Raw genomic sequence first — 111271 nt, 5'->3', positions numbered from 1 at the left:
TCGGCGACAACAAGTTACGCGCCAAGATCGCGACGGACTTCGGCAAACCGCAGGGCGTCTACCGGCTGACGGAGGAGAACTGGTTCGACGTCATGGGGGAGCGTCCCACCGACGCGCTGTGGGGGATCGGCAAGAAGACGGCGAAGAAGCTTGCCGCGCTGGGCATCAGCACCGTGCGGGAGTTGGCGGACGCGTCGGATCAGGAGTTGGCGGCGACCCTCGGTCCGACCATGGGTCCGTGGTACGCGAGGATCGGTCGGGGCATCGATCACTCCCCGGTGTCCGCCGAACCGTGGGTGGCGCGGTCGCACAGTCGTGAGACGACCTTCCAGCAGAACCTCGCCGGCCGGGAAGCCGTCACCGAGGAGATCCGACGCCTCGCCGCCCGGGTCAGGGAGGACATCCTCGCGGAGAACCGGATGGCCGTGCGGGTGGCATTGAAGGTGCGCTACGCCCCGTTCGACACCCACACGACGAGCAAGCCACTGCCCGAGCCGACCTTCGATCCGGACGTGATCGCCGATGCGGCAGCGGCATTGGTCGACCGGCTCGACCACGAGCGCGAGGTGCGACTCCTCGGCGTGCGGTTGGAGATGACCCCACCCACGTGAGCGGCAAAGCGTGCCCGAGGACGCTTTGCCGCTCACGTGTCAGCGGCGGGCGAAGACGGCGGGTTCGCTGTCGGGGACCTGGGCGACGAGGTCGCGGGCGACGAGGTGCCGAAGGTGGGCTGCCGCCTCGGACAGCGCCATGCCCTTGCCCATGGGGGAGATGTCGGCCCACGGCTTGTACCACTTCATGCGCTCGGCGACCTGCCACACGGTGATCTGGTCGTCGCCGAAAGCCTTGTACAGGTGGTCGAGTCGCTCTTCGTGGTGCTCGATCAGTTCGCCGGCGCGGCCCGCGACGTCGTCGATGGGGATGCCGTGGGCGCCGAGGCCGCGGGTGATGTTCATGGTCTGCACACGGCGCAGCGAGTCCATGAATTCGGCCAGGCCGTCGCGCTCCTCGAGCGGGTAGACGAAGTTGCCGACGTGAGGCGTCGTCTTCTGCAGGACGTGGTCGCCGGTGAACATCACGTCGGCGTCCTCGAGGTAGAAGCAGATGTGGCCGGGGGTGTGTCCCGGGGTGTAGACGGCGCGCAGGTTGCGGCCGGTGAGGGCGATGAGCTCGTCGTCGACGAGAACGCGGTCGGGTGCCGAATCGGGACCCGTGGGCGGTTTACCGCTCGCGGACTTCGCGAACGCCTCGAGGTCTGCCGGGCCGGCACCGGCGCGCGTCATGTTGGCCTTCTGGAACTCCAGCCACTCGGGGCCGTGACCGGTCGACATGTGCTGGAACATTTCGTGATCGGATTCGTGCATCGCGATCCACGCGCCGGATGCTTCTCGGACGCGCCCGCACAGGCCAGTGTGATCGGGGTGGAAGTGAGTGAGGACGACGCCCTCCACGTCCTTCACCGAATGCCCGATCGCCTCCAGTCCCGAGGTGAGGCCGTTCCACGCGTTGTCGTCGTCCCAGCCGGCGTCGACGAGAATCAGTCCGCCGGGGGATTCCATCGCGTACACGAGTGTGTGACCGAGGGGATTGTCCGTGATCGGGACCGGAATCTGGAAGATACCGTCGCCGATGGGCGCCGCGTCGTTCATATGCATACCTCGTTGCCTAGAGGAACAAATTAGTTCTACCTCTCTTCATACTGACCTCCTACTGTCGATTGCGATACCGCGGGTCCCGATTAGCGGTACGACACACGCTGTGACCAGGTGTTTCCTGAGGCATGGTCGCGCGGGAAATTGGAACACCGGGCTGGACGCCGGACGCTGTGGAATGCTCCCACTCGGACCAGCTTTCACAATGCTCGCGTTGCGACAGGAGACTGCTTTGACCACAAACCTCGATCGATCACGCCGCCGGTGGTACACGACCGGAATGTGCGGCCTCGCCGTCATCGGCGCCTCGGGCCTGCTCGCCCCCAGTGTCGCGGTTGCCGCGCCCGCGGCGTTGCCTGCGGGCTGCGTTCAGGGCGCGGGCACCCAGGTGACCTGCACGTTCACGTTCACCGGCAGTGCGCAGTCGTTCACGGTTCCCGACGGTATTACCAGTCTGGCGGTGACCGCGACGGGCGGACGTGGTGGCAACAGCTCCGGAACCAATGACGCGATCCTGGGCGGCCCCGCGGCCGTCGCGTCCGGACAGCTGACGGTCGCCGCCGGTGACGCGCTCTATATCCAGGTCGGCGGGAACGGCGGCGACGGAACGGGAGCGGCTGGGTACAACGGCGGCGGAGCGGGTGGCGAAGTGAGCGGCGGCGGAGGCGGCGCGTCCGACGTTCGCACCGGGTCGGGTGAGCTCGCGGATCGTCAGATCGTCGCCTCGGGCGGCGGCGGTGCGGGCGACACCTACATCGGTGGTGGAGGCAACCTGATGGGATCTGCCGGGCAGGCCGGCGGAGGGGGTGGAGGCGGCGGCGGCGCCACGGACACGGGCGGCGGCATCGGAGGCAACGGCGGCACCGATCCGCATGGTTCGCCCGGTGAGGCCGGCGTCGGTGGTGCGGCCGCTGGCGCCGGCGGCGGTGGCGGCGGCGGCTGGTTCGGTGGTGGCGGTGGCGCCGACAACTACGGCGGGGGCGGTGGCGGCGGCGGATCGTCGTACGCACCCGGCGGGACCTTCGCCGCCGCTGCGGCGGACGCGGCACCCACCGTGATCATCACCTACGGGCAGGGATCGGGAACGGGATCGCTCGGAAACCTGTTCGGCAGCAGCTGATCTCGCCTCCAGCGTCGGAATCCACTGGATAGCCGACGACAATCGGCAGCAGCCCGGACGAAAGTCCGGGCTGCTGCCGATTGTGTTGTCAGACGGCCGCTGCGGTCGTGCTGGATTCGTAGATCTCTTCGATGCGGCGTCGAGTCTCGTCCGGGTCGGACTTCATGGCGAGGACGAGTTCGGAGATGACGAGCTGCATCGCGTGCTCGAGCTGCCGCTTCTCGCCGGCCGACAGCGGCTTCTCCTGTGAACGCGTCATCAGATCGCGGATGACTTCACTGACCGTGAAGATTCCGCCCACGGTCAGCTTTTCCTGGTTGGCCTTGTAGCGCCTGGACCAGTTGGACGGATCGTCGACGGTCGGTCCGCTCAGGATGTCGAAGACGCGATCGACTTCGTCGTTGCTGATCGCGTTCCGTACGCCGAGCGCTTCGGCCTTCGCTACCGGGATCTCGATGGACAGCCCGGTCTGAGCGACTTCGAACTGTACGTATTCGGTGGGCAAATCTTTGAACATCCGGGTTGTGAGCTTTGTGACGGTCACCGACCCGTGGTGCGGGTACAGGAAGATGTCACCGATATTGAGATTCATTGATTACCTACCCTTCGCATCCATTATGGCACACGCTGCCATATTGACAACGGATGCCCGGATGTGAACGATCGTCGGGTGGGTGCTCACCTACCGATAACGAAGGCCGTTGATGACCAGACTCGAAGTGTTCCCCGTGCCGCCTGACCTGCCTGTTAGCCCTCCTGGGCTGCGGGAACGGCGACGCGAGCAGACGAACGTGGAGATCAGTGAGACTGCGCTCACACTGTTCGAACGCAACGGTGTCGAGGCCACCACGGTGGGGCAGATCGCGCAAACGGCGGGAGTGTCGCAGCGAACGTTCTTTCGATACTTCGCCACCAAGGAGGAGGCTGCGCTCCGGGATCACTGGGCGTTCGAAGCGGTCGTGGCATCGGGGCTCGATCAGCTCGACCCGGACATCTCTCCGAGGCTCGCGTTGGAAACCTCCTTCGCCGCCGCGCTGGTGACGTACTCGGAGAGCTCGTCGGTTCCCTGCCGGCGATTGTTGCGCGTGAACCGGCTCATCAAGCAGGAACCGGCGCTGCGTGCTGTGCTGGCGCGGGAGAGTGTGCGGCGGACGGTGGCACTCGTCGACGTGGTCTCGACGCGATTCGACTGCTCTGACTTGCAGATTCGACTGGCGGTCGACGTGTCGATCGCCGTGCTCCGGGCGGCGTTGGAGACGTGGGTGGATCGGTCCTCCTCCGATGAGTCGGCGAGCCTCCCCGAAATCTATTCCACGGCAAGGGGACTTGCGCGAGTGTGAATCGAAGACGGCCCCCGGTGGTTCAGCCGGCGAGGAAGCTGAACCGGACGTGCCGCACGGGGTTGTCGATGTTGGTGTCGACCAGGCACACGGACTGCCAGGTGCCCGTCGCGAGTGTTCCGTCCAAGACGGGCACAGACGCATAGGGCGGCAGGAACGCCGGCAGCACGTGGTCGCGGCCGTGCCCTTGGCTGCCGTGGCGGTGCGTCCACCGGTTGTCGCGGGGAAGCACGTCGTCGATCGCCCGCAGAAGGTCGTCGTCGCTACCCGCGCCGGTCTCGATGACGGCGATTCCCGCCGTGGCGTGCGGCACCCACACATGCAGCAGGCCGTCGCCGGCGCCGGCCGACGCGAGGAACTTCTCGATCTCACGGGTCAGGTCGTGCACCACCGGCTCGGCGCCGGTGCGCACCTCGATCTCGGTACTGAACATGGATCCGACGGTAGCGCGATTGCGGTGTGTCGGCAGTGTCGAGTTGTCCTGGAGTCGCGGTCGTCTCGTGTCGGTAGCCTGCTTTCATGTCTGAGCCGCCGCCCTTCAGTCCCACCGTCACGTTGCTCACGGTGGGCCGGGTGTGGGAGGCCGCGTTCGCCGAGGCGCTGAAGCCGTTGGGGTTGACCACGCGCAAGTACGGGTTGCTGGGGCATGTTCGCGGAACGCCGGGTATCTCGTTCAGTGAGCTCGCCCGGCGTTCGCGGATCACTGTGCAGAGCGCACACTCGGCAGTTGCGGCGTTTGTCGAGGCCGGGTTCGTCGACGACGCGACGGCGCACGCGGGGTCGGCCTCCACGCTGCGGATCACGGCGGAGGGCGAGTCGCTGCTGGCCCGGGCGGCTGAGGTGGTGGCTCGCCTCGACGCGGAGTTCGCCGTCCAGCACCCCGAGCTCACCGAGGCGTTGCGGGCGCACATGCTGCGGGTGATGTCGGCCACCGACTGACCTCCACCACCTACCTTCAGTTAGGCTGAAGGTTATGGAATCGCTGTTGCTCTCCGCCCACGTCGTGGCGGGCATTCTCTTCGTGGGTCCCGTCGCGGTGGCCACGAGCCTGTTTCCGCGGTACGCGCCGGTGACCGTCTCGCTGGGCGGTCCGCAACGGGACGAGCGGAGCCTCGACACCGCCCGCGTGCTGCATCGCATCACCCGCGTCTACGGACTGCTGGCGATCGCGGTCCCGGTCGTCGGCCTCGTCCTCGCCTCTCTCCAAGGCCGCACGAGCGAGGTCTGGGTCGTGGTCGCGATGGTGCTCACCGCCGTCGCCGGGGGACTGCTCGCCCTGCAGGTCGCCCCGCTGCAAGGGGAAGCGCTCACCGCACCCGACGACGGTGCCCGGCTGCGTCGCCTCGGCATGATGACCGGCCTGTTCAACGTGCTGTGGGTGGTCGTTGTCGTGTTGATGATCGTGCGGCCCGGATCGAGCTACGCATGACGGGGATGCTGCGCGCGCTGGCTGCGCTCTCGGTTGTCGAGACCGTCAGCGTGTTCGCGCTGTTGGTCAACCTCGTCACCGTCCACGACGGCGCCGTCGCCCGTGTCCTCGGTCCGATTCACGGTGCGCTCTACCTGGCTGTTGCCGTCACGGCGTTGCTCGGTCGCGGACTGACGACGCGGACCCGCGTCGGTGCCCTCGTGCCGGTGCTCAGCGGCCCCCTCACGATGGTCAACCTGCGACAGGTGGCACGCAGCGCATGAGTTTTCGACACTACCTACGCCGACCACCAGCCGTCACCGCCGCCGACGCAGTCCGCCTCGTCGAGGAGGGCGCGCTCGTCGTGGATGTCCGCCGCCAGTTCGAGTGGAACCGGGTACACATCCCGGGAGCCGTGCACGCGCCACTCGAAATATTGCTCGAACGCTGTCTCGCGTTCCCCGACGACCGCCTGCTCATCACCTTCTGCACTGGCGGCATCCGGTCGGCCGGTGCAGCGAACCTGTTGGTGGAGAACGGCTTCGACGCAGTCAATATGAGCGGCGGGCTCATCCACTGGCGCGCTGCCGGCGGGCCGGTCACCGACCGGTGAACAACCCTCGCCGTGCAGCGGCCGCCCGGTGTTTGCAGAGGGGACTACAGCTTGTGCGCGCGCAGGACCACGTCTTGGGTGTGGTGCGCACCCGCGCCGCCGCTGATCGAACGCTCCCGCACCTCGTTCACGTCGATGTGCCAGCTGTCGTCCAGGAGCGCTGCGACATCACCGGGTGCGACCCATTCATCGGGATCGAAGCCGTGTTCGCGCGCCACACTGCCATCGCTCATGTCGTGGTGCACAACCAGCAAGATGCCGCCTGGTGCGACCGCGGAGAGCAGCGCACGTTCGGCGACGCGGTCGGCGGTACTGCGCAGGGCGGGGTACTGAGCCGAGACCAGGTCGAAGCCGCCTGCGGGCAGGTCGGCATCGAGCAGTCCGCTCAACATCCAGGTGATGTCCGAGCCCTTCCCGTCGGCGTGGGCCGCGGCCCGGTCGAGGGCGACCCGAGAAACGTCCAGCGCGGTCACGGCCCATCCCCGGCCGGCGAGCCAGAGTGCGTCCGCGCCTTCACCGCAACCGACGTCGAGTGCCCGTCCCGGCCGTGCGCCCGTCATCTCGTCGACGAGTGCGCCGTTGGGTTCTCCGCTCCACACGCGATCCCGCTCGCTGTAGCGCGCATCCCACTCGTCCGCCTCGCTTGATTCTGCCGTGAACCCGGTGGCCTCGCTCGCATGTTCCATGCCGACACTGTGCACCAGCATCGCCGTTTTCGGCGAGAGTTCTTGCCGGATCGGCAACAGGGCCGGTACTCCCGGAGACCGCTACTTGCGGCCCGCCGCCCACTTCATGCCCCAGTTGTAGGACCTGTCGAGATCGGCCTGGCTGCCTTCGACGTACTTCACCTCGCGGGTGACGGTGATGCCCTGCCCGGTGTTCTGCAGCATCGCGATGGCGCAGATGCGAGCGGAGCTGTTCGCGGAGTCCAGTCGAACCTCCACCTCGGGACCGCTGGTGGGGTAGAGGGTGACGACCCCATCCACGGCTGCCCAGTTGGGTGCGCCATCGTAGATCATCGCGAAGATGAGGATCCGCTTGAACATCTCGGGTCGGTCGAGACCAATATGCATGTTCTCGCCGCCGGTCACGGTGCCGGTGCGGTCGTCGGCGTCGAGCTTGATGAACGGGGCGTTCTGCAGCGAGCCGAAGGTGTTGCCGAGTGCCTGGACGACGCCCTTCGACCCGTCGGCGAGTTCGTAGAGGCAGCCGAGGTCGAGATCGATGCCGTTGTTGCCGCCGGCGGCGGCTGCAAGCTTCGCGAAGAAACCGGACTTCTTCGGCTGCGGTGTCGCCCCCGTCGACCAGTTGAGATTGACGCGCATAGCGCCCTGCCGATCGCCCGACTTCGTGAGGCTGACCGACGGCGCGGCCTTCGATAAAGTGACCTTGCTCAGACTGACTCCGCCCTGCGGTGCGGCGGGGGTGGATGGGCGGCGGGTGTAGTCGATGGCCACAGGGGAGAACCTTCCGGTTGGCTGAGCGGCTCGTATCGGACCGGGTGTCCGATTTGCACGATTTCGGTCCAGGCTAGCCGTAGTCGCGAGCGGCGCAGGCCGGCCCGACTACGTCACGCCGATTCCCGTGCACTCCACTCGATCGCCGGGCAGGTGTCCATGACCATGGCGACGCCCTTCGCGATCGTTCGCTGGAAAGCGGCCTCGTCAATGACGCCCAGTTGGAACCAGACGCCTTTTGCTCCCACCTCGACGGCCTGGTCCGCGAACTCTCCGGCCGCCGCGCTCTGCCGGAAGACGTCGACGACGTCGATCGGAAACGGCACGTCCGCCAGAGTGGCGTACCCCTGCTCGCCGAGGACGGTCGGAGCGGTGGGATGGATGGGGACGATTCGTTTCCCCCGTCGCTGCAGCAACTCCGCAATGCGGAACGCAGTCCGGTCGGGGTTGCCGGAGAGTCCGACGATCGCCCACGTCTCCCAGTCGTCGAGCATCGACGAGACGGCGCTGGGGTCCTGCCACGAAGTGTCCACACCGCAAAACTACTACTCGCCGTGGATGTCGGCCGGGGATCTCCGCGCTCGAACGAAGCCGCCGTGCGACAGTAACCGCATGGTGATCCGAATTCCCGAGAATCCGCGTCTGGTCAATGGTTCCGAGGAATCGGTGTGGAATGCGCTGCTCGGTCAGCTCGGTGATGGTGACTTGGTGGTGGCAAATCAACGGGTCACCGATCGACTCAAGGATCACGAGATCGACTTCGTCGTGGCGCTCGAGGGATACGGAATCGTTTGCTTGGAGGTGAAGGGCGGGCAGATCTGGCACGACGGCACCGATTGGTACCAGAAGCAGCGAAGGGGGCCGACGGTCATCAACCCGGTCCGGCAAGCACGTGACGCGTCGTACGCCCTGCGGAGCTACCTGGAGGCCGACCCTCGGTGGAGTCACGGGCGGTTGCGATGGGACCACGTGGTGGTCTTCCCGAATACGGATATCGCCGACGACTTCGCCCTGCCGGAGTGCCCGCGCTGGAAGGTGATTGATCGCGGCGACCTCGACGACGTGGTGCCGCGGTTGCGGAAGGTGCTGTCCGGTCAACAGCTGGACCGCCCGGCGCTGCCCGCGGACGGGGTCGATCAGCTCACGACCGTCCTCTCCGGACGCGGACTGCCGCAACGCGATGTGGTTGCGAGGGCGATCGCGAATGAAGACGCGGCCGATGCACTGACCGCCCAGCAGTCCGTGATTCTCGACGCGATCCGGCTGTTGAACCGGGTCGAGGTGCGGGGCGGCGCAGGCAGTGGCAAGACATTCCTCGCCGTCGAGAAGGCGCGGCGGCTGGCGAAGCAGGGGGAGCGGGTGGCACTCATCTGCTATTCGCACGGGTTGGCGTCGTATCTCGAGCGATTGACCGCCACCTGGTCCTACAAGGAGCGTCCGGCGTATGTCGGCGAGTTCCACGCGCTGGGTCAGCGGTGGGGAGCGCCCGAGGGTCCGGACGAGAGCATCCGCAACACCGACACCGTGCAGTTCTGGGAACACGACCTTCCGCGGCACATGGCGGAGTTGGCGTCGGAACTACCGTTGCGGGAACGGTTCGATGCGGCGGTCGTGGACGAGGCGCAGGACTTCGCCGACGACTGGTGGGGTCCGCTGCTGGCGGCCCTGCGTGACAAGCGGGGGCACCCCCAGTCAAGATCCGCGAAGGTCAGGTCGCCAACCGACCCTGGGGGTACCTCCCGCTTGCGGGGGACTACGTCGCCATCGGTGTCACCACCGCCGGGGAACGCGAGATCCTCGGATCGTGGGCCGGCGACGGCGGCGAAGGCGCCAAATTCTGGCTCGCCGTGCTCACCGAGATCCTTGGGTCGCGGCGTCGCAGACGTCTGCATCGCCGTCTGCGATGGGCTCAAGGGGCTGCCGGAGGCGATCACCACGGTGTGGCCGCTCGCGGCGGCGCAGGCCTGCTTGATTCACCTGCTGCGCAACACATTCCGCTAAGCATCGCGACAGCATTGGGACGAGATGTCGCGGGAGCTGCGTCTGATCTATACCGCCGGCAACGAGTCCGCGGCCGGGGAGTGTTTCACCGAGTTCGCCGCCAGGTGGGGTCCGAGGTATCCGGCGATCGTCCGGTTGTGGGAGAACGCCTGGAGTGAGTTCGTGCCGTTCCTCGACTACGACGCCGAGATCCGACGGGTGATCTGTTCGACGAATGCGATCGAGTCCCTCAATGCTCGCCACCGGCGGGCAGTCCGGGCGCCTGGACGCTTCCCCAGCGACCAGGCCGCGCTCAAATGTCTCTACCTCGTCACCGTGTTCTGGACCCAACCGGCACGGGAAGAGCACGATGGGTGACGAGGTGGAAACCAGCCCTCAATGCGTTTGCTATCACATTCGAAGGCCGAATCACCCCAACTGGAAGTTAAATTCATATGCCAGAGCTAGTTCCACCGAAGTTCTGATAGTCCCAAGCGTTCGTGTCCTGTTCCACTTGGATGCGAGGTGGTAGGTGTTGTGGACGTTCGGTGCCACTTCGAGGGGGTGCCGGCGATGGTGATACCGCAGGCGGCTTTGGTGGGGTTGTTGCCGGGCAGGGTGATGCGGTCGGTGCCGAGGTCGCGGAGGATGGGTGCACAAAAGTCGCGGGCGTCGGCGGGTAGCCCGAGTTGCGGGGCGCCGCAGCCGGCGCGTCGGCGATCCTCTCCATCGCTCCGGACAGTTGCGCGCCGCAGTCGCTGCGCCGTGCCGCAGACGTCGCCGATGAGGCATTCGCTGTGGACGTGGGTGAGGGCGGTGGTTCCGGCCGAATTGCCGAAGACCATGGAAAGGTTCTAGGTTCCGGCGGTGATCAGTACGCGATGGCGGCGAAGCTGCCGTGGTGGGTGGGGATCTCGGCGTCGGCGCAGTGTTCGATGGTCGCGGTGTGGTGCCGGCAGTTCACCAGTTCTTCAATGGTGATGACGGGCAGCTTCTCGCGGACCGCGAAGGCGTGCAGGTCGTCGCCGCGCAGCATGTCGCGTTTGTCTGCGGTGGTGACTGCGCAGATCAGTCCGACGGGGGACAGACCGGCGAGGGTGCACAGGTCGACGGCTGCTTCGGTGTGGCCGGGACGAGTGAGGACTCCGCCGTCGCGGGCACGAAGCGGGAGGACGTGGCCGGGCCTGGTGAGGTCGGTGTCGACGGTCGCGCGGTCGGCGAGGAGGCGGATGGTGCGGGCGCGGTCGGCGGCACTGATGCCGGTGGTGGTGCCGGTGGCGGCGTCGACGCTGACGGTGAACGCGGTGCCCAGCGGGTTCGGGGGATCCCCGACCATCAAAGGGAGGCCGAGAGCGCGCGTTCGTTCGGCGGGCATCGCGACGCAGAAGAAGCCCGAGGTGTGCCGGAGGAAGTAGGCGGCGTCCTGCATGGTGACGAATTGTGCGGCCATCACGAGATCGGCTTCGTTCTGACGATTTTCGTCGTCGAGGACGAGGATCGGTTTCCCGGCGCGCAGCTGTTCGAGGCACTGTTCGACGGTGTTCATGCGGGGCTCGCGGGGGTGAGCTGGTGGAAGGTGGAGGTGTAGAAGAGCAGGGGGTCGGGGGTGTTGGTGGCGCCGAGTTCGACGATGCGGCCGACGACGAGGTGGTGATCGCCGACGGGTTGGACGAGGTGGATGTGGCAGTCGATCCAGGCGTGTGCGCCGGTGAGGCGGGGTGATCCGGTGGTGGCGGGGGTCCAGTCGATGCCGGTGAATTTGTCGGTGCCGCTGCGGGCGAAGGTGCGGCCGAGGTGGTGTTGGTCGGCGGCGAGGATGTTGGCGCAGAAGCGGCCGGAGGCGGCGATGGTGGGGAAGGTGGTGGAGGTGTGGGCGACGAAGAAGGCGACGAGGGCGGGGTCGAGGGAGACGGAGCTGAAGGAGCCGACGGTGAGTCCGACGGGGTTTCCGGTGGTGTCGAGTGCGGTGACGGCGACGACGCCGGTGCAGAATTTTCCGAGGACGGTGCGGTAGGCGTCGCGGATGTTTTCGGGGGTGGTGGCGGTGAGGTGCGGTTCGGTGGTGGTGCGCATCGGTACCTTCTTCAGGCTCAGGGTGGAGGGAGAGCTGCCGGCCGCCGCGCTGCCGCGGCGACCGGACAGCAGCTAGACCGACAGCCCGGTCTTGGCCCAGAACTCCTCGAACGTCGCCGAGCACATGTCGGTGCCGCGGGTGACCTGGCCGTCCTCGAAGCGGTGCGTCATCACGATCGTGGTGTCGAGTTCGAGTTCGCCGAGACGGCGGTAGGCCCGGACGTTGGCGGTCACCAGATCGTCACCGACCACGTCGACGGAGACCACCTCGTTGCGGGACTCGTCGAGCTTCGCGAGGACGCCGAACGCCTCGAGGAACTCGGCCTTGGTGTAGAGGCGCAGGGTTCCCTCGAGGGTGAAACCGGCCCACGTCATCTCGTCCGAGTACAGCTCCACGAGCGGAACCGGGTTCCCCTCGTCGGCGGCGGCGAAAGCTGCCTTCAGGGCGGCGGCATTGCTGTTGGTCATGCGGACTCCATCGTCGCTTCGGGTTAGTCGTCACCACGGGTCGTTCTGTGGTGTGTATCACCCTGCCCGGTGCGGGAGTGCGGCGGAACCGTCCAGTTACGTGGTTCGCTACGGTCACGCGCGAGCGGGCGCATCGGTCAGCATTCGTGCAGGTGAAGGGCCTCTTCCGGCGTGTGGGCAGCGCTCGGCCGCGTAGAACGCACGGTCGCGGTGACACATCTTGACCCCCGATAGTTGACAGGGGCACGGCCAGCGACCAAGGTGATCCAGATCTCAATTACCGGGAGGTTGGCCGACCGGTTTCGAGCCCAGAAGGGACCTTGTGAACGCTGACGAGTGGGACGAGATTCGCCGACTCCACCGGCAAGGATCTCCCATCAAGCACATCGCCGTGCAGCTCGGAATGTCGCGCAACACGGTGCGTCGCGCGCTGACTCTCGACGAGCCTCCCAGTGACCACCGCAGTCGACGCGGCTCCGTCGTGGATCCCGTTGATTCGGTCATCCGGGAGCTGATCGCCGACGACCCCGACATCGCGATCGCGGAGATCGCCCGACGGATCCAATGGGACAAGTCGCGGACCACCCTGGCCCGTCGGGTCACCAGCATCCGCGAGGAACTGTCGGCCGGCGAGTCCCACGACAGCCCCGTCGAGACGATGCCCGCGGTCCCGTCGGTGCCGGTCTACGGAACGAGCTTCGTGGGGCGACGAACCGAACTGCTCGAACTGCGGCGACTGCTCGGCGACCACCGCCTGGTGACGATCACCGGCCCGGGCGGAATGGGTAAGACCCGCCTGGCGATCCACGCCGCCGTCGAATACCGCCGCGCCTTCCCGGACGGGGTGCGCGTGATCGAATTCGCCGCGCTGCGAAGCCCCGACCTCCTAACCCAGACCGTCGTCGACGGGCTCGCCCTCGCCAACCGCGACATGCACGCCAGCCCCACCGAGAACACCATCATCGAGTATCTCCGGACGCGGCGGATGCTGCTGATCCTCGACAACTGCGAGCACCTCCTCGACGAATGCGCGCAACTGGTGTCGGTGCTGCTGCGGTCCACGACGGACCTGCGCATCGTCACCACCAGCCGCGAGATACTCTCGGTTCCAGACGAATTCGTCTTCCCGCTCTCCCCGTTGCCCACGGTCAACGGAACGGAGTCGACCACGCCGGCGCGCGGGACGGGCAGCGCCGTGGAACTGTTCGTGAACCGGGCCGCCTCCGTGCTCTCGAAGTTCGAGCTGACCGAGGAGAACCGCGACGCGGTGATGCGCGTCTGCGATCGTCTCGACGGCCTCCCTCTCGCCATCGAATTGGCCTGCGCGCGACTGCCCGTGCTGTCGGTGCACGAGCTGGCGGACCGGCTCGATCACCGACTCAATCTCCTCACCACCGGCAACCGCACCGGCCCGCAGCGCCATCGCAGCCTCCAGGCGACGATGGACTGGAGCTACGAACTCTGCACCCGCGAACAGCAACTCCTCTGGTCACGCGCCTCGGTGTTCGCCGGCGGATTCGACCTCGGCATGGCCGAAGAGGTCTGCAGCGACGACGACGTGCCAGCCGACACCGTGCTCGACGGCATCTCGGCACTCGTCGGCAAGTCGATCCTGCACCGCGAAGAGGGCGGCACGCACGTGCGGTTCCGGATGCTCGAGTCGATCCGCGAATACGGGAACAGCAAGCTGACCGCCTCCGAGATCGACACCCTGACGCTGCGGCACCTGCGCTGGTGTACGCGGCTGGTGACGACGACGGCGGACACCTGGTTCAGCGCCGATCAGCGCACCGGCAGCGAGAAGCTGCGTCGCAACCACGCCAACATCCGGTCGGCACTGCACGCGGCACTGCTGGATTCGTCCGGCGACGACGAAGTGCGGATGGCTGCAGACATGGTCTCGCGCGCCTGGTTTCTCTGGTCGTGCGGGTTCTCGGTGCGCGAGCATCGGATGTGGCTGAACCGCATCCTCGAACGCGAGACGGCGCCGACGGCCACCCGGGGTCGGATGCTCGTCAATCTGGGTCTCGTCCAGACCCTGCAGGGTGACCGCGAGTCCGCCGACAGGGCGCTGACCGAGGCCAGCGCCGTCAACCTGACCGCGGACGACGCGACCACCGGCGCGTTCACGGCGGACGTCATGGGGTTGAAGGCGTTCTTCGCCGGCGACTTCGAGGAGGCGGAGACCCGGCTGACCGCCTCGCTAAAGATGTATGAGGGCATCCCGGAACGCGAGGATCTCGCCCACACGCTCCGCGTCCACCTGGGGATGCTCTACTGCTTCACCGACGAGACGGCGCGGGCCGCGGAACTCTTCGAGACGGTGAACCAGCGTGCCATCGCGGTGGGGGAGTCGTGGCTGCGTTCCTACGCCGTCTACGGGCTCGGGCTGGTGGCGTTGATGAACGACGACTTCGAGGACGCCCTCCGGCGCGGCTCCGAAAGCCTGCGGCTGCGGCGTGACTTCGACGACGTCGTCGGAACCACCCTGGTCACCGACCTGCTGGGGTGGGCCGAAGCCGAGGCGGGTTCGGCGGAACGCTCGGCCGTGCTCCTCGGGGCCGCGTCGTCGATGTGGGAGTCGTTCGGCATGCAGCTGTACGGCTCGAGTCACTGGGTGGAGCAGCGCGCGCGATTCGAGAAACAGGCACGAAAGGCGCTGGGCGACGATCGGTTCGAGAAGTGCCACACCAGCGGTGCCGCGATGTCGGTCTCCGAGATCACCGGATTCGTGCTCGGGGAGTTGGTGCCGTCCGGTGATGAGGATCCGGCGGACCGCACACGCCCGGAAGACACACTTTCCCCGCGGGAGCAGGAGGTGGCGGCGCACGTGGCCGCCGGTATGACCAACAAGGAGATCGCCGCCAAGTTGGTGCTGTCGCCGCGCACGGTGGAAGGGCACGTCGAACACATTCTGGAGAAGCTGGGAATGAGCAGGCGTCACGAGATCGCCGCGGCGTTCGCGCACGCGGGGCGGGGCACGCCGGCCTAGTTGGGCGTGCCCCGCGCTCGCGTGACTGGGCGGGTCAGACCTTGTTGAGGGCTCCGGCGTCGACGGGCATCGCGATGCCGGTGACGTAGCGCGCCGCGTCCGACGCCAGCCAAACCACGGCGTTGCTGACGTCCACCGGCTCGATCCACGGCGTCGGCAGCACGTTCATCGCCGTCTCGCACGCCTCACGGAAGTCGTCGTGCGTGGGCGTCTCCAGGTCGGGACGGAACAGCCGGTACATGTCCTCGTTGTCGATCATGTCCGTCAGCACCGACGTGGGATGGATGGAGTTGCAGCGAATGCTGTGGGCGCCCAGCTCATTGGCGGCCGTTCGGGCGAGCCCGGTGACCCCGTGCTTCGCGGCGACGTAGTGAGCGAAATTGGGGAACCCCTGCAGACCGCCGGTGGAGCTGATCAGCACGATCGACCCACCCTCGCCCTGCTCGATCAGGACGGGGACCGTCGCGCGCATGGTCTTCCATACGCCCGACAGGTTGATGTCGACCATTTCGTCCCACTGCTCTTCGGTGAGCTCGTGCAGGGGAGCGGACGAGAAGATGCCGGCGTTCGCGACCACGGTGTCGAGGCGTCCGAGCTTCGCGACACCCTCGGCGACCACGTCCTGGAGCTGACTCAGCGACCGCACGTCGGCGACCGCGACATGGGCGCGCTGCCCGAACTTCTCGATGTGCCGGGCGGTTTCCTGGAGGTCGTCCTCCGTCGCTCCGTGGTACTTCGTCGTGGCCGGCTTCGCGCAGAGATCGACGATGATGACGTCGGCTCCCTCTTCCGCGAGCCGGATGGCATGCGAGCGTCCCTGCCCGCGTGCGGCTCCCGTAACCAGTGCGACCTTGCCTTCAAGCTGTCCCATCGGGGGTCCTTCCGTTGTGAATGAATGGGGGTGTTCAGACGGCGTACGCGCGCATGATCGGCGTGGCGGCGTCGACGAGGGTGATCTGATCGACCAGCATGTGCTGCGTCGCGACCGCAGCGTCACGCACGCACCGGCCGAGCGCGCTGGGGTTGCGGATCGACTGGCTGCCGGCCCAGCGGTGCGCGAAGCCGACGATCTCGCCGGCCACCTCCTGCGACCAGGTGATGACCTGACGCAACCGGGCGCGCTGCTCCTCGGTGATCTCCACTCCGGCGCGTGCGCTGGCCTCGGCGTCCTCGTGCGCGGCGTACACGTACAGGCGCGTTGCCTGGTATAGCGCTTCGTATTTGCTGAATTCGCGGCGGAACAGTTCCGACTCGCCGACGACGGTGGCGTAGCCGGGGCGCGCCTTGTTCGCGACGATCCGGACGATCTCCTCGAGTGCTCGCTTCGCCAACCCGAGTGCCACCGGGGCGTGCCCGCCGACGCCGATACCGAGCAGTCCCAGGCGGTACACGGCCTCCGGGCGGACGGGGGTGGTGGAGAACGTCTCCATCGTGAACTTGTCCGGGATGAAGCGGTCGTGGACGGCGTAGTCGTAGCTGCCCGTGCCGACCAGTCCCATCACGTTCCAGTTGCCGAGGAATTCGACGTCGGCCCGCGGCAGGAAGCCGACGCGGCAGTCGGGGGTACCGGCCTCGTCCACGATGGGGTTCCCGTTGTCGTCGTGGACGACGAATCCCGCGCCGATCCAGGTGGCGTGCGCGGATCCGCTCGCGAACTGGTAGCGGCCGGTGACGCGGTAGCCGCCCTCGACGCGGACGGCCTTGCCGGTGGGCATGATCATGCCGGCGGTGATTCCGCGGTCCGGGCCGCCGAACATCTCACGGGCGCCCTCGTCGTTCATGAACCCGGCGGCGATGCCGGTGCTGAAGGAGTTGGCCATCAGCGCCCACCCCGTCGACGCGTCGGCCCGGGAGATCTCCTCGATGACCTCGAGTGCCTGCACGATGCCCAAACCGCCGCCGCCGAATTCGGTCGGGACGAGGGTCCAGAACAACTCCGCCTCGGCGAGCGCCTCGTAGACGGGCCGGGTGATCGTCGCGTCACGCTCGATCGCATCCGCCTCCTGCTCGACGACGCGAGCGACCGCCTTCGCCCGGGCGAGATAGTCGACAGGCTCCGAATCGGCGAGAACGGACACGACTCGATCAACGGTTTGCGTCATGGAAATGACCTTCCTGGTATGCAACTCGGCTCTGCGTCACCACACCTTCCGGCGGGGACGAGATCGCGGTATGACCTGAATCACAATGGTCTGTTCGCGCGTTGCACACAGGCGGGTGACCACGTGGTCCATTACGTGGTCACCCAGTCGGGTAATGCGGCGAGCGTGACGCTCGCCTGTCAATCGTCGTTGGGCCAGGGTTGGCGTTGGGTCGATATGGACAGCGGCTATCAGCCGATCACGTGGCTACCGACTGTGGAAATGTGGACGGTTCCGTAGATGCTGTCGCCCCGCTATGACAACATCCTCGGCATGAGTCCGATTGTCGCCGCGCAGGATGAATCTGCGCTCTACCTCGCTGCGTCACCGCACACCCGTGAGCAGGTGCTCGCCAGGTCGTGCCCGGTCCCGGCTACCGCGGGTGTCTACGGCTGGTGGTTTCGGAAGTTGCCGGCCGCGATCGAAACCTCGGGGTGTGCGAAGCGGGACGGGCTCACGCTGCTCTACACGGGCATCAGTCCGAGCAAGCCGCCGACGAACGGCAAAGCCCCTAGTACGCAGAACATCCGGAAGCGGGTCAAGACCCACTACACCGGTAATGCTGCCGGGTCGACGCTCCGCCTTACGCTCGGTTGCCTGATCGCGGATGAGATCGGGATTGAGCTGCGTCGCGTCGGATCGGGCGAGCGGTGTACCTTCCACACGGGGGAGACTCTGCTGTCGAAGTGGATGGCCGAAAACGCCCTCGTTTCGTGGATCGCTCGTGAGGAGCCGTGGGAGCTCGAGGACCAGTTGATCGCGAGTCTTGACGTACCGCTCAACCTGGACGGCAACTCGCGCAATTCCTTCTATCTCCAGTTGAAGGCTGCACGTGCCGATGCGAAGCGCCGCGCGAAGGAACTGCCAGTTCTTCCCAATCCGGGCGTGGGCGGGCGGTAAACCGTGCGATTCAACTGATCTTGGTCGGTTCCCCGTGCGACTATCGCAGCCATGCAGCCGTTACCTCGTGAAGTCGAGCAGTTGGTCGACCACATCTCGGCGGTAGGGCTATCTCCGAAGGAAGACGAGCGTTCGTGGGATCACATGGGTGCGCTCATTACGGACGCGGCGCTCCAGCCGCGGACGAAGTACAGGACGATCGTGCACCCGCGCGCGACGAAGGTGCGGGATGAGTGGCCTGACGCCAAGGTGCTGCGCGGTTTCGTCGCACGACTCGATTCCGAGGACCTGGCGTCCTTTCTTAGTTGGCGAGCATCGTCGCCCAAGCTCACGAAGATTCGTGATCTAGCGACTGCGTTAGATCGGATCAGCGTCGAGACGGTACCTGAGTTGGCCGCGCGATTCCGAGATGCCCGACTCGAGTCGGAGACTCGCGCCGCATTGGGCCGGGTGAAGCACGTTGGACCCAAGACGCTCGACTACATCGCCATCCTCACTGGCTCGAACAATCATGTCGCAGTTGACCAGCACGTTGCCGGCTTTGTCCGCGAGGCTGGTGTCGGCAGCATGGACTACGCGGGTGTCGCAGGCCTCGTCACGTACACGGCTGGGTTCCTCAAATGCAGCCCGGGGGCGCTGGACGCGGCCATCTGGAACTACATGAGCGGTCGTGCGAAGGGGGAGTCATAAGCGAGAACGGTCAGAAGCCAATACCGATGCTCACGAAAGGGCAGCGGTTGGACGCCTGTAAAGGATCGCCATGGAATCATGCGGTGAAGACGCACTACGCCGTGCTGCGTCTAGGCAAGGTTTGGTACGTACCAAGGACCCATCGCGCGGGTGACCTGATGCTGACGATCCTCGAGACCGACCCGCCCGCTGCCTTCGGCTTGGACGTGGCGATTTTGGACGGTGGTCGTGGGAAAGATATTCGGGTAGACGAATGTAAGACCGTCTATTCGAACACGGGCTCTCGGTAGAACGGATTAAGAAGAAGCTGGGGTTCACTCCTCAGTTCGATCCGTGCCGAACAACAAGCCGTCCAGGTCTTCCGCGTCGAGTTCGGCGCGTTTGAAGGTGACGACGTCGCGGGTCCCTAGGGTCCGGATGAGGTGCGAAGAAGTGAGGATGTGCGACACAGGTCCTCTGCTATGCCGGGCCGCAGAGTGATCGTCCCGATGCGGTCGACCTCGTCCACCGTCATCTTCGTGTGGAAACGCGAAGCGTCCGCGAGACGGGTGGCCCTCGAGGGCGGCCACCGGACTCCGCCGTGACCGTCGCGGACTCGACGTTGCGGCTCAGGGTGTGGGCTGTCCCGGCAGGGCGTAGCCGAGTTTCAGCAGGGCTCTGCGGAATTTTGGTTCCCGGTCGAGGGGGACCGCGAGGTGACGGTCGCCGATCGGACGGCACAGACTTCGGAGTGTGCGGTCGCGAGTGATGAGCGCGGCGAGTGCGGGATCGGTGCATTCGATCACGAGGGCGTGGCCGTGGTCGGTCAGCTGGGTGGCTCGGCGGGTGACGTCGTCGATGACGGTCCTCAACGAGCCAGGCAGCTCATGTTTGGTCCGCTGGGCGAGGAAGGTGGTGAGGTCTTCGAGGGTGCGACCGGTATCGATCGCTGTCAACAGACTCGCAGCGGAGAGGGTCCAGACCCGGTCCGCGGTGTGCTCGGCGTAGGCGGACAGCAGCAGCTGATCACCGGGGAGCAGGGTTCCGGTGGCGACAACGTCGAGGTTGGGCAGCACCTTCAGCACCGGGGCCGTCCGGTCGTCGGTGGGCGGTTGGTAGGTGTCGGTCAGGCCCAGGGCGTAGCAGCCCAGGGCGGTGAGCCGGATCGCCTGCAGCCCGTCGTACCTGCTCAGCGCATCCAGATCGTCGCCGCCCCAGTTGTCGTGGAAGTCCGATCGGGTCCCGGTGGGGTGGATGTAGTCGACGTCGAGCAGTCCCAGCGTGCCGGCGTACTCGAACAGCACCGCAATCGTGTAGCGGCCCTCGAGGATCTCCCACCGGTGGTAGCCGTCGTAACCGAGACTGCCGTATTGCGGATCGACGAGATAGAGCTTCCACAGCGCCATCTCACTGCGGGAGACGTTGGGGTTTAGGCGTTTCCGTCGCATGGACACGAAGAGGGAATCCACCCCGACCCACTCCTCGGGCGGGCAGCTCGCCATTGCCTGCGCGACGGTCTGTCGACGATTCTTGGCCGAGGTGAGGACATTGCGTGCGCGTTGGCCTTTGATCTGCTCGATTCGGCTGAACTCGTCGATCACCGCGTGAGTGAGCCAACGCTGCCACAGTTGGGAGATGACCTCGGCCGGCTGCCTGCGCAGGGCAGTACGTCCCTTGGGGGTCAGCCGCAGGCGCCCGCCGTCGATCTTGGCGAGCCCACCGGCCTGGATGATCAGCGGCCACGCGAACGCCGAGATCGGGTCGTGCAGGTAGAAATCGCCGTGCGCGAGCTGCGAGCCCACGGCGCGGACCGTCGCAGCGGAGGGGCGGGCGGTTTTCTCGCTACACCGCAGTTCGCCGGCCGCGCACAGCTGTAGGACCGTGTGCAGATTCGACATGGCCTCCTGCTCGGTCAGTCGTATCCGGTGCTCCCCGATCGCGCCAAGGGCTCCGGTGTCGCCGGTGTTCACGCTCATTTCCTCACCTATCTCAGCCAGTGGCGGTATGCCTCGATCCACTGCGCACCGTCGGGTGGAGGTGTCGGCAACCGCAGGTCGAGGATTCGGATGCGCTGGCGCGACCGGCCACGGGTGCAGATCGCCACGATGGCGTCGTCGGTCAGGTCGATGCCGGCCACGGTGACCTGGGCGCCGAGCACTTGGGTCTGGAACGGCATATCGAGATGGTCGTCGAGGATGGTGTAGAAGCCGGTGACGCATTCGCTGTCGTTGTAGCAGTCGACCGTGGCCTCCGCGACCAGGGCCTCGAGCGCCGCACGATTCGGTGATCTCACGGCGCCGAGGATAGCCCGCGGCAACGTGCGCCTCCGGCGCCTGTGAGTACTTATTAACCTCCCGACGTTAATAAGTACTCACATGTGGCGGAATCGGCGCAGCCGCCCACCCTCCGTCGGTCGGCGTCAGCGGCCAGTGCGTCTGACATGGCGCAACAAAACCGACCGATCGGCATCTTTGGATGAATGCGTCTTTGAGGTGCAAACACCACGAGGCATTCGAAAGATTCGAAAGCAATTACGATGGTTTCGAATGGAAGGGGTGCGGCGATGGGTGCGCAGGCATTGGATCAGCACACGTATCTGCCGCAGGCGGCCGAGGCTGCGGGATTGGAGGCGGTGGTCAGTTTCCTCGATGCGCACGAACGGCACCGCGGCGACCGGGCAGAGCCGCGGTATTTGCTGGTCGGTGAGCACGAGCACGATCGGGTGGAGTTGCCGGCGGAGGTGCACGCGGCCCTCAAGCAAGTGGTTGCCGCGTTGCAGGCGGGTCGTGCGGTGACGGTGGCGCCGCGGGCGACCATGCTGACCACGCAGCAGGCCGCGGATCTGCTCGGGGTGAGCCGGCCAACGGTACGCCGATTGATCGATGTGGGGGAGTTGCCGGCGGGGAAGGTCGGCACCCGGCACCGGTTGTTGCTGCGTGACGTAATCGAGTACCAACAGCAGCGGCGGGCCCGCCAGTACGAGGCACTCGCGCAGACCGCAGTTCAGATCGATGACGAGGACGATCCGGCGGTGGTGGCGGAGCAACTGAAGGCGGCGCGGAAAGCGGTTGCGGAACGCCGCCGCGCCCGCGGCAAGGCCCGGTAGGGTCCGGCCGGCGTCGATGCGGGGGTGTTCTCGACAGGTCGAAATTCATCGCCCACCGACCCAGATGTCGGGCTACACGACCAAACTCGACTCGATGCTCATCGGCAAACGTACGGTGCTGGCAGAGCAGCGCGAAGGGAATGCCGGTGGACGCGGCTTCAAACGATGTGCGATTCGTAGTCCCGAATGCCGCGCCAGAGAAGTGATCCGGAGGGTAAGGGCCCGAACACGCCGGCTGCCGCGGACGACGTTCGACGCTGCAACAGCGGAACTCGTGTCGTGCGCGAGATCTCTGCGAGGTGTGATCGTTCGAGTGCGCGGTCGACGTGCGCGCGAACGGGGATGCTCGCCGACTTGTCGAGGTTGCAGCGGCTGTCGGCCGCGACCAGGTTGGCGACACCGTCGATCGGAATCACGGACCACGCCATGACGTGATCGATGTGGACGTCGGCCGCCATGCGCCTGCCGCAGTAGAAGCAGAGATCGTCCTGAAGGTCACGCAGCGGTTCCACCAAGGACCGTAAGGCGGTTCGATCCGTGCCAAACAAGAAGCCGTCCAGGTCTTCCGCGTCGAGTTCGGCGCGGTTGAAGGTGACGACGTCCCGGGTCCACGCGGTCCGGATGAAGGTGCGAAGAAGTGCGGATGTGCGACGCAGGCCCTCCGGTATGCCGGGCCGCAGAGTGATCGTGCCGATGCGGTCGACCTCGTCCACCGTCATCTTTTTGTGGAAACCCGATGCGTCGAAGAGGAAATCGTCCCGCGTGCCATCGGTGCGCACGTGCGGGACCGATTGCAGATGCGTGAGCGGTTGCTGCGCGACGGTGAGTCGTAAAGAGCGGATGAGTCGCACATAGGCCGGATGTTCGGCTTCCCGCGCGGTTTCAGCGGTCCGGACCCCTGCGGTGGCAAGTTGCGTGCGGACGTCGGCGATTCGGTCCGGTACGGATCTGCCGCTTTTGTTCTGGGACAGTCGGCCATGATCCTTGAAGACGCGAACCTGCGGCCAGTAGTAGGAGACGATCCGATGCGTGATCTCGTTGATCGGCACCATCAGGCTGCCGTCCGGTGCGGCCGTGTTCTCCACGCAAATGTCGACGAGCGCGAGCAATGTCGCTAGCTTGTATGTCGATTCACGACGACCGGAGTCGAGCAGATGCACCACGCGACCGGCCACGTCAACGGGGTCGAGTTGTCTCACTTGCCCCACGTTACGTCAGGGGTCGGTTTATGTGCGCGAGAGATACGGTCAGACAACCGATACCGCGATCGTGCGATCGTTGATACCAAGTGAGCGGTGAACGAACTGCGATGTGTTCAGTCGTGGGGGAGGGCGTCGATTCGGTCGACTCAGCCCGTTCGCCTGACCTGACATCCAGCTCCACTCCTACATCGTCGAAGGACGGCTATCCATGACTCAGCCTCAGCGCCCCTACGGCGACCAACCGCAGCAGCCGTACGGGCAGCAGCCCTTCGCGCATCCCGCCCAGAACTTGGGCCCGGGATCGGGACTGCAACAGCCCGCGGCGTACGGGTACCACCCGGTGACGGGATTGCCGTACTCGCACAAGACGAAGCTCGCCGCCGGCTTGCTGAGCATCTTCTTCGGTTACTTCGGCGCGGGTCGCTTCTACGCCGGCCACACCGGGCTGGGGTTCGCCATGCTGATCGTGAACATCGTGCTCACGGTGGTCAGCCTCGGCATGTGGCTCTTCGTCGCGTGGATCTGGCCCGTCATCGACGGCATCGTGCTCCTCGCGGGCGAACCGAAGGACAAGAACGGACTCCCGCTGAGGTAACCCGGCGATGCACGAGAGCGGCGAGCACGAGGCTCGCCGCTCTCATCGAGGCAACACGGCCGGGAGGGTTGCCCCATCAGCGACCGGTCAGTGCCCTGGCCTTCTCGGTCAAATCGACTGTCGCCGCGCGCAACTGGTCGGCGGAGTCGAGTGGCTCCGTGTACCCGACGCGGGTTACGGCCACGCCGCGCGGGGTGGTGACGCGCAGGTCCAGACCGTAGCGGTCGGCGCCTTCGCACACGGCGGTGGTTGCGTCCGGGAAGCCGCCGAGCGCCTGGGCCATCGCGCGGAGGGCATCGGCGTGGTCGGCGTTGAGGTGCTCGATGGCCCGTCCGGCATGCGGGGTGACGGGGTCCGCTGTGGCGGCGGCATAGGACTCTTCGGTCGCGGAGTCCATCCGCCCGTAGCCGCCGACCCACCGCACGCGCTGCACCCGCAGTACCCAGAGCGAGAAGTCGCTGAAGTCGATGTAGACGTGCGCCGCCGGGATAGCCGCCAGGTGCGCCTCGCGTGCGGCGGCGAGTTCGTCGCCTTCCGGGCGGTAGACGTACCCGGCGAGGGTGATGCGGGTGCTGGCCAGCGGATCGGACGGCGGGTTCGGAGCGACGATCGCGATGCTGGCGCGCGGGTCGTGCGCGAGGTTGCGGCCGTGCTCGGCCATCTGCGACACACACAGTACGGGGGAGCCGTCGAGCAGGCCGAAGGTGATGAACGACGCCCACGGGTCGCCCTCCCTGGTCAGGCTCGCGAGGGTGCCGACGTTCGTCGTGGCCGCGACCGTCCGGGCCTCCTCGGCAGCGGACGGGCGGGCCGGATTGGCGACCTCCTCCAACGGCGGCGGCACGGTCGGGGCGTCGCCGGGATCTCCGTGATCTAAGTTCGTCATTTGCTGAACGGTACCCGCCGGGAATTGCCGGTGGCATTGCCGCCCACCTGCGCTTACCGTTGAACTGAGGGCTCGATCGCCGAGTGGCTATGCGAGCGCGACCGGGTCCTCGCGAAGCGTGATCGTGGGTGATGCGAAGTGACCGCGTTGGGCGTGCTGGCGCTGGTGCTGGGTGTGTTGTTGATGGTCGTCGAGGCACACGCACCGACTGCGGGTGTGCTCGGCGGGCTCGGAGCACTGTTCGTCGGCGCCGGGGTGTGGCTGCTGTTCACGTCCAGCGACACCGCCCAGATGATCGCCATCCCGGCGGCCGCGGGAGTCGCGGTGGTCGGCGTGGGTCTCGCCGTGGTCGGCGGCCGGAAGGCACTCGCGGCCGGGCACGCGCCCGTGCGCACCGGAATGCAATCCCTCATCGGATCCGACGCCACCGTCCGCAACTGGAAGGGCCGGCAGGGTCAGGTCGAGGCCGCCGGAAGCCTGTGGAGGGCGCAAACCCTGTTCGGGGACGACGAGACACCGACCGCGGGCGATTCCGTCATCGTCGAGCAGATCCGCGGACTCACCCTCACCGTGCGCCGCCGTGAACCATGGGAGTTGGAGCTGTGACCACCATCATCGTCATCCTGTGCGTCGTCATCACTCTCCTCGCCGTCGTCGCGAGCAGCTCGATCCGGGTGCTCCGCGAGTACGAGCGGGCCGTGGTGTTCCGGCTCGGCCGGCTGGTCGACCTGAAGGGCCCGGGGCTCGTGCTGCTGATCCCGGCGATCGACCGGATGGAACGGGTCAGCCTGCGGACGGTGACCCTGAAGATCCCCGTCCAGGAAGTGATCACCCACGACAACGTGCCGGCCAAGGTCACCGCCGTCGCGTACTTCCGGGTGGTCGACGCCGACAGGGCGATCGTCGAGGTCGAGGACTTCCTCGCCGCGACCCTGCAGATCGCCCAGACGACGCTGCGCTCCATCCTCGGCAAGGCCGACCTCGACTCCCTCCTCGGCGAGCGGGAACGCCTCAACGAGGACCTGCAGAAGGTGATCGATCAGCAGACCGAACCGTGGGGTGTGAAGGTCACCACCGTCGAGATCAAGGACGTCGAGATCCCCGCCAACATGCAGCGGGCCATCGCCCGGCAGGCCGAGGCCGAACGCGAGCGCCGCGCCAAGATCATCAACGCAGAAGCCGAGTTCCAGGCCTCCGCGAAACTCGTCGAGGCCGCGGACGTCATCAGCCGCAACCCCACCACCCTGCAGCTGCGCTACCTGCAGACCCTCAGCGCGATGGGCGGCGAGAACAACTCGACCGTCGTCTTCCCGATGCCCCTCGACCTGGTCCGGCCGTTCCTCACCGCGGCGAAGGACGCGGCGGCGACGGACGACGGCGACGAGAAGGCACGTTTCGAGGCCCAGGCCAACCTCGCCGCGATGATCCCGCCTGCCGGCCCGGAGACGCGCACACAGCACCACGCCCGGAACTGACGTAGCCCACCGTTCACCGTCCGGCCACCGTACGTGCCCCGGCAGGTGACCGGAATGCGCTTGGCTAGGGTGGACGCACAGTGGCGTCCACCCGGGCACCTGCCCTGTCGGGGCGAGCGGAAGCGAGAGACCGATGAGCGGCACAGCGGCAGCCGACATACGGACGGCCGAGTATCCGCGACCGTCGCACGTCGTGCTCCACCTCAGCGACACCCATCTCGTCGACGACGACCTGCTGTACGGGGCCGTCGACAGCGAGGCCACCCTCCGGCAGATCGTCGCCGACATCGAGGCGTCGCACGCCCGCCCGGACGCGCTGGTGTTCACCGGCGACCTCACCGACCGCGGACAGCCGGGCGCCTACGAGAAACTGCGGGAGATCGTCGAACCGGTTGCCGCGACGCTCGGTGCGCAGGTGATCTGGGCGATGGGCAACCACGACGACCGCGGCCACTTCCGGGCCGAACTGCTCGGGCAGGAACCGACGTACGAGCCGATCGACCTCGTCCACGACGTCGACGGGCTGCGCATCATCACCCTCGACACGACCGTGCCCGGGCATCACCACGGCGAGATCTCCGAGAGCCAATTGATCTGGCTGGCACAGCAGCTCGCGATCCCGGCGCCGCACGGGTCCATCCTCGCGCTACACCACCCGCCGGTGCCGTGCGTCCTCGACCTGGCGGTGCTGGTGGAACTGCGCGACCAGCCGCGGCTCGCCGACGTCCTCCGCGGCAGCGACGTCCGGTCGATCCTCGCGGGCCACCTGCACTACTCGACGACGGCGACGTTCGCGGGCATCCCCGTCTCCGTCGCGTCGGCCACCTGCTACACCCAGGACCTCAACGTCCCGGCCGGGGCACTGCGCGGACGCGACGGCGCCCAGGGATACAACCTCGTGCACGTGTACCCGCAGACGGTCGTGCACTCGGTGGTCCCGATCGGCAGCTACGACACCGTCGGCGAATACGTCACCGCCGAGGAAACCGAGCGTCGGCTCGCGGTCGAGGGCGTGCGGATTCCGGACAACGTCGGGACTGCTGTCGCACCGGCCGACCGTGATCAGCTCGTGCGCGGAAACTTCTCCCGGTAGGCCATGACGTCGGAGAGCCGGAACCGGCGGTGGGTGCCGCGCATCTCGATCGGCAGCGCCCCGGAGTCGGCGAGCCGGCGCACATACGTGTCGGAGACGCCGAGGATCTCCGCGGCCTGCGACGTGGTGAGCAGGTCCGCGACCGCACCGAGCGCCACGCTCTGACCGTCGGCGAGGAGCGCGAGCAGTTCGAGAACCGCGTCCCGCGCGGGCCCGGCCAGCACGGTTCCGTCGAGGGTGACCAGCGGCGACCCGTCCAGGGCGGCCGCGAGTTCGGCGGCGGCCGTCGAGCCGAGCGCGGAAACGATGTGGTCGATGCTCATGCCGTTTACGATCTCATGGCCCTGCCGGGCGAGGGCGCTGAGCGGTAGCCTTTTCAGATGGACGAGTTGCGCGATCCCACAGCCTTCGAACTCGCACGCGCCGACCAGATCGACGTGACACCGGAGATCGACGAGATCGGGGAGCTGCTGCGCAAGTCCGGCCGCAAACACGCGGTGGACGACGAGGACGAGCCCTGGCGGCACGGATACCCGTACGACAAGAAGATGACCCGCAGGCAGTACGAGAACCGCAAGCGGAAACTGCAGATCGAACTCCTCAAATTCCAGGCCTGGGTGAAGGAGAACAGCGAGAAGGTGGTCATCATCTTCGAGGGCCGCGACGCCGCAGGCAAGGGTGGCGCGATCAAGCGGTTCACCGAACACCTCAACCCTCGTGGCGCGCGGGTGGTGGCACTCGAGAAGCCCACCGAACGCGAACGCACCCAGTGGTACTTCCAGCGGTACGTGCAGCACCTGCCCGCGGGCGGGGAGATCGTGATGATGGACCGCTCCTGGTACAACCGGGCCGGCGTCGAACGCGTCATGGGTTACTGCACCCCCAACGAGTACCTCGAGTTCACCCGGTCGGCGCCCGAGTTCGAGCGGATGCTCGTGCAGTCGGGCATCCACATCGTGAAGTTCTGGTTCTCGGTGGGCCGCGAGGAGCAGCATGCCCGGTTCGTCTCCCGCAGCACCGACCCCGTCAAGCAGTGGAAACTCTCACCCACCGACCTCGCGAGCCTCGACAAGTGGGACGCCTACACCGAGGCGAAAGAGGCCATGCTGTTTTACACCGACACCCCGCACGCACCGTGGACCGTCGTGAAATCGAACGACAAGAAGCGCGCCCGCCTCGAGGCGATCCGCTGGATCCTCGACCTGTTCGACTACGCCGGTAAGGACAAGCGTGTGGTCGGCAAACCCGATTCGCTCCTCATCGGTTCTCCCGCAACGGTCTACGACGAGGGCGAGCGCCCCGCGGATGCGTTTCCCGCCGTCTGATCCGTGAATCTTTCGGCGCAGACCCGGTCCTTCAGGTCCGGGATAGCCGATCTGGTTTTGTCGGACCGTGGGGCTAATGTCTGAGTCATGGCGGGGAGGGTGGTGAAGCGGGCGTTCAAGTACCGTTTCTATCCGACTGCGGTGCAGGCGGATCAGCTTGCTCGGACGTTCGGGTGCACCCGATATGTCTACAACCGGGCGTTGGCGGAACGCTCGCAGGCCTGGGCGCAGGAGCGGCGGCGGATCACCTACGCGGACACCTCGAAGATGCTCACCGGATGGAAACGGGACCCGGAGACCGCGTGGTTGTCGGAGCCGTCGAAGGGACCGTTGCAGGAGTCGCTGCGGCAATTGCAGGGTGCGTTCGACAGGTTCTGGCGCGGGCAGTCCCGCTATCCGCAATTCAAGAAGAAGGGGCAGTCGAAGGAGTCGGCGACCTACTTCTCGAACTGCTTCACGTACCGCGGCGGGCAGATTCGGTTGGCCAAGCAGTCCGAACCGCTGGACATTCGGTGGTCGAGGCCGCTACCGGAGGGGGCGACACCGTCGCAGGTGACGGTGTCGCGTAATGCTCGCGGGCAGTATCACATTTCGATTCTCGTCGAGGACACGATTCCCGAACTCGAGCCGGTTGATCGGGTGGTCGGGCTCGATGCCGGGATCGAGAGCTTGTACACCCTGTCGACGGGGGAGAAGATCACCAACCCGCGTCATGAAAGCAGGGATCGTGCGCGGTTGGCGAAGGCGCAGCGGGTGCTGGCCAAGAAGCAGAAAGGATCGCGTAATCGGGCCAAGGCTCGACTGACGGTCGCGAAGATTCACGGTCGGATCGCCGATCGGCGGCGCGATTGTCTGCACACACTCTCCACTCGACTGGTGCGCGAAAACCAAGTGATCGCCGTCGAGGATCTGAGTGTGCGGAACATGGTCAGGAATCGGTCGTTGTCGCGGGCGATCTCGGATGCGGGGTGGTCTGAGTTCCGGTCGATGCTCGAGTACAAGGCCGACTGGTATGGGCGTCGGGTGGTGGCGATCGACCGGTTTCATCCGTCGTCGAAGACCTGCTCGGTGTGCGGGGAGGTCGCGTCGGCGATGCCGCTGGAGGTGCGGGAGTGGACGTGCCGGTGCGGCGCCGTCCACGATCGGGATGTGAATGCGGCGAGGAATATTTTGGCCGTCGGACTGGCGGTGGCAGCCTGCGGAGATGGTGTGAGACCTCCCCGCACCTAAGGTGTGGGGAGGCAACTGTCGGTGAAACAGGAACCTTGGGACGTGAGTCTCGAGGGGACTCTCGGTCGTTCACGGCCGAGAGGACGTCAACAGACCCCGGTCTCCCACGGCGCCGGGATCGGGAAGTAGTTCTCCAGGAACTGCGTCACCTTCCGGGTCCGCAAGTCCAGGTCGATTTCGGGGGCGCTGCCGTCGTTGAGGCAGAAGAAGTCCATCGACCGCTTCGCGAGCAGCGAATCCATGTCGCGCAGCCCCGATTTCATCGTGGTGTCGACGTACTTCACCCGGGCCGCCGTCTGCACCACCGCGCGACCGCTCATCAGCGCGTAGTAGTGGTACAGCGAGTTGGTCACCGAAATGTTGGAGCTGGCGCGGAAAGTGCTTGCGGCCGTGGCGGCGAACTCGTCGGGGAACTCCTTCTCCATCTCCTCCATCACGCTCTTGCGGAGCGGGGTGGCGGCGTGCTCGAGGTGACGGGTGGTCATCAGACCGAAGCGGTCCTGCAGCAGCCGGCGGTTGACGCGGGCCGCGTTCTCGAAGCCGCTGCGCTCGTCGTCGTTGTGGCCCAATCCGATTCGGGTGGTCGCCTCGATGAACATGGTGATGCCGCCGGGGGAGAAGAACATCTGCGGGCCCACCGCGCGGCCGAAGAACATGTCGTCGTTGGAATACAGGAAATGCTCCGCCAAACCGGGGATGTGGTGCAGCTGGCACTCCACGGCCTGCGAGTTGTGGGTGGGCAGCACCGACGGGTCGGCGAAGAACTCCTCGCTGGGCACGAACGTGACGCGGGGGTCGTCGGCGAGCCACGCCGGACGGTCCGAGTCGGTGGCGACGAAGATGCGGCGGATCCACGGCGCATACATATGCACCGAGCGCAGCGCGTACTTCAGTTCGTCGATCTGCCGGTACCGGGCCGCGGAATCGTCGCCCTCGCCGACCACGTAGTTCTTCATTCGCTTCGCGCGCTGCGCCTGGAACTCCGCCGAAGACCCATCCACCCAGGAGAACACCAGGTCGACGTCGAAATTGATGTCCGACGCGTGGTCGGCGAACATGTTCTCGATGGTCGGCCACACCCGCCCGAATCGCTCGACGGTGCCGCGGATCGCCTCCTCCGGGCGCACCACCCGGCGGGTCAGCGAATTCTCGATCGGCAGCACGATCTCGTTGTCGCTGATCGACCACAGTTCGATCTGCACGCCCGTCGACGCCCCGTACGCCAGGCCGCTCGCCAGATGCACGCGCGGTCGGAACAACCGGAAGATGCGGGCCTTCGACGTCGCCGACAGGGTGCCGTCGGAAATCAGGACGGCGGGGCCCTTGGCGTCGACGGTCTTGGAGTAGAACGGGCGATCCTCACACGCTGCGACGAGCGCGGCGCGCAACGCCTTGCGCTGCGCCCAGTTGATCGCGATCACCGGACGTTCGTCGTTGCCCCGCACCAGCAGGTACTCGATGCCCGCACGGTCGAGGACGTCGCGGACGAACAACAGATCCTCGACCATCGCCTCGTGCGGCGTGGTGTGCGTGATGGAGAGGGCGAACCGGCCCTTGAACCGGACCACGTCGGGACGGTCCCGCAACCGCGACGACGCGGCGGCGGAGGCGTGCGCGACAGTGTCGGCGGTCTCCTGCTCGGGAGGAACCAGGTACACGTCGTGCGGAGCAGAAGAATGAGTAATGTCGGGCCTTTCCGGTGACTGTCGCGAGTGCGAACACTGCCAGTGTAAGCCCCGGTTCGGGGGCGACGGTCAGTCGAGGACTGTGAAGAACGAGTCGCCGTCCTCGGCAGCCCCGTCGATCTGACCGCGGTCGGTGCGCGAGTCCTCCACGATGACGCCCTCGACCACGTTCGCATGCTTGGTGCCGAACACCGGAATGTCGATGTCCTCGTCGTCGATGACCCGGTCCACGTCCTCGGTCAGCTCGTCGTCGGGCAGATCCGCCAACGACACCTCCGACTGCTCCTCCAGCGGGGTGTCGGGCTCCTCCTCGGCCAACTTCTCGTCGAGCGACTCACCCTCGCGCTCCTCGCGCGCCGTGGTACCGAATTTGTCGGCCTCACTCCAGCCGTCGGGCGGATCGACGACGTCATCGCCGTCGTTGTTCCGCACGTCGTCGGAGTCCAGGCTCTCACTGGGGCTCAGCGTGTCACCGGGCCCGTCTTCGATACTCATATTCATCAAATGCCCAGATCACGCGTGATTGAAACTTCGATCGATCGAGGTCAGGAGAGGTCTCTTGCGTCGGATTCCATTTCTGCGCGCGAATAGCCGTACCGCTCGATTGCCGCGTCCAGAGCCGTGCGCCCGCCGGTGTCTGTGGCTGCACGAGTGAGTACCAGTGCGAGGTCGCGCAGGTCTCGTTCCAGTTCCTGCAGTTCGCCCAGGCGCCTCATCCCGACGATGGCCGCAACGAGTGTTCCGCTGCGCGAGATGACAACGTTCTCGCCGTGCTCGGCGTCCTCGACCAGCCGGGCGATCCCGCGGCTGTACGCTTCGGTAACGGTGAGGGAATGGAGGTCGCTCGAGCTCCGCATGGACCAACGATACCGATTTCTGCGAGCTGCCGAATGACGTCGATCAGGGCTTCTGAATAGCCAATTCACTCCGCAACGACTCGAGCGCGGCGACCTGCGCCGGCGACCACGCCGCCGAGTTCACCCGGCTCGAATCGAGCTGGACGAGGGTGACGGTCAGCTCCGCTGCCTGCACGCCGTCCTGCTCGATGGTGATGAGCAGGGTCAGCGAGGTGCTGCCGATCCGATTCAGCGTGACGACGATGTCTGCGTCGCCGGTGAACAGTTCGCGGCCGAAGTTGCTGACGACGTTCACCACGGCGGTCTGCGTGACCGGGTCGAGCAGGTCGCCGCAGACCTCGACGAGGGCCCGGGTCCACGCCGCGGCCGCCGCCTCGTGCGCGCAGTAGAACGGCACGTGGCGGCTCACGGACGCCGGAGCGTCCGGGCGGGGATTGTTCCGCAGGGGGAGCGTGTAACGAGGCATGGATCGGACATTACTTGTCACCCGGACACGCGGCGCGGTCGGGCAGGAGTCGCTCCAGCACGTACGGCCAGGGGATACGCTCCTGCTCCAGGCGCAGATCGCCGTCGCGGAGCGACGCCAGCGTCGCGGTCTCGGAGTCGGTGAGGTGCGGCATGTCGTGGAGCGCCGGCGACTGCTCGCGGACCGCGAGATCCCGCCACCGACCCAGCGTCGCCTCGTCCATCAGCAGACTCCGCACGTGCGGAAGATGCCTGCGCAGACGGTCGAGGATGGCGAACCCGTGACTGTCGAGATCGCCCCAATACCAAACCTCCGAGTCGGCGACCCACGGGACACCGGCCAGTTCGGGGGCCGTGTAACCGCCGCCGTGCAGCGCCACGGTGCCGGCCAGTGGAGGCAACGCGTACAGCCCCTCCTTGTTCTCGAGAATCAGGGTGCGGGCCGGGGACAGGGGAAGCGCGGTCAGGTCCGCGAGCGAGGTGGCGAACCGTCGCGGCATGCCGGCCAGGAGAGCGGGATCGCACAGCGCGAGGTCGCGCAGGTGAGGCAGGCTCCGGATGCCGAGGTCCCGACTGCCGTGCACGCCCTCGACCAGCGTCTCCACCAGTCCGCGATGTCGGGCGAGCCATTTCGTGTCGACTCCCGGAACCGGAAGCTGACGAATGTAATAACCCGAGTTCCGGTGTTCGCTCAGCCACCGCGCGGTGGTCGTCAATCGGACGAAATCGTCGTCGTCCAGAACCAGCCATTTCCCGGCGGTCGCCGCCACCGCGGCCGACACCTGCGCGGATTCCGGGCCGAGGTGGTCGAGCAGGGCGTCACGTCGCATGCCGAGGAGGCACCATTCGGTGTGCCGGTCGCACGCCGACGCGATCTGATCCGGGCCCGCCAGAGTCAGCCGTACCGGCACCTCCTGGGAGCCGAAACTCGCCCACCTGCGCACGACCCACTCCACCCGTCCGGCTCCGTCGTAGGCCCGCCACGAGCGGGCCCAGGCGACCACCGTGTCGGGGTCCTCGGCGATCCGCTGCTCCGACGGCGGATGCAATGCGACCGTCAGCGAGTCCTCCTCGGCAACAGCGGGTTCGGCCAGCCAGCGACGACGGCGACTGTTGTAGGCGGTGAGTGCCTTCGCCGCGGCGGCGGCCGGGGACACGCAGTGTGCACTCATGTTCCGCTCATGTCGCTGAATTCGATGTGGCTGAGTTCGGTGTGCATCCGGTCGCGGATGCTCACGGTGACAGCGCCGCCGATGTAGTCCTCGAGGGTGCCCAGCAATTTCAGCGGTGTCGCCAGGACCATGTGAAAACCGAACTGCGCGAACACGTCCAACGCGCGGCGGGTGTACGCGGAGTCGGCGCGGTCGAAGGCCTCGTCCAGAATGACCGTGCCGTACCGGGGAATGTCTTCGCCGTCGGGTGCGAGCTGATACCGCAACGCCGCGGCGAGGCAGAAGAACACGAGTTTCTGGGCCTGACCGCCCGACAGTCCCGAACTCGAATCGTGATAGTTGCGCGCCTCACCGGAACCGTCGACCTCCACGCCGATGAACCCGACGTGCAGGCGAGTGTCCAGCACCTGGCGCTGCCAACGCTGATCCGCCGGCTCCTTCGATGACAGTCGCTCCAGCACCGCCGCCATCCGCTCGAACCGCTCCTCGGCCGCGGGCCGCTGTTCGATGTCCCAGCCACCGCTCGTGATCCGGGTCAGGTCGTCCAGAAGTTCGGCCGCTGCCGGCGATCGTCGTTCGCGGACGTCGATGCGCAACCAACGATCGGTGTCGAAGGCGGAGCGGTGCAGCGAATCGTTGACGGGGTCGATGCGCGACCGGATCTCGGCGGGCGCCTTACGGATCGTGCGGGCGAGTTCACCGATATTGCGGTGCGACTGATCGTGCAGCAATTGGAAGAAGCGATCCTCGTAGCGGGGGAGGCCGTCGGAGCGCAGGCGCTGGAGAATGGTCAAGGCATCGTCGACGTAGTCGGCGTCGACCCGTAGTTCGCCGCCACGGGACTCCCACTTCGCGAGATACTGCGACAAGATCCGGACGATCGACGCACCCGCCGACGACACCGCCGTTTGTGCCTCGCTCCGGTCCCTGCCGATGCCCTGGCCGACCTCGAACAGCGCCTTGTCGATGTTCTCCGACGTCACCCGGCGCGCGAACTTCTTGAATCGGGCCTCGATCCGCGCGGCGACCGCCTCGGGAGCCGATTCGTCGGCGTCGAGTTCGGCCTGCGCGATCCTCGTCTCGAGTTCCGCGACCGCCGTGCGGTGCACCGTCAACGCGGTGTCCGCCTGACGCCGGGCCGCATCGGCCTCGTTCTCCGCCTTCTCGGCCAGTTCGAGTGCCACCGACACCGCGGAATGCTCGGGGTTGTCCTGCTGCCACGACTGGAGCCGGCTGTCGACGGCGTCGACCGCTGCCTGCGACGCGCTGACGTCGATGTCCGGCCACTGCGCATCGAGGATCGTCTGCGCCGCCCGGTTCTGCAGGGCGATGTGCTGGTCCTGGCGGTCCAGCGCGTCGAGTTGGCTCGTGACACCGCGGATCGTCGCGTCGAGGTCCGCGACCCGCCGGCGGATGTCGTCGAGTTTGGTCTCGTTGTCGAATCCGAGAACCCATCGACGCCGGTCCTCGATGCGGCTGCGGTCGTCCTTCTCGTGCCGCTCGGCGGAGTGCTTGACCTGCCCGGCCCGTGTGACGGCGCGGGGGTGGTCGGCGAAGCCGGCCGACGTGTCGACGCAGGCATAGTCGTAGCGGTCGGCGAGATGGTGATGAATCCAGGTTGCGAGCGGGCCGTCGCTCACCTCCACCCGGCGCACCAGGGACAATGCCCCGGTTCTCGGCACGGTGGGCGATCCGGTGCCGAGCCTCACCCGCCGGTACACCAGGCGCGCGCCGAGATGGGTCGCATCGACGGCCGCCGCGACCGCCGGATAGATGTCGTCCGGCACGAGCAGGGTGCGGCCGAGGCCTCCCAGGACCCGCTCGATGGGCCCGGTCCACTCCGCGTGCTCGTCCCGGACAGCGATCAACTCGCCGGCGAAGGGGACGGCGTCGTCCGGCACACCTGCGGCCGCGCAGATCGCCTCCCGGGCGCGCAGCAGACTCGCGTCGATGTTGGAGTGTCGGCGGGCGACGATCTCGCGGTCGGCGATCAGGTCTGCGCGCTGCTTCTGCGCGGTGCCGCGCCGTTCGGCGAGCGTGTACCGGTCGCCGAGTCGCTCCTCGTGTCCGGTGGTGGCCTGCCGCAACTGGTCCTCGAGTTGCCCCCGCAGCCGCGCGAAGTCCTCGGCCGTCTCCGGAACCAGTCCCTCCCAGGCCGACACCGCCTCCGCGATCCGATCCCGCCGGGCGCGGACCCGGGCCAGCGTCGTCGTGGCGGCGGCGCGTTGCGCGTGCAAGGTGGCCAGCCGGCCACCCCCGATGCCCTCGAGCCGGATGGTCAGGTCGAGAGTGTCCTGGCGTGCGCGTTCCGCCGCGGCGGTGGCGTCGCTCGCGCCCGCCTCCAGCAGCGGCGTGAGGGCGGTGCGTTCGGTGCGTTCACTGCGCAGTAGCGACAGGGTCATCTCCGCGTGGACGGTGCCGAGATGGGCGTTCTCCTCGTCCGTGTCATGCAGGGACTGCAACCCGCGTCGCCGGGCGTCGGCAAGCTCGACGAGCGGAGCGAGCATCTCCACCTGACGCCGCGCGTCCACGACGACGCGGTGCGCCTCCTGCAGGTCGTGGAACTGGTTGACCGCGCGTTCGGCCATCGCGAACGTGCCAGGGGTGTCGAGCATGTAGTCGCGGAACAGCTGGTCGAGGCTGCCGAGACCCTTCGCCGACAGGGTGCGGTGGAGGAGACGCTGAGCGCCCTCGGTCGAGATGCCGAGGCGGGAGCGGAAGCTGCGGGCGAACGGCGCGTACGTCGGGTTGACCGTCGCCTCCGGCCACTGCCTGCGGATGCCCCTCGTGTCGATACCCCGGGCCATGAACGGGCCGAGGTCCGTCAGGTCGATCTCGCGTTCGACGATGAGGTGGAGATGGCTGACGTCCGCCGCGGCGTTCTGTCCCCGCCCCAGATGCATGAGCTTGAGAAGCGTGACCGGCGGATCGTCGGTGTCGGTGCGGTAGGTCAACGCGATGCCGCTCCACGTCGCTCCGGTGCGCAGGTACGACGCCACGAGACCGTCCGTGTCCGCGCCCGCCTCCCGCCGCCACGCGCCGCGAATGTACGTGACGAAATTGCGTCCCGAGTTCGTGGCGTCCTGCGCAGCCGCGTTGAACCGCAACTGATTCCCCGGGACCAGCACGGCCGAGATCGCGTCGATGAGCGTGGACTTGCCGGAGCCGGAATTGCCGGTGATCAGGAAACCCTTGCGGGCCACCGGCACGTCGTGGTGGCCGTGCAACGTGCCCCAGTTGACTACCTGAACGCGCGCGAGTCGGCGCTGACCGGGATGCATCACGGTGTCTCCTCCTCCGTGAGGATGCGCCGGAACTCCGCTTCGACGAGAGCGACCTGCTCGGCGTCGAACAGTTGCCGCAACACGGGGGAGACCTCCATGCGGTCGTCGGTCGAGGTCTTCGTGAGCAGCGAATACTTGTCGAGCTTCTTCCACGACGCGTTGACGCGTTTCGCGTAACCGGCCGGGTCGCTGTCGCCCGCCGCCCGATACATCTCGAGCTGTTCGCGCAGTTCGTCGAGGTCGACGATCACCCGTTCACCGGGTTGCGCACGCAGAAGTCGTTGACGCAACGCGAGCAGCATGACCGTGTCCATGAACGTCAGGCGTTCGGTCCGCAGCACGGTGGGTGTGCCGGCGTCGCCGGTGTCGGCGGGGCGGGTGAACGCCAACTCGTTCTCGTCGTCGACGACCAGATCGAGAAACACGTCGGCGAGCCGGGAGCGGAGCAGTCGCTCGTCCCGGATCACCGATCGCCACACCTCGGGATGCTTGGCCGCGGTGACGAGGGGCCCCTTGAGTAGCTGCACGAACGCACGCCGCGTCTCCAGATCCAATTCGCCTGTGTCCCCGGGGTAATGGCCGCGGGTGGTCGGCTCGTCGATCATCTCGGCACTCCCGTCTGCTCGGGCACCGCACGAGCGGTGAACTGGTCGGACATCGGATCGAACACGCGACGGCGAATCGTCGCCTGGCGCGCCGTCCCAGCTCCCGACACCCACGAAATGTCCTCGGTGCCGTCGATCGCGTGCCCGTGCTGGGTGGCCAGGATTATCAACCCCACCGCACTCGCGAGGCCCTGCGTCGCGGGGTGGTCGCGCAGGACGTCTCCGATGGTGGCGCGACCGTGCGCGCGCAGGGTCGCTGCCACGTTGTCGGTGAGCTCGTCCATGTCGATCTCCGATTCCCGGACCAGCCTGCGGAGCTCGTCGAGGTCGACGGCACCGGCCTCGTTGGTGACCACCGGGTCGGTGACCAGGTCGTCGGCGGGGTTGTGCAGGCGCAGAGCCGTGACCGATTCGATGCTCATCCCGACGCGCACGAGTTCGAGGTCGAGCAGGTCGAACGGTCTGCGCCGCTTCGCCACCGCGACAGCGCTCTGCTGCGCGCTCCGCAGCAGCCGCTGCAACCGGCGGTGCTCCTCGTAATGACGCGACTGAACGAAGTGACGCAACGACCGCGACAGCGACGTCATCGTCGAATGAACCTCGGAGCCGGCGGTTTCCATCTCGGTCAGCAACGCGCGGAACCGCTTCCGCTGATCCTGCGTCAGCTCGGCGGCGAACGGCCGTTGCAGCACCGCGTCGATCCACTCGTCGATCTGAGAGGACCGGGCCGGATCGAGGATCATGTCGTAGAACGCCGAAAAGCTGCGGCCGGCGTCGGAATCCCCGATCAGGTCGACCCCGCGGAACACATCGCCCAACGTGTCGCCGCGGTCACCGTCGTCGTCGAGGATGCGGGCGCGCAGATCGCGGTTGAGTTCCTCCAGCTCCGCGCGGACCCGAGCGAAGTCGGCCGGGACCTCCGAGGCCAACGCGAGAATCTCGGCGGAACGCTCGACGGCGCGGGCCCCGTCGAGGACGGGGAACACCCCCGACTCCACCGCCGCGATCTGCTGATCGAGCGCGGCCCGCTCCGCGAGGAGTGCGGTGAGGCGCGTCTCGGTGCGAGGGTCGGAATCACGTGCGAGTGCCTGCAACTGGGTCGACAGAGTGGTCAGCCGGGACTCGGTTGCCGAACTCGCCGAACTGGTGAAGTTCGCGACGAAGGCCATCGCGGCGAACGCGCCCTCCGTCGGCTCCAGTGTCTCTTCGCGGGTGCCGGCCGCCGCCCGGCGGAGCAGGTAGCCGGACCGCACCCACTCCGTGCAATACGCCTGACCGGTGCGCGGGAAGTCGAGGCCCTCGTCGCGCATGGCCTGAAGGTCGGAGTCCAAGCGGGCGAAGAGCTCCGGAGCCGGGAGACGACGGGTCCCGTGATCGAAGTGCCGGCCCAGCAGCGCCAGAATCGCCGGTGCGGTGTCGGCACGCAGCAACGTCCACGCCGCGTTGTCCTGGCGCAGGCGAAGAAGCCGATGGACGTCGGCGGTGATGGGCATCGGACTCCTCTCGTTCGGGTGCGGTTCACTTTCGGCGTGCGGTCGGCCGGCTCACTCGGTGAGGTGCCCGCGACCGCCGGTCAGATCTGCCAACTCGGCGCGGTTCTGTTGACTGTTGCGGCTCAACGGTTACTCCTCACTGCGATCATTGGAACAGGCTGCGGAGGTCGTCGGCGTCGAGCGTGGTGCTGAGCAGGGTGTCGGCGTCCATCACGCTCGCGAACAGTGCCGACTTCTTCGCCTTCAGCGCCATCACCTTGTCTTCGATCGTGTCCTTCGCGATCAGCCGGTACACCATCACGTTGCGGGTCTGCCCGATGCGATGCGCCCGGTCGACGGCCTGCGCCTCGGTGGCCGGGTTCCACCACGGGTCGAGGATGAAGCAGTAATCGGCCTCGGTGAGGTTCAGCCCGAAGCCGCCGGCCTTGAGGCTGATCAGAAAGACCGGGGCGTCGCCCTCCTTGAAATCGCGGAGCACGTCGCCGCGGCGCCGGGTGCCGCCGTCGAGGTACGCGTGCGCGATGCCCGCGTCGTCCAGACGGTCGCGGACCTTCCCGAGGAACCCGGTGAACTGGCTGAACACCAGCGCCCGGTGCCCACCGGCGACGACGTCGGCGAGCTGTTCGAGCAGGGCATCGACCTTCGCGGACGGGACGTCGTGGTACTCGTCGTCGACCAGCCCGGCGTCGAGGCTCAGCTGCCGCAACAGGGTCAGCGACTGGAGGATGGTGAAACGGTTCTTGTCGACGTCGGCGAGCAGGCCGAGGATCTTCTGCCGCTCACGCTGTAGGTGCGTGTCGTAGACCTTGCGATGCTTCGGGTGCAGTTCGACGTCGAGCACCTGCTCCTGCTTGGCCGGAAGATCCTTCACCACTTGTTCTTTGGTCCGCCGCAGCATCAGCGGTTTGACGCGGCGGCGCAGCTGCGCGAGCAGTTCGGCGTCGCCCTGCTGCTCGATCGGTTTGCGGTAGTAGTCGGTGAATCGGGCCGGATTCGGGAACAGTCCCGGGGCGGTGATCGACAGCAGCGACCACAGCTCCATCAGGTTGTTCTCCATGGGCGTGCCGGTGATCGCCAACGTGAACGGGGCCTCGAGCCGGCGGACGCACTGGTAGATCTTGGACTGATGGTTCTTGGTGAACTGTGCCTCGTCGAGGATCAGCCCCGACCACGTGCACGCCGCATACCCCTCGAACTCGAGGCGGAACAGGGTATACGACGTGACGACGATGTCGGCGCCCTGCACCAGTTCGCCGAGCGGAACTTTGCGGCGTTTGAGGGTGTCGGCGATGGCGACGACAGTCGCGCCCGGGGCGAAGCGGGCGGATTCGGATTCCCAGTTCGACACGACACTGGTGGGGGCGACGATGAGGAACGGCGGAGCGGCCGGATTCGATTGCCGCGCATGACAGATCAGCGCCAACGCCTGCAGTGTCTTGCCGAGCCCCATGTCGTCGGCGAGGATGCCGCCGAGCCCGTGTTCCCACAGGAAGGCGAGCCAGCGGAACCCCTCCAACTGGTACGGGCGCAGCTGGGCGTCGAGCGTGTCCGGGGCGTCGACGTGCCGGACGGTGCCCGGTGCCAGCAGGCCGTCCACCTGCTGCCGCCACGCCGTCGCCTGACGCTCGACGGTGCCGAGCGCCGCGAACTCGTCCCACAGGCTCGCCTGGAACCGGCTGAGCCGCAGCGTCCCGTCGGCGCGGTCGTGCAGTGCCCGCGCTTCGTCGATCAGTTTCCGCAGCGTGTGGAGTTCGGGTTTGTCGAGGGAGAAGTAGGCGCCGTCGGGCAGCAGCAGTTCGGTCTTCCCTGCGCTCAGTGCGGAGAAGACCTGGTCGAACGGGACGTCCCGGCCCTCCACGGTGAGCGTGACGCCGAGGTCGAACCAGTCGGTGCCGCCCTCGGACGCCGTGGTGGAGACGCCGATGGCCAGTGAATCGCCGGCCTCCCGGTAGTCGGCCGGCTCGCCCACGACGTCGACGGACACGTCGGACTTGCCGCCGAGCAGGGGGAGGACCTCGGTGGTGAACCGCATCGTGTCGAGTCCGCGCAACGCCGTCGATTCCGGGCCGTCCGAACCCAATCCGTACCTGTCCCAGACGATGTCGAGCTCGTCGAGCAGTGCGCGTTCCCGGGCGCCGTCCCGGTAGTCGTCGCCTTGTGTCCGGGCCGCGAGCGGCGCGCGATGCTCGTCGTCGCCGACGGTGTACAGCCATTCCCAGTCGACGGTGACCTCGTGGTCGGGCAGATACGACGCCCGCATCACGAGCGTCGGCTCGGAGATCGCGGGTGGGACGAACGAGCCGTCCGAGGAGATGATTGTGGCCAGGTTCCGCAGCTTCGGCAGGAAGTCCGCCAGGAACCGGGGCTCTTCCTCGGCCGGAACCTCGATGCGTGTGCCTCGGCGCACCAGGTCCTGCAACGGGGCGGGCACGGGGGCGCCGAGCCGCGCGAGGTGAATGCGCTCGTCGGCGTCGACGTAGAACAGGCCGTGAGCCCGAAGACCGATGAAGCCGACGGTCGCTGCGTGGACGGGTTCGCCGTCGACGCGGACCACCGGTCGCACGACCAGGGCGTCGAGGGTGTCGTCGTGGGTGGCGTCGAGGCAGATTTCGGCCGAGCCGGCCGGGGCGAGAGCGCCCAGTCGCTTGGACGTGTGGATGAGCTCGACACCCACCCGGGCCGCCTCGTCCAGGAGTGGCCACAGCTGGCGGCTGGGAAAGACGCCGAGGTCGAGATCGGTGTGGTTCTGGCGGCGATAGTTCAAACCCCCGCCGGCCAGCAGGTGGATCTCGTGCAGCACGCGGATCTGCTCGGCGGGATGCTGGAATTGGCTGCCCAGCTTGTTCCACGCCAGCCCACCGACGATCCAGCCCTTCGAACCCGGCTGGACGGGCCGGACCAGCAGTTGAGGTCCCGAGTCTCCGGCCGCCGCCGATACGCGGAACTGGATGGCGAGCGGCGAACGCCGTCCGGAATCGCCGAACGGATCGTCCGGGGCGAGCAGCGAGCCGAGCGAGCGTTCCCACGTGGGGGCGACCGCCGCCTCCGCCTCGGACCTCGCCTGCCGTATCGCCGTGATCAGCAGGGCGGCGACGTGCTTGCAGTTCATCGCGACCGGGCATGTGCAGATTCCGTACCGGTACACGGTGCGGCCGGAACCGGACGCGAGGAACGCCGAGGCGATGTATGGCTTCGGCGCGGTGCCCGCCACCTCGCCCCACAACTCCTTGGCGGACGGATCCCACGCCGTGTCCACGACCGCGTGCTCCCGGGCGTACTGCTCGCCGCGGGTGTAGGTGGTGGTGCCGAGGACCGACTTGATCGACGCCACGTCGATGTCGCGGAATTCCCCAGGCAGCATGGCCACAGGATAGTCAACCGATCCGACACGGTTCGCCGCCCGATCGGGGTGCCGCGAACCCCACCCCAGGGTTCCTTGTTCCGCACCGCGCCCGATCGGAGACTTCGGTGGGTCGGGGGAAAGCCCAGAGATCGGAGAGAACACCATGGCCGAGATGGTCGAAACACGGCGGGCACACCGCCCGCACGCGGTCGCCCGCAGCCTGATGACGGCGTACGGAACGGTCGTGTACGCCACGTTCCTCGTCGTGTTCGTGTACGCGATCGGATGGGTCGAAGGTCTCGTCGTGCCTCACACGATCAACGACGGACCCGACGCCCCCGTCGCCGTTGCCGTGGTCGTCGACATGGTGCTGCTGACGATCTTCGCCATGCAGCATTCCGTGATGGCCCGGCCCTGGTTCAAGAAACGCTGGACCAGGGTCGTCCCGGAGCCGATGGAGCGGTCCACCTACGTCCTGTTCGCGACGGCCGCACTGGCGCTGCTGATGTGGCAATGGCGTCCGCTGCCCGACCAGATCTGGGACGTGGAGACGAACTGGGTCCGCGTCGCCCTGTATGCGGTCTCGCTCGGCGGATATGCCCTCGTGCTGGCCGCGACGTTCGCCATCGACCACTTCGATCTGTTCGGGCTCCGCCAGGTGCTGCGCAACCAGAGTGGAAAGTCGGCTCTGCCCAGCCACTTTCGGACACCGCTGCTGTACCGGGTGATCCGGCACCCGCTGTACGCCGGTTTCATCATCGCGTTCTGGGTGGCGCCGACGATGACGTGGGGTCGGCTGCTGTTCGCAGTCGGGACCACCGGCTTCATCCTCGTCGCGGTGCGCTTCGAGGAGCACGACCTGGTCGACACGTTCGGCGACGACTACCGCACCTACCGCAAGCGGGTGCCGATGCTCGTCCCGAGGGTCGGCTCGCGGGCGCGGTAGCTCACAGACCGCCGGCGACGGCGATGGTGGTGGCGGTGACGTAGGACGCCTGGTGGGACAGGGCCCACAGCACCGCCTCGGCGATCTCCTCCGGTTGCGCGACCCGGCCGAGTGGCACCCTACCTGCCACTCGGCCGGGCCGTCCCGGGTCGCCGGCCGCGGCGTGGATGTCGGTGTCCGTCGTGCCGGGCGCGATGCCGACGACGCGGATGTTCGCGCTCGCCCACTCCCGCCCGAGTCCCGTCGTCACACTGTCGACGGCGGCCTTCGACGCGGCGTACCCGACGTATTCGTCCGGTGCCCCGGTGCTGGCGGCCACCGAGCTGAGGTTGACGACGACACCGGGCCGGCCCTCCCGGATCCAGTGCTCGGCGGCCGCGCGGGCGTAGTTCAGGATGCCGAACACGTTGATGTCGAACACCTCCCGCAGCGCCGCGTCCGGGGTGGCGAGGAACGTGCCGAGCGGCCCGGTGGTCCCCGCGTTGTTGACCACCGCGGTCAGCTGCCCGCGCTCGTCGGCCGCGCCCACCACCGCGGCAGCCAGCGCGGCATCGCGCACGTCGGCCCGCACCGCGGTGGCGCGGATGCCGCACTGGTGCACCAGGTGCTCCGCGGCCTCCTCGTCGTGCAGGAACGTGAACGTCACCTGATACCCGCGATGAACGGCGAGACGCACCACGGCGGCGCCGATGCCGCGCGATCCACCGGTGACGAGGATGTGTTCGGACACCATACGAGCGTAGCCCGGGTCAGCGGTTCGGCCGCCCGAATGTGATGCTCGGTGCCGTCACGGTGATCGACGCGATCCGGACTGCCAGACCGGGAGGCGTCGGCGGCTCGGCGTCGATGATCGTGGGGTGATGGTCGACCTCGTCGGGCGACGGCCGGGCCGGCGCGAACACGCTGCGGACCACCCCGATCGGCGTGCGGGCGATCGCGTCGGCCGACTGCTGGATCTGTTCCAGCGTCCGGACCATCGTGTCGACATTCTCCGACTGCCGGGTGGTGCTCACCGCCTCGACCACCGGCCGCATCGTCCGCAGCAGGAACACGACCTCCTCCATCAGTTCCTCGGTGAGCCGGAGGATGTGAAACGACGTCTTCGCCACCTCGATCGGCACGGTGACGGTGCACACGGCGATGCGGACGGGTCGCTCGGCGGCGGCGGTTGCTCGATCGAAGGTGCGTGCGACTGGGGACGGAATGAAGCGGGAAACGAATGTCACTGGTCGACCCCCTCGCGGCACGACGACTTGTTTGCCGGGGAGGCTACCGCCCCGGCGCGCGCCACGCACGACGAGCACTCACCCCGGCAGCAGGGCCCGGACGGCGTCGATGGTGTCGGCGTCGGCGGCCGTCTTGTCGGGGCGGTAACGCAGGACCCGCGCGAATCGCAGTGCGAGCCCGCCGGGGTAACGCGAGCTCACCTGGACGCCGTCGAGTTCGATCTCCACGACCAGGTCGGGGTGCAGGTACACGGTGTGGTCGTCGCGGCTGCGTTCGTGGCGCGGGAATTCGTCCGTCTGCCACTGCAGCAAGGCGTCGGTGAGGCCCTTGAACGTCTTGCCCACCATGATCGGTGCGCCGCCGTCGGGGTCGCGCGCGCCGAGGTGCAGGTTGGATAAGAAGCCGGTGCGCCGCCCGTACCCCCACTCGGCGCCGAGCACCACCAGGTCGAGGGTGTGCTCCGGTTTCACCTTCTGCCAGGCGCGGCCGCGTCGTCCCGCCGCGTACGGCGCGGTCAGCGACTTGACCATCACCCCCTCGTGCCCGGCGGCGAGGGCGTCGTCGAAATGGGTTGCGGCGCCTTCGCTGTCGGGGCGGATCAGTCCGGGGATGCGGTGTTGCGGGGCGACGCGTTCGAGAGCATCCAGCCGCTCCTCCAGTGGTGCGTCGAGGAGGTCGATGCCGTCGAGGTGCAGGCAGTCGAAGAAGTAGGGATGCAGCAGCAGGTCGCGGGCGGACTCGGCGCCGAAGCGGCTCATCGTCTCCTGGAACGGCCGGGGGCGGCCACTGTCGGTGAGCGCCAGCGTCTCTCCGTCGAACACCGCCGACGTGCACGGCAGGCCGGTGACGAGTGCGACGAGTTCCGGCACGCTGCCGGTGATCTCACGCAACGTGCGGGTGAAGATGCGCACCTCGTCGCCGTTGCGGTGCACCTGGATCCGCGCCCCGTCGAGTTTGTATTCGACGCTGACGTCGCCGCCGAGTTCGGACCACGCGTCGGCGAGGGATTCGGCGGGGGAGGCGAGCATGGGCCGGACCGGACGGCCCACCTCCAGCCGGAACGCGGTGAGCGCGTCGACGCCGCCGTCGAACGCCGCGACCGCGGTCGCGGGCAGGCGCCCCGACAGCATGAACGCCCGGCGCACCGGTTCGACGGGGAGATCGGCGGCCGCGGCGATCGCGTCCGTCATCACCCCCTCGAGCGCGCCCTGGCGCAGGTCGCCGGTGAGCAGCCGCAGCAGGAAGTCCCGCTCGTCGGCGGTGGTGCGGGCGAACAGGTCCGCGAGCAGCTCGCGTCGGCGTGCGGCCGAGCCGGACCCGGAGACCTCGGCGACGGCGGAGATGGTGCCGTCGACGTCGGACACCGTGACGGTGGGGACGTCGACGGGGGCGGCGGGAATGTCCGCGACTGTCCGCCAGCCGATTCCGATCCGGCCCTGCCGCAGCTCCCCGGACAGCCACGCCACCACCGGTTCCACCTCGGCCGGCTCCAGCCGGGTAAGGACCTCGCGCAGCGCCCCGACCTTCACCTTGCGCGACCGGGTGGCCCCCACGTCCCGGGACGTCGCGACGATCTGCGAGAACAGCACACCCCGACGGTAACCGGAACGTCCGGTGGGCGGTCAGAATCCGGCTGATCCAAACCCTGGGCCGGCCAGGCTGCCGTTTCTACGCTCTGCCGGAACTGCGGCGCCGTGGGATCGTCGGCACCGACTACGTCGGCGGCACGTTCCGGGACAATCTGGAATTGCCGCCGCTGCCGGCCCGCTAGTTCTCCAGCGGTGTGCCGTCGACGACGATCTTCACGCGGTCCGGGTAGAACGACACGTGGTCGTCGATGCCCGACGCCTCGGCGGTGGTGAACGGGTAGAACCAGCCGGCATCGTCGACCGGCGCGGAGCCGTCCGACCCGGTGAACGACAGATACGACGCCGTCCCCTTGTACGGGCAGGACGTCCGCGTGTCGGAGGCGGTGAAGAACTCCGAGCGCACGTCGAGGCGGGGGATGTAGTAGCGCACCGGCAGCGACGTCTCGAACAGCAGTCGCGGGCGCACGGTGTCGGCGACCAGGGTGTCGTCGATGAACACCTCGACGTGCCGGGACGACGGCAGCACGTCGACGCGGACGTACGGGTCGCGGGCGTGGACGAACACCTGCTGATCCTCCTCGTACCAGGCGTCCATCTTGTGCCAGTAGAACGCGACGTACGGGCTGAGGTCCAGGGAATCGTCGAGCTTCGCGTCGTAACCCCACACGGACTGTGCGGCGCGACGGTCGCCGACGACGAGATCCCAGTACCGCGCCTTGCCCTTCCACGGGCACGTCGTGGTCGCGTCGACGGGCTCGAGGAGGTCGAACGCCACGTCGTCGCGGGGAATGTAGTAGACGGGCAGGTGTCCCTTCTCGAACAGGTACACCGACCGGGTGGTGTCGGCGACTACCCGACCGCCGAAGAACACCCGGATGCGCTTGTGGTTGGGTTCGAGCGAGATGCGGCCGTTCTCCGCGAACTGCTGGACAGCGGCGGCATGTGTGAGAGCTGTGGACATCACTCCATGGTGGCACCTTCGGCGCGCCGTGCGCCTTTTTGGTAGTCAGGGCAACCGGAACGGCGCACGGGTGCGGAGCGCGGCGACACCGGCGGTCGCGACCCACACCGTGAAGGGGTAGAGGGCCAGGCGCTCGGTGATGCCGAACGGGGTGCCCGGAAGCAGGAGCGCAACCATGCCGACAACCCCGAGGAGTCCGCAGAGACCGGTCCACACCGCGAAGGCCCGCCACCGCGGGTAGAGCCCGATCGCGACGACGATCATGGCGGCGTTGCGCGCGACGAACGTCGGGGTCGCGACGATCTGGTGCAGGTGCGCGTCGACGTTGATCGGAATGAAACCCGTCAGGGCGGCACTGACGGCGGCCATGGCGAACAGCGCCAGCACGACGAGTCGGAGCCGTCCCGGTGGCAGAAACTCCCGCAGGCACACCGCCCCGACGAGGATGAGCACCCCCGTCAGCACGAAGGCGCTGTTGATCACCGCGTGCAGCGGCGAACAGAGGCGGACCGCGGCGGCCTGGGCCGCGGAACCGTCGCAGCCCGTGACACCCAGGTTGCTGACCGAATTGGTCCGCACCACGTACGGCTGCGGCCAGGCGTGCGCGGTCACGGCCTCGGCGACGAAATACAGCGGGATCAGCACCCACGCGGCGGCGCCCACCCGCACAGCGGACAGTCGCTGCGCGGGCGACGACGTTCTCACGACGCTCACCCCTCCGTACCGTACCGGCTCACCGAGTGGATTGTTGACAATCCTCGGGGGCGGCTCGACGATGTAGCCATGGCCCCGTTGACGAGAATCCCGGTAGCCGACTCCGACGAGACGGGACTGGGCAACGCGTGGCTGCGCTGACCCACGCCGCCGCCGACCTGCACGCCGAACTCGCCGGGCAGGGCATCGACCTCGACATCGGATCGCGCCGGCGCGCCGAATATTCGTTCGACGCCTCCAATTACCGGGTGCCGCCGCTGGCCGTGGCCTTCCCGCGCAGCGCCGGAGACGTGGTGGCGATCGTCCGGGCCTGCACCGACCGCGGCATTCCGATCACCAGTCGCGGCGGCGGCACGTCACTCGCGGGCAACGCGATCGGCAGGGGAGTGGTGCTCGACTTCTCCCGGCACATGAACCGCGTGCGGGCCGTCGACGCGACCGCCCGCACGGCCGTCGTCGAACCCGGCATCGTCCTCACCGACCTGCAGAAGCGGGTGCAACTGGCGACCGACGGCGCGCTCACGTTCGCGCCCGACCCGTCCAGCAAGTCCCGCGCGACCGTCGGCGGTGCGATCGGCAACGACGCCTGCGGCAACCACTCCGTCCGCTACGGCCGCACGTCCGATCACGTCGTCGCGCTCGATCTGGTGACGGCGGATGGGCACCGGCTGACCGCGACCCGCGACGGGCTGCGGGCCACCGACCCGGACGACGAGTCTGCGGTGCGCGAGGCCGAGCGGATCGCCGCCGGACTGGGCGCGCTGACGCAGGAGCACCTCGGCGACTTCCGGCTCGAACTCGGTCGGATCCCGCGTCAGGTATCGGGATTTCATCTGGCGAACCTGCTGCCCGAGAACGGCTTCGATGTGGCCCGTGCCCTGGTGGGAAGCGAGGGGACGTGCGCGGTGATCGTGGCCGCGACCGTCGCGCTGGTGCCGGTACCGCCCGCGGCGATGCTGCTGTGCCTGGGATACCGCGACCTGGTGGATGCGGCCCGCGACAACGCGCTGATCCTCGACTACTCGCCCGCCGCGATCGAGGGCATCGACTCGGCAATCGTCGACACTATGCGGCACCTGCGCGGCGCCGACTCGGTGGTCGGGCTGCCCGACGGCGAGGCCTGGCTGTACGTCGACCTGGACGGCGACGACCTCGACGAGGTGAAGCTCCGCGGGGCCGAACTGGTCTCGAAGCTGCGGGCGGCCGGACGGCTCGTCGACTCGCGGGTGGTCGGCGACCCGGCGGAACGCGCGTCGCTGTGGCGGGTGCGCGAGGACGGCGCCGGTCTGTCGGCCCGGCTCGTCGAGGGCGGCGAATCCTGGACGGGCTGGGAGGATTCCGCCGTCGCACCCGACCAGCTGGCCGACTACCTCGTCGACATCAAGGCCCTGCTCGCCGAATTCGGCCTCACCGGCGTCATGTACGGGCACTTCGGCGCCGGCTGCATGCACATCCGCATCGACTTCGACCAGCGCACCGACGAGGGCCGGGACGTGATGTCGCGGTTCATCCACCGCGCCGCCGAACTGTGCGTGCGGTTCGGGGGATCGATGTCGGGCGAGCACGGCGACGGTCGCGCACGGTCGGCGCTGCTGCCGATCATGTACACCCCCAACATGATGGCGGCGTTCGCGACGTTCAAACGGCTGTGGGACCCGGCGGCCGTCCTGAATCCGGGCAGCATCGTCGACCCCGAACCGTTGCTGGGCAGCCTCGCCCTCGACGGCGTGAACCCGCGGGCGTGGCAGACCAGCTTCGATCTCACCCCCACCAGCGACGTCCCGGTCGCACCGTTCGTCCACGCCGTCCAGGGGTGCATCGGTGTGGGCCGCTGCCGGGCGTCGACGGGCGGCGTGATGTGCCCCAGCTTCCGGGCCACCGGCGACGAGAAGGACTCCACCCGCGGTCGTGCCCGCGCCCTGCAGGAGATGGTCCGCAACTCGCCGACCGTCGCCGACGGCTGGCGGTCCGAGGACGTCAAGGAATCGCTCGACCTCTGCCTGTCCTGCAAGGCGTGCTCCACCGACTGCCCGGTGGGCGTCGACATGGCCACCTACAAGTCCGAATTCCTCGACCACCACTACCGCGGCCGGCGGCGTCCGCTGTCGCACTACTCGCTCGGCTGGCTGCCGGTGTGGCTGAAGGTCGCGGAACGGTCCGCGCCCGTGGTGAACCGGCTGACGGCAGGCCGGCTCGCGAAGGTCGCGGCCAGTTTGGGCGGTCTCACCCCGCACCGCACGATGCCGGAGTTCGCGTCGCGCAAGCAGATCCGTCGGGAGGTCGGGGAGACGTCGGAGAACGGCGCCGCGGACGTCGTGCTGCTCGCCGACACGTTCACCCGCGGGTTCCGTCCCGAGGTGGTCGGCGCCGCGTCCCGGGTACTCGCCGAGGCTGGCCTGAGCTCGCAGTGCCGCAGCGACGTCTGCTGCGGGCTCACCTGGATCTCCACCGGACAGCTGAAGCAGGCGAAGAAGACACTCGCGCGGGCCGCGGCGATCCTCGACGACGGCACCGACCGTCCCATCGTCGTCCTCGAACCCAGTTGCGCCGCCGCGTTCCGCAAGGACCTGCCCGAACTCGTCCACACCGACGCCGCACGTCGCGTCGCCGCCCGGATCCGGAGCTTCGCCGGCGCGATCGTCGAGCGCACCGATGCCGGATGGACCCCGACCGTGCCGCTGCCCGACGACGTGACCGTGCAGACCCACTGCCACGAATACGCGGTGTTCGGTGCGGCGGTGCAGCGGAAGGCGCTGCAGGCGGTCGGGGTGCCGCGGGTGCGCGAGGCCACCGGATGCTGCGGCGTCGCAGGAAACTTCGGGTTCGAGGCCGACCACTACGAGCTCAGCATGCAGGTGGCCGAACAGGCCCTCGCCCCGGCGCTGCGCGACAGTCCCGCAGAGGCCGTCGTGCTGACCGACGGATTCAGTTGCCACATGCAGGTGCGGCAACTCGACCCGGACCGATCGTCGAGGCATCTCGCCCAGCTGCTCGATCCCGCACCACCGTCGAAAACCGAACACGAGAGCGGAGACTGACATGTCGCAGTTGTCGATGACCCCCGAACAGCGCGAGAAGTTCCTCGCCGACCTGCACGTGGGGGTGATCGCCGTCGACCGCGACGGGCGGGCACCGCTCGCCGTGCCTATCTGGTACGGCTACGAACCCGGCGGCCAACCCTACGTGTGGACCGGTCGTGGGTCGATGAAGGAGCGGCTGATCCGCGCCGCCGGCCGCTTCAGCCTCGTCGCCCAGGACGAGAAGCCGCCGTACCGGTACGTAAGCGTCGAAGGTCCGGCGGAGTTCGACGAATCACCCACCGCGGACATCGTCCGCGGACTCGCCGCCCGCTACCTGCCCGCCGCGGAGGTCGACGGGTTCGTCGAGCAGGCGTACGACGACAACGCGATCGTCATCCGCATGCAGCCCGAGCACTGGCTGAGCGTCGACTACGGCAAGGGCGCGTAGCGCCCGTGCGCCTTTGTGGTAGCTGGGACAACCAGAAAGGCGCACGGGTGATTCGGTTCACGGTGATTCTGACGATGGTGGGGACGTGCGATGTGCGGAAGCGTTGAAGGGCAGTTGTTCCGCCTCGACAGGAGCGCCCTTCATGACCGAACTTCTCGACCTGAGCACCGACGTCCTCGTCATCGGCGGCGGCCCCGCAGGGACGTGGGCCGCGCTGCGCGCACGGCAATCCGGGGCGGACGTCGTCCTCGTCGACAAGGGGTACTGCGGCACCAGCGGCGCCACCGCGCCTTCGGGCACCGGCGTCTGGTACGTCGACCCCGACCCGTCCGCGCGGGCGGAGGCCAAGGCCAGCCGCGAAACGCTCGGCGGGCATCTCGCCGACCACCACTGGATGGACCGCGTCCTCGACCAGACGTACGCGAACATGAACCTCCTCGCCGAGGAGGGCCGGTACCCGTTCCCGGTCGACCCCGACACCGGCAGGCAGATCCGCACCGGACTCCAAGGGCCTGAATACATGCGCCGGATGCGGGCATGGGTCAAGAAGGCGGGCGTCCGGATCCTCGACCACTCACCGGCCCTCGAACTGCTCGTCGACACCGACGGCCAGGTGCGCGGTGCGGCGGGCTATCGACGCCAGGCGGACCGCGACTACCGGATCACGGCGGGTGCCGTCGTGATCGCGAGCGGCGGCTGCGCATTCCTGTCCCGCGCACTGGGCACGAACGTCGACACCGGCGACGGCGCGCTGATGGCCGCCGAGGTGGGTGCCACGTTCTCCGGCATGGAGTTCTCCAACGCGTACGCGATCGTCCCGGCCAACTCCACCATCACGAAGACCGCCTACTACGGCTACGCCACGTTCTTCCACGCAGACGGAAGCGTCCTCGAGGGCGCCGGCTCCACCAAGGGACGGTCGGTGATCGCGAAAACGCTGCTGTCCGAGCCGGTGTTCGCGCAACTCGACCGCGCCGACGACGAGGTGCAGCGTCAGATGCGGCTCGGCCAGCCCAACTTCTTCCTGCAATTCGACCGTCGCGGCATCAACCCGTTCACCGACCGCTTCGAGGTCGGCATGCTCGCCGAGGGCACGGTACGCGGGACCGGCGGCATCGAGGTCGTCGACGACACGTGCGCCACCTCGGTGCCGGGACTGTTCGCGGCGGGCGACGCCGCGACCCGGGAACGTATCTGCGGCGGCTTCACCGGCGGCGGCAGCCACAACTCGGCGTGGGCGATGTCGTCGGGTAGCTGGGCGGGCACCGGGGCCGCGCGTTTCGCGCGAACCGAACGTCGTGTGCGGGCAGGTGAACTCCGCCCCGCCGGCCGGGCAGGTCTGCGGCCCACCCAGCGGTCGGGGTTGGAGGCGTCCACCGTCGTCGCGGCCGCGCAGGCGGAACTGATTCCGTACGAGAAGAACTACCTGCGGGACGGGGCCCGGGTGCAGGAGGCGCTCGACGAACTGGAGTCGCTGTGGACGGCGTTGTCGCTGGGCCTCGGCGGCGGCTCCGGGGACGAGCGGGTTCGGGCCCGTCAGGCCGCCGCGATCACCGCGGTGGGCCGGTGGATGTACCACTCGACGCTGGCGCGGACGGAAACCCGCGGAATGAGCAAGCGCGCCGACTACCCCGACCTCGACCCCGCGCAGCACCACCACATCCTCACTGGTGGTCTCGACGACGTCTGGACCGCGACCGGTGAGACGCACAGCGGCCTGTTGCGAGTGGCCTCGTGATCGAACTGCTGCTGGCCGACGCGTGCATCGGCTGCGACAAGTGCGTCGACGCGTGCCCCACCAACGTGTTCGACCGCACCGACACCGGGATCCCCGTGATCGCGCGGCAGTCGGACTGCCAGACGTGCTTCATGTGTGAGGCGTACTGCCCCGTCGACGCGCTCTACGTGGACCCGCAGTCCACACCCCTCACCGACGGGCAGGACATCCCCCACGAGCACATCGGCCGATACCGCGAGAAACTCGGCTGGGGGAAGGGGCGAGCCCCGGGCACCCTCACCGCCGTCGGGCCGAGCAGGCTGCGCCCGTGAGTGCGTAACGAGTCCCTGGACTCCTTGACCACTCACGGGCGGCGGAGCCGCTAGATTGGAGTAACGGGAACAGTCGTCACCTGGTGCGGGGGTGCGCGTGCAGAATTCGAAGCCGACTCCGACGACCGTGCCCGGGCTGCGGGTATACCGGCCCGAATCGCCCGCGGCGAGGGCGGCGCTCGTCGGCGCGACTGTCGTGGTCGGTCTCGTGCTCCTGTGGATGGCCGCGCGGTCGGGGCCCGTCCGCATGTCGATGGTCGCGGCCGGCCTCGCCGTCCTGCTGGTGGCCCGGGGGCTGCACCTGCGGCGGCCCGTCACCGTGACGCATGTGGTCGCGGCGGTGTTGTTCGTGGCCGCCGCCGATGTCGCCTACACGAGCGCCCATCCGGCGCCGGGGTTCGTCCTCCTGGTGGCGACCGGGCCCGTCCTGATGCTGCCGGTGCGCAGTGTGCCGCAACCCGAGGACCGCGCCCGCATCTCCGCGCTGATCCAGCGGACCACGGACGACCCGCTGTCGCCGTTCGCCCTCAATTCGGCGAAGTCGTACTACTTCAACGCGTCGGGCACCGCGGCGATCGCGTACCGGACGCGGTCCGGGATCGCGGTGGTGTCCGGCGACCCGCTCGGCGACCCGGTCGAATTCGGCGCGCTCCTCGACGAGTTCTCCGAGTTCGCCGCCGAACGCGGCTGGCGCGTCGCGGTGCTCGGCGCGGGGGAGCGCGCCGGCAGATTGTGGGAGACCGGCAGCGACACCCGACAGTCGTTGCGAGCGGTGCCGATCGGACGCGACGTGGTGATCGACGTCGGGCACTTCACAATGGAGGGCAGGAAGTTCCGCAACCTGCGGCAGGCCGTGCAGCGCACCCACAACGCCGGGATCACCACCGAGATCGTCCCGGAGGCCGCCTTGGACGAACCGACACGGCGCGAGTTGACGGACATCGTCGACGACGCCCGCGCCGGGCATCAGCGCCGCGGGTTCTCGATGATCCTCGACCACCTGCTGGACGGGACGCTCCCCGGCCTTCTCCTCGTCGTCGCACGCGATACGTCCGGGCGTGCAGTCGCCTTCCAGCGGTACGGGACCGCCGATTCGGCGCGGGAACTGAGCCTCGACGTGCCGTGGCGCGGCCACGACGCACCGAACGGCACCGACGAACGCATGTCCGTCGACGTCATCCGCTACGCCGAGCAGACCGGTGCGCGATACGTCTCGCTGTCGTTCGCGGCGTTTCCCGAACTCCTCGACCCCCGCGCGCCCGGTGCGGGGGCGCGACTCTTCCGCCGGGTCCTGCACCTCGGCGACGTGCTGATCTCGCTCGAGTCGCTGTACCGCTACCTCGGCAAGTTCCATTCGACGGGGAACCGGCGTTACGTGCTCCTGCGGTTCCGCTACCTGCTGCCCGTCGCGTTCGCGTGCCTGACGTTCGAGTTCGTGCCGCACCGGGAACGGGGCTGAGGCGCGGGGTCAGAAGTCGAAGTTCTTCTCGTTCGTCGCGGTGAGCGCGTCGAGGACGGCCGCGAGGTCGGTCTTGGAGACGTCCCGGGTCCCCTCCTTCGGGCTCGGTCGCGGCGCCTTCTTCGCTGGGGACTGCTTCTTGCCGGGCCGTTCATCCGTCATCTGTGCACCTTCGCGATATGCCGAGCCGGACAGGTTACCCATGAGTACACCCGCGAATCCGAGACGCCGCAACTTGGCGGGACCCTGATGTGATGCGGTGCACGCCGAGACAGCTACCTGTCAGCAACTGCGGTGGATCGCGAATTCGGGTTTCCGGGCCCCTGCAGGTCAGGCCCGTACCAGGATCTTCACTGCCGTGTCGTTGTGCTCGATCAACGTCGTGAGGCCCTCGGACACCAGGTGGTCGAGCTCGATCCGGCCGGTGATGAACGGGGCCAGGTCGATCACCCCGCTGCGCAGCATCTCGATCACCGCCTCGTGATCGCGGACGTAGGCGATGGTGCCGCGCAGGTCGATCTCCTGGAGGACGAGCTTCTGCATGTCGACCGTCGCCGGCTTTCCCCAGATCGACACGTTCACCACGACCGCCGCGGGCCGGACGGCGTCCAGGATGGTGTCGAGGACGGCGTTGACCCCGGCGCACTCGAACCCGAGGTCGGCGCCGACACCGTCGGTCAGCTCGAGCACCCGGGCCTTAACGTCCTCCGACGACGGGTCGATGACGTGGTGAGCGACCCCGCTCGACAGTGCCTTCTCCTTCCGGGCGTCGCTGAGTTCGGTGACGATCGTGGTGACACCGAGACCCTTCAGGACCGCGGCGACGAGGAGCCCGATCGGCCCGGCGCCGCCGACGAGCGCGACGTCGCCGGCCTTGGCGCCGCTGCGGACGACCGCGTGATGCGCGACGCTGAGCGGTTCGATCAGGGCCGCCTCGTCGAGGGGGATGTCGCCGATCTTGTGCACCCACCGGCGGTCGACCACCACCTTCTCGCTGAGTCCACCTCCGCCACCGGCCAATCCGATGAAGCCCATCTTCGTACACAGGTGATAGTTGCCTGCCGTGCAGGACGCGCACTCGTTGCACACGAAGTACGGCTCCACCACCACGTTGTCGCCCACGGCGACGTCGGTGACGCCCTCACCGACCTCCTCGACAGTCCCGGAGAACTCGTGGCCCATCGTCACCGGCGCGTTCTCGTGCGACAGCGGATGGGGATGTCCGGGCGGGGAGATGAAGATCGGGCCCTCGAGGTACTCGTGGAGGTCGGTGCCGCAGATGCCGCACCACGCGACCCGGAGTTTCACCGCGCCCGGCCGCAGTTCCGGCTCGGGGATGTCGTCGATCCGGATGTCGCGTCGTCCGTGGAAGCGTGCTGCCCTCATGAATCCGCCCTCACTGCGTTGTGAACGTGCTGATTCGGGTAACCGTACGGCCGCCGGCGGGGAGCGGGAAGAGTTGCAGTGTGTTGCAATTCGATGCCGCCGGTGTGACGTTCACCGGCGGATAGCTGGTTTGGCCGGATCTGCGGGTACCTTCGAAGGGAAAGATTAGTTCGATCTGGGGGAGTGAGGCATGGCACGCATACGCACGGCGGCCGAAGCTGAAATCAACGCCGCCGAGCAGATGCAGAAGCTCGGGTACGGCGACGCCACAGCGCTACTCGGAGGCGCGGACGGCGGCATCGACGTGTACTCGTCGCGCGCGTACGCGCAGGTGAAGTGGCGGGGCGGCAGCGCAGGCAAGGCGGACCTCGCGAACCTCTACGACACCCGCGGAACCAGTCACGCCCGCAAACTCCTGTACTTCTCCGGCCCCGGATACACCGACGACGCCGTCGACTACGCGGACACGGTGGGCATCGCCCTGTTCCGGTGCGAGCCCGACGGCGAAACCCCGCCCGTCGGCGCGCACGCCCCGAAACTGGTGGCGGCCGCGCGTAACTCGACGGTTGCGGTGGCCCCGTCCCCGCCGCCCCCACCGGAGCCCGAGTCGCCGGCGCGCATCGTCGCCCGCAACGCCTGGGCGATGGTCGCCGGCTTCTTCGGCGCCCACTGGCAACTCCTCGGCGCCGTCGTCTGCACGATCGTTCTCATGATCGCCCCCTTCGGCGAAGGGAACGTGGGGCTGCGCGTCTTCGCGACCATTCTCGCCGTCGTCGGCGCACCGGTCTTCTGGCTCCTCTTCATCCAGCGGCGGCATGCGAAGGACCGATAGTTCGAACCCGTAACGATGTCGCTCGTGCCGACGACAGCCAGCGTGACTGTCGGCAATCGAGTGGAATCGCGGAGATGAAATATGGGCTTGATGAACGGCCTCATAGGTAATGCGGGAAAGATCGACCCGGCGGCTGCGCAGGCGGAGTACTCGCGACTCCTCGGGAACGGTGAGCAGATCCACGCCGCGTATCTGCTGGTTCGCGACGCTTTCCTGTTCACCAACCGACGACTCATCCTCGTCGACAAGCAGGGATTCACCGGCAAGAAGATCGAATACCACAGCGTGCTCTACAAATCGATCACGCATTTCGCGGTGGAGACTGCCGGCAATTTCGATCTCGACGCCGAACTGAAGATCTGGATCTCCGGGAATCCGGTGCCGCTGCAGAAGCAGTTCTCTAAGTCCGTGGACATCTACGAGGTGCAGGCGATTCTGTCGCATTTCGTCGCCGTCTAGCGGCACCCACCCCCGCACTACGAGAAACCGCCGCCGGTACGTACCGGCGGCGGTTTCTCGTAGTGGGTTCGGAGGAGGCGAAGCTCAGTTCGCGGTCGGCAGCGACTTCAGCGACGTGACGGTGGCGACGCAGGCCCGCGCGGCCTCGGCGCCCTTCTTGACGAAGTGCTCACGGAAGTACGTGAGGTGTTCTTCGTGCTCGTGGAAGTGGTGCGGCGTCAGTACAACCGAGAAGACCGGCACGTCCGTGTCGAGTTGCACGCGCATGAGGCCGTCGATGACCGCGGTCGCGACGAACTCGTGCCGGTAGATGCCACCGTCCACGACGAGTGCCGCGGCGACGACGGCGTCGTAGCGTCCGGTGAGCGCGAGCCGGCGTGCGTGCAGCGGGATCTCGAACGCGCCCGGAACCTCGAAGAAGTCCAGTTCGTCCTTGGAATACCCCAGCGTGGTCACCTCGTCGGTGAATCCCTCGCGCGCGCGGTCGACGATGTTGCGGTGCCATGTGGCCTGGATGAACGCGATCCGTCCCTGACTCTCACTCATGGTCTGAAACTACTGCACCGGTGTCAGCGCTGTGAACGGGGCAGTGCCGTCGACCGACCCCACCCCGAGTCGTCGGTGAGGTGCTCGAGCAGCGGCTGAATGCGGTACGGCAGCGGGCTGGTCAACGCGATCGTGGTGGTCGAGTGCGTGATGCCGGGCAGGTTCGCGATCTTCTCGAGCAACTTCTGCAGTTCCGCGTGCGTGGACGTCGCCACCCGCACCAGCAGGTCTTCGCGACCGGTGGTCGCGTGGATCTCGATGACCTCGGGCAGGTCGACGAGACGGTTGCCGACGGCGGTCAGCTTGCCCTGCTCGAGTTCCAGCCCCACGAACGCCTGGATGGGAATCCCGACCTCGGCGAGGTCGAGGTTGGGGCGGAAACCGGTGAGCAGTCCGCTGGTCTCCATCCGCTTCATCCGGGACTGCACGGTGTTGCGGGCGACGCCCAGCGAGTTGGCGAGTTCGGCCACGCTCATGCGTGAGTCCTTGCCGAGCAGTCCGAGCAACTGCACGTCGAGCTTGTCGATGCTGAGCACTTTGGGCACCTCCGGGAAGTGACGACCGTCACCGATTGCGTGAACTGATCAGTTCATCCGATTTGCGTTGACCAAATCATAGAGCAGATACAGGATCAAGCTCACGAAATGCTCAACGCGACGGATCGGGAATCGCAATGACTCAGCTAGACGACGCTCGTACCAGTGCAGCATCCTTTGATCTCGCCGACCGATACCGGGCCGATTCGGGCCCGGTGTTGATGACCGGTGTCCAGGCCATCGCCCGCCAGTTGGTGGAGCAGCACGAACGCGACCGCCGCGCCGGTCTGAACGTCGCGACGTTCGTCTCCGGCTACCAGGGCAGCCCCCTCGCCGGCCTCGACCGCACCATCGCCGCCATCCCCACGTTGAGCACTGACCACGACGTCAAGTTCGTGCCCGGCATGAACGAGGAACTCGCCGCGACGTCCGTCTGGGGCAGCCAGGTAGACCTCCCGCAGGGCGAGCGCACCCACGACGGCGTCGTCGGCGTCTGGTACGGCAAGGGTCCCGGACTCGACCGCGCCAGCGACTCCATCCGGCACGCCGCGATGTACGGCGCGAACGCCCGCGGCGGCGTCCTCGTCCTCGTCGGCGACGACCCCAACGCCAAGTCCTCCACCATCCCGTGCGCCAGCGAGCGGTCCATGGCCGCGATGGGCATGCCGGTGTTCTTCCCGCGCAACGCCGAGGAGGTCATCACCTTCGGCCTGTACGGGGTGGCGCTGTCCCGGATCTCCGGCTGCTGGTCGGGCATGAAGATCGTCGCCGACGTGGCCGACGGACTGTGGACTCTCGACCGCGACTTCGCCGACCTCGACATCGTGCTCCCCGAGATCGAGTGGAACGGCAAGCCGTGGTCGTACCGGCAGCGCGTGCTCGCGTCCCCGCCCGACAGCGTCTACGCCGAGGCCGACCTGTACGGGCCGCGCTGGGCGATGGTCGAGGCGTTCAACGCCGCCAACGAGATCGACAAGATCGAGGTCAACCCGCGCAACGCGTGGCTGGGCATCGCCGCCGTCGGCACCGCCTACGACTCCCTGCGCCAGGCCCTGCTCGACCTCGGACTCGGCGACTCCCAGCTCGAGGACGCCGGCATCCGCATCCTCCGCGTCGGCATGCCGTACCCGCTGGGTGCCGACCAGGTTCGCGAACTCGCCGACGGCGTCGAGCAGGTCCTCGTCGTCGAGGAGAAGATGCCGTTCGTCGAGTCCCAGCTCAAGGACATCCTCTACGGCGGCACCAGCGCACCCGCCGTGCTGGGGAAGAAGAACGCGCAGGGCAAGAACCTGATCCCCGTCGACGGTGAACTGACCGCCGCGCGTCTCACCGGACCGCTGCGCCGCGTCCTGAAGGATCGGGTCGCGCTGACACCGGCCCCGCCGCCGCGCCTCGAGCTGACCGTCCTCCCGACGTCGCGCACCCCGTACTTCTGCTCCGGCTGCCCGCACAACCGCTCCACCGCGGTGCCCGAGGGATCGATCGCGGGCGGCGGCATCGGCTGCCACACGCTGGTCACGATGTCCGGCCGCACCGACAGCGCCGTCACGATGCTCACCCAGATGGGCGGCGAGGGCGCACAGTGGATCGGGCAGGCCCCGTTCAGCGACGTCAAGCACATGTTCCAGAACGTCGGCGACGGCACCTACTTCCACTCCGGCCAGCTCGCCGTGCAGGCGTGCGTCGCCGCCGGAGTCAACATCACCTACAAGGTGCTCTACAACTCCGCCGTCGCGATGACCGGCGCGCAGGACGCCGAGGCCGGGCTGACCGTGCCGCAGCTGACCCACAAGCTGGCGTCCGAGGGCGTCAAGCAGATCATCGTCTGCGCCGAGGACCCCAAGCGGCACAAGGGCGCCCACTTCGCCGCCAACACCCTGCTGTGGGACCGCACCCGGCTCGACGAGGCGCAGCGCGTCCTCCGAGACATCGAGGGCGTCACCGTGCTGATCTTCGACCAGCAGTGCGCCGCCGAGGCCCGACGCAAGCGCAAGCGCGGCAAGCTCCCCGCCCGCCGCACCCGCGTCGTCATCAACGAGGCCGTCTGCGAGGGCTGCGGCGACTGCGGCGTCAAGTCCAACTGCCTGTCGGTGCAGCCCGTCGACACCGAGTTCGGCCGCAAGACCAAGATCGACCAGACCAGCTGCAACACCGACTACTCCTGCCTCGAGGGTGACTGCCCGTCGTTCGTGACGGTCGAGCTGCCCGAGGAAGGCGCACCGAAGACGCTGCGCGAGATCCCCGTTCCGCCGGAGATCGGCGACCCCGATCCCGCCGTGTGGACCGGAACGCACAACCTGTTCATGGCCGGCGTCGGTGGTACCGGCATCGTCACCGTCAACCAGGTGCTCGGCATGGCCGCGCTGCGCGCCGGACTGCACGTCGAGGGACTCGACCAGACCGGTCTCAGCCAGAAGGCCGGACCCGTCACCTCGCACCTGCGGCTCAGTGATCAGAAGACACGGTCGGGAAGCTCGGCGCCGTCCAACCGGATCAGCCCCGCGACCGCCGACTGCGTCCTCGCGTTCGACCTGCTGACCGCGGCCGACGCCAAGTACGCCGGCTTCGGCAGCTCCGACCGCACCATCACCGTCGCGTCGACCAGCCAGACCCCCACCGGCGACATGGTCTACGACCCCGCCGTCCGCTACCCCGACGAGGACAAGCTGCTCGAGCGTCTCGACGTCTCGGCCCGCGAACTCACCGCGATCGACGGACTCGCCGCCGCCACCGCACTGTTCGGCAGCACCGCCGCCGCCAACTTCCTGCTGGTCGGCGCCGCCTACCAGGCCGGCGGACTGCCCGTCCCCGCCCGGTTCATCGAGGAGGCCCTCGAGATCAACGGGGTCGCCGTCGAGTCCAACAAGGCCGCATTCCACTGGGGTCGCGTCGCCGTCGCCGACCGGGAGGCCTTCCTCGCCGCCACCAGCTCGGCCGCCGTGCCGCAGCGCAGCGACACCGTCGTCCCGACTCACCTGTTCGCCGGATCCACCCTGGGTGGTGCGACGCTCGAGCTCACCGAACGCCGCGCCGCGAATCTCGTTGCCTTCCAGGGTGACCGCGTCGCCGCCCGCTACATCACCCTCGTGCAGCAGGCGTGGGACGCCGAGCGCGCACTGGGTGCCCGGACCGAGTTCAGCGAGGCCGTCGCCGCCGGACTGCACAAGCTCACCGCCTACAAGGACGAGTACGAAGTGGCCCGGATGCTCACCGACCAGGCCTTCCTCGACGCCGCCGCCGGCGAGGTCCCCGGCGCCGGCAAGCTCACCTACAAGCTGCACCCGCCCGTCCTCAAGGCCATGGGCCGCAAGAGCAAGATCGGCTTCGGTCCCCGCTCGCACGTCGCGCTCAAGACCCTCGCCAAGGCGAAGTTCCTGCGCGGCACCGCGTTCGACCCCTTCGGTTACGCCAAGGTCCGTCGTCTCGAGCGTCAACTGCTCGCGCACTACGAGACCACGGTCGCCGGCCTCGTCGCCGGCCTGACCGCCGACACCTACGACACCGCCACGCTGATCGCCGACGCTCCCGACCTCGTCCGGGGCTACGAGGACGTGAAGCTGCGCAACGTCACCGTCTACCTCCAGCGTCTCGCCGAACTCGGCGTCGACACCTCCACCATCACCATCGCCACCACTCCGGAAAGGTCCTGAGAAGACATGAGTCTCACCGCGGAACGTCACGACACCGCACTGCCCGACAACGCCGGAGTGTTCGAGCGCACCGATTTCCCCACCGACACCGCCCACGAGCAGGTGACGTTCTTCCAGGACCCCGCCACCGGACTCAAGGCGATCGTCGCGATCCACGACACCACCCTCGGCCCGGCGCTCGGCGGCACCCGCTTCTACCCGTACACCGACGAGGCCGCCGCCCTCAAGGACGTGCTGCGCCTGTCCCGCGGCATGACCTACAAGTCCGCGATCGCCGGAGTCGACCTCGGCGGCGGCAAGGCCGTCATCATCGGCGACCCCGCCACCGGAAAGTCGGAGGCGCTGCTCGAGGCGTACGCCCGCTTCGTCCAGACCCTCGGCGGCCGGTACATCACCGCCGGTGACGTGGGCACCAACTCCGACGACCTCGATGTGATGGGCCGCGCCACCGACTACGTCGTCGGACGCAACACGGCCGCGGGAGGGTCCGGCGACAGCGCCCCGATGACCGCGCTCGGCGTCTTCCAGGGCATGCGCGCCGCCGCACAGGCCAGATGGGGAACTCCGAGCCTCGCCGGCCGCACCGTCGGCGTCGAGGGCACCGGCAAGGTCGGCTACCAGCTGATCAAGCTGCTGCTCGCCGACGGCGCGTCGGTGGTCGCCACCGACGTCAACACCGCCGCCCTCGACCGGGTGGCCCGCGACTTCCCCGAGGTCGCGATCGCATCCACCGTCATCGACCGGGAACTCGACGTCTACGCGCCCTGCGCGATGGGCGCCACCCTCACCGACGAATCCGTCGCCGCGATCACCGCCGACATCATCTGCGGGGCCGCGAACAACCAGCTCGCCCACCCCGCGGTCGAGCACGACCTCGGCGAACGCGGCATCACCTGGGTCCCCGATTACGTCGCCAACGGCGGCGGACTCATCCAGGTCGCGGGAGAACGACTCGGCACCTCCGCCGCCGACGTCCGCGCACAGGTCGAGAAGATCTTCGCCACCGTCGTGCAGATCCTCGACGTCGCGAAGCGGGACGGCATCCTCGCCGGCGCCGCAGCCGACGCCGTCGCCGAGGCCCGGATCGCCGCAGCCCGGTAGGCGGCTCCGCCGCCCGTGCGCCTTTCTGGCAGTTCCGGCTACCAAAAAGGCGCACGGGCGCGAAGCGCCTATGGTGGTGCGATGGAAAACGAGTTCGTCCGCTGGACCGAGGACGGCATCGAGCATTCGGCGGTGTGGCGGTCCACCAGCGGAGCGACGCCGCCGAAGAAGGTCCGGGTGGCCGACGACTCGATGACCGCCGACGAGGCGTACCGCCTGGCGTGTGAGGGGACAGCGCTGCTGTGGCGGGGAGATTTCCACAACGCCCGCCAACTCGGTACCGCCGTCGCCGCGCGCACGGACCGGAAGGCCCGCAGGACGTCGACCGACCCCGCGACCGCGTTCCACCTGCACCGGCAGACGCAGTCGCGGCGGGCGAACATCCTCGGGATGCTGCTGGTGCCGTTCGACGCCGACCAGACCGTCCCGCTGCGCCGCGCCCCCGACGTCCGGCAGGCCGTGCGCGACGCGTTCGGAGCGACGGATCAGCCCACCGTTGCCAGCCTGCGTGATCTGCTGGGCGCGATCGGCGCCCACGAGTGGCAGAAGAAGGGCGTCGAGATCCCCGCGCTCGGTGCGCGTATCCACCCCGGCTACGGCGTGTTCTCACCGATTCGCGGCGAATACGTCGACCTCGTCGCCGACACCCCGCTGCCGTCGCTCGCGACGGCGTTCGACGTCGGCACCGGCACCGGGGTGCTGGCCGCGGTCCTCGCGCACCGCGGCGTCGAGAAGGTGATCGCGACCGAACTCGACGCGAACGCACTGGCGTGCGCCCGGGCGAATCTGGACCGGCTCGGCTACTCCGACCGCGTGCAGGTGGTGGAGACCGATCTGTTCCCCGAGGGGAGAGCGCCGCTGGTGGTGTGCAACCCGCCGTGGATCCCCGCCCGCCCCACGTCGCCGATCGAGTACGCGATCTACGACCCGGACAGCCGGATGCTCCGCGGATTCCTCGCCGGCCTCGCCGAGCATCTCGAGCCCGGGGGAGAGGGGTGGCTCGTCCTGTCCGACATCGCCGAGCACCTCGGCCTCCGGACCCGCGAGGAATTACTGACCCTGATCGACGACGCGGGCCTCACCGTCCTCGGGCGGCGGGACGTCGCGCCCCGGCACGGCAAGGTCGCCGACCGCACGGACGCGCTGCACGCCGCCCGCAAGCGGGAAGTGACGTCGCTGTGGCGTCTCGGTGCGCGGGACGCGTCCACCGGGTAGTCCGTCACCCGGCCGTACCCAACCCGACCATCGTCCCCGACGTCAGGTAGACCAGGCCGACATCCGACGCCGCGACCACGGGTGTGCTGTCCCACGCGTCGTCGTCGATCACGGTCCGCAGCGGAAGCGTCCACAGTTCCTCGCCCGACCGCACGTTCTCGCCGCGCAGCATGTCGGATTCGAGCACGACCGCGGTATCGCCCTCCGCGGCGATCGCGGTGCCGGACGAGTCGGAGTGCCTGCGCCACAACCGTTCCCCGGACCTCAGGTCGATGGCGGATTGCGTCTTGCCTTCGATGTCGCGCAGCAACGCGACGTCCCCGACGACGGCGAAGGCGGTGCCCTGCGTCGCGTTCGGGCCGTACGACTCCGGCGTGTTGACGTGCGGCGTCGACACGAGATCGGGGCTCGTCCATCGCAGTTCGCCCGTCCCGCGGTCGTAGGCGCCGTCGCCGAGCAGCACCGGAATCGTGGTGTCGGCGGGGCGGTCGATGTCCAGGGCGTGCACGGCGGCCACGTCCGACGTCGCGAGGACGCGTCCGGTGCGATCGACGGCCTCCGAACCGAGCACCGCGCTGAGATTGCAGTCGCTGTGGACGCGGACGACCACCCCGCCCTCGGTGGCCCGGGCGGACTGCGTGCAATCGGGCAGTGTGCGGGTGAACGTCGGACGTCCGGTCGCGAGATCGAACCCCGCCGCCTCGCCGCCGAGTTCGAGCACCCCCTGACCGTGGTCGGTGCTCATGAGGTGGCCGAACGCGTCCTCCCACGCGGACCCGAGATCGAATCGCTGCGACCAGCGGCTGTCGGGATCGGTGGGGATGCCGCTGTGCACCCGGATGTCGTCGGATTCCGGGTCGCCTTCCATGACGTACACCCAGTCGTCGGCGACCGTCAGCGCGAGGATCGTCCAGTCGGTCGGCGTGCGGGTCACGGATCCGGTCTGGGTGTCGACGGTGAGAAGGGCAGGGGAGTCCTCGAACGGGGTCGTGTAGCAGATCATCCGCCCGGCGGCGAGGGTGTCGGCGCACCCGCCCAGGGGCTCGACCGGTGCCTCCCAGCGCACCGTTCCGGTGCCGGCGTCCACCCCGACCAGCCTGGTCTCATCCAGTCCCGACGTCTGCTGATTCACCAGCCCGACCATGGTGACCAGGACCGGTCCGGCGTCGACGAAACCCGGTTCACCCGAATCGAATCCGCTGCCGTGCACCGGGTTGCGGAAGACGGCGAACTGCCGGTCGTACGTCGCGGCCGCGTCCAGCGACCACTCCGCGCGCGGTGCGCCGGGCGACGCCTCCGGGGCGTCGGCGCCTACGAAGCCGGTCAGTCCGGGGATGTTCACCTCCGGATGCTCCGGTTCGTGCGCGACCACGGTGACGACGGCGCCGGCCACAGTCACGACCGCCACGAGCGCTGCGGCCCAGAGGTTTCGGGTGCTCTTGTCGACGCCCATGTCGGCTACAGCTCCAATCCGGGTGTCGTGGCCAGGGATTCGAGAAGCTCGTAGGGCAGCGGCGTGGCCGGGTGCGTCGAGGTCGAGCTGATGGAGACCCGGGTGCCCGACGGCCGCGTCAGCGTCACGTACCGGCCCGCCTCGGCGGCGTCCGGGTTTCCGGGTTCGACGGCTGCGGACGTGTACCCGTCGCGCCGCTCCAGCACCGAGCCGTCGGGCAGCCGCGTGGCCTCCGCGACCATCGGGTCGTAGGACGGGTCGTACTTGTCCGGCACGTCCGGAACGGTGTAGCCGCCCTCGATCGAGAGTCGCAGGGTGCCCTCCGATCCCGGGGTGGTGACGTCGACGTTCTCGCACACCGCGTTGTCGCTGTACTCGGCCAGTTGCAGCGATCCGAGCGGTTGCGACAGCGCGATGCCCCGATCGCGCCAGGCGGCATCGAGCACGGCATTCAGGCGGTCCAGGTCCTCGCGGGTCAGCGCCGGTCCGTCGTCGTCCGAGCCGCCCCCGGATCCACACGACGTCGGGGGAGGCGGGGTACCCGCCGGAACCTGTGTGCTCACCCGCAGTTCGGGGCGCAACACGACGGCGGTGAGTTCGTCGATCGTCAGGGGGATCTGCCCGCTGTACTTCGCGCCCGGGTCGGACTCGGCGAAGTTCTCGTCGGTGGCGTTCGCGTGGATCCACGTGCCGTCCGGGAAGTAGCCGGCGACGCTCCGTGACAGCGTGCGGCGGCCGTCGTACTCGGTCCACGTGTCGTCCGCGTCCAGCACCGTGCCGTCGGGCAGCGTCGTGCGGCGGTCGAGTTCCCCGGCGACACACGGCGGAATCGGCCGGTCCGCCTTGCTGACCGACATCCACAGCGAGCCGGGGACCGAATCCCTGAGCAGTGGTCCCTGCGCGCTGGTGACGCCGCCGAAATCGTCCGACGCCTCCGGCTGGTCGTACACCGGAATCGGCTCGAACAGCAGCGATTCGGTGGGGCTGACGAAGGGAATTGCCACGGCCTCCGGCAGCGCGTCGTGCACCGCGGCGGTCATCGCCGACGCCTTCAGCGCCGAGAACCACGGGTACCGCGGGTTGTCGTAACTCTGCTCGCCGCCGACGAACGCGGAGAAGGTCACTCCCTTCGACGGCGGTTCCACCGTCGCGCAACCGGGGATGTCGACGGGATACTCGACCGGCGGGGTGACATAGGACGGGAACCCGGGAGCGTCCGCGAGTATCGCCGTGCCGGGCCCCGAATCGAGTTGTCCCGCGACGATCACCCCGCACGCCATGATCGAGACCACGACGAGACCCGTCGTCCAGCGGTCCTTGCGCCTGTCCACCCCGTCGCTCACTTGGCCCCACCCGTGTCGCAGGCGCTCACCCCGAACGAAGGAGCATCCGAAGTCCTATTCGTCACGATTGCGAGGATCGTTACCCCTGTGAGTGGTTCGCGAGTCCAGGGACTCGTCGACCGCGCACGGGCGCGGAGCGCCTACTCCTCGGGGTTGGTGAACAGTCCCATCTGCTCGGGCTGCGGTTTCGTGTCGGGTGCGGAGGTCGGCGGCCGCACGACGGTGCGGAGGGCGTGCCGCAGGGTGCCGACGACCCGCTCCCAGTGGTCCGCCGACGCGTCGTCGGCGTCGCGCAACTGACTGACCCAGGCGGTGCCGGTGTCGAGGAGCGCGAGGATCCGGTCGCGGTCGCGACCGCAGACGTCGGCGACGACCGCGGGATCGCTCTCGTCCGCTGGTCCGGGATCGAGATGGAACAGCGTCAGCAGTTCCTTGGGCAGGTCCGTCGACGACATCCGGCTCTCGGTCCGAACTCCGGGTTCCGGTTCGAGGTCCTCGTCGGGCGCGGACTCGCGGGTGAAGAACAGTTCGCCCCCGAACCGTGCCGCGAAGTCGGCGTCGACGGTGCGCAGGAACTCGGCGAACGTCTTGCAGGTGTCCGTGAGGTGCTGCGGAACGAACGGGTTGCCCGACACTTCGAGGAACGCCGACAGGCGATCGTCCACCAGCACGAACTTGATCCGCGACCACGTGCGGTTGAGGTCGGCGGTGACCTCGGCGGCCCGGGTGCGGTCGCTGATGTCGTGGACGAGGGGCGCGAACAGTTGCACGTCGACGGAGTCGGCGAGCGGACCGACGAACAGAATGGTGTTGCCCATCCGGATCGGGACGTCGCCATCCGGGTCGCGTTCGGGCAGCAGACCCAGCATCGGTACGAGCGAGAGCGTGATCAGCTCGTGCAGATGCTCGGCGTCGCGCGGGACGACGGCCGCGCCGGGGTCGAGCTGCGCGACCAGCTGCGGCCGCACCGCTATCGGGTCGAACGTGGCGTCGGGGTCGGTGCTCGACGTTTCGGTACTCAGGAACGCCGGATGCGTGATGCCCCAGACGTCGCGGAACGCGGCCACCGCCATCGCAGCCAGCTGATCCGACCACGACAGTTTCTTGTCGACGTAGAACGCGGGGGAGCCGTCGTCGGGTTCGTCGTCCGGACCGCGGGTCGGACGGTTCCAGCCCAGCTCGGTGAGGTACGTCTGCTCGGCATCGGTCAGCGCCCGGTCGGGGTGCAGGTAGTGGTTCGACGGAATCTCGCAGCGCACCGTGTCGCCGTCCCACACGACGAACTGGATGCACGGCATCAGCCCCCGGGATTCGTCGAGTTCCTCGAACCCCGATTCGAGCACCAGAAGGTCCTCGTTCTGCATCGCTGCCAGATAGTCCGCGAGCCGCCGCTGGAACTCGGCCCAGTCGCGGTTCACGCTCGAATCCAGATCGAAGTCCTGCATGTCTGCTCCGTCCGGGTCGGCCACGAGTCACGTTCTTCCGGTCTATACGGTAGCGGCGATCGCCCGTACCGCAGCGCAGGAGGGTGCGGCGGCGTCAGACGGGGTGACCGGCGGCGATCCGTCCGGTCAGCCGGGTGACGGCGTCGAGGAGGTCCCACGACGTGCCCGGTGTCACCGCGACGGACGCATCGCCCCACACCAGATACCGGCCGTCGCCGTCGATGTCACGCCACGCGAGACCACCGACGGGCCGCGGCGAATGTCGCGACCCCCGGACGACGGTGACGACCCCCTGGCTCGTCGCGGGCCGGTCGAGGATGCGGGCCGCCGCCGGTGCGTTCCCGTCGGATGTGACCGGGACCACGACGCCCGCCGCGGCTCCCGCGTCCGTATCGGGAAGTTGCGCGATGAGCTGCCGGCCGAGGTCGTACGGTTCGCAGCGGCGCATCACCACCTCGGAACCAGGATGCTGCACGGCCGCGACCGCGTGCCCGCGCGACAGCGCACCCACCATGCGGACCGGTGTCGCCTCGGTACCGATCGACCCGGCGATCTCGATACGGAGGTCGGGTTCGGCGAGAACCAGCAACGCCGCTTCGAGCGGATCGTGCTCGGGACCGGCGAAGTCGGCGCGGATCCGGCGCTGCGCGACGTCGTACTCGTCGGCGGTGGCCAGCTCGCTCGTGACCGCGAACGGGTATGGGATGCGGTCCTGGCCGGTGCGGGCCCACAACGCCGAGAACTGCGGACCGCCGAGCACCCAGTACCCCACGGCTATTCGCCGATCACCGCGGGCGTGACGAGCGGCAGCTTCCCGACGAGTTCGCTGGCCTCGTCGATGCTTTCGAGGTAGGTCGGGGATTCCTCCTCGGGTTCCCGCTCGGGCGCCGGTGCCGGCGGGCTCGGCCGTGCGGGGGTGGCGGCCCGGTGCGACGCCACCACGTGGTGCGCGTACTGCGCGACCCCGCCGCCGACGGCCCCGGCCAGTGCCGCGCCCGCGATCGATGCGGGGGCCGCCGGTGCGATCTCGTGCGAGTCCTGAGGACGGACCTCGCCGCTCTTCCGGTGCTCGTTGTGCGGGACGGAATCGGATGCGGGCTCGGCCACCTGCTGATCACTGGGAATGCCGTGCACCCCGTTCGGCCCGAAATCGAATCCCACCGGCTGCGCGGTCGTCGCAGGGTGTGTCGCGGCGAACGGGTCGGCGGGCAGTTGTTCGTCCGCGGCCCGGTACGCCGACGCGTACAGCGTCTGCATGGCCGACTTCGCGTCCTGTTCCGCGGCGTCGGCCTCGGCGCCCGCGGTCCAGTTCGCCGGCAGCACCCGGGTCCAGTCGGCCGGTGGGTCGAGGGGCGGACCGACCGCGCCGCGCACCGCTTCGGCGCCGGCGGTCGCCTGCCGCAGCGCATTCCCGACCTCGGCGAATCTCCCGCTCACGTGTGCGGCCCGGGCGGCGTAGTCGTCGAGGGTCGACACCACCGCGTCCGCGGCCCGCCCGCGCCAGCCGTTGCCGACCGCGGCACGGGTCGCGTCGTCGAACGCGGAGACGGACTCCCGGAACGCCCGGCCGAGGTCGTCCCAGGCCGCGGCGACCGCCCCCGACCGGGCCGGGTCGATGGCGTCGACCGCGGCCCCGATGGCGTGGTGATCCCACGAGCCCGACTGAAAATTCTCCCCGCCGTTCATCCCCGACCTCCGACCCTTGGACACCTGGTCCCGGAGTGGACCCCCCAATCCGGCGGGAAGCCACCTTACCGACTCCGGCACGGGGCTTGTCACCGCTCCCGATCTCCGAAAAGCTCGGTCCATGCCTTCGTCCTCGCCCGCAGTGTCCGGAACGCGCACCCGGCGGACGTCCGCCCTCGCGGTCGGGGCCACGTCGTTCGCGTTCCTCGTCACGATGATGGGCACGACACTGCCCACCCCGCTCTACTCCATCTACGCGCAGGAGCTGTCGTTCAGCGCCCTCACCGTCACGATCCTGTTCGCCGTGTACGCGGTGGGCGTCGTGGCGGCGCTCGCCCTGTTCGGGCGGCTGTCCGACGACGTCGGCCGCCGCCCGGTGCTCTTCATCGCGGTCGCCCTCGCCGCGGTCAGTGCCGTGCTGTTCCTGCTGCCGTCGACGCTTCCGGTGTTCGTGGTGGCCCGGGTGATCTCCGGGCTGTCCGCCGGCCTCATGACCGGCACCGGCACCGCCGCGGTGATCGACCTGTTCCCACCCGACCGCAAGGCCGTCGGCGGAATGCTCGCGGTCGCCGTGAACACCGGCGGTCTCGGATTGGGCACGCTCAGCGCAGGCGTCCTCGCCGACCTCACCTCGAGCCCGCTCACCATCCCCTACGTGGTGAATCTCGTGCTCGCCGTCCTCGCGGGAGTCGCGTTGTGGTTCTTCGCGCCCGCGCCGGCGATCCGTCCGACGTGGCGGATCCGGCCCCGGCGACTGCAGGTTCCCGCCTCGATCCGCGGCGCCTTCGTCACCGCGGTACTCGCCGCCGGAACGGCGTTCGCGGTGACCGGTGTGCTCACCGCCGTGTCGGCGCTGTTCCTGACGGAATACCTCGGATCCAGGAGCCACACGATGGCCGGGCTCGTCGTGTTCCTGACGTTCCTGTTCATGGCGGTCGGGCAACTCCTGGCCCGCCGGATGTCGACGTCCGCCGCCATGCTCGTCGGGTGCCTCGCCCTGATCCCCGCCGCGGCACTACTGGCCCTCGCGCTGGCGAACACGATCCTGTTGCCGCTGCTCGCGTCGTCGGTGGTGCTCGGCGTCGCCGGGGGACTGTGCCTCAACGCGTCGATCGCGACCACCGTCGAACGGGTCGAACAGCAATTCCGCGGTGGGGTGTCGTCGGCGTTCTTCGCGGGGATCTACGTGATGCTGGCAGTCCCCGCGGTCGGTGTCGGTGTGCTGGCCCGCTTCACCGACCTGCGCACCGCCGGGATCGTCTTCAGCGCCCTGGTCGCCGTGCTGGGCGCCGGTGTGGCCGTCGCACAGCTGATCGGGCGCCGGCGTACCTGAGCGGTTACCAGCCTCGCGGCCGGGTGGTGATCGGCGGCATCGTGATCACCGGACGCGTCGTCGTGGTCGTCGTGGTCGTCGTGACCGGCGGCGCGGCCGCGATCCGCGGCGTGGTCACCTCGGTCGTCTCGATGGTCTCTTCGGTCGTCGTGATCACGGGAGCCTGGGTCACCGGTGTCGTGACGGGGGCGACGGTGACGATCGGGGGCGGCACGATCGTGGTCCTGAGCGGGGGCGGCGGAGGTGCGATGGTCGTCGTCGTGGGGGTGGGCGGCGGTGCGGTGGTGACCGGTGCCGGTTCGGTGGTGAGCGTGACCGCCCGCGGCGTGGTGAGCTCGGCCATCTGCCACGTGGGCGTCGGCGGGACGAACACCTGAAACGTGGTCTTGGCCGGCTCCGCCTGATATGTACCGGCGGCCTGCAGACCCTCCGACGTCAACGGCGGCGGCACGACCGCCGGCCCGCGACTGCCGAACGCGCCGCCTGCGGCACCGATCATCAGCCCGGAGACCGCCGAAACGGTGGCGATCGCGAGTGCCCCGACCGCTACAGTCCTGTCGTCCATGCGTTACCCGTCCTCGGCGTGCAAATGCGTCCACCATAGAGGGCGGTGCCACCCGCCGCCGCACGTATCCGGGTAGCGACGCGTCCGGGACGGTTCGCTCGATCGTTGCTGCACGACCGCCGGCATTCGGCGCACGCTGACGAGAACCCTTGTTCGGACGAGCCGGTCGGCCGACGATCGAACGGTATCCATACCGCTCCGACCGGGGGTAACGATGATTCTGCTCGACCGCCTGTTCCGCCGCCGCCCGCTGACCGAACGCACCGGAGCGGCTGTCGTTGCCTCGGCCATTCAGTTCGCTTCGTGAGCGACCTCGAGATCGTCGCCGACGTCCTCGTCCTCGGCGGCGGCCCCGCCGGAACGTGGGCGGCACTGTCGGCGGCCCGGGCGGGCGCCCGGGTCGTTCTCGCCGACAAGGGGTACTGCGGCACCAGCGGCCCCACCGCGTCGGGCGGCAACAACCTATGGAACATCCCGCCCGGTCCTGCGCGCGAACGGTCCGTGCAGGCCCGGTTCGAGGACGGCGGCAGACTGTCCGAGCCGGCCTGGATGTACCGGGTGCTCGAGGAGACCCACCACCGGGTGGACGAACTCGCCGACGCTGGATACCGGTTTCCGTCCGGCGACGACGGCCGGGAAGTGCGCACCAGCCTGCAGGGGCCGGAGTACATGCGCCGGATGCGCCGGCGTGTGCACCGTGCCGGCGTCACCATCCTCGATCACAGCCCCGCACTCGAACTGCTCGTCACCGGCGACGGCATCGTGTCCGGCGCCGCCGGTCTGCAGCGACAGAGCGGATACGCGCCGTGGTCGGTGCGCGCCGGGGCGGTGGTCGTGGCGACCGGCGGCTGCGCGTTCCTGTCGGGAAGCTTCGGAACCAACGTCGACACCGGGGACGGACTCCTCATGGCCGCGGAGGTCGGGGCGTCGTTCTCCGGCATGGAATTCTCGACGGCCTACGCGCTGGCGCCCGCGTGGAGCGGGCACACCAAGGGCCTGATGATGCAGTTCGCCACCTACTACGACGCGGACGGTCAGCCTCTCGGCGACGGTGGCTTCTCCGCGCGCGGAGCCGCGATGGCACATCTCGCCACCGGTCGCCCCGTGTACGCGAGGCTGGACCGCGCCCGGCCCGACATCCGCGCCGCCATGCGAGCGTCGCAGCCGAACTACTTTCTGCCGCTGGACAAGGCGGGGATCGACCCGTTCACGCAGAAGTATCCGGTGCGCGCCGTCCTCGAAGGCACGGTGCGCGGAACCGGGGGCATCCGCGTGACCGGAACGGACTGCGCCGGCGACGTTCCCGGACTGTTCGTGGCGGGCGACGCGGCCACCCGCGAGCTGATCACCGGCGGTCGCAGCGGCGGCGGCAGCCACAACGGGGCGTGGGCGATCTCCTCGGGCACGTGGGCGGGCGCCGGCGCGGCCCGGTTCGCTCGACTGCATTCCGTTCCCGACCGCGTGCGGGGCGCGGGGACGGCGGGTCTGCGGGGGCCGTCGGCCCGCCGGCAGGCGTCGCGCGCCATCGTCGGACTCGTGCAGGAGCACACCCTGCCGCTGCGGCGCAGCTACCGGCGCACCGCGACGAGCCTGCACGACAGTGTGACCGCGCTCGACGAGGCCTGGTCGGGTGCCGCCGATCTGCTCGGCGGCTCCGAACGGGAACTGCTGCAGTCACGTTCGGCGGCCGCGATGCTGGCGGTCGCTCGGTGGGCGACGCACTCGGCGCGGGCGCGGACCGAGACGCGGGGCATGCACGTGCGCACCGACCACCCCGGCACCGACCCGGCGCAGACCCGTCGGCTGCTGTCCGGCGGGCTCGGTGAGGTGTGGGTGCGACCCGAACGGGGCACGGCCCGCGCGGACGCCGGGACGGTCGCGTCGTGATCGAGGTCGTCGTCGCCGACCGCTGCGTGCGGTGCGACATCTGCATCAAGGTCTGTCCGACGGACGTGTTCCGCCGCGGCACGGACGGCATTCCCGTCGTCGCGCACCAGGAGGACTGTCAGACGTGCTTCATGTGTGAGGCCAACTGTCCCACCGACGCACTGTATGTCGCACCGTTCGAGACCCCGGTTCCCGAGGACTCGACGCACACCGACGCCGAGGGGCTGGCAGAGTCGGGGGCCCTCGGCGCCTACCGCGCCGTGATCGGGTGGGGCGGAAAGCGCACACCGGGTTCCACGCTCGACCGGAACCACCTCTTCACCCCGTGAGTACTTGTTAACCGCCCGCGGTTAACAAGTACTCACAGGGGTGGCCTTGCGGATGAACCGGCCGATCTCGCGGATGGCGCGGGTGCCCTCGGGCAGCAGGCCGGCCGCGGCCTGGAAGACGTGCACCTGCCGCTCCCACACCTGCAGTTCGCACGGCACCCCCGCCTGGGACAGCCGCTCCGACATCAGTTCGGCGTCGACGTACACCATTTCCTGCGAGCCGGTCTGGATCAGCGCCGGCGGCATCGAGGCGAGCGAGCCGTCCACGGGTGACGTGGACGGCTCGTGCCCGCCCCGGGTGTCCAGCCTCTCGATCAGCCTGGACAGGGCACCGACCGCGCGCGTGGGGAAGACGGCGCAGAGGTCGGCGTTGGGATGGGCCAGCTTGTTGACGGGGTCGAGGTCGGTCAGCGGCGACAGCGCGACGTCCGCGGCCGGGCGCGGCAACCCCTGCCGCAGGGCTTCGAGGGTGACCATGAACGTGAGGAATCCGCCGGCCGAGTCGCCGGCGACGACGATGCGGTCCGCCGTGTAACCGTGCGCGAGCAGCCACCGGTAGCCGTCGACCCCGTCCTCGACGGCCGCCCTGATGGGGTTGCGGGGGATCATGCGGTACGCGACGTTCAGTGTCGACGCCTGCGACTCCGCCGCGATCCGGGACACCATCTGACGGTGCGAGTTGATCCCGCAGCACAGGAACGCCCCGCCGTGGAGGTAGAGGATGGCCCGGTCGCCGAGTTCACCCGGCGGTCGGATCCATTCGGCGCGGCAGTTCGGCAGCCGGACCGGCCGGCGCTGGGTACCGCGGATCGGACCGAGGGAGTACCCGAACAGGTCGACCACTCCCGTGGGCCACGGGAGTTCGGGGTAGCGCGCCCACCCGTCGAGGAACGGCCGGACGGTACGGCGCAGGGTGTGCGCGAGGGCCGCCGACTGCAGGCTGGTTCCGGCGAACTCCCGCCGCGTCACCGGCACGGGTGACGGACAGAATTCGTAAGTCGCAGTGCTCATTGCCTGCCTCCGTTCCGGCCTCTGTTCCCACCGACGTACTGCCTTCAGGCGTGCCACCTCTTTGCGCCGTACGATCTACATCGAAGTTGGTCGCACGGACGCTACGCCCGACGTAGCATCCAGACGGAAGTCGTAATGGGATAGTGACCGAGTGGGGGTGAACGTCCAGGTGGGGCTCATGCCGGTTACCGATTCGATATTCCTGCTGGCCGAGTCGCGAGAGCATCCGATGCACGTGGGATCGCTCGAATTGTTCACACCGCCGGAGGGCGCGGGCCCCGACTACGTGAAGTCGATGCACGAGACCCTGCTGAAGCACACCGACGTCGACGCCACCTTCCGCAAGAAGCCGGCGGGTCCCGTCGGAAGTCTCGGGAACGTGTGGTGGGCGGACGAGTCGGCCGTCGATCTCGAATACCACGTGCGTCATTCGGCTCTCCCGTCCCCGTACCGGGTGCGGGAACTGCTCACGCTGACGTCCCGGTTGCACGGCACGCTGCTGGACCGCCACCGCCCGCTGTGGGAGATGTATCTGATCGAGGGTCTCGACGACGGCCGGTTCGCCATCTACACCAAACTGCATCATTCGCTGATGGACGGGGTCTCCGGGCTGCGGTTGCTGATGCGGACGTTGTCGACCGACCCCGACGTGCGCGACGCACCGCCGCCGTGGGATCTGCCGCGCCGAGGCTCCACCAACGGTTCCGTTCCCGACGTCCGGTCGGTGGTGAACGGTGTCCGTCGCACGGTCGGGGACGTGGCCGGTCTGGCGCCGGCGTCGCTGCGCATCGCCCGCACCGTGATGGGGCAGCACGACATGAAGTTCCCGTACGAGGCGCCCCGCACCATGTTCAACGTCCCGATCGGCGGGGCGCGCCGGTTCGCCGCGCAGTCGTGGCCGCTCGAGCGAGTACACGCGGTCCGGAAGGCTGCCGGGGTCAGCGTCAACGACGTGGTGATGGCCATGTGCGCCGGCGCGCTGCGGGGGTACCTGGACGAGCAGAATGCGCTGCCGGAGAAGCCACTGATCGCGATGGTTCCGGTGTCGCTGCGCGACGAGCGGCAGGTCGACGCCGGCGGCAACGCGGTAGGCGTCACGTTGTGCAACCTGGCGACGGACGTCGACGACCCGGCCGACCGGCTGACGGCGATCTCCGCGTCGATGTCCCAGGGGAAGGAACTGTTCGGCAGCCTCACGTCGATGCAGGCGCTGGCGTGGTCCGCGATCAACATGTCGCCGATCGCGTTGACGCCGGTGCCCGGATTCGTGCGGTTCACGCCGCCGCCGTTCAACGTGATCATCTCCAACGTTCCGGGACCGCGGGAAACCATGTACTGGAACGGGTCCCGGCTCGACGGCATCTACCCGACGTCGGTGGTGCTGGACGGGCAGGCCCTCAACATCACGCTCACCACCAACGGCGACAACCTCGATTTCGGTGTCATCGGGTGCCGCCGCTCGGTGCCGAGCCTGCAACGGATCCTGTTCTACCTGGAGACGGCGCTCGGCGAACTCGAGGCGGCATTGCTCTGAGACGCCGCAGGTTTCAGCGTCTGCCCGACTCCTGTTCGACGAGCGCCCGCCGCGACTCCTCGTGTAGGACCCCCAGCAGTTCGTGTTCGACGTCCGCGAATTGGGGCGAGGTCATCATCGACAGTTCGCGGGGGCGGGGCAGGCCCACGGTCACCTCGCGCCGCACGGTGGCGGGTCGCGCCGACAGCACGACCACCCGGTCGGACAGGTAGACGGCCTCCCGGATGTCGTGGGTGATCATCAGCACGGTCCACCGGTAGCGCTGCCAGACGTCCTGCAACCAGGTCTGCATCTCGGTGCGGGTCAACGAATCCAGGGCGCCGAACGGCTCGTCGAGCAGCAGCACCGGACGGTCCTGGACGACGGTGCGGAGCATCGCGGCGCGTTGCCGCATCCCGCCGGACAGTTGGCTGGGGCGGGCGTCCTCGAATCCGCCGAGACCGAACACGGAGAACAATTCGCGGGCCTTGTCCCGCGCTTCCTTGCGGGGTACGCCCTGCACCTCGAGGCCGAGGGTGGTGTTGTCGAGGACACTGCGCCACGGGAACAGGAGGTCCTTCTGCGGCATGTACGCGCACTTCGAGGGGACGCTGCCTGCGGGACGGACGGGTTCGCCGCCGATGGTGACGGTGCCGGAGTCCGGTCGGTCGAGACCGGCGAGCATGGCGAACGCGGTGCTCTTCCCGCACCCGCTGGGGCCGATCACCGACACGAACTCGCCGGGTTCGACGGTGAACGAGATGTCGTCGAGGACGGGCCGGATGCCGCCGCGCACCGGGAATCCCTTGGAAATACCGGACAGTGCGACGCGCGCGGTCTCACTCATGCCGGGCCCTCTCGTTCTTGATCCAGGGGGCGACGACGCGTTCGACCGCGAACGTGAGCAGATACAGGCTGAGGCTGATCACGGCCGTCACGAGGACGGCGGCCAGCACGAGATCGGTGCGGAAGGAGTTCTTCTGCGTCGCCATGTAGATGCCGAGACCGGACGTCGCACCGACGTATTCGGCGAACACGGCACCCACCACGGCATACGTGATGCCGATCCGCAGGGCGGTGAAGAACCGGGGGATCGCCGACGGGAGCCGAACGTAGCGGAATTCCTGCCACCGCGAGGCGCCCATGCTGCGCAGCAGCGCACCCGCCTCCCGGTCGGCCGCGGCGAAACCCTCGATCAGGCCGATCGTCATCGGGAAGAACGTGGCGAGGGCGATCACCAGTATCTTCGGCAGCAGCCCGAAACCGAACCAGATGATCATCAGCGGCGCGATCGCGATGATCGGCAGCGTCTGCGACACCACGAACAGCGGAACGAACGCGCGCCGCAGCCACGGCGAGAAGTCCACGAGCACCGCGAGCGCCCAGGCGCAGAGCAGGGACACCGCGAAGCCGATCAGGGTCACCTGCAGCGTCGCGGACGCGTGACCGGAGATGGCGTCCCGCGCCCGCCAACCCTGCTGGACGACGCGCAGCGGAGACGGCAGCACCTGCGGCCGGATACCGCTGACCGTCACGTACGCCTGCCAGGCAATGAGTAGCAGCGCCACGACCACGACCGCGGGCACCGTCCGTCGCAGCAGCGAGGACGTGCCCGGGGCCGTGGTGCCGAGACTCGTGTCAGGGCTGAGCGAGGTACTCATTGGTGAAATACGTCGACCAGTCGGGTTCCGTGGTCAGCGGTGCCCCGTCGGGGCCGGTGAGCAGGCCGTGCTGGAACAGGAAGCCGGAGTATCCCGCCCACTTCTCGGCCGTCTGGGTTCCGACCTTGCCGGAACTGTCCTTCATGTATTCGGACGACAACATCTGCTGGCTCTCCTTGACGAGGGACTCGTCCGGAAAGGCGCCGGGGTTCGCATCGATCAGTATCTGCGCCGCCTGATCAGGCTGGTCGGCGGCGAACTGGTAGCCGCGTTGCAGCGCCTGGACGAACTTGCGGGCCTGCTCGGGATGATCGGCCATCCACTGTTCGTTGCCCTCGATGACCAGTGCGTAGGCGTCGGGGAAGCCGTAGTCGGTGTAGTGGAAGTAGCGCATCGGCGTGCCCTGGTGCTCGGCCTCGATGCCTTCCCAGCCGAAGAACGACACGGTGAAGTCGGCGGTGCCGGAGTAGACGGCCTCGTACGCCGACGTGCCGAGCGTGACGGTGGTGAATTCGCCCTTGCCGCCGTCGTTCCGGATGATCTGCTTCAGCGTCTCCTCGCCGTCCGGGTCCGCGAAACCGGCATAGATCTTGCCGTCCAGATCCCGGGGGCGGGTGATGTCGGCGCGATCCGCCTTCACCGCGATGCCGGTCGCCCAGTGTTGCAGCGGGGCCAGGACCGACGTGGTCTGCGCGCCCGCCGCCTTCGAGAACGTCGCAGAACTCTGGAAGCTCACCCCGAACTCGGCGTTCCCGGCATCGACCAGAGTGTCGGGGGAGGTGTCGTTGTACGGCAGTACCTGCACGTCGAGTCCGGCGTCCGCGAAATAGCCCTGCTGCTGCGCGACGAACAGACCGGTGTGGTTGGTGTTCGGGGTCCAGTCGAGTGCGAACCGGATGGTGTCGTCCGACTGCGAGTCACCGGCGCAGCCGGTGAGCATCGACAGGGCGGAGACGAGGATGACGGCTGCCGTGGCAGCGCGCTTGGTGCGAGAGAAGAGTGTCACGACGCCGGCCATTCCTGCTTGTTGAGTGCGGTGTCCCAGAACATGAGTTCGTAGCGGCTGGCGATCACGAACGCCTCCACCATCTCCTCACGCTGGGCATCGGTCGCGGCCTCGGCGGCGGCGTCCACCAACTCGCGGGCCCGGGCGACGGCGGCGTGGAACTCCTCCGCGTCGTACGTGGTCACCCACTGGGCGTACGGGTGCGACGGGTCGGCGGAGAGCACGTCACGGGCGCTCGCCGCGAGCCGGCGTCCCACGTCCGCGTAGATCCAGAAGCAGGGCAGCACCGCGGCCGCGGCCACCGCGTACGGTTCCGTGGCTGCCACGGCGGTCAGGTACGAGATGTACCCGAGGCAGGCCTGCGAATGCTGCGGATCCGCGTCCGACGCGGGGAGCCGTCCGCTGGTCAGCAGATTCTGGTGCAGGGTGGCCTCGACCGTGGCGGCCTCGGCTGCCGAACCCGCCCAGAAACCCGCCTCGACGGGACCCGGTGCATGCGCGGCCACCAGCGACAGCGCCTTCGCGTACCCGGTCAGGTACAGGAAATCCTGCTCGATGTACGTGCGGAACACGTCCAGCGGCAGCGTCCCGTCACCGAGGCGGCGCAGGAACTCGAGTTCGTCGATCGCTTCGCGCAGCACCTTCGTCCGGTCCCACAAGTGGTCCGTGAATCGGGCGTGCTGGCCGGCGCCGGCAGCGTCTTGGACAGAGCTATTCACAACGTTGACATCCCTTCGTCAGCATTACCTGAGCAGGTTCCCGGGTGTGTTCTCAGCCCCGCCCGTGCGGAGCACCCCGTGTCAGAACAAGCCGACCCTAGCACCGCCCGTGTCCGGGAAGGAAAGGCCCTGCCTGCTCATCGTTGGTAGTTTGGCCAGAGATTCCCGGTACGCGCTGCGTGAGGAGATTCGTCCGTGGATGTCGAGAAGTCCGGCGACACGCTCGTCGTCCGTGCCCGGGACGGCGAGTTGCGCGGCTACCCCGAGGGCGACGTCTACGCATGGAAGGGCATCCCGTTCGCCGCGGCCCCCGTCGGCGATCTGCGGTTCCGCGCGCCGGTCCCGCCCGCGCCGTGGGAGGGTGTGCGCGACTGCGTCGACTTCGGCCCGATGGCGCCGCAGGGGCACAGCACCGCCGTCCCGATCGACGCCGGACTCGAGATCGACGAGGACTGCCTGTCGGTGAACGTGTGGGCGCCGCGACCCGACGGCACGCCCAGGCCGGTGATGGTGTGGATCCACGGCGGCGCGTACTGCCTGGGAACCGCGGCGCAGGGCATCTACAACGGGCGCATCCTGTCCACCCTCGGGGATGTCGTGCTGGTCTCGTTCAACTACCGGGTGGGGGCGCTCGGATTCCTCGACCTGTCGTCGTTCTCGACCGCCGGCCGGGTGTTCGAGACCAACTGCGGGCTGCGCGATCAGGTCGCGGCCCTCGAATGGGTGCGCGAGAACATCGCCTCGTTCGGCGGCGACCCGGACGAGGTGACGGTGTTCGGGGAGTCGTCCGGGGCCGGGTCGATCACCACGCTGATGACGTGTCCGAGCGCGGAAGGGCTGTTCCACCGCGCGATCGCGCAGAGCCCACCCGCCACGTCCGTCTACGGAGGTGAGCGGGCCGCCACCGTCGGGAAACAGTTCCTCGACATCCTCGACGTGGCGCCCGGGCAGATCGACACGCTGCTGCGCCTGCCGTACCGCACGATCATCGAGGCCAGCGACACCCTCGTCAACGAGGTGCCCGTCAAGATCCCCGGCACACTGGCGATGGCGCCCGTGGTGGACCGTGACTTCCTGCCGCGCTACCCGGTGGCCGCATTCCAGAAGGGCTACTCCCACCGCATCCCCCTCATCATCGGTTCCAACAAGGACGAGTCGTCGATCTTCAAATTCATGAAATCGCCTCTGCTGCCGGTCACGTCGGATTCGGTGCAGGAGATGCTGCGGGCGATCGCGACGGATCACCCCGAACTGCCCGCCGCCCGGCTCGCCGACATCCTGTCGGTGTACCCGGACCGCGGGAAACCGAAGGGCGCACTCGCGATGTCCCGGGACGCCGCGTTCCGGATGCCCGCGCTGTGGGTCGCCGACGCGCACAGCCGCCACTCACCGACGTGGATGTACCGGTTCGATCAGGCCACGCCGATGCTCAAGGCCGCACGCATCGGAGCGGGGCACGCCACCGAACTCCCGTACGTGTTCGGCAATTTCGACACCCTCAACATCGACCCGACGTTCTGGCTCGGCGGCCGCAAGACGGCGCTCGAGGTGTCGGGCCGGATCCAGCGCCGCTGGCTCGCGTTCGCCCGGCACGGCGTCCCCGCCGCACTCGACGGGTCCAAGCACTGGGCGCCCTACGACGAGGAGAACCGCTCCACCCTGCTGATCGACGGCGCGGACACCCTCGTGCAGGACCCGGACCACGAGATGCGGATCGCCTGGGGCAACGACGTCATGGGCTTCAATTGACCGGCACCTTTGCGTCCAACTCCTTCAGCACGGGCAACCCGAAGCACGCCAGCCCGATGATCAGCACCGGGATCGCGAGCACGAAGAACGTCGGCTGTATCCCCCATTTGTCGAGGAGCGGGCCGGCCAGCAAGTACCCCAGCGGTCCGGCGGCGTACGCGGTGGACGTCATGACTCCGGTGACTCGTCCGCGCATGTGCTCCGGGCTGCGAGTCTGCATGGCGTAGTTGGCGATCGGGCCGACCGGACCGAAGACCAGACCCTGCAGCAGGGCCAGCGCCAGGATCGCCCACAGCGGCGGCAGGAACGCCATCGCGACCATCGCCGCGCCCAGCACCGTCACCGCCACCAGCATCAGCATCCGGCGCGACACGAACGGCGCGAGCGGCCCGTACGCGAGCGCACCCACCACGCCGCCGATGCTCAGCGCCATGAGGACGGAACCCAATTGCGCGGGCTTGTCCAACTCGGTGAAGTACACCGGGAACACCACCGATTCGACGGGCATGTACAGCGCCACCACCGCCATGTCCACGAGCGCGATGGTGCGCAGAAGACGGTTGTGCCACACGAACTTCAGGCCCTCGAGCGTGCCGTGCCAGATGGACGTCGGGCGCGTGGCAAGGTCCGGTCTGCCGGCGTTCTCGAGACGGAGGAACGCGATCGTCGCGACGGACAGTACGAACCCGGCGGCGGCGACCCACAATGTGTTCACCGCCCCCACGGTGGCGATCAGGACGCCGCCGATCCCCGGCCCGACCAGATACGCCACGTTGTAATTGGCCTCGTAGAGGCTGTTCATCCGGTCGAGTGACCACCCCGCGGACGCCGTGGCGGCGGGCAGCATCGACTCCCTGGCCGCGATTCCGGCCGGATCGAACGCGGCGCCGATCGCGGCGAGAACGGCGATCACCGTGACGGTGAGACCCGTCGTAATCGCGATGACCGGGATGGCCGCGACGGACAGGGCCGACAGGCAGTCGGAGATCAGGGACGTGCGGCGTCGGCCGAACAGGTCGACGAACGTGCCCGCGAACAGGCTCGACAGCAACAACGGGAGGGTGGCCGCGCCCGCGACGATCGCGGCGTCGGACGCGCGACCGGTCTGCTCGAGCACGAGCCACGGCAGCACGACGATGACGATGCCGTTGCCCGTGGACGAGAACAGGGTCGCGACGTTCAGGAGGATCAGGGGCCCGAACCGACGAGTCACAGCCGTCTCGGTGGCGGTCACGGCAAGGGTCCTCTGGTCGGCTCGATCGGTGGTCCCTCGACGCTAACAGCGAGGTCGGGGCGACCGCGAGCGAATTTCGGCCGCTACTGGTTGCGTTGCAGGGTCAGCTCGGCGAGGGTGCGGGCGCCCACACACGGGTCGCCGGTGCCCGACCGCTGCTGCACCCACCACGTGATGACGCCGGAGTAGGCGGCCGTGATCCCGCACGTCGCGGAGTCACCCGGTCGCCGGGCGCTGAACGCCGACGTGCCCGCGATCGTCGTGGCCTCCACCTGGTACCCCAGCTGTTCCGCCACACCCCGCTCCCGCTGCAACGAGTTGTTCTCGAACCAGCCGAACGTCACGTCGATCGACCCGGCGGCGGACGACACCGTCCACATGCACACCGCACCGTAGAAGTACTGGTCGATGCCGTCGCCGCCGAGCGTCTCGGCGATCTTGTCGTTGGGGACGGCGTCGCACTCGCGCAGGAGCTTGTCGAACTGCGGCGAGCCGCCGTCTCCGGAGGCGGACGCGCCCTCCGGCAGGGCGGTGCCGGTGACCGACGTGCCGCAGCCGGCCAGCAGCATCGCCGACGCCAACGCGGCGGCGAGCCGGCGACCTGCCGTCATTTGGCCTTCTCCAACGTGAGCTCACCGAGCGCGGTCGGCGCCGCGCACGGGTCGGCGGGTGTGGCGCCGCTGCCGTAGCGGACGAGCCAGTGCACGAAGTCGGAACCCGTCGCGAGCGCGACCTCGCAGAAGCCGACGTTCTGCGACGAGAATCCGCGGTGCCCGGCGATCTCGAGGTCGTGGACCTCGTGACCGATGCCCTTGGCCACCGACCGCTCCCGGTCGATGGGGCTGCCGCGGTACCAGGTGAACATCACGTACCGCTCGGGGCCCGCTTCCCACCGGCACTTGATGCCGTTGCGCGACACCGGAGCGAGCCCGGAGATGCCCGCCCGCTCGTACACCTCGGCGTCGGTCAGCGAGCCGCATTCACCCACGAACGCGCCGGGCTGCGGGGCCACCGAGGTGGCCGGCGCGGACGCCGCCGGATCCGTCGAACCGCTGCCGGAACCGCAGCCGGCGAGGGCGACCGCCGCCGCGATCAGACACGTCGCGCGGACGGCAGGGCGGACCGGATCAGACGAGCTCCGCATAGCTCGGATTCTCGGCGATGTACTTCTCCACGTACGAGCACGACGGGATCACGGCGAGCCCGCTGGTCTTCGTGTCGTCGAGAGCGGCCTTCACCACCACGGCGGCCAGCCCCTGCCCGCGGAACTGCGGGTACGTGACGGTGTGGTGGAAGTCGCGGGCACCGTTCCGCTCGAAGTAGTCGGCGTATCCGGCCAGCTGACCGTCGAGGTAGACCTCGAACCGGGATTCCGACACGTCGTGCTCCACCGTGGCCGCCACAGATCGCTCCTCTGCTCGTGTGGCGTGCGCGCTGTCCCGCGCACGCTGTCACTCGCAGATTACCGTCAGTCCGCGAGGTTGGTACGCAGCAGCATGACGTTGTAGTCCGACCAGGTGGTGGCCAGGAAATACAGATCGGATCCCTGCGCCCACGGGTGCATGTACGCGCCGTACAACTCGGGCACGTCCCGGCTGCTCACCAGCACTTCGGGTTCGCTCCAGCCGGATTCGAGACGGTCGGAGCGGCGCATGACCACCGAGTTGCCGGCATCGGTGTACATCGCGACGAACTGGCCGAGGTACTGGTTGAACTGCACCGACAACTCACTGACCGGTCCGGGGATCACCGGGGCGGCCACGACGGCGTTGGACTTCACCCACGCCCTGCCGTCCCAGTACTCGTACGCCGTCAGGTTGCGGATGTCCGCTTCCTTCACCCGCGACAACCGGGCGTCCCCGTTGCGGCCGGACGGGGTGCCGAACGCGTAGACGAAGCCGTCCTGTTTGACGTAGGAGCCCATCTGGAAGTTCTCGGCACCCGTGGCGGGAACGTTGGGCCGCAGTGTCAGCGGGTCCGTGATCCAGTTCTCGCCGTTGTCGACGGAGTACGCGATGCCGGAGGCGTTGGTGATCCACTCGCCGGGGGCGCCCCAGCTCCGCACGGACATGTAGTTGATGTACTGCGTCGCGGTCGGACCCTCGCCGACGGAGATGCCGGTAGTGGGGATGACGGTCTGCTCCACGCCGGGAATCTTCTTGCTCTGGATGATCTCCTTGGAATGGTTCGGTGCGTCGACCGGAGAATTGTCGATGCTCATCCCGTTGGTGAGGTCGTGATCGGAGCTGCGCAACAGGATGTTGCTGCGCCAGTCGCCGACCAGCCCGCACAGCGGGTTGTCGCTCAGCCCCACCGTGTCACCGAACGCGGTGAGGATCTGACCGCCGCCGTTGTCCCACATGATGCCGAGGTCGGTGCCGAGAACCCGGAACCGGCCGATCGTGTCGTTGGCGCTGCGCGGCCCGGTGATGTGGGCGATAGCCTGAGTTTTGCCGCGCAGTTCGGGGAGGCGACCGTCGCTGCCGTTGAGCCAGGGAATGGGGTTGATGCCCTGGTTCCCGCTGCCCGATCCGAGGCTGCCGGATCCGCCGAGGCACGGCGCCGCCGACGCAACAGGCGGCGTCATCGTGAAAAACGTGCAGGTAGAAGCGAGTAGGACGGGCATCGCCAGAGAGGCGACACGGCGGAGTCTGGTCACGAGCGCACCTCTCTGCGACGAATCGAGTCGGGTCCGGTCACGCTAGCAATACCTCACCTGTCACACCAGCCCCCTGGGTAACCATTGGGTATCGCACCTCACCTGTGTAGCTACAGGATCGCTCCCGGGTTGAGGATTCCCAAGGGGTCGAGGGCGTTCTTGATCCGCTGCGTCAATTCCATGACGTCCGGGCCCACCTGGTCGGGCAGCCAGGCCTTCTTCAGCCTGCCCACGCCGTGCTCGCCGGTGATCGTGCCGCCGAGTGAGATTGCGAGGTCCATGATCTCGCCGAACGCCAGGTGCGCACGTTCGGCCATGGCAGCGTCCTCGGGGTCGAACACGATGAGCGGGTGCGTGTTTCCGTCGCCGGCGTGCGCGATCACCGCAACCATCACCTCGCGCTCGCGGGAGATCGCGGCGATTCCCGCCACCAGCGCAGGAAGTTTCGGGAGCGGCACACCGACGTCCTCGAGCAGGAGGGTGCCCAGTCTCTCGACCGCGGGAATCGCGAATCTCCGTGCGGCGGCGAAGGCTTCACCCTCGTCGGGGTCGTCGGTGGTGAAGACCTCGGTGGCGCCGTTGACCCGGCACGCGTCTGCCATCGCGGAAATCTCTTCCGCCGCAATCGCTCCGGGGGCATCCGACCGGGCGATCAGCATCGCCTCCGCCGTCCGGTCCAGGCCCATCTTCAGGGCGTCCTCGACGGCGCCGATCGATGCGCGGTCCATGAACTCGAGCATCGACGGCCGCAGGGTGCGGGTGATGGTCAGCACGGTGTCGGCGGCGGCCTGGACGGAGGCGAACGACGCGACGAGGGTGCTCGACGGCGGCTGGGCGGGGATCAGTCTCAGCGTCGCCTCCGTGACGATGCCGAGGGTTCCCTCGCTCCCGACGAACAGTTTGGTCAGCGACAGTCCGGCCACGTCCTTGAGGCGCGGACCGCCGAGGCGCACGTCCGTGCCGTCCGCCAGAACCACCCGCAGCGCCAGGACGTAGTCGGTGGTGACGCCGTACTTGACGCAGCACAGGCCGCCGGCGTTGGTTGCGACGTTGCCGCCGATCGAGCACATCTCGAACGACGACGGATCGGGCGGATACCACAGGCCGTGCTCGGCGGCCGCGGCCTTCACCTCGGCGTTGAGCAGACCGGGTTCGACCACGGCGATGCGGGTGACCGGATCCACGTCGATGCGCCGCATGCGCTCGGTGCTGATTACCACGCTGCCCGCCACCGCGGTGGCTCCGCCGCTGAGTCCGGAGCCCGCTCCCCGGGGGATCACCGGGACCGTGTGCTCGGTGGCCCAGCGCATCACCGTCTGGACGTCCTCGGTCGTCGTGGGGCGGGCGACGGCGCGGGGAAGGGCCGCGTCGGGGTCGCGCGCCCAGTCCTGTCGGTACGACGCGAGGACGTCCGGGTCGGTCACGAGGCAACCGTGGGGGAGCGCGTCGGCGAGCTCTGCGAGAGCGCCGTCGGTGACCGTCATCGGAACTCCTGGAATGCGGGTGTCGGGAGCCCCGACGGTAGCCCAGCCGCCTCCATGTGTCCTCGAATTGGTCGGTCGTCCAACTGAACCGATTCCGACCCCCACCCGCGGATATCGCTCCAACCTGGACGTTCGGTGCAGGAGGGGGACCCCCTTAGCCCATCGGTTAGTTACTTACGCGTAGGAGTCTCACGATGTGGGATCAGGGGGGTGAATTTTTTCGGGGGATTCCCGGATGGCATGGGGAACCGGGTATAGGGGAGAAAATGCAGGTAGGGGCGTCTCGCGAAGCGGGAGAACCCGGACAAATCGGGTGTAACACAGGTCACATTCGCCACTCTGTTACCGGATCGTATCGACCAGGCAATGCAAAACCACGCTTCTACGGGTTAGCGTCTTGCATCGTCAAACACCGGCGAGGCGTTACACCCAAACGGAGATTCTCACTGAATGTGAGCCAGAACACGGTTGGGGCCGGGTTTTGCCGCACCGACCCTGGAAGGACCCGCACCGATGAATGCACTCCACCGAGATCCCAGCAGCTACATCTCCGCGATGTTCTCGTACGAGTTCCTCGATGGTGGTATCGACTACGACTCGATCGAACAGATTCACCGCGGCGAGTTCGACGAATGGATCTTCGCTCTGGCGGGTTCGGGGTTGTTCACCAACGAGGAAGTTCGGTCGATGGTCCAGGAATGGCGCCTGAACCCCAAGACCCTTCTCAACACGCTTCTCGCGGACGCCGACGAGGTCACCGCCAAGCGCTGCGAGGTCACCTGGGCAGCACTCGACCGCGTGGCTCCGTTCGCCCCCTCCGTGCCGGTCGCCGTCTTCGGCTGACGGCCGCCGCGTCGCAGGGCTCGCCGTCGTCACACGAGTTCGGTTCGATCCCCGTTCACGACGATCGCCTGATCGTCCGTCAAGGTGCGGTATTCGATGCCGGCGAGCCGCAGCGCGGTGACGGTGCGCCGCACGGCGGCCGCGTCTTCCAGGGGCACGACGTCTTCGGCCCCTGACAGCCCCACAGGCGGGTGATGCGGCACGATCGCGAAACCCACCACGCCCAGGCCGTCCCAGAGCGGCTCCATGCCACACGTTGCGACCACCTCCGCCGGGTCATCGGAGGAGTCGAGACCGTGCAGCGTCGGAGTCATCACACACGCCCCCGCGCTGTACCCGGCGTACACGAGCGAGTCCTTCCGCAGCAGATCCGGGATCACCCGGTCCGCCCCGCTCCGGGCCATCTGCGCACGCAACACGAACGTGTTGCCGCCGCGCACCCACAGCATGTCGAGCCCGCCCAGCCGCTCCGTGAGCGCAGCTGACCGCGCCGCGCCGTCCTCGCCGACGTAGTCGCGCAGATCCACCTCCTCCGGTGTGAACCCCAGACGCGTCAGCGGCATCACATCGCTCACGACCGCGGAGGTCCGCGCCGCCCGCGGCCACGCGTCCGCCGCCGCCGCGATCACCCCGACCCGCCCCGGGCTCCCGACGAGCGACATCAGCGGCGCGGGATCCGCGCCGAACCGATACGAGGACAGGAACAGGCGCACCGCGATCAGATCGTGAACGCCAGGTTGTCGACGATCCTCTTGCCTGCGGCGGTGTCGCCGCTCAACGCGATCTCGTCGCGATGGTCCGCCGCCGTCGTCCGTCCTCCCGCCAAGCGGGTGAACAACCGGGAGTCGAGGGTCACGGTGATCGTCGCGGCGGACGGCAGCTCGTCGACCACCGCAGCCCTGCCGTCCACGGCGATGTGGATGTTCCGCGCGAGCGGTCCCGTCAGTTCGAGGGTGATCCTCGACCCGTCCGGGGCCTTGCCGCGCTTGCCCACGAGGAACGCGACGGCGCCGGCGATCTCCTCGAACGCCGTCTCGCCGCGCGGGCCCCCCTCGTCGCCGGGCAGCGCGAGCGCGTCCCGAAGGTCGAGCTCGTGCATCCAGCAGTCGAACAACCGGATGCGCATGAACCGGAGATACGGCGCCGGGCCGACGGGTGTGGTGGTCTCGGCCGCGAACATCTCGTCGGTCATCTCGCCGAGCTCCGACCGTCTGCGGGCGGTGATCGTCCGGAACCGCTCGAGCATCTCGGATCCGGGGCGCCCGCGCAGCCCCTCCACCCACTCCTCGTTGAACGCCCCGATCTCGTTGCGCACGTGGCCGAGGCTGCGGACGTCGATGCTGGTGTGGGGTGCGGAGATTCCGGCGAGGAGCGATTCGGTGCCGATGAGATGCGCGGTCACGTCGTGGACGGTCCATCCGGGCAGCGCGGTGGGCGTGAACCACGCGTCGCCGGACAGCGAGGACAGCACCTCGTCGAGCACGTTCCATTCCTCGAACAACGCGTCGAGGATCGGTTCCTTCTGCAGGGCAGTCACGAGTCGTACGCCTCCTTTTGCCTCAACTCTAGGACCTCCCGGCGGAGTGCCCGGGTATTTTCGCCGCGGGCGGACGAACGCGCCGGTGACGGCCGCGAAGGACTCCCCGTCCCGGGTTCGGTGTGGTAGACCGAAGGTGAGAATCTCCATTAACAAAAGGAGTGCGGATGTTCCCTGGAAACTTCGTGGCGACCACCCCGGACAAGCCCGCTGTCATTCGTCCCTCCACGGGGGAGCGGCTCACCTACCGGGAGCTGGACGAGCGGTCCATCCGCCTCGCACGGCACCTGCGCTCGCTCGGCCTGAAGGTCGGCGACCACCTGGCGCTCGTGTCGAGCAACGACCTGCGGGTCCTCGAGGTGTACTGGGCGGCGCTGCGATCCGGGCTGTACATCACCGTGGTCAACTGGCACCTCACCGCAGAGGAGTCCGGGTACGTCGTCGACGACTGCGGAGCCGAGGTCCTCATCGTGTCCGCCGACGCGGGCGGTGCCGTCCCGCGCGACCCGGCGGAGCTTCCCCACGTCCGCCACCGTCTCGTGTACGGCGGCGAACTCGACGGATTCGACAGCTACGAAGACGCCGTGGCGGCGCAGTCCGCCGCACCGCTCGAATCGCAGCCCCGCGGACAGGACATGCTGTATTCCTCGGGCACCACCGGCAGGCCGAAGGGGATCAAACCCGCTCTCCCCGAAGGTGAAGTGAACACCACGACGGATCCGTACACCGCGGTGTTCGCCCCGATGTACGGATTCGACTCCGACACCGTCTATCTGTGCCCCGCGCCCCTGTATCACGCTGCGCCGCTGCGCTTCTGCGGCACCATCACCTCCGTCGGCGGCACCATCGTCCTGATGGACCGATTCGACGCCGAGGAATCGCTGCGGCTCATCGACGAGTACCGGGTCACCCACAGCCAGTGGGTTCCGACGATGTTCGTCCGGATGCTCAAGCTGCCGAAGGACGTTCGCGACAAGTTCGACGTGTCGAGCCTGAAGGTGGCCATCCACGCGGCGGCGCCGTGCCCACCCGACGTGAAACGGTCGATGATCGAGTGGTGGGGGCCGGTGATCCACGAGTACTACGCCTCCACCGAAGGCGCCGGTGCCACGTTCATCGACAGCGCCCAGGCCCTCGTCAAGCCGGGGTCGGTCGGCCACGACGGCGTCATGGGCATCGTCCACATCTGCGACGACGACGGTGCGGACGTCCCCGTCGGCGACATCGGCACCGTGTACTGGGAGCGGGAGGAGCGGCCGTTCGAATATCACAACGACCCGGCCAAGACCGAGGCCGCAACGCACCCCGACCATCCGACGTGGACCACGAGCGGCGACATCGGATACATCGATTCCGACCGCTTCCTCTACCTCACCGACCGGGCCGCGTTCATGATCATCTCGGGTGGGGTGAACATCTACCCGCAGGAGTCGGAGAACGTTCTCACCATGCATCCCAAGGTGTTCGACGTCGCCGTGATCGGCGTGCCCGACGAGGAGATGGGCGAACAGGTCAAAGCAGTCGTGCAACTCGTCGACGGGGTGCAGCCGTCGGACGCCGTCGCCCGCGAACTACTCGAATACGTGCGCGACCGGGTCAGTCACTTCAAGGCGCCGCGCAGCATCGACTTCTCCGACGACCTGCCGCGCACGCCCACCGGCAAACTCGTCAAGCACAAGCTCCGGGCCCGCTATCTGAACGCCGGCTGAATTCTTGCCCGTCACCTGTCCCGCGCCGATCCGCAGCGCGGGCAGGTGCTCGCGGCGCGGTCGGTGACGAACAACCCGCAGTCCGGGCACACGCGGTCCAGCCAGCAGACGGGGTCGCCGCCGACGTCGTCGTCCGGGTCGCCGACGGGCACCGCCTCGTCGCGGCGGGTCGTCACAACCGGTCCCGCATGTAGTCGGCGAGGACCTCGGCGTGGCTGTGGGTGACGTCCTTGGTCGCGGTGAGAAGAACGATCGGGCGCCCGTGCGCGAGTTCCTGCACCCGCGCGACCGCCCTCCGGCCGGTCGGCGAATCCAACTCGTGGACGTACCGCTCGCGGAACTCGCTGAACGCGGCGACGTCGTGCGAGTACCAGTGCCGTAACTCCGTCGACGGCGCGAGGTCCTTGGCCCAGTCGTCGAAGTGGAACGCGTCCTTGCGGAGGCCCCGCGGCCAGAGCCGGTCCACGAACAGTCGCAGTCCGTCGCCCTCGGTCGGATGGTCGTAGACCCGCTCGACCACGACGGGTGGGCCGGCGGTGACGTCCGCCGCGCTCCGTTCCTTCGGTTTGCTCATGATCGAACCTCCGCTTCCGTGCGGTGTCTACCGTCAGACTACGACCGAACGTCGTGTGATCGGGTTCACAAACGGGCAGAAAGTTCTGTGACAACGACTGTTCGGACTCGATTCAGACGCCTACCCACAGACTTCTCTGTTCCCTACGTCACGCTTTCTCTGGCTACTATCAGCTCAACTCAGTCGAGGTGGGAGAGATTTTCCCGCTCATCATCGGTTGATCGCCGCTCGTCGCGGCACACACACCATCTACCGCAGGAAGTCGATACATGGATACATCGCAGAGCGCGTCCACCGCGCGCCCGACGGTCGGTGTCGTTCGGGAGTCGAACGACGGTGAGCGTCGGGTGGCGTTGGTGCCGAAGGTCGTGGCCGCGTTGATCGCCAAGGGCGTCGACGTGGTCGTCGAGTCGGGTGCCGGGTTGGGCGCGTTGATTCCGGACGAGTTGTACAAGGATGCCGGGGCCGCTATCGCGGACCCGTGGTCGGCGGACGTGATCGTGAAGGTGGCGCCGCCGTCCGACGAGGAAGTGGGCCGGTTGCATGCCGGGCAGACGTTGATCGGGTTCCTCGCCCCCCGAAACCAGGACAACCAGGTCGCCGCGCTGAAGGCGGCCGGCGTGCAGGCGTTCGCCGTGGAGGCGATCCCGCGGATCTCCCGCGCCCAGGTGATGGACGCGTTGTCGTCGCAGGCGAACGTGTCCGGGTACAAGTCGGTGCTGCTGGCGGCGTCGGAGTCGACCCGGTTCTTCCCGATGCTCACCACCGCGGCGGGCACGGTCAAGCCGGCGACGGTGCTGGTGCTCGGTGTCGGTGTCGCCGGACTGCAGGCACTGGCCACGGCGAAGCGGCTCGGCGGCCGGGCCACCGGCTACGACGTGCGCCCCGAGGTCGCCGACCAGGTCCGGTCGGTCGGCGCACAGTGGCTGGATCTGGGGATCGACGCCGCCGGTGAGGGCGGCTACGCCCGCGAGCTCACCGAGGCCGAACGCGCGCAGCAGCAGCAGGCGCTCGAGGACGCGATCAAGGGCTTCGACGTGGTCATCACCACCGCCCTGGTCCCCGGTCGTCCGGCACCGCGCCTGGTGACCGCCGCCGCGGTGGAGGGCATGAAGCCCGGCAGCGTGGTGGTCGACCTGGCCGGGGAGACCGGCGGCAACTGTGAGCTCACCGAGCCCGGTCAGACCGTCGTCAAGCACGGGGTGACGATCTGCTCGCCGCTGAACCTGCCCGCCAGCATGCCCGAGCACGCCTCGGAGCTGTACTCGAAGAACATCTCCGCCCTGCTGGAGCTGATGCTCGTCGACGGCGCGCTGGCTCCCGATTTCTCGGACGAGGTCCTCGCCGCGTCCTGCGTCACCCGTGAGGAGGGTGTGTCCTAGATGTACACCGAATTGTTGGCGAACATCGCGATCCTGGTGTTGTCCGGGTTCGTGGGGTTCGCGGTGATCTCGAAGGTCCCGAACACGTTGCACACCCCGCTGATGTCGGGGACGAACGCCATCCACGGCATCGTGGTGCTAGGCGCGCTGGTGGTGCTCGGCAAGGTGGAGAACCCGCCGTGGGGCCTGCAGGTGATCCTGTTCGTGGCGCTGGTGTTCGGAACGATCAACGTGGTCGGTGGTTTCGTGGTCACCGACCGGATGCTGGGCATGTTCAAGTCGAAGCCCGCTGCCCCGACGGCTGTTGCCGCTTCCGCTGAGAAGGGTGGGGACAAGTAATGGACTACCTCGTCAACGTGCTCTACATCGTCGCGTTCTCGATGTTCATCTACGGTCTGATGGGCCTGACCGGCCCGAAGACCGCGGTCCGCGGCAACCAGATCGCCGCGGTCGGCATGGGTGTGGCCGTGGTCGCGACCCTGATCTCGATCCGGGACACCTCCAACTGGGTGCTGATCGTCACCGGTCTGGTGATCGGTGTGGTGCTCGGGGTGCCGCCGGCGTTGCGGACGAAGATGACCGCGATGCCGCAGCTGGTGGCGTTGTTCAACGGGGTCGGCGGCGGCACCGTCGCCCTCATCGCGTACGCGGAGTTCCTGGACTCGGACGGGTTCACCGCGTTCACGCACGGTCAGACACCGACGGTGCACATCGTGATCGCGTCGCTGTTCGCGGCGATCATCGGGTCGATCTCGTTCTGGGGATCGGTGATCGCCTTCCTGAAGCTGCAGGAAACCCTGCCGGGCCGGCCGATCGGCATCGGCAAGCTGCAGCAACCGCTGAACGCGCTGCTGCTGATCGGGGCGGTCGCGTTGGCGGTGGCCATCGGTATCAAGGCGATCGAGCCGACCGCACCCACCTCGCAGTGGTGGATCGTCGGGGTGCTGGTTTTGGCGGCGGTGCTCGGGTTGATGGTGGTGCTGCCGATCGGCGGCGCCGACATGCCCGTGGTGATCTCCCTGCTCAACGCGCTGACCGGGTTGTCGGCGGCGGCCGCCGGTCTGGCCTTGAACAATCAGGCGATGATCGTGGCCGGCATGATCGTCGGCGCGTCGGGTTCGATCCTGACCAACCTGATGGCGAAGGCGATGAACCGGTCCATCCCGGCGATCGTGGCCGGCGGGTTCGGTGGCGGCGGCACGGCGGCCGCGGTCGGCGACGGCACCGTCAAGACGGCGAAGTCCACCTCGGCGGCGGATGCGGCGATCCAGATGGCGTACGCCAACCAGGTCATCGTGGTCCCCGGGTACGGGTTGGCCGTCGCCCAGGCGCAGCACGCGGTCAAGGACATGGCCAAGCTGCTCGAGTCGAAGGGCGTCGAGGTCAAGTACGCGATCCACCCGGTCGCGGGCCGGATGCCCGGGCACATGAACGTGCTCCTCGCCGAGGCCGACGTCGAATACGACGCGATGAAGGAAATGGACGACATCAACGACGAGTTCGCCCGCACCGACGTCACCCTGGTGATCGGCGCGAACGATGTCACCAACCCGGCCGCCCGCAACGACCCGTCGTCGCCGATTCACGGGATGCCGATCCTGAACGTGGATCAGTCGAAGTCGGTGATCGTGCTCAAGCGGTCGATGAACTCCGGGTTCGCCGGCATCGACAACCCGCTGTTCTTCGCCGACACCACCTCGATGCTGTTCGGGGACGCGAAGAAGTCGGTCGCCGAGGTCACCGAGGAACTCAAAGCCCTGTAGGCGGCTCCGCCGCCCGTGCGCCTTTCTGGTAGCAGCAGCTACCAAAAAGGCGCACGGGCGGAAGCGCCTCAGAAGCGCAGACTGCCGCGGTGCCGCGAGAAGGCGATGGCCGCAGTGTCGGGCCGGCGCTCTTCGCGTTCGGCGGCGACGGGGGAGTAGAGCATCAGGGTGGACGCCAGTGCCCACCAGGTCGCCGCGATGATCACGGCGGCCGCGAGGCCGAAGACGCCGATCGGTTCGACGAGCGCGGCAGCGCCCGCGACTGCGAGGACGACGGCGAAACCGAGGCCCGCGATGACGGGCCGGAACCGCGGAGCCGACACCAGCAGCGCCGAACCGTACAGCGCGGTGATCGCGACGACATGTCCGCTCGGCAGGAGCACGGACGGGGCGTCCGACTCCCAGGCCCGGATCGCGGCACTGGTGAGATTGGCTCCGATGCAGAGCACCAGCACCGCGCCCATTCCGTACGAGAGTTTTCGCATCGCCGCGACGATGGCGAGGATGACGGTCGCTGCAAGCACCGTGGTGACGTCGATCGCTTGGATCACGGGTTCGGCGACGGGTCGGAGTGCCTCCGGGAGGACGAGACCCGACGATTCGGGGCGGATGAGGTACAGCGCGCACAGTGCCACCACACCCGCCGCGGCGAAGGCGAGGCGACGAACACTGCGACGCAGCCTGCTAGTCGATTCGGTCACGACACACAGTGTGCCAACCGACGCTGAACGATCCATGAGAGGCCACTGTGAGGTCGGTGAACGGTCGACTTCGTGCGCCGAGCGTCAGCGGCACGACCAGGAGGGTTCAGCCTCCGGCGGAGTAACGTAACCCGCGACCGATCTCGAATTTCTTTTCGCGTGGACCTGCACGACGTGACAGATATGAGTGGACGGATCTCGCGCCGATCGTTCCTGCGGGCGGTGGCGCTCGGCGGTGGGCTCGGCGCGGTGTCGGTCGGGTCGGCGAGCGCGTTCGCCCTCGACATCGATCCGCTCAGGCCGTTGATGTTCTCCTCGCCGCCGATGGAGCCCTGCCGGGATCGGCTCCCGATCCTGCCGGCGGTATCCGGGACGAGCATAGACATGTCCGCGAGCAGCACGAGTCATCAATTCCACGCAGCCCTGCCGCCGTCTCCGGCACTGGCCTACAGCGGGTCCGGCTATCTCGGCGCGACGATCGAGGCCCGGCAATCCACTGGGACTGCCGGCCGGGGAGTTCGAGGTTCCCCTCGTACTGCAGGAGAAGATGTTCACCGCCGAGGGACGGCAGCGGATCCGGTCGACGCCCACCGTGCCGCAGGGGAGCTGGGAAGGGGGCGCGGTCGGCGACGTCGGAGTCGTGAAGGGCAAGGTGCGGCCCGAACTCGACGTGGCCCGCGGGCTGTACCGACTGCGACTCGTCAACGCGGGTTCGCTGAGCGTGTGGAATCTGTTTTTCGGCAACCGGATGTGGTTCTGGGTGATCGGCGGCGACACCGGGTTGCTGGACGCCCCGGTCGCGGTGACGCGGGCGCGGCTGAGCCCTGCCGAGCGCGTCGACCTGCTCGTCGACTTCGGTGACATGGAACTCGGGTCGACGGTGGAGTTGTGCAACGACGAGCCGCCGCCGTTCCAGGCCGCGCTGATCGGTGAACGCACGATGCCGAGGTTCTGCCGATTCCGGGTGGGTGCGGCCCGCGGATTCACGGGCGCCCCGCCGGCAACGCTGCGCGGGGGACGGGGACAGCCGGAACCACTACCCCCGATCCCACGCCCGGACGTCTATCGGGACGTGACACTCAGCCGGCCGAGCGATGTGCGACTGCCGCCGTCGATCATGTCCTTGAACAATCTCCGGTACTCGACCGAGGACATCGAGATGCTGCCCCAACCTCCCCTCGGGATCCGCTGGACCCCGTCCGCCGACGCGTTCACCATCTCTCCGCTCGTTCCCGCGGAGCCGTGGGAGCGGGGTTTCAAGGACACGGTGCCGGCGAACGCCAATTCCGTCACCCGGATCGTCGTGGCGTTTCCGACGGCGGAGGGACTGGGTTTCGATCCCGACGCGGTTTTCGGGCACGGATCCGACGGCGCCCACGGGCACGCGTCCGGCGGCCCGCATGCGCTGCAGGGCTACGTCTGGCACTGTCACATCCTCGATCACGAGGACCACGAAATGATGCTCAGGTTCCGCGCCGTGGCGTGAGCGTCAGGCGCGCCGGACCGCGCCCGCGAACGTGGCGGCGATCAGCACGCAGACCAACGGCACCACCATCGCGACGGTGAGCGGAACCACCTGGGTGATCCACCCGATGGTCGCCGGGCCTGCGAGGAATCCGACGTATCCCAGACCGACCACCCGCGACATGTTGGTGCCGGCGGAACCCGAGCCGAGGTTGCCCGCGGCGGTGAAGATCTGCGGAACGCAGCCCGACAGTCCCAGGCCGAACAGCGCCCAGCCGGCGATCGTGAGCGGGAGCAGTCCGGACACCAGGACGAGCAGCATGCCGAGGGCCGCGATCAGGGTGCCGTATCGGACGACGGCGACGGGGCCGAGCGCGCTGCTCACGTGGTCCGCGGTGAACCGGCCCACGGTCATCATCACCGAGAAGGCGCCGAACGCGAGGGCCGCGACGGAATCCGACGTTCCGAGGTGTTCCTTGACCTGCAGGGTGCTCCAGTCGTTCGCGACACCCTCCGACAGCATGAGGACGAAGGCGATGCCGCCGAGCGCGAGGACCCGCGCGGACAGCCGCCCCTGGGCTTGTTCGGCGGGAGCGGTCTCGTGCCGGTACCGCGGTCGGTCCGCCATCAGCCGTCGCGAACCCGCGGCGACGGTGACGACGCCGATGCCTCCGGCGACGAGCAGCGCCGTCAGCGGTGCCCACCCTGCGGCGAGCGTCGCCGCTCCGAGGAGCGATCCGGCGACTCCGCCGACGGAGAACAGGGCGTGGAACGCCGACATGATGGGTCGCCGGTACCGCTGCTCGACTTCGACGGCCTGCGAGTTCATCGACACGTCCAGCGCGCCGTTGGCGAATCCGAACAGGAGGAGGGCGAGACCGAGTTGCCAGGCGCCGGACGCCAGCCCGGGACCGACGGTGGCCGCGGACAGTGCGAGTCCGGCGACGATCACCAGCCGCTTGCTGCCGAACCGGTCGGCCAGTGGGCCGCTGAGTTGCATGCCCCCGATCGCACCGACCGCCAGCAGGAGCAGCAGCGAACCCAGGGTGGAGTGGCTGATCCCGGTGCGGTGCTCGATCGCCGGAATGTGCACGACCCACATGCCGAGCAGGAACCCGTTGATCCCGAAGATCCCGAACGTTCCGGCGCGGGCCCGGCGGAGCGGCGCCGTCACCGGTTCGCGGGTGTCGACCGGGGACGCTCGGGAAGTGCTCACCGATCAAACGTACCGAGGTTCAGAGGTGCGCGAGCAGTGAGGCGGGGTCGTGCAGCATGCCGGCGACGGACGCCAGGAACCTCGACCCCTGCTCGCCGTCGACCACCCGGTGATCGAACGACACGCTCAGGGTGGTGACCCATCGCACCGCGAGTTCGTCCTCGTGCACCCACGGTCTCCTGGTGACGCTGCCCAGGCAGAGGATGGCCGATTCACCGGGGTTGAGGATGGGTGTGCCCGCGTCGACGCCGAACACCCCGACGTTGGTGATCGACGCGGTGCCGCCGGTGAGTTGCGCGGGCGTGGCCCGGCCACTGCGGGCGGTCGCGGTCAAATCGGTGATCGCCCGGCACAGTTCGAGCAGGCTCAGGGTCTGCGCCTCCTTCACGTTGGGGACCACCAGCCCGCGGGGCGTTGCCGCGGCGATACCGAGATTGACGTAGTGCTTGGTGACGATCTCCTGATGCTCGTCGTCCCACGAGGCGTTGAGGCTCGGATTCTCCCGCAGCGCCACGACCATCGCCTTCGCGACCAGGGTCAGTGGTGTCACCGACAGCCCCTCGAATTCGGGGAGTTCCCGCAGGCGGTCGAGTAGTTCCATCGAACGCGTGACGTCGACGGTCACGAATTCGGTGACGTGCGGGGCGGTGAACGCGCTGCGCACCATCGCGTCCGCGGTCTGTTTCCGGACGCTGCGGATCGGGGTGCGGGTCTCGCGCTCCGGTGACGGCGGCGACTCCGGTGCCGGCGGTGTGTCCGGCCGGGCGGAACCCGTCCGGGATTCCACGTCGCTGCGCGTGACGGCGCCGGACGGCCCCGTTCCCGCGATCAGGTCGAGGTCGATCCCGAGTTCGCGGGCCGCCGCCCGCGCCGCCGGCGAGGCATCGGGCCGCCGGCGGTCCGGTACGGCGCCGGCCTCCGGAGCGGTCACCAGCTTCCGCCGGGCACGCTTGCTCGCGGCTGGGGCTCCGGGCCCGTACCCCACCAGAACGGGAGTGCGCGCGGGCGGTTCCTCGGTGGCCGCATCCGTGGTGATCCGGATGATCGGAGTACCCACCGGCACCGTCGTGCCCGGCGACACCAGCAACTCCTCCACCACACCCGCGTACGGCGAGGGCAACTCGACGAGCGCCTTCGCCGTCTCGACTTCACCGATCACCTGATTGAGTGCGATCGTCTGGCCCACCTCGATTGCCCAGGAGACCAGTTCGGCCTCCGTCAGCCCCTCACCGAGATCGGGTAGGCGGAATTCCTGCGCCACCGGTCGGCTCCTCTCGTGCGATGAGTGGGATCAGGCCGCGAGGCTGCGATCGACGGCGTCGAGCAGGCGATCGGCGTCGGGCAGATGGTGCGATTCCAGCTTCGACGGCGGATACGGAACGTCGAATCCGCCGACCCGCAGAACTGGCGCGTCCAGTTGGTAGAAGCATCGCTCGGAGATGCGCGCGGCGATCTCCGCACCCAGGCCGGCGAACGTCGATGCCTCGTGCGCGACGACGAGCCGTCCGGTCTTGCGGACCGACTGCTCGATGGTGTCGAAGTCGATCGGGGACAGCGACCGCAGGTCGATCACCTCGAGGGAGTGGCCCTCGTCGTCGGCGACGGCCGCGGCGGACAGGGCAGTCGGCACGACGGAACCGTACGCGACGATCGTGGCGTCGGTGCCCTCCCGCGCCACCCGCGCCCGGTGCAGCGGCAGGTCCGGTTCGGCGTCCACGTCGAAATCGGCCTTGTCCCAGTACCGCCTCTTCGGTTCGAAGAAGATCACCGGGTCGTCCGCGGCGACGGACTGCTGGATCATGTGAAACGCGTCCGCCGGGTTGCTGGGAGTGACGACCCGCAGTCCCGCGGTGTGGGCGAAGTACGCCTCCGGGGATTCCGAGTGGTGCTCGACCGCGCCGATGCCGCCGCCGTAGGGGATCCGGATGGTGAGCGGCGCGGTGACCCGGCCCTTCGTGCGGTAGTGAATCTTGGCCACCTGCGACACGATCTGGTCGAAGGCGGGATAGACGAATCCGTCGAACTGGATTTCGCACACCGGCCGGTAGCCGCGCAGGGCCATGCCGAATGCGGCGCCGACGATCCCCGATTCGGCGAGAGGGGTGTCGATGACCCGGTTGTCGCCGAAATCCTTCTGCAGGGTGTCGGTGACGCGGAAGACCCCGCCGAGGCGTCCGACGTCCTCACCCATGATCACGACCTTGCGATCGTGTTCGAGTGCGCGTCGCAGGCCTGCGTTGAGCGCGGCACCGAATGACAGCGTGGTGGTGGTCATGACAGTGCCTCCTCGATGTCGGCGAAGCCTGCGAGGTACGCGGCGTACTGCTCGCGTTCCTCGTCGATGAGCGGGTGGTCGGTGGAATACACGTGCTCGAACAGGTCGAGCGGCGCAGGGTCCGGCGCCTCGACGGTTCCGGACCGCAACCGGGCCGCGACGTCGTCGGCGGTGGCCTGGATCCGGGCGAGGAACGCGTCGTCGAGCAGGTCTTCCCGGTCGAGGAGCCGCCTGATCCGGTCGATCGGGTCGCGCGCCTTCCAGACTTCCGTCTCGGCTGCCGCCCGATAGCGGGTGGGATCGTCCGATGTGGTGTGGGGGCCCATCCGGTAGGTGACGGCCTCGATGAACGTCGGCCCACTGCCTTCGCGGGCCCGCTGGGTGGCCTGCCGGGTGACCGCGAGGACCGCGAGGACGTCGTTGCCGTCCACCCGGACGGCAGGCATGCCGTATCCGGCGGCGCGCTGCGCGATGGGGACGGGACTCTGCAGGTGGACGGGTTCGCTGATGGCGAACTGGTTGTTCTGGCAGAAGAATACGACCGGTGCGTTGAAGCTCATCGAGAATCCGAGGGCTTCGGCGATGTCGCCCTGACTGGTGGCGCCGTCGCCGAAGTAGGCGATCGTCGCGATCTCCGCGCCGTCCAGGTGGGCGCCCATGGCGTATCCGGTGGCGTGCAGCCCCTGCGAGCCGACGACGATCGCGGGATTCGTCACGTTCACGGAACTCGGATCCCAGGCGGAATGGGCGCAGCCCCGCCACATGTGAGTCATCACGCCCGGGTCGACGCCCCGGCAGTAGGCGACGGCGTGCTCGCGGTAGCTGATGAACGCGTAGTCGTCGGGGCGGAGGGCGCGGGCGGAGCCGACCTGTGCGGCTTCCTGGCCGAGCAGGGGCGCCCAGAGTCCCAGTTCGCCCTGGCGTTGCAGGGCCACTGCCTCGACATCCATCCGACGCGCGACCACGAGATCCTCGTAGAGATCGCGCAGTTGGTCGGGTCCGATGTCGCGGACCAGGCTCGTGTAGTCGGGTCTGAAGACCCGTCGGCCGTCCGGCTGGATGAGCTGGACCGGATAGGCAATCGTGTCGACCATCGGATTCACCTCGCGTTGTCGAGTCCGTGAACCTTGTGGGTTCGTGGGAGACGTGCGGTAGGGCATGTGTGTGTCCTACTTCACAGCATCCACGAGAACGCGAAGTGCGCAAGTGGCACCGTCGACCTCGAGCACTTTGCCCAGTTTCGGGGGTCGCGCGGCTGTCACGCTGCGTCTAATGACCAGTTCGGACGTCCCCGACACATGGTTGTCGCTGCAATGGTCCGAGAACCCCGGATCAGCCCGCGAACACGAACCCGATCGACGCCAGGACGGCGAGCACCGCGAGGTAGACCGCAGGCATCGCGACCGCCCGCGTGTCGGGGTTGCCGTAGTCGCCGTTCCGGACGTGAAACGCGATAGCGCACAGGAGGAGAATCAGCAGGGCCACCGTCGCGATCACTCCCAGGGGAGTCCAGTACAGACCGACGAGAACGCCGACCCCGCCGGCGAGTTCCGCCACGCCGATCAGCCGGACCTGCTGCCCGCTCAGGCCCCGCGACTGCAGGCCCGTCCACGCGGTTCCCTTCAGTCTCAGCTTGGGGATGCTCACGGCGACGGCGCTCACGGCGAGGAGCACGCCACACACGATGAGGAAAACTTCCACGTCCGTCCCTCCAGTTCCGGCCCGATCGGCCTCACCGTTGCCACCCTAGGGCCGCGACCTGCGGTGCGTACCCGTTCCCTCCGCATCGGGCTTCCGAGCGGTTAGCATCGAGCGCGTGAATGCTGTGGGGCTGAACGAAGATGCCGTTTCCGCGTGGATTGCCGGACTCGGTGTGGGAGCGATCGCACCGCTGAGCTTCGAGAGGATCGGGAACGGTCAATCGAATCTCACGTACGCGGTCAGCGACGCGGGTGGCGGGCGGTGGGTGCTGCGACGGCCCCCGCTCGGACATCTGCTCGCATCGGCGCACGACGTGGTCCGCGAACATCGGATTCTGTCCTCTCTCCAGGGATCCGACGTTCCGGTGCCGAAGATCCTCGGGCTCACCGACGATCCGGAGGTCACGGATGCGCCACTCGTGCTGATGAGTTTCGTCGCGGGGGTGGTGATCGACAGTGTCGGCGTGGCGAAGAAGCTGACACCCGAGCAGAGAAATGCGGTCGGGCTCGCGATGCCGAAGGCTCTCGCGAAGATTCATGCGGTCGATCTCGCGGACGCCGGACTGGAGGATCTGGCCAGCCACAAGCCTTACGCGGCAAGGCAGTTGAAGCGCTGGAAGGATCAGTGGGAGAAGTCCCGGACCCGTGACGTCCCCGCGATCGAGGACCTGGCGGACATCCTCGAGCGCAACACCCCCGAGCAGACCGAACTGTCGTTGGTGCACGGCGATTTTCACCTGAGCAACGTCATCACCTCGCCGGAGGCGGGGGAGGTGGTCGCGGTGGTCGACTGGGAGCTGTGCACGCTCGGCGACCCCCTCGCCGACGTCGGCGCGTTGCTGGCCTACTGGCCCGAGGCGGGAGACGAGGACGCCGGACCGTTCCCCGCCTCCACACTCGAGGGATTCCCCACCCGGGCCGACCTGGTGGAGGCGTACGTCCACCACACGAAACGCGATGTCACGCATGTGGGGTACTGGCACGTCCTGGCGTTGTGGAAGCTGGCGATCATCGCCGAGGGCGTGCTGCGTCGCGTGAGCGACGACCCCCGGAACAAGGCCGAGACCGGTGCGCCCACGGTCGCTCTGATCGACGGAATCATCGCCCGTGCGGTGGCCACGGCGGAGGCCGAGGGACTGCGCTGAACCGCCGACCGGTACCGGACGCTCAGACGGCGTCCGGTAACACCAGTAGGGTTGCAGCGCTGCGAATTTCGTCGGGGATCGGTACCGGCTTCCGGGTTTTCGCGTCCACGTAGACGTGGACGAAGCGGCCGAGTGCCGCGAGGTCGAGCGCGTCGGCGTTCTCGCGGAAGATCGCGAGCGCATACACGATGCTGCGGGTGCCCAGCCTCTCGACGGACAATCCCACCTGCAGGCGTTCCGGGAACGTCAGTTCGCTGATGTACTTGCAGGACGTCTCGGCGACCACACCGATGGCAGGCAGGTCGCGAATGTCGGTGCCGGTGGTGGCGATCAGCCACCCGTTGACGGCCGTGTCGAAGTACGAGTAGTACGTGACGTTGTTGACGTGCCCGTAGTGGTCGTTGTCCTCCCAGCGGGTCGGGACCGGCCACAGGGCAGGGAAGTCGGCGGCGGTCGGCAGCGGGGCGTCGTCGTGGTTCACCGCCCCGACCCTAATGCCCCGGATCGTCAGGACCGCGCATCGGGCAGAATCGCGTCCTATGTCTGTGCCCGACAGTGACGTGCGTTCACCCGGTTCCGCCGCCCAGCCGATCAGTGCCGGAATCGTCACCGCCCTGGTGGGCTTCACCAGTTCGTTCGCGGTGGTGCTCACCGGATTGACTGCGGTGGGCGCGAACTCCGCTCAGGCCGCGTCGGGACTGCTGGCGTTGTGTGTGACGCAGGCGCTGGGGATGTTGTGGCTGTCGCGGCACTATCGCATGCCGATCACACTGGCGTGGTCCACGCCGGGTGCAGCTCTCCTCGCCGGTGCGGGAACGGTGAGCGGCGGCTGGCCCGCGGCGGTCGGCGCGTTCGTCGTCGTGGGGGCGGCGGTGATCCTCACCGGGCTGTGGCCGCGGCTCGGCAGGCTCATCGCGGCCATCCCCTCCGCGTTGGCGCAGGCGATGCTCGCGGGTGTGTTGTTGCCGCTGTGCCTCGCCCCGGTGCTCGCGTTGCGGGACGCCCCGCTGGCCGTTGCCCCCGTGGTCCTGGTGTGGCTGGTTCTGCAGCGGTACTCGCGGCGGTGGGCGGTGCCGGCGGCGTTCGCGGCCGCGGGTGTCGTGATCGCGATCGGTCTCGTCGCCGGGGGCGGAGGACTGGACACCACGGCGTTGCTGCCGTCGGTGGACGTCACTGCACCGGTGTGGACGTGGCAGGCGATGATCGGGATCGCGGTCCCGCTGTACATCGTGACGATGGCGTCCCAGAACATTCCCGGGACCGCGGTGATGAACTCGTTCGGCTATCGGGTGCCGTGGCGGCCGGCGATGCTGGTGACCGGGGTCGGAACCCTGGTGGGCGCGCCCGCCGGTGGTCACGCGATCAACCTCGCCGCCATCAGCGCCGCCCTCGCCGCCGCGCCGTCCGCCCACCCCGACCCCCGGAGGCGGTGGGTCGCGGCGTTCACGGCGGGGTGGGCCTACCTGGTGCTCGCGGCCTGTTCCGCCGCGGTGGCCACACTCATCGCCGCGGCCCCCGAAGGGGTGGTGGAGGCGGTCGCCGGTCTCGCCCTCCTCGGCACTCTCGGTGGGGCTCTGGCCTCCGCCCTCGACGACGTCCGGGAACGGGAAGGTGCCGTCGTCACGTTCCTCATCGCCGCCTCCGGCGTCGCCGTCCTCGGGATCGGATCGGCGTTCTGGGCGCTGATCGCCGGTCTGATCGTGCGGGTCGCCGTCGGCTCGCGGCGATAATGGGGAAATGACCACCATCGAGATCGTGCAGGGCGACATCACGACGGTCGAGGTCGATGCGATCGTCAACGCGGCCAACTCCGGACTGCTCGGCGGTGGGGGTGTGGACGGCGCCATTCACCGGGCCGGTGGGCCGGAGATCCTCGCCGAATGCCGGCAACTGCGGGCCACCACGCTGCCGGACGGGCTACCGGCGGGACGGGCGGTCGCAACGACGGCGGGCCGCCTGCCCGCGCGCTGGGTGATCCACACGGTCGGTCCCGTGTATTCCGCCTCGGACGATCGGTCGGCCATCCTGCGCAGCGCCTACACCAGCAGTCTGGCGGTGGCCGCCGACCTCGGTGCGCAGTCCGTCGCGTTCCCGCTGATCTCGTCCGGGGTGTACGGCTGGCCCGCGGACGACGCCGTCCGGCAGGCGGTCGGGGCCGTCCGCGAGTCGGACGCCGGAATTGCGCGGGTGCTGTTCGTCGCGTTCGACGCACGGATGGCGTCTCTGCTGCGTGGCGAGGTGGGGTGATGCGCTGAACACCGATCTGGTCTACCTGACTGCAGGACTGGCGCTTCTACTGGCTGCCACCGTTCCGCGCCTGTTCCGGGACCGTGCCGTGTCGGCGCCGCTGGTCGTCCTGGCGGTCGGAGCGGGGGCGGGTCTGCTTCTGGGTGAGCCGGGAACCGATTCCCTGTCGCCGGCACTGCATCCCGCTGTCACGGAACACCTGAGCGAAACCTGCGTCATCGTGGCGTTGATGGGTGTCGGGCTGGCGATCGACAGGCCGTTGGGATGGCGGACTTGGAATTCGACGTGGCGTCTGCTGCTGCTCGCGATGCCGGTCGGTATCGCCGCCGTCGCGGTGCTCGGGTGGTGGGCGGCGGCATTGACCCCTGCGGTCGCGATCCTTCTCGGGGCGGTGCTTGCGCCCACCGACCCGGTTCTGGCGTCCGACGTGCAGGTGGAAGGTCCCACCTCGGGCGGCGAGTCGCACCGCGAGGACGACGAGGTGCGATTCGCGCTCACCTCGGAGGCCGGGCTCAACGACGCTCTCGCCTTCCCGTTCGTGTATCTCGCACTGTTCATGCTCGGCAAGGGACCGGCCGAGCAGTGGATCGTGCAATGGGTGGCCTGGGAGTTGATCGGCAAGATCGTCATCGGCGCGGCCGTCGGGTGGATCGCCGGTGATCTGTTCGGCCGCGCGGTCTTCCGCTTCCCGATCGCGCACATGCGCCTCGCCGAACGCAGCGAACCCATGTTCGCGCTCGCCGCCACGTTCGCCGTGTACGGTCTCACCGAACTGGCCGGGGGATACGGGTTTCTCGCCGTTTTCGCCTGTGCTGTCGCCATCCGGCGGACGGAGCGCGCCCACGAGTACCACGCCGAGATGCACAGTCTGATCGAGCAACTCGAACACGTGCTCACCCTCGCCGTCCTGCTCCTGCTGGGGGTGGCACTCACTTCCGGTCTGCTGGCCGAACTGACGTGGTCCGGGGTTCTCGTCGCGGTGGCCCTCGTGTTCGTCATCCGGCCCGTGGTGGCGTGGGTGTCGCTGGTCGGCTGCGGGGAGATGTCCGGACCGGAGCGCCGGGTCACCGCCTTCTTCGGGGTGCGCGGAATAGGGTCGATCTACTATCTCGCGTACGCGGCCGCGGAAGCCGGGGTGGACGACGAGAAATGGCTGTGGTCGACGGTGGCCTTCACCGTCGTCCTCTCCGTCGTCGTCCACGGGGTGAGCGCGACGCGGGTGATGCGCCTGCTCGATCGTCGCAGGGAAGGCGGTGCAGTCGCGGACCGGTAGCGTCGCGACTGCACCGCTCGAACCGGGAACTGCGTGGCAGTGGAGTCGTCTCGGAGGTTCAGTCGTTGCGCACGGCGGAGGTGTGCGCGGAAGGCTCCGGACGATCCGCTGCCTCGGCGCGGTCGACGAGGACGGGAGGCGCCGCCGAGACCACCGAGGGCGTGGGTCTGTTCCCGATCTTGATCTCGTTGAACAGGATGTTCAGCACGACCGCGACGATGCTCGCCGCGCTGATACCCGAGTCGAAGACGATGTGCACCCATTCCGGGAAGGCGGCGTAGAACTCCGGGACCGCGATCGGGATGACACCGAACCCGAGGGCCACCGCGACGATCACCAGGTTGAGGTTGCCGTCGTACGACACCTTGGACAGGGTGCGGATGCCACTCGCCGCCACCGAACCGAAGAGGACGATGCCCGCACCGCCGAGGACGGGCAGCGGCACGGAGGCCACCAGCCGCCCCAGGATGGGAAACAGCCCGAGAGCGAACAGCACCGAACCGCCGGCCGCGACCACGTATCTGCTCTTGATCCCCGTGATCGCGACGAGCCCGACGTTCTGCGCGAACGCACTGGCCGGAAACGTCCCGAACACCGGCGCCACGGTGGTGGCGAGCATGTCGGCGCGGAGTCCGTCGCCGACCCGCCGGGCATCGACCTTCGTCCCCACGATCTCGCCGACCGCGAGGATGTCGGCTGTCGTCTCGGTCATGATGACGAGGATCACCACGGTCATGGAGATGATCGCGCCGATCTGGAACAGGGGCGTGCCGAACGAGAACACCTGCGGGAGTTCGAAGATCGCGCCCTTCCCGACGGCGCCGAAGTCGGCCTTGCCGATCAGCGCGGCGAACGCGGTCCCCACCACGATGCCGATCAGGATGGACAGCCGGGACAGGGTTCCCTGGACGAGGCGGCTCACCAGGAGCACGACGAACAGGCTGAACCCGGCGAGGCCGATGTTGGACATCGACCCCCAATCCGGGGCCTTGGCATTGCCGCCCATCGCCCAGCGCACGGCGACGGGAAGGAGCGAGATGCCGATGACCGTGATGATCGACCCGGTGACGACGGGGGGAAAATAGCGCACGATCTTGCAGAAGAAGGGGCTGATCAGCAAACCGATCACGCCGGCGATCATGATGGCCCCGAAGACCGAGCGGAGCCCGCCCGGGCCGCTCGCGACCGCCACCATGGTGGACACCGAGGCGAAGGAAATGCCCTGCACCAGTGGGAGCTTCGCCCCGAAGTACGGAATTCCGAGGGTCTGCAGGAGGGTGGCCGCGCCGCTGACGAACAGCGCCGCGGACACGAGCAGCCCGATCTCGGCGCCGGTCAGTCCGGCGGCGCCGCCGACGATCAGGGGAGGCGCGATCACTCCGCCGTACATGGTCAGGATGTGCTGCAACCCGTACACGTACGACTTTCCGAGCGGCAACCGCTCGTCTTCGGGTCCAGCTGTCCCGGCGACCCGATGTCCGATCCGCTTCATGGCCGCGCTCCTAGCAGAATCCGGGAACGGAATCCCAGGCGCGGCCGGCGTCGGGAGCGTCCTCGCGCTCGACGGTCGCTTCGATCAACCCGTAGGGTCGGTCGGCCGCGAAGAACACCTCGCCGGGATTGTCGAGCCCGAACGGCTCCAGGTCGACGAGGAAGTGATGCTTGTTCGGCATCGAGAACTTCACTTCGGCGATCTCGGGATGGGCCTCGAGTACCGCCGAACCCATCTGGAACAGCGACTGCTGCAAGGCGAGTGAGTGCGTGGTCGCGAAGGTCTCCAACATGATGGACCGCACGTTGTCGAAGGTCTTGTCGAAATCGACGTCGGTGGTGAGGTACCGCCACCGCGCGCTGACCGAGGTGGCGAGGATCCGATCGGACGTCTCCTGCAGGGTCGTGTACTTGTCCTTCGGGTATCCCCGGAACTCGGAACCCGTCGACTTCAACACCACCATGTTGCTGAGTCCGGACACAATCCACGTCTGATCGCCGTCGATGGTGACCACGGTGTTGCGTCTCTCGTCGCTGGACCGGACGAACGAGTGGTCGTGTCCTTTGCCGTCGACCGGGATCCGCGCCCACGAATACTGCTCGATTTCCCATCGGCCGCCCGTGATCCACTCGAACTCGCCGGTGAAGTGCCGTCCGAGTCGCATCGCGAACTTCTCGATCGATCCGACGCCGTCGCGGGCGAAGGCGTACACCGTGTTCTTCTGCGTGTCCGTGGCGACGACGTGCGAGTTGTCGCCCTCGGTGTGCACCGCGTCGAGGTCGCCGCGGAGCTGAGAGGTGACGCTGACGTCCTCGATCTCGTGTCGCTGGGTGTCGCGGGTGATCTTGACCAACCGGACCTCCGCCTTGCCGTACTGGTTCTGGCCGAGCACGATCTTGCTCATGGTTTAGCTCCCTCGGTAGGTCGAGTATGCGAACGGGCTGAGTAGGACGGGTACGTGGTAGTGCTGTTCGCTGTCGGTCAGGGCGAACGTGATGGTGATGTCGGGGTAGAACGTCGGACGTCCCCTCACGGAGAAGTAGCGTCCGGTGTCGAAGACGATCCGGTAGGTGCCGGGCTCGAGTCGGGCGGGACCCAGAGTCGAGACGCGGCCGTCGTGGTCGGTGACGCCGTCGGCGACGGTGTCCCACCCGGAGTCGCGGAGAACGGACAGCGAGACCGGCACCTCGCGCGCCGGGATGCCCTCGGCTGCGTCCAGGACGTGGGTGGTGACCTGGCTGACGGCGCTCATGCGTCCAGCATTCCCGCGAGCCGGAGTGCGGCTATGTCGCGCAATTCCTCTGCGACCACGGTCAATTCGCGATCCTCGTCGTTGCGAAGTCGCTGATCGAGCGCGGTGAGGATGTCGGACGAGGTGCGGCCCGCGGCCCGGACGAGGAACACCCGTCCGAACTTGTCCTCGTAGGCACGATTGCCGTCGCTGAGCCGCTGCTGCGTTGCCACGTCGGACGAATCGACGCCGGCCTGCTCCGAGCGTGCCAGGTGCGCCTCGCGGTCGTCGCCGCCCGGGGGTTCACCGATTCGAGGATGGCGGGCGAGAGCCTGCTCTATCTCGGCCGCGGTGAGCGGTCCGGCACCCGTCCTCGCCGCGGCGAGGAGCGCGGCGCGATCGAGATACGGCCGGGCGGAGACGAGTTCGTCCGCCCACCGGGGAATGTCCAGGCAGACCCGGGCCCATGCCGTTGCCTCGGAGTGTGGTGCCTCGTTGAATCGTTGGAGTCCTGCATCGAGAACCATGCGACCCTTCTTCCACAATGCGAAATAATGATTCCGTATAGAGAATCGTGACAGGGGTCACAATGGGTGTCAAGACCCAAAATTGAATTGATCCAGATTCTGGATCGAAGGGTTCGCCGCGCCTGTCTGAGCGGCCGCCGCACGGCGGTGACGCGGTCGGTCGCGCCGAGTCTCGCCGATCGCGATCGCGGCCCAACCGCTTACTGCCACTTCGGCAATCAGAATCGCGGGGGGGGGGGGGGGGGCCCCCCCCCCCCCCCCCCGGGCCCCCCCCCCCCCCCCGGCGCGCGGCCGGACCCCGCAAACAACGCGGGACGGCGGCGCTCGGAGGGGGGCCGGGGGCCCCCC

General features: G+C 68.2%; 109 protein-coding genes, 3 pseudogenes and 1 riboswitch (1 of these 113 only partly in view). Of the genes and pseudogenes, 45 read left to right on the top strand and 67 right to left on the bottom strand.

What is annotated here, in order from left to right; all coding sequences use genetic code 11:
* Positions 1–611 carry the 3' portion of a DNA polymerase IV gene (locus tag ACFTWF_RS18040; protein ID WP_378462555.1) on the top strand. Its footprint begins 433 nt before the window's first position, so 611 of the gene's 1044 nt are visible here — the last part of the coding sequence; the start codon falls outside the window, past its left edge; the stop codon is at positions 609–611.
* 39 nt (positions 612–650) lie between these two features.
* Here ACFTWF_RS18040 and ACFTWF_RS18035 read toward each other — a convergent pair whose 3' ends face one another.
* Entirely contained in the window at positions 651–1649 is a 999-nt protein-coding gene (locus tag ACFTWF_RS18035; protein WP_378462554.1) for an MBL fold metallo-hydrolase, read from the bottom strand.
* Positions 1650–1884: 235 nt separating this feature from the next.
* On the opposite strand from ACFTWF_RS18035, the gene ACFTWF_RS18030 reads away from it, so the two are divergent.
* A complete protein-coding gene (locus ACFTWF_RS18030) occupies positions 1885–2772 on the top strand; it encodes a glycine-rich protein (protein ID WP_378462553.1) in 888 nt (295 codons plus the stop codon).
* An 88-nt stretch (positions 2773–2860) separates the two neighbouring features.
* Here ACFTWF_RS18030 and ACFTWF_RS18025 read toward each other — a convergent pair whose 3' ends face one another.
* Positions 2861–3364: a CarD family transcriptional regulator gene (locus ACFTWF_RS18025; protein ID WP_378462552.1), complete on the bottom strand. Its 504-nt coding sequence runs from the start codon at positions 3362–3364 to the stop codon at positions 2861–2863.
* Positions 3365–3476: 112 nt separating this feature from the next.
* Here ACFTWF_RS18025 and ACFTWF_RS18020 point away from each other — a divergent pair, with 112 nt between their 5' ends.
* Positions 3477–4112, top strand: coding sequence for a TetR family transcriptional regulator (locus tag ACFTWF_RS18020; protein WP_378462551.1), 636 nt, complete (start codon positions 3477–3479; stop codon positions 4110–4112).
* Positions 4113–4134: 22 nt separating this feature from the next.
* Here ACFTWF_RS18020 and ACFTWF_RS18015 read toward each other — a convergent pair whose 3' ends face one another.
* Positions 4135–4545: a secondary thiamine-phosphate synthase enzyme YjbQ gene (locus ACFTWF_RS18015; protein WP_378462550.1), complete on the bottom strand. Its 411-nt coding sequence runs from the start codon at positions 4543–4545 to the stop codon at positions 4135–4137.
* Between the two features lie 86 nt (positions 4546–4631).
* On the opposite strand from ACFTWF_RS18015, the gene ACFTWF_RS18010 reads away from it, so the two are divergent.
* The 4 genes from ACFTWF_RS18010 to ACFTWF_RS17995 are packed head-to-tail and all read left to right on the top strand — an operon-like array spanning position 4632 to position 6133.
* Entirely contained in the window at positions 4632–5051 is a 420-nt protein-coding gene (locus ACFTWF_RS18010; RefSeq protein ID WP_378462549.1) for a MarR family winged helix-turn-helix transcriptional regulator, read from the top strand.
* Positions 5052–5085: 34 nt separating this feature from the next.
* Positions 5086–5541: a hypothetical protein gene (locus ACFTWF_RS18005; protein ID WP_378462548.1), complete on the top strand. Its 456-nt coding sequence runs from the start codon at positions 5086–5088 to the stop codon at positions 5539–5541.
* Entirely contained in the window at positions 5538–5804 is a 267-nt protein-coding gene (locus ACFTWF_RS18000) for a hypothetical protein (RefSeq protein WP_378462547.1), read from the top strand. The genes ACFTWF_RS18005 and ACFTWF_RS18000 overlap by 4 nt, the downstream gene beginning before the upstream one ends.
* Complete coding sequence (locus tag ACFTWF_RS17995) at positions 5801–6133, top strand: rhodanese-like domain-containing protein (protein WP_378462546.1); 333 nt, start codon at positions 5801–5803, stop codon at positions 6131–6133. Before ACFTWF_RS18000 ends, ACFTWF_RS17995 begins: the two co-directional genes overlap by 4 nt.
* A gap of 44 nt (positions 6134–6177) precedes the next feature.
* Here ACFTWF_RS17995 and ACFTWF_RS17990 read toward each other — a convergent pair whose 3' ends face one another.
* The 3 genes from ACFTWF_RS17990 to ACFTWF_RS17980 form a co-directional block, all read right to left on the bottom strand.
* On the bottom strand, positions 6178–6840 hold the full coding sequence (locus ACFTWF_RS17990; protein WP_378462545.1) for a class I SAM-dependent methyltransferase: 663 nt from the start codon (positions 6838–6840) through the stop codon (positions 6178–6180).
* Positions 6841–6900: 60 nt separating this feature from the next.
* Entirely contained in the window at positions 6901–7590 is a 690-nt protein-coding gene (locus ACFTWF_RS17985; protein WP_378462544.1) for a tellurium resistance protein, read from the bottom strand.
* 113 nt (positions 7591–7703) lie between these two features.
* Entirely contained in the window at positions 7704–8123 is a 420-nt protein-coding gene (locus ACFTWF_RS17980; RefSeq protein ID WP_378462543.1) for a CoA-binding protein, read from the bottom strand.
* 79 nt (positions 8124–8202) lie between these two features.
* On the opposite strand from ACFTWF_RS17980, the pseudogene ACFTWF_RS17975 reads away from it, so the two are divergent.
* A pseudogene (locus ACFTWF_RS17975) lies at positions 8203–9267 on the top strand (NERD domain-containing protein); the annotation flags it as partial.
* Between the two features lie 14 nt (positions 9268–9281).
* Positions 9282–10019, top strand: a pseudogene (locus ACFTWF_RS17970) (IS256 family transposase); the annotation flags it as partial.
* A gap of 15 nt (positions 10020–10034) precedes the next feature.
* On the opposite strand, the gene ACFTWF_RS17965 reads toward ACFTWF_RS17970, so the two are convergent.
* From ACFTWF_RS17965 to ACFTWF_RS17950, 4 genes are all read right to left on the bottom strand, one after another.
* Positions 10035–10415, bottom strand: a complete 381-nt coding sequence (locus ACFTWF_RS17965) for a hypothetical protein (RefSeq protein ID WP_378462542.1) — start codon at positions 10413–10415, stop codon at positions 10035–10037.
* A gap of 26 nt (positions 10416–10441) precedes the next feature.
* On the bottom strand, positions 10442–11116 hold the full coding sequence (gene ribB, locus ACFTWF_RS17960) for a 3,4-dihydroxy-2-butanone-4-phosphate synthase (RefSeq protein WP_378462541.1): 675 nt from the start codon (positions 11114–11116) through the stop codon (positions 10442–10444).
* On the bottom strand, positions 11113–11643 hold the full coding sequence (locus ACFTWF_RS17955) for a flavin reductase family protein (RefSeq protein ID WP_378462540.1): 531 nt from the start codon (positions 11641–11643) through the stop codon (positions 11113–11115). The genes ribB and ACFTWF_RS17955 overlap by 4 nt, the downstream gene beginning before the upstream one ends.
* Before the next feature lie 72 nt (positions 11644–11715).
* Positions 11716–12111, bottom strand: coding sequence for a nuclear transport factor 2 family protein (locus ACFTWF_RS17950; RefSeq protein WP_378462539.1), 396 nt, complete (start codon positions 12109–12111; stop codon positions 11716–11718).
* A 322-nt stretch (positions 12112–12433) separates the two neighbouring features.
* Here ACFTWF_RS17950 and ACFTWF_RS17945 point away from each other — a divergent pair, with 322 nt between their 5' ends.
* Entirely contained in the window at positions 12434–15103 is a 2670-nt protein-coding gene (locus tag ACFTWF_RS17945) for a LuxR C-terminal-related transcriptional regulator (RefSeq protein ID WP_378462538.1), read from the top strand.
* A 34-nt stretch (positions 15104–15137) separates the two neighbouring features.
* On the opposite strand, the gene ACFTWF_RS17940 is transcribed toward ACFTWF_RS17945, so the two are convergent.
* The gene (locus ACFTWF_RS17940) at positions 15138–15974 is read right to left on the bottom strand and encodes a mycofactocin-coupled SDR family oxidoreductase (RefSeq protein WP_378462537.1); all 837 of its coding nucleotides are present in this window, start codon (positions 15972–15974) and stop codon (positions 15138–15140) included.
* Positions 15975–16008: 34 nt separating this feature from the next.
* The gene (locus tag ACFTWF_RS17935) at positions 16009–17205 is read right to left on the bottom strand and encodes an acyl-CoA dehydrogenase family protein (protein WP_378462536.1); all 1197 of its coding nucleotides are present in this window, start codon (positions 17203–17205) and stop codon (positions 16009–16011) included.
* A 279-nt stretch (positions 17206–17484) separates the two neighbouring features.
* Here ACFTWF_RS17935 and ACFTWF_RS17930 point away from each other — a divergent pair, with 279 nt between their 5' ends.
* The gene (locus tag ACFTWF_RS17930; RefSeq protein ID WP_378462535.1) at positions 17485–18144 is read left to right on the top strand and encodes a GIY-YIG nuclease family protein; all 660 of its coding nucleotides are present in this window, start codon (positions 17485–17487) and stop codon (positions 18142–18144) included.
* 51 nt (positions 18145–18195) lie between these two features.
* Positions 18196–18834, top strand: coding sequence for a hypothetical protein (locus ACFTWF_RS17925; protein WP_378462534.1), 639 nt, complete (start codon positions 18196–18198; stop codon positions 18832–18834).
* A gap of 608 nt (positions 18835–19442) precedes the next feature.
* On the opposite strand, the gene ACFTWF_RS17920 is transcribed toward ACFTWF_RS17925, so the two are convergent.
* The gene (locus tag ACFTWF_RS17920) at positions 19443–20789 is read right to left on the bottom strand and encodes a helicase-associated domain-containing protein (protein WP_378462533.1); all 1347 of its coding nucleotides are present in this window, start codon (positions 20787–20789) and stop codon (positions 19443–19445) included.
* 8 nt (positions 20790–20797) lie between these two features.
* Complete coding sequence (locus tag ACFTWF_RS17915) at positions 20798–21130, bottom strand: calcium-binding protein (protein ID WP_378462532.1); 333 nt, start codon at positions 21128–21130, stop codon at positions 20798–20800.
* A 246-nt stretch (positions 21131–21376) separates the two neighbouring features.
* Between ACFTWF_RS17915 and ACFTWF_RS17910 the strand changes: the two genes are divergently transcribed.
* A complete protein-coding gene (locus ACFTWF_RS17910) occupies positions 21377–21919 on the top strand; it encodes a helix-turn-helix domain-containing protein (protein ID WP_378462531.1) in 543 nt (180 codons plus the stop codon).
* A 158-nt stretch (positions 21920–22077) separates the two neighbouring features.
* Here ACFTWF_RS17910 and ACFTWF_RS17905 read toward each other — a convergent pair whose 3' ends face one another.
* Positions 22078–23118: an HNH endonuclease gene (locus ACFTWF_RS17905; RefSeq protein WP_378462530.1), complete on the bottom strand. Its 1041-nt coding sequence runs from the start codon at positions 23116–23118 to the stop codon at positions 22078–22080.
* Positions 23119–23329: 211 nt separating this feature from the next.
* Between ACFTWF_RS17905 and ACFTWF_RS17900 the strand changes: the two genes are divergently transcribed.
* Positions 23330–23716 (top strand): TM2 domain-containing protein, encoded by a 387-nt coding sequence (locus tag ACFTWF_RS17900; protein ID WP_378462529.1) that lies wholly within the window; start codon positions 23330–23332, stop codon positions 23714–23716.
* Positions 23717–23792: 76 nt separating this feature from the next.
* Here the strand turns inward: ACFTWF_RS17900 and ACFTWF_RS17895 are convergent, their stop codons facing one another.
* On the bottom strand, positions 23793–24602 hold the full coding sequence (locus ACFTWF_RS17895; RefSeq protein WP_378462528.1) for a HugZ family protein: 810 nt from the start codon (positions 24600–24602) through the stop codon (positions 23793–23795).
* A gap of 138 nt (positions 24603–24740) precedes the next feature.
* Here ACFTWF_RS17895 and ACFTWF_RS17890 point away from each other — a divergent pair, with 138 nt between their 5' ends.
* The 3 genes from ACFTWF_RS17890 to ACFTWF_RS17880 all read left to right on the top strand — a co-directional run bounded on the left by ACFTWF_RS17890 (position 24741) and on the right by ACFTWF_RS17880 (position 27170).
* A complete protein-coding gene (locus ACFTWF_RS17890) occupies positions 24741–25208 on the top strand; it encodes an NfeD family protein (RefSeq protein ID WP_378462527.1) in 468 nt (155 codons plus the stop codon).
* Complete coding sequence (locus ACFTWF_RS17885; RefSeq protein WP_378462526.1) at positions 25205–26077, top strand: slipin family protein; 873 nt, start codon at positions 25205–25207, stop codon at positions 26075–26077. The genes ACFTWF_RS17890 and ACFTWF_RS17885 overlap by 4 nt, the downstream gene beginning before the upstream one ends.
* A 133-nt stretch (positions 26078–26210) precedes the next feature.
* On the top strand, positions 26211–27170 hold the full coding sequence (locus ACFTWF_RS17880; protein ID WP_378462525.1) for a phosphodiesterase: 960 nt from the start codon (positions 26211–26213) through the stop codon (positions 27168–27170).
* Here the strand turns inward: ACFTWF_RS17880 and ACFTWF_RS17875 are convergent.
* A complete protein-coding gene (locus ACFTWF_RS17875) occupies positions 27140–27493 on the bottom strand; it encodes a helix-turn-helix domain-containing protein (RefSeq protein ID WP_378462524.1) in 354 nt (117 codons plus the stop codon). The genes ACFTWF_RS17880 and ACFTWF_RS17875 overlap by 31 nt on opposite strands.
* A 57-nt stretch (positions 27494–27550) precedes the next feature.
* On the opposite strand from ACFTWF_RS17875, the gene ppk2 reads away from it, so the two are divergent.
* A complete protein-coding gene (ppk2, locus tag ACFTWF_RS17870; RefSeq protein ID WP_378462523.1) occupies positions 27551–28495 on the top strand; it encodes a polyphosphate kinase 2 in 945 nt (314 codons plus the stop codon).
* Between the two features lie 87 nt (positions 28496–28582).
* Positions 28583–29725 (top strand): RNA-guided endonuclease InsQ/TnpB family protein, encoded by a 1143-nt coding sequence (locus tag ACFTWF_RS17865; protein ID WP_378462522.1) that lies wholly within the window; start codon positions 28583–28585, stop codon positions 29723–29725.
* A gap of 86 nt (positions 29726–29811) precedes the next feature.
* Here the strand turns inward: ACFTWF_RS17865 and ACFTWF_RS17860 are convergent, their stop codons facing one another.
* From ACFTWF_RS17860 to ACFTWF_RS17820, 9 genes are all read right to left on the bottom strand, one after another.
* Positions 29812–31311 (bottom strand): stealth family protein, encoded by a 1500-nt coding sequence (locus tag ACFTWF_RS17860; RefSeq protein ID WP_378462639.1) that lies wholly within the window; start codon positions 31309–31311, stop codon positions 29812–29814.
* A gap of 168 nt (positions 31312–31479) precedes the next feature.
* Positions 31480–31911, bottom strand: coding sequence for a hypothetical protein (locus ACFTWF_RS17855; protein ID WP_378462521.1), 432 nt, complete (start codon positions 31909–31911; stop codon positions 31480–31482).
* 44 nt (positions 31912–31955) lie between these two features.
* Complete coding sequence (locus tag ACFTWF_RS17850; protein ID WP_378462520.1) at positions 31956–32267, bottom strand: type II toxin-antitoxin system prevent-host-death family antitoxin; 312 nt, start codon at positions 32265–32267, stop codon at positions 31956–31958.
* Positions 32268–32310: 43 nt separating this feature from the next.
* Positions 32311–32733: a hypothetical protein gene (locus ACFTWF_RS17845; RefSeq protein ID WP_378462519.1), complete on the bottom strand. Its 423-nt coding sequence runs from the start codon at positions 32731–32733 to the stop codon at positions 32311–32313.
* A gap of 10 nt (positions 32734–32743) precedes the next feature.
* Positions 32744–33904 carry a DUF3322 domain-containing protein gene (locus tag ACFTWF_RS17840; protein ID WP_378462518.1) on the bottom strand — a complete coding sequence of 387 codons (1161 nt, stop codon included), beginning with the start codon at positions 33902–33904 and terminating at the stop codon, positions 32744–32746.
* Positions 33901–37188 carry an ATP-binding protein gene (locus tag ACFTWF_RS17835; protein ID WP_378462517.1) on the bottom strand — a complete coding sequence of 1096 codons (3288 nt, stop codon included), beginning with the start codon at positions 37186–37188 and terminating at the stop codon, positions 33901–33903. Before ACFTWF_RS17835 ends, ACFTWF_RS17840 begins: the two co-directional genes overlap by 4 nt.
* On the bottom strand, positions 37185–37793 hold the full coding sequence (locus ACFTWF_RS17830; RefSeq protein ID WP_378462516.1) for a DUF4194 domain-containing protein: 609 nt from the start codon (positions 37791–37793) through the stop codon (positions 37185–37187). The genes ACFTWF_RS17835 and ACFTWF_RS17830 overlap by 4 nt, the downstream gene beginning before the upstream one ends.
* Positions 37790–39286 carry a DUF3375 domain-containing protein gene (locus tag ACFTWF_RS17825; RefSeq protein ID WP_378462515.1) on the bottom strand — a complete coding sequence of 499 codons (1497 nt, stop codon included), beginning with the start codon at positions 39284–39286 and terminating at the stop codon, positions 37790–37792. Before ACFTWF_RS17825 ends, ACFTWF_RS17830 begins: the two co-directional genes overlap by 4 nt.
* 145 nt (positions 39287–39431) lie before the next feature.
* Positions 39432–42647, bottom strand: coding sequence for an SNF2-related protein (locus ACFTWF_RS17820; protein ID WP_378462638.1), 3216 nt, complete (start codon positions 42645–42647; stop codon positions 39432–39434).
* Between the two features lie 145 nt (positions 42648–42792).
* Between ACFTWF_RS17820 and mddA the strand changes: the two genes are divergently transcribed.
* Positions 42793–43575: a methanethiol S-methyltransferase gene (gene mddA / locus ACFTWF_RS17815; RefSeq protein ID WP_378462514.1), complete on the top strand. Its 783-nt coding sequence runs from the start codon at positions 42793–42795 to the stop codon at positions 43573–43575.
* A 1-nt stretch (position 43576) separates the two neighbouring features.
* Here the strand turns inward: mddA and ACFTWF_RS17810 are convergent, their stop codons facing one another.
* From ACFTWF_RS17810 to ACFTWF_RS17790, 5 genes are all read right to left on the bottom strand, one after another.
* Positions 43577–44308 carry an SDR family oxidoreductase gene (locus ACFTWF_RS17810; protein WP_378462513.1) on the bottom strand — a complete coding sequence of 244 codons (732 nt, stop codon included), beginning with the start codon at positions 44306–44308 and terminating at the stop codon, positions 43577–43579.
* Positions 44309–44324: 16 nt separating this feature from the next.
* Positions 44325–44801: a hypothetical protein gene (locus tag ACFTWF_RS17805; protein ID WP_378462512.1), complete on the bottom strand. Its 477-nt coding sequence runs from the start codon at positions 44799–44801 to the stop codon at positions 44325–44327.
* Positions 44802–44879: 78 nt separating this feature from the next.
* Positions 44880–46391, bottom strand: coding sequence for an ATP-dependent DNA ligase (locus ACFTWF_RS17800; protein ID WP_378462511.1), 1512 nt, complete (start codon positions 46389–46391; stop codon positions 44880–44882).
* 178 nt (positions 46392–46569) lie between these two features.
* Positions 46570–47352, bottom strand: coding sequence for a DUF427 domain-containing protein (locus ACFTWF_RS17795; RefSeq protein ID WP_378462510.1), 783 nt, complete (start codon positions 47350–47352; stop codon positions 46570–46572).
* A 45-nt stretch (positions 47353–47397) separates the two neighbouring features.
* Complete coding sequence (locus tag ACFTWF_RS17790) at positions 47398–48057, bottom strand: DUF998 domain-containing protein (protein ID WP_378462637.1); 660 nt, start codon at positions 48055–48057, stop codon at positions 47398–47400.
* A gap of 137 nt (positions 48058–48194) precedes the next feature.
* Here ACFTWF_RS17790 and ACFTWF_RS17785 point away from each other — a divergent pair, with 137 nt between their 5' ends.
* The 5 genes from ACFTWF_RS17785 to ACFTWF_RS17765 all read left to right on the top strand — a co-directional run bounded on the left by ACFTWF_RS17785 (position 48195) and on the right by ACFTWF_RS17765 (position 55042).
* Positions 48195–51104, top strand: a complete 2910-nt coding sequence (locus tag ACFTWF_RS17785) for an FAD-binding and (Fe-S)-binding domain-containing protein (RefSeq protein WP_378462509.1) — start codon at positions 48195–48197, stop codon at positions 51102–51104.
* Between the two features lies 1 nt (position 51105).
* Complete coding sequence (locus tag ACFTWF_RS17780; RefSeq protein ID WP_378462508.1) at positions 51106–51534, top strand: pyridoxamine 5'-phosphate oxidase family protein; 429 nt, start codon at positions 51106–51108, stop codon at positions 51532–51534.
* Between the two features lie 142 nt (positions 51535–51676).
* On the top strand, positions 51677–53272 hold the full coding sequence (locus tag ACFTWF_RS17775) for an FAD-dependent oxidoreductase (RefSeq protein WP_378462507.1): 1596 nt from the start codon (positions 51677–51679) through the stop codon (positions 53270–53272).
* Positions 53269–53583 carry a 4Fe-4S dicluster domain-containing protein gene (locus tag ACFTWF_RS17770; RefSeq protein WP_378462506.1) on the top strand — a complete coding sequence of 105 codons (315 nt, stop codon included), beginning with the start codon at positions 53269–53271 and terminating at the stop codon, positions 53581–53583. The genes ACFTWF_RS17775 and ACFTWF_RS17770 overlap by 4 nt, the downstream gene beginning before the upstream one ends.
* A gap of 91 nt (positions 53584–53674) precedes the next feature.
* On the top strand, positions 53675–55042 hold the full coding sequence (locus ACFTWF_RS17765) for a bifunctional lysylphosphatidylglycerol flippase/synthetase MprF (protein ID WP_378462505.1): 1368 nt from the start codon (positions 53675–53677) through the stop codon (positions 55040–55042).
* Between the two features lie 9 nt (positions 55043–55051).
* Here the strand turns inward: ACFTWF_RS17765 and ACFTWF_RS17760 are convergent, their stop codons facing one another.
* Positions 55052–55204 carry a hypothetical protein gene (locus tag ACFTWF_RS17760; RefSeq protein ID WP_378462504.1) on the bottom strand — a complete coding sequence of 51 codons (153 nt, stop codon included), beginning with the start codon at positions 55202–55204 and terminating at the stop codon, positions 55052–55054.
* Positions 55205–55372: 168 nt separating this feature from the next.
* Complete coding sequence (locus tag ACFTWF_RS17755; protein WP_378462503.1) at positions 55373–56428, bottom strand: 2,3-butanediol dehydrogenase; 1056 nt, start codon at positions 56426–56428, stop codon at positions 55373–55375.
* A 190-nt stretch (positions 56429–56618) separates the two neighbouring features.
* Here ACFTWF_RS17755 and ACFTWF_RS17750 point away from each other — a divergent pair, with 190 nt between their 5' ends.
* Both ACFTWF_RS17750 and ACFTWF_RS17745 read left to right on the top strand, forming a co-directional pair.
* A complete protein-coding gene (locus ACFTWF_RS17750; protein ID WP_378462502.1) occupies positions 56619–57260 on the top strand; it encodes a restriction endonuclease in 642 nt (213 codons plus the stop codon).
* Between the two features lie 81 nt (positions 57261–57341).
* Positions 57342–57719 (top strand): PH domain-containing protein, encoded by a 378-nt coding sequence (locus tag ACFTWF_RS17745; protein ID WP_378462501.1) that lies wholly within the window; start codon positions 57342–57344, stop codon positions 57717–57719.
* 84 nt (positions 57720–57803) lie between these two features.
* Here the strand turns inward: ACFTWF_RS17745 and ACFTWF_RS17740 are convergent, their stop codons facing one another.
* Positions 57804–58265 (bottom strand): 6,7-dimethyl-8-ribityllumazine synthase, encoded by a 462-nt coding sequence (locus ACFTWF_RS17740; protein ID WP_378462500.1) that lies wholly within the window; start codon positions 58263–58265, stop codon positions 57804–57806.
* 23 nt (positions 58266–58288) lie between these two features.
* Complete coding sequence (locus tag ACFTWF_RS17735; protein ID WP_005252722.1) at positions 58289–58801, bottom strand: Lrp/AsnC family transcriptional regulator; 513 nt, start codon at positions 58799–58801, stop codon at positions 58289–58291.
* A gap of 137 nt (positions 58802–58938) precedes the next feature.
* Between ACFTWF_RS17735 and ACFTWF_RS17730 the strand changes: the two genes are divergently transcribed.
* From ACFTWF_RS17730 to ACFTWF_RS17720, 3 genes are all read left to right on the top strand, one after another.
* Positions 58939–62451 carry an indolepyruvate ferredoxin oxidoreductase family protein gene (locus ACFTWF_RS17730; RefSeq protein ID WP_378462499.1) on the top strand — a complete coding sequence of 1171 codons (3513 nt, stop codon included), beginning with the start codon at positions 58939–58941 and terminating at the stop codon, positions 62449–62451.
* A gap of 6 nt (positions 62452–62457) precedes the next feature.
* On the top strand, positions 62458–63552 hold the full coding sequence (locus ACFTWF_RS17725; RefSeq protein ID WP_378462498.1) for a Glu/Leu/Phe/Val dehydrogenase: 1095 nt from the start codon (positions 62458–62460) through the stop codon (positions 63550–63552).
* 81 nt (positions 63553–63633) lie between these two features.
* On the top strand, positions 63634–64767 hold the full coding sequence (locus ACFTWF_RS17720; RefSeq protein ID WP_378462497.1) for a methyltransferase: 1134 nt from the start codon (positions 63634–63636) through the stop codon (positions 64765–64767).
* Between the two features lie 4 nt (positions 64768–64771).
* Here ACFTWF_RS17720 and ACFTWF_RS17715 read toward each other — a convergent pair whose 3' ends face one another.
* The 5 genes from ACFTWF_RS17715 to ACFTWF_RS17695 all read right to left on the bottom strand — a co-directional run bounded on the left by ACFTWF_RS17715 (position 64772) and on the right by ACFTWF_RS17695 (position 70694).
* Positions 64772–66220, bottom strand: a complete 1449-nt coding sequence (locus tag ACFTWF_RS17715; RefSeq protein ID WP_378462496.1) for a PQQ-binding-like beta-propeller repeat protein — start codon at positions 66218–66220, stop codon at positions 64772–64774.
* Between the two features lie 5 nt (positions 66221–66225).
* Positions 66226–67563 carry a hypothetical protein gene (locus ACFTWF_RS17710; protein ID WP_378462495.1) on the bottom strand — a complete coding sequence of 446 codons (1338 nt, stop codon included), beginning with the start codon at positions 67561–67563 and terminating at the stop codon, positions 66226–66228.
* A 140-nt stretch (positions 67564–67703) separates the two neighbouring features.
* The gene (locus tag ACFTWF_RS17705) at positions 67704–69032 is read right to left on the bottom strand and encodes a hypothetical protein (protein WP_378462494.1); all 1329 of its coding nucleotides are present in this window, start codon (positions 69030–69032) and stop codon (positions 67704–67706) included.
* Between the two features lie 70 nt (positions 69033–69102).
* Entirely contained in the window at positions 69103–69768 is a 666-nt protein-coding gene (locus tag ACFTWF_RS17700; RefSeq protein ID WP_378462636.1) for an ESX secretion-associated protein EspG, read from the bottom strand.
* A gap of 14 nt (positions 69769–69782) precedes the next feature.
* Entirely contained in the window at positions 69783–70694 is a 912-nt protein-coding gene (locus ACFTWF_RS17695) for a hypothetical protein (protein WP_378462493.1), read from the bottom strand.
* 121 nt (positions 70695–70815) lie between these two features.
* Here ACFTWF_RS17695 and ACFTWF_RS17690 point away from each other — a divergent pair, with 121 nt between their 5' ends.
* Entirely contained in the window at positions 70816–72027 is a 1212-nt protein-coding gene (locus ACFTWF_RS17690; protein WP_378462492.1) for an MFS transporter, read from the top strand.
* Positions 72028–72031: 4 nt separating this feature from the next.
* On the opposite strand, the gene ACFTWF_RS17685 is transcribed toward ACFTWF_RS17690, so the two are convergent.
* Positions 72032–72592, bottom strand: coding sequence for a hypothetical protein (locus tag ACFTWF_RS17685; RefSeq protein WP_378462491.1), 561 nt, complete (start codon positions 72590–72592; stop codon positions 72032–72034).
* Positions 72593–72895: 303 nt separating this feature from the next.
* Between ACFTWF_RS17685 and ACFTWF_RS17680 the strand changes: the two genes are divergently transcribed.
* Entirely contained in the window at positions 72896–74479 is a 1584-nt protein-coding gene (locus ACFTWF_RS17680) for an FAD-binding protein (RefSeq protein ID WP_378462490.1), read from the top strand.
* On the top strand, positions 74476–74808 hold the full coding sequence (locus tag ACFTWF_RS17675; RefSeq protein ID WP_378462489.1) for a ferredoxin family protein: 333 nt from the start codon (positions 74476–74478) through the stop codon (positions 74806–74808). Before ACFTWF_RS17680 ends, ACFTWF_RS17675 begins: the two co-directional genes overlap by 4 nt.
* A 21-nt stretch (positions 74809–74829) precedes the next feature.
* Here the strand turns inward: ACFTWF_RS17675 and ACFTWF_RS17670 are convergent, their stop codons facing one another.
* On the bottom strand, positions 74830–75819 hold the full coding sequence (locus ACFTWF_RS17670) for an alpha/beta hydrolase (RefSeq protein WP_378462488.1): 990 nt from the start codon (positions 75817–75819) through the stop codon (positions 74830–74832).
* A 178-nt stretch (positions 75820–75997) separates the two neighbouring features.
* On the opposite strand from ACFTWF_RS17670, the gene ACFTWF_RS17665 reads away from it, so the two are divergent.
* Positions 75998–77353, top strand: coding sequence for a wax ester/triacylglycerol synthase family O-acyltransferase (locus tag ACFTWF_RS17665; protein WP_378462487.1), 1356 nt, complete (start codon positions 75998–76000; stop codon positions 77351–77353).
* Positions 77354–77366: 13 nt separating this feature from the next.
* Here ACFTWF_RS17665 and ACFTWF_RS17660 read toward each other — a convergent pair whose 3' ends face one another.
* From ACFTWF_RS17660 to ACFTWF_RS17645, 4 genes are all read right to left on the bottom strand, one after another.
* Positions 77367–78179, bottom strand: coding sequence for an ABC transporter ATP-binding protein (locus ACFTWF_RS17660; RefSeq protein WP_378462486.1), 813 nt, complete (start codon positions 78177–78179; stop codon positions 77367–77369).
* Positions 78172–78993: an ABC transporter permease gene (locus tag ACFTWF_RS17655; protein ID WP_378462485.1), complete on the bottom strand. Its 822-nt coding sequence runs from the start codon at positions 78991–78993 to the stop codon at positions 78172–78174. The genes ACFTWF_RS17660 and ACFTWF_RS17655 overlap by 8 nt, the downstream gene beginning before the upstream one ends.
* The gene (locus tag ACFTWF_RS17650; RefSeq protein WP_378462484.1) at positions 78971–80011 is read right to left on the bottom strand and encodes an ABC transporter substrate-binding protein; all 1041 of its coding nucleotides are present in this window, start codon (positions 80009–80011) and stop codon (positions 78971–78973) included. The genes ACFTWF_RS17655 and ACFTWF_RS17650 overlap by 23 nt, the downstream gene beginning before the upstream one ends.
* A complete protein-coding gene (locus ACFTWF_RS17645) occupies positions 79996–80718 on the bottom strand; it encodes a TenA family protein (RefSeq protein WP_378462483.1) in 723 nt (240 codons plus the stop codon). Before ACFTWF_RS17645 ends, ACFTWF_RS17650 begins: the two co-directional genes overlap by 16 nt.
* A riboswitch (TPP riboswitch) is annotated at positions 80712–80807 on the bottom strand. It overlaps the preceding gene by 7 nt.
* Before the next feature lie 106 nt (positions 80808–80913).
* On the opposite strand from ACFTWF_RS17645, the gene ACFTWF_RS17640 reads away from it, so the two are divergent.
* Positions 80914–82467 carry a carboxylesterase/lipase family protein gene (locus ACFTWF_RS17640; RefSeq protein ID WP_378462482.1) on the top strand — a complete coding sequence of 518 codons (1554 nt, stop codon included), beginning with the start codon at positions 80914–80916 and terminating at the stop codon, positions 82465–82467.
* Here ACFTWF_RS17640 and ACFTWF_RS17635 read toward each other — a convergent pair.
* The 6 genes from ACFTWF_RS17635 to ACFTWF_RS17610 all read right to left on the bottom strand — a co-directional run bounded on the left by ACFTWF_RS17635 (position 82460) and on the right by ACFTWF_RS17610 (position 87844).
* On the bottom strand, positions 82460–83701 hold the full coding sequence (locus ACFTWF_RS17635) for an MFS transporter (protein ID WP_378462481.1): 1242 nt from the start codon (positions 83699–83701) through the stop codon (positions 82460–82462). The genes ACFTWF_RS17640 and ACFTWF_RS17635 overlap by 8 nt on opposite strands.
* Positions 83702–83784: 83 nt before the next feature.
* Positions 83785–84312 (bottom strand): DUF3558 domain-containing protein, encoded by a 528-nt coding sequence (locus ACFTWF_RS17630; protein WP_378462480.1) that lies wholly within the window; start codon positions 84310–84312, stop codon positions 83785–83787.
* Complete coding sequence (locus ACFTWF_RS17625; protein ID WP_378462479.1) at positions 84309–84845, bottom strand: DUF3558 domain-containing protein; 537 nt, start codon at positions 84843–84845, stop codon at positions 84309–84311. Before ACFTWF_RS17625 ends, ACFTWF_RS17630 begins: the two co-directional genes overlap by 4 nt.
* Positions 84829–85104 (bottom strand): GNAT family N-acetyltransferase, encoded by a 276-nt coding sequence (locus ACFTWF_RS17620; RefSeq protein WP_378462478.1) that lies wholly within the window; start codon positions 85102–85104, stop codon positions 84829–84831. Before ACFTWF_RS17620 ends, ACFTWF_RS17625 begins: the two co-directional genes overlap by 17 nt.
* Positions 85105–85169: 65 nt before the next feature.
* Positions 85170–86288: a DUF4185 domain-containing protein gene (locus ACFTWF_RS17615; RefSeq protein ID WP_378462477.1), complete on the bottom strand. Its 1119-nt coding sequence runs from the start codon at positions 86286–86288 to the stop codon at positions 85170–85172.
* 182 nt (positions 86289–86470) lie between these two features.
* The gene (locus ACFTWF_RS17610; RefSeq protein ID WP_378462476.1) at positions 86471–87844 is read right to left on the bottom strand and encodes an FAD-binding oxidoreductase; all 1374 of its coding nucleotides are present in this window, start codon (positions 87842–87844) and stop codon (positions 86471–86473) included.
* Positions 87845–88357: 513 nt separating this feature from the next.
* Here ACFTWF_RS17610 and ACFTWF_RS17605 point away from each other — a divergent pair.
* Positions 88358–88687, top strand: coding sequence for a hypothetical protein (locus ACFTWF_RS17605; protein ID WP_005254150.1), 330 nt, complete (start codon positions 88358–88360; stop codon positions 88685–88687).
* Positions 88688–88716: 29 nt separating this feature from the next.
* Here ACFTWF_RS17605 and ACFTWF_RS17600 read toward each other — a convergent pair whose 3' ends face one another.
* Complete coding sequence (locus tag ACFTWF_RS17600) at positions 88717–89400, bottom strand: Type 1 glutamine amidotransferase-like domain-containing protein (RefSeq protein WP_378462475.1); 684 nt, start codon at positions 89398–89400, stop codon at positions 88717–88719.
* Positions 89401–89405: 5 nt separating this feature from the next.
* Positions 89406–90224, bottom strand: a complete 819-nt coding sequence (locus ACFTWF_RS17595) for a maleylpyruvate isomerase family mycothiol-dependent enzyme (RefSeq protein ID WP_378462474.1) — start codon at positions 90222–90224, stop codon at positions 89406–89408.
* 167 nt (positions 90225–90391) lie between these two features.
* Here ACFTWF_RS17595 and ACFTWF_RS17590 point away from each other — a divergent pair, with 167 nt between their 5' ends.
* Entirely contained in the window at positions 90392–91933 is a 1542-nt protein-coding gene (locus ACFTWF_RS17590; protein ID WP_378462473.1) for an AMP-binding protein, read from the top strand.
* A gap of 11 nt (positions 91934–91944) precedes the next feature.
* Here ACFTWF_RS17590 and ACFTWF_RS17585 read toward each other — a convergent pair whose 3' ends face one another.
* Both ACFTWF_RS17585 and ACFTWF_RS17580 read right to left on the bottom strand, forming a co-directional pair.
* Positions 91945–92109, bottom strand: a complete 165-nt coding sequence (locus ACFTWF_RS17585) for a hypothetical protein (RefSeq protein ID WP_378462472.1) — start codon at positions 92107–92109, stop codon at positions 91945–91947.
* Entirely contained in the window at positions 92106–92507 is a 402-nt protein-coding gene (locus ACFTWF_RS17580) for a DUF488 domain-containing protein (RefSeq protein ID WP_378462471.1), read from the bottom strand. The genes ACFTWF_RS17585 and ACFTWF_RS17580 overlap by 4 nt, the downstream gene beginning before the upstream one ends.
* 269 nt (positions 92508–92776) lie before the next feature.
* On the opposite strand from ACFTWF_RS17580, the gene ACFTWF_RS17575 reads away from it, so the two are divergent.
* Genes ACFTWF_RS17575 through ACFTWF_RS17565 form a run of 3 tightly spaced genes read left to right on the top strand, consistent with a single transcriptional unit; the run spans position 92777 to position 95652 of the window.
* Positions 92777–93889, top strand: a complete 1113-nt coding sequence (locus ACFTWF_RS17575) for a Re/Si-specific NAD(P)(+) transhydrogenase subunit alpha (protein WP_378462470.1) — start codon at positions 92777–92779, stop codon at positions 93887–93889.
* The gene (locus tag ACFTWF_RS17570) at positions 93890–94228 is read left to right on the top strand and encodes an NAD(P) transhydrogenase subunit alpha (RefSeq protein WP_378462469.1); all 339 of its coding nucleotides are present in this window, start codon (positions 93890–93892) and stop codon (positions 94226–94228) included.
* Positions 94228–95652, top strand: coding sequence for an NAD(P)(+) transhydrogenase (Re/Si-specific) subunit beta (locus ACFTWF_RS17565; protein ID WP_378462468.1), 1425 nt, complete (start codon positions 94228–94230; stop codon positions 95650–95652). Before ACFTWF_RS17570 ends, ACFTWF_RS17565 begins: the two co-directional genes overlap by 1 nt.
* A gap of 68 nt (positions 95653–95720) precedes the next feature.
* On the opposite strand, the gene ACFTWF_RS17560 is transcribed toward ACFTWF_RS17565, so the two are convergent.
* The gene (locus tag ACFTWF_RS17560; protein WP_378462467.1) at positions 95721–96353 is read right to left on the bottom strand and encodes a hypothetical protein; all 633 of its coding nucleotides are present in this window, start codon (positions 96351–96353) and stop codon (positions 95721–95723) included.
* Positions 96354–96536: 183 nt separating this feature from the next.
* Here ACFTWF_RS17560 and ACFTWF_RS17555 point away from each other — a divergent pair.
* Positions 96537–97839 (top strand): annotated as a pseudogene (locus tag ACFTWF_RS17555) (hypothetical protein).
* Positions 97840–97842: 3 nt separating this feature from the next.
* Here ACFTWF_RS17555 and ACFTWF_RS17550 read toward each other — a convergent pair.
* The 5 genes from ACFTWF_RS17550 to ACFTWF_RS17530 form a co-directional block, all read right to left on the bottom strand.
* On the bottom strand, positions 97843–98991 hold the full coding sequence (locus ACFTWF_RS17550) for an MFS transporter (protein WP_378462635.1): 1149 nt from the start codon (positions 98989–98991) through the stop codon (positions 97843–97845).
* Between the two features lie 61 nt (positions 98992–99052).
* The gene (locus ACFTWF_RS17545) at positions 99053–100294 is read right to left on the bottom strand and encodes a dihydrolipoamide acetyltransferase family protein (RefSeq protein ID WP_378462466.1); all 1242 of its coding nucleotides are present in this window, start codon (positions 100292–100294) and stop codon (positions 99053–99055) included.
* Positions 100295–100324: 30 nt separating this feature from the next.
* Complete coding sequence (locus ACFTWF_RS17540; protein WP_378462465.1) at positions 100325–101308, bottom strand: alpha-ketoacid dehydrogenase subunit beta; 984 nt, start codon at positions 101306–101308, stop codon at positions 100325–100327.
* Complete coding sequence (gene pdhA / locus ACFTWF_RS17535; RefSeq protein WP_378462464.1) at positions 101305–102402, bottom strand: pyruvate dehydrogenase (acetyl-transferring) E1 component subunit alpha; 1098 nt, start codon at positions 102400–102402, stop codon at positions 101305–101307. Before pdhA ends, ACFTWF_RS17540 begins: the two co-directional genes overlap by 4 nt.
* A gap of 238 nt (positions 102403–102640) precedes the next feature.
* Positions 102641–103009, bottom strand: a complete 369-nt coding sequence (locus tag ACFTWF_RS17530; protein ID WP_378462463.1) for a DoxX family protein — start codon at positions 103007–103009, stop codon at positions 102641–102643.
* 115 nt (positions 103010–103124) lie between these two features.
* Here ACFTWF_RS17530 and ACFTWF_RS17525 point away from each other — a divergent pair, with 115 nt between their 5' ends.
* Positions 103125–104153 (top strand): phosphotransferase family protein, encoded by a 1029-nt coding sequence (locus tag ACFTWF_RS17525; RefSeq protein WP_378462462.1) that lies wholly within the window; start codon positions 103125–103127, stop codon positions 104151–104153.
* Between the two features lie 22 nt (positions 104154–104175).
* Here ACFTWF_RS17525 and ACFTWF_RS17520 read toward each other — a convergent pair whose 3' ends face one another.
* On the bottom strand, positions 104176–104634 hold the full coding sequence (locus tag ACFTWF_RS17520) for an acyl-CoA thioesterase (protein WP_378462461.1): 459 nt from the start codon (positions 104632–104634) through the stop codon (positions 104176–104178).
* 58 nt (positions 104635–104692) lie between these two features.
* Between ACFTWF_RS17520 and ACFTWF_RS17515 the strand changes: the two genes are divergently transcribed.
* Genes ACFTWF_RS17515 through ACFTWF_RS17505 form a run of 3 tightly spaced genes read left to right on the top strand, consistent with a single transcriptional unit; the run spans position 104693 to position 107673 of the window.
* Entirely contained in the window at positions 104693–105883 is a 1191-nt protein-coding gene (locus ACFTWF_RS17515) for a benzoate/H(+) symporter BenE family transporter (RefSeq protein WP_378462460.1), read from the top strand.
* A gap of 7 nt (positions 105884–105890) precedes the next feature.
* Positions 105891–106400, top strand: a complete 510-nt coding sequence (locus tag ACFTWF_RS17510; protein WP_378462459.1) for an O-acetyl-ADP-ribose deacetylase — start codon at positions 105891–105893, stop codon at positions 106398–106400.
* Complete coding sequence (locus ACFTWF_RS17505) at positions 106384–107673, top strand: cation:proton antiporter (RefSeq protein WP_378462458.1); 1290 nt, start codon at positions 106384–106386, stop codon at positions 107671–107673. Before ACFTWF_RS17510 ends, ACFTWF_RS17505 begins: the two co-directional genes overlap by 17 nt.
* Positions 107674–107731: 58 nt before the next feature.
* Here the strand turns inward: ACFTWF_RS17505 and ACFTWF_RS17500 are convergent, their stop codons facing one another.
* The 4 genes from ACFTWF_RS17500 to uraD are packed head-to-tail and all read right to left on the bottom strand — an operon-like array spanning position 107732 to position 110923.
* Positions 107732–109165, bottom strand: a complete 1434-nt coding sequence (locus tag ACFTWF_RS17500) for a nucleobase:cation symporter-2 family protein (RefSeq protein ID WP_378462457.1) — start codon at positions 109163–109165, stop codon at positions 107732–107734.
* A 10-nt stretch (positions 109166–109175) separates the two neighbouring features.
* Positions 109176–110069: a factor-independent urate hydroxylase gene (gene pucL / locus ACFTWF_RS17495; protein WP_378462456.1), complete on the bottom strand. Its 894-nt coding sequence runs from the start codon at positions 110067–110069 to the stop codon at positions 109176–109178.
* A 3-nt stretch (positions 110070–110072) separates the two neighbouring features.
* Positions 110073–110417 carry a hydroxyisourate hydrolase gene (gene uraH, locus ACFTWF_RS17490; protein WP_378462455.1) on the bottom strand — a complete coding sequence of 115 codons (345 nt, stop codon included), beginning with the start codon at positions 110415–110417 and terminating at the stop codon, positions 110073–110075.
* Entirely contained in the window at positions 110414–110923 is a 510-nt protein-coding gene (uraD, locus tag ACFTWF_RS17485) for a 2-oxo-4-hydroxy-4-carboxy-5-ureidoimidazoline decarboxylase (protein ID WP_378462454.1), read from the bottom strand. Before uraD ends, uraH begins: the two co-directional genes overlap by 4 nt.
* Between the last annotated feature and the right edge of the window lie 348 nt (positions 110924–111271).

Source organism: Rhodococcus sp. NPDC056960, from assembly GCF_042674125.1.
Taxonomy (GTDB): domain Bacteria; phylum Actinomycetota; class Actinomycetes; order Mycobacteriales; family Mycobacteriaceae; genus Rhodococcus_F.
The sequence above is the reverse complement of the archived record's forward strand: the minus strand, read 5'-3'. Positions and strand labels throughout refer to the sequence as shown.

What these genes read in the sequence shown, in the direction of transcription:
- ACFTWF_RS17540 (WP_378462465.1), bottom strand. Translation starts at nt 101,308, where the DNA reads ATGACCACCACCACGCTGTCATTCGGTGCCGCGCTCAACGCAGGCCTG.
- ACFTWF_RS17580 (WP_378462471.1), bottom strand. Translation starts at nt 92,507, where the DNA reads ATGAGCAAACCGAAGGAACGGAGCGCGGCGGACGTCACCGCCGGCCCA.
- ACFTWF_RS17655 (WP_378462485.1), bottom strand. Translation starts at nt 78,993, where the DNA reads ATGAGTACCTCGCTCAGCCCTGACACGAGTCTCGGCACCACGGCCCCG.
- ACFTWF_RS17685 (WP_378462491.1), bottom strand. Translation starts at nt 72,592, where the DNA reads ATGGACGACAGGACTGTAGCGGTCGGGGCACTCGCGATCGCCACCGTT.
- ACFTWF_RS17935 (WP_378462536.1), bottom strand. Translation starts at nt 17,205, where the DNA reads ATGACGCAAACCGTTGATCGAGTCGTGTCCGTTCTCGCCGATTCGGAG.
- ACFTWF_RS17795 (WP_378462510.1), bottom strand. Translation starts at nt 47,352, where the DNA reads ATGTCCACAGCTCTCACACATGCCGCCGCTGTCCAGCAGTTCGCGGAG.
- ACFTWF_RS17605 (WP_005254150.1), top strand. Translation starts at nt 88,358, where the DNA reads ATGAATGCACTCCACCGAGATCCCAGCAGCTACATCTCCGCGATGTTC.
- ACFTWF_RS17990 (WP_378462545.1), bottom strand. Translation starts at nt 6,840, where the DNA reads ATGCTGGTGCACAGTGTCGGCATGGAACATGCGAGCGAGGCCACCGGG.
- ACFTWF_RS17730 (WP_378462499.1), top strand. Translation starts at nt 58,939, where the DNA reads ATGACTCAGCTAGACGACGCTCGTACCAGTGCAGCATCCTTTGATCTC.
- ACFTWF_RS17940 (WP_378462537.1), bottom strand. Translation starts at nt 15,974, where the DNA reads ATGGGACAGCTTGAAGGCAAGGTCGCACTGGTTACGGGAGCCGCACGC.
- ACFTWF_RS17745 (WP_378462501.1), top strand. Translation starts at nt 57,342, where the DNA reads ATGGGCTTGATGAACGGCCTCATAGGTAATGCGGGAAAGATCGACCCG.
- ACFTWF_RS17760 (WP_378462504.1), bottom strand. Translation starts at nt 55,204, where the DNA reads ATGACGGATGAACGGCCCGGCAAGAAGCAGTCCCCAGCGAAGAAGGCG.
- ACFTWF_RS17695 (WP_378462493.1), bottom strand. Translation starts at nt 70,694, where the DNA reads ATGAACGGCGGGGAGAATTTTCAGTCGGGCTCGTGGGATCACCACGCC.
- ACFTWF_RS17615 (WP_378462477.1), bottom strand. Translation starts at nt 86,288, where the DNA reads ATGACGCCGCCTGTTGCGTCGGCGGCGCCGTGCCTCGGCGGATCCGGC.
- ACFTWF_RS17955 (WP_378462540.1), bottom strand. Translation starts at nt 11,643, where the DNA reads ATGCGCACCACCACCGAACCGCACCTCACCGCCACCACCCCCGAAAAC.
- ppk2 (WP_378462523.1), top strand. Translation starts at nt 27,551, where the DNA reads ATGGACGAGTTGCGCGATCCCACAGCCTTCGAACTCGCACGCGCCGAC.
- mddA (WP_378462514.1), top strand. Translation starts at nt 42,793, where the DNA reads ATGGCCGAGATGGTCGAAACACGGCGGGCACACCGCCCGCACGCGGTC.
- ACFTWF_RS17850 (WP_378462520.1), bottom strand. Translation starts at nt 32,267, where the DNA reads ATGCGGAGCTCGAGCGACCTCCATTCCCTCACCGTTACCGAAGCGTAC.
- ACFTWF_RS17510 (WP_378462459.1), top strand. Translation starts at nt 105,891, where the DNA reads ATGACCACCATCGAGATCGTGCAGGGCGACATCACGACGGTCGAGGTC.
- ACFTWF_RS18020 (WP_378462551.1), top strand. Translation starts at nt 3,477, where the DNA reads ATGACCAGACTCGAAGTGTTCCCCGTGCCGCCTGACCTGCCTGTTAGC.
- ACFTWF_RS18015 (WP_378462550.1), bottom strand. Translation starts at nt 4,545, where the DNA reads ATGTTCAGTACCGAGATCGAGGTGCGCACCGGCGCCGAGCCGGTGGTG.
- pucL (WP_378462456.1), bottom strand. Translation starts at nt 110,069, where the DNA reads ATGAGCAAGATCGTGCTCGGCCAGAACCAGTACGGCAAGGCGGAGGTC.
- ACFTWF_RS17855 (WP_378462521.1), bottom strand. Translation starts at nt 31,911, where the DNA reads ATGAATATGAGTATCGAAGACGGGCCCGGTGACACGCTGAGCCCCAGT.
- ribB (WP_378462541.1), bottom strand. Translation starts at nt 11,116, where the DNA reads ATGAACACCGTCGAACAGTGCCTCGAACAGCTGCGCGCCGGGAAACCG.
- ACFTWF_RS17590 (WP_378462473.1), top strand. Translation starts at nt 90,392, where the DNA reads ATGTTCCCTGGAAACTTCGTGGCGACCACCCCGGACAAGCCCGCTGTC.
- ACFTWF_RS17840 (WP_378462518.1), bottom strand. Translation starts at nt 33,904, where the DNA reads ATGAGTGCACACTGCGTGTCCCCGGCCGCCGCCGCGGCGAAGGCACTC.
- ACFTWF_RS17880 (WP_378462525.1), top strand. Translation starts at nt 26,211, where the DNA reads ATGAGCGGCACAGCGGCAGCCGACATACGGACGGCCGAGTATCCGCGA.
- ACFTWF_RS17625 (WP_378462479.1), bottom strand. Translation starts at nt 84,845, where the DNA reads ATGCGGAGCTCGTCTGATCCGGTCCGCCCTGCCGTCCGCGCGACGTGT.
- ACFTWF_RS17910 (WP_378462531.1), top strand. Translation starts at nt 21,377, where the DNA reads ATGGGTGCGCAGGCATTGGATCAGCACACGTATCTGCCGCAGGCGGCC.
- ACFTWF_RS17950 (WP_378462539.1), bottom strand. Translation starts at nt 12,111, where the DNA reads ATGACCAACAGCAATGCCGCCGCCCTGAAGGCAGCTTTCGCCGCCGCC.
- ACFTWF_RS17920 (WP_378462533.1), bottom strand. Translation starts at nt 20,789, where the DNA reads ATGAGCGTGAACACCGGCGACACCGGAGCCCTTGGCGCGATCGGGGAG.
- ACFTWF_RS17720 (WP_378462497.1), top strand. Translation starts at nt 63,634, where the DNA reads ATGGAAAACGAGTTCGTCCGCTGGACCGAGGACGGCATCGAGCATTCG.
- ACFTWF_RS17965 (WP_378462542.1), bottom strand. Translation starts at nt 10,415, where the DNA reads ATGGTCTTCGGCAATTCGGCCGGAACCACCGCCCTCACCCACGTCCAC.
- ACFTWF_RS17725 (WP_378462498.1), top strand. Translation starts at nt 62,458, where the DNA reads ATGAGTCTCACCGCGGAACGTCACGACACCGCACTGCCCGACAACGCC.
- ACFTWF_RS17500 (WP_378462457.1), bottom strand. Translation starts at nt 109,165, where the DNA reads ATGAAGCGGATCGGACATCGGGTCGCCGGGACAGCTGGACCCGAAGAC.
- ACFTWF_RS18005 (WP_378462548.1), top strand. Translation starts at nt 5,086, where the DNA reads ATGGAATCGCTGTTGCTCTCCGCCCACGTCGTGGCGGGCATTCTCTTC.
- ACFTWF_RS17665 (WP_378462487.1), top strand. Translation starts at nt 75,998, where the DNA reads ATGCCGGTTACCGATTCGATATTCCTGCTGGCCGAGTCGCGAGAGCAT.
- ACFTWF_RS17875 (WP_378462524.1), bottom strand. Translation starts at nt 27,493, where the DNA reads ATGAGCATCGACCACATCGTTTCCGCGCTCGGCTCGACGGCCGCCGCC.
- ACFTWF_RS17775 (WP_378462507.1), top strand. Translation starts at nt 51,677, where the DNA reads ATGACCGAACTTCTCGACCTGAGCACCGACGTCCTCGTCATCGGCGGC.
- ACFTWF_RS17565 (WP_378462468.1), top strand. Translation starts at nt 94,228, where the DNA reads ATGGACTACCTCGTCAACGTGCTCTACATCGTCGCGTTCTCGATGTTC.
- ACFTWF_RS17650 (WP_378462484.1), bottom strand. Translation starts at nt 80,011, where the DNA reads ATGGCCGGCGTCGTGACACTCTTCTCTCGCACCAAGCGCGCTGCCACG.
- ACFTWF_RS17820 (WP_378462638.1), bottom strand. Translation starts at nt 42,647, where the DNA reads ATGCTGCCTGGGGAATTCCGCGACATCGACGTGGCGTCGATCAAGTCG.
- uraH (WP_378462455.1), bottom strand. Translation starts at nt 110,417, where the DNA reads ATGAGCGCCGTCAGCCAGGTCACCACCCACGTCCTGGACGCAGCCGAG.
- ACFTWF_RS17570 (WP_378462469.1), top strand. Translation starts at nt 93,890, where the DNA reads ATGTACACCGAATTGTTGGCGAACATCGCGATCCTGGTGTTGTCCGGG.
- ACFTWF_RS17895 (WP_378462528.1), bottom strand. Translation starts at nt 24,602, where the DNA reads ATGACGAACTTAGATCACGGAGATCCCGGCGACGCCCCGACCGTGCCG.
- ACFTWF_RS17515 (WP_378462460.1), top strand. Translation starts at nt 104,693, where the DNA reads ATGTCTGTGCCCGACAGTGACGTGCGTTCACCCGGTTCCGCCGCCCAG.
- ACFTWF_RS17825 (WP_378462515.1), bottom strand. Translation starts at nt 39,286, where the DNA reads ATGCCCATCACCGCCGACGTCCATCGGCTTCTTCGCCTGCGCCAGGAC.
- ACFTWF_RS18000 (WP_378462547.1), top strand. Translation starts at nt 5,538, where the DNA reads ATGACGGGGATGCTGCGCGCGCTGGCTGCGCTCTCGGTTGTCGAGACC.
- pdhA (WP_378462464.1), bottom strand. Translation starts at nt 102,402, where the DNA reads ATGGTCGACACGATTGCCTATCCGGTCCAGCTCATCCAGCCGGACGGC.
- ACFTWF_RS17930 (WP_378462535.1), top strand. Translation starts at nt 17,485, where the DNA reads ATGCTGTCGCCCCGCTATGACAACATCCTCGGCATGAGTCCGATTGTC.
- ACFTWF_RS17830 (WP_378462516.1), bottom strand. Translation starts at nt 37,793, where the DNA reads ATGATCGACGAGCCGACCACCCGCGGCCATTACCCCGGGGACACAGGC.
- ACFTWF_RS17925 (WP_378462534.1), top strand. Translation starts at nt 18,196, where the DNA reads ATGCAGCCGTTACCTCGTGAAGTCGAGCAGTTGGTCGACCACATCTCG.
- ACFTWF_RS17780 (WP_378462508.1), top strand. Translation starts at nt 51,106, where the DNA reads ATGTCGCAGTTGTCGATGACCCCCGAACAGCGCGAGAAGTTCCTCGCC.
- ACFTWF_RS17690 (WP_378462492.1), top strand. Translation starts at nt 70,816, where the DNA reads ATGCCTTCGTCCTCGCCCGCAGTGTCCGGAACGCGCACCCGGCGGACG.
- ACFTWF_RS17630 (WP_378462480.1), bottom strand. Translation starts at nt 84,312, where the DNA reads ATGACGGCAGGTCGCCGGCTCGCCGCCGCGTTGGCGTCGGCGATGCTG.
- ACFTWF_RS18025 (WP_378462552.1), bottom strand. Translation starts at nt 3,364, where the DNA reads ATGAATCTCAATATCGGTGACATCTTCCTGTACCCGCACCACGGGTCG.
- ACFTWF_RS17740 (WP_378462500.1), bottom strand. Translation starts at nt 58,265, where the DNA reads ATGAGTGAGAGTCAGGGACGGATCGCGTTCATCCAGGCCACATGGCAC.
- ACFTWF_RS17610 (WP_378462476.1), bottom strand. Translation starts at nt 87,844, where the DNA reads ATGACGGTCACCGACGGCGCTCTCGCAGAGCTCGCCGACGCGCTCCCC.
- ACFTWF_RS17865 (WP_378462522.1), top strand. Translation starts at nt 28,583, where the DNA reads ATGGCGGGGAGGGTGGTGAAGCGGGCGTTCAAGTACCGTTTCTATCCG.
- ACFTWF_RS17810 (WP_378462513.1), bottom strand. Translation starts at nt 44,308, where the DNA reads ATGGTGTCCGAACACATCCTCGTCACCGGTGGATCGCGCGGCATCGGC.
- ACFTWF_RS17660 (WP_378462486.1), bottom strand. Translation starts at nt 78,179, where the DNA reads ATGAGTGAGACCGCGCGCGTCGCACTGTCCGGTATTTCCAAGGGATTC.
- ACFTWF_RS17670 (WP_378462488.1), bottom strand. Translation starts at nt 75,819, where the DNA reads ATGAGCACTGCGACTTACGAATTCTGTCCGTCACCCGTGCCGGTGACG.
- ACFTWF_RS17845 (WP_378462519.1), bottom strand. Translation starts at nt 32,733, where the DNA reads ATGCCTCGTTACACGCTCCCCCTGCGGAACAATCCCCGCCCGGACGCT.
- ACFTWF_RS17995 (WP_378462546.1), top strand. Translation starts at nt 5,801, where the DNA reads ATGAGTTTTCGACACTACCTACGCCGACCACCAGCCGTCACCGCCGCC.
- ACFTWF_RS17715 (WP_378462496.1), bottom strand. Translation starts at nt 66,220, where the DNA reads ATGGGCGTCGACAAGAGCACCCGAAACCTCTGGGCCGCAGCGCTCGTG.
- ACFTWF_RS17900 (WP_378462529.1), top strand. Translation starts at nt 23,330, where the DNA reads ATGACTCAGCCTCAGCGCCCCTACGGCGACCAACCGCAGCAGCCGTAC.
- ACFTWF_RS17755 (WP_378462503.1), bottom strand. Translation starts at nt 56,428, where the DNA reads ATGAGGGCAGCACGCTTCCACGGACGACGCGACATCCGGATCGACGAC.
- ACFTWF_RS18035 (WP_378462554.1), bottom strand. Translation starts at nt 1,649, where the DNA reads ATGAACGACGCGGCGCCCATCGGCGACGGTATCTTCCAGATTCCGGTC.
- ACFTWF_RS17750 (WP_378462502.1), top strand. Translation starts at nt 56,619, where the DNA reads ATGGCACGCATACGCACGGCGGCCGAAGCTGAAATCAACGCCGCCGAG.
- ACFTWF_RS17575 (WP_378462470.1), top strand. Translation starts at nt 92,777, where the DNA reads ATGGATACATCGCAGAGCGCGTCCACCGCGCGCCCGACGGTCGGTGTC.
- uraD (WP_378462454.1), bottom strand. Translation starts at nt 110,923, where the DNA reads ATGGTTCTCGATGCAGGACTCCAACGATTCAACGAGGCACCACACTCC.
- ACFTWF_RS18010 (WP_378462549.1), top strand. Translation starts at nt 4,632, where the DNA reads ATGTCTGAGCCGCCGCCCTTCAGTCCCACCGTCACGTTGCTCACGGTG.